Consider the following 108,763-nt stretch of genomic DNA (forward strand, 5'->3'; position numbering starts at 1 on the left):
GTTCTTGAGCTCGTCATAGACCGTCTCGCTGCAGCAGGTGGCAGACGCTGTCGGCGTCTCCAAGGCCCATGTCTGGGAGCTGGAGAAAGGCCGAAGCCGCAATCCGCCCTTCGAACTCGTGCGCAAACTGGCCACCCATTATGGCGTGAGCATCGACGTCCTGACCGGCACGGCGCCCGAGCCCGCGCCCGAAGACATCAAGGTCGGTCGGATGCACCGCGACCTCGAAAGCCTCTCCAAGCGGGACCGGGCGATCATCGAGGAACTGATCGCCTCCATGAAGGCCAGGGCCTCGGAGGGCCCGTGACCCTTGGCGCTCGACCGGATCGACCTGGCGGATATCCACGCGCCTGAGCGATTGGCGGCACGCCTGCACGCCCAGCTGGGCGCGGTGACCTCGGCGGTTCCGATCGTCGAGATCGCGCTCGGCCTCGACATCTCGGATGTCCGGATCGACAACTTCGACGGGTTCGAGGGCATGCTCCTGACGGACCGGGTCCGCAGCGATGGCGTCATCCTTGCAAACTGCCGCCACGGAGACCAACGCGCCCGTTTCACGATCGCCCATGAGTTGGGGCATTTCCTGCTCGAGCGCCACGAGGTCTCAAGCGAGACCGGCTTCCGCTGCACCACGCGCGACATGCGCGAGACCCGCGAAGGACGCCGGGAGCTGCGCCAGGAGGCCGAAGCCAACCGGTTCGCGATCGAGCGCCTGGCCCCGTCCTCCCTGGTCGAGCGACATCTCTCCCGAGACCCAGATCTCTGCGACGTTCAGCACTTGCGCCGGGCCCTCGACCTCAGCGGCGCGGCCTGCATCCGGCGCATGGTCGAGCGCCGGGACGAACTCCTTGCCGCGATCTGGTCCCACGCGGGCCGGATCCGGTATTCCATTCAGGGGGACGGGTTCCCGTACCTCGCGCTCAAAAAGAACGACCCCCTGCCAAAGATCAGCCAGGCGTTCGACGTGGTGTCGAAAGGAGATCGGTGCATTACAACGTTCCGGGAGACCCACGCGGCGGCCTGGACGCGCCGCCCGGAGATCGAGCTCTTCGAGCAGACCCGCGTCGGTCGGGACAGGCATGCGGTGACCCTGCTTTGGGCCGACCTGTCCCCCGAGGCCGACGACGAAGATGATGGCGCTCTGCCCGAGTTGGGAGAGCCCGGGTTCCGCTAATTTGGAGGCCGAAGACGGGTTCCCTGTTCTTAGCGCGCTTTTCCCTGTTTCGGGTGCGTACATTCCCTGATCACGGGATTAGAATTCCCCGTTCCTGAAAGAACAGGGAATTGCCCCGTAACCTCCTGAAAACACGCTATTATCCGCGACCAGAATCCGCGGAATCGCGCGGATTCAGCGCCGGAAATGGAGAATTCCCTGTTAATTCCCTGTTAACCGCCAAATCCAGCCAAAACCGAACCCGCGAAAATGGCGAACTGAGACACAGACCGGAAATGGGCCGTGAATGGTGGGAAAGGTGCGTCTCAGGTAAAGCGGGACGCAGGCAAGCCGCCGAAAACGCGGGGGAAAACGGCGCCAAACGTCGTGCAGGGCATGAGACCGGGGTCGGTGGCGGAGGGAACGGGACCCGGATCCAACGTTCTCCACCTTTAACACAAAGTTTTCAGATGGTTGGCATTCACTTGAGCCCGCTAGCCGCCTGCCATAGGTAGTGCCGCTCACCGTTGATCTTGATGAACACCTCGTTGAGGTGCCACATCTAGCGACTGGAGCGCATACCTTCGATCCGGCGTTTCCTACAGGCCCGCTCTGACAGTTCCTCCCGATGTTGAACCGACCTGCCAGACAGGTCCGCCGCCCCTCAAAAAAAGCTCTTCGATCAAGAGGTCAGACAGTGAAAGGCACCTGCACCATCATCTCAACGGGTTGGGGCATCGCCTCAGTGGCCAGTTTCTTGCTGGCGTCGAAGAAGGGACGCTCCACGACGGTCGCAGTGGATTCGCCAGAGTGTGTCAGGACCTGCAACTCCGCGCCCAGATCGGCAGCCTCTAGCGAAACCATCGCCAAGGCGATGTTCTTCTTCAACCGCGGCGAATAAACGGCCGACGTCACTTTACCCATGGATTCACCGCCCAGATTGATATTCCAGAAAGCGGTGTTCGGGCGGGACATGGGTTCACCGTCAATGATCAGGCCCACCTGCTTTCGCGTGATCCCGTTGTCGCGGATGCGCTGCAGGGCGAACTTCCCGATGAATTCGGCCTCCATGTCCAAGTTTACCAAACGATCCAGGCCCAACGCGAAAGGGTTCGTGTGGATATCGGCATCGGCGTGATATGACAGCATGCCGCCCTCGATCCGGCGAATGGTCGAGGTGTGTCCGGGCTTGAGTCCCATGGGCATGCCCACAGCCATGATCCGCTCCCACAGGGCATCACCGTAGATTGAGTCGCGCAGGTAGATTTCATAACCCAGCTCGCTGGACCAACCGGTCCGCGACACGATCAGCGGGATGCCGTCCAGTTCGGCCTCCATGAACCAGTAATAGCGCAGATCGCGGATTGCATCGCCAAACAGCGCCTGCATGATTTCGCCGGATTTCGGGCCCTGCAGTTGCAGCGGCGAGACGTCCGGCTCGGCGATGGAAACCTGCAGACCCGAATGCACGGCCACGCCCTGAGCCCAGAGAAGAACGTCACTATCGGCCAGCGACAGCCAGAAGTGGTCTTCCCCCAGTTTGAGGAGGATCGGATCGTTCAGGATCCCTCCGTTCGCATTGGTAATCAGGACGTACTTGCACTGCCCAACCGACATCGCCGACAGATCGCGCGGCGTGAGCATCTGTACGAATTGTGCCGCGTCAGGGCCAGTGATCTCGACCTGGCGCTCAACGCCGACGTCGCACAGGATCGCATCGTTCAGCAGGTTCCAAAAGTTCTGTTCCGGGTCGCCGAAATCGCGCGGGATGTACATGTGGTTATACACTGAAAACCCCTGCGCGCCCCAGCGCACCGTTGCATCGAAATACGGTGACTTGCGGATTTGAGTGCCAAAACCAAATTCCTGAAACTGCGTCATTTTCTACACCCTATCTGTGCCTTTGGCGCTGGCCGTCGGCGCGTTGTCTTCTAACAAGGATGTAGCGCTTTCGGCTCGAAAACATGGCCTGAAGTTAGGGCGTTTCGAAGTCTGCTTGGGCTTGGATTTAGCGCTTAATGGACCAATTGGTCCTGTTGGCTCAGCGCTTGCTCTGGGTGACCAGTTTCGCAAGGTTCGGTTGCTCGGCCTTGATAAGACGCGTCGCGAAATAGGTCATGTACCGGTCGATTGACAAATCCGCCGAAAGCAGGTCATCCATCAAGTTCTGAAAAGCAGAAAAGCTGGGTGCCACCACCGTCATCACATAATCGATACCACCACCGGTCGCGACGCAGTTGATAACCTCATCTATCGACCTAATGTGGGTCTCGAACTTACAGAAGTCGGCCCTGCGGTGGTGCGACAAAGAAACGGTAACCACCACACGGGTCGCGTCGATCACCCGCTCCAGCACGATATCAGCATGGTAGCCACGGATGTATCCGGCCGACCGCAGGCGCGTCAGCCGCGCCCAGGCAGGGGTAGGAGAAAGATTGACGATCTCCGCCAGCTTGGTCTTGCTGAGTTGGCCATGCTTTTGGACGGCGCTGAGAATGCGAATGTCCGTCTGATCCAGCCCTTCACGTTCTCGCATTTGCTGAAGCCTTCCGTCCCTATCGATGTCCGGCCCTTCTAGAAGGAGCCAACTGCTCACTGACGCAATCTTATGTGACGAGGTGGACCAAGAACGGGTAAATTTGCGACGTGTGAAGATAGTAGAGCGTCACTTTGGTCCGGACTCAATCAGGCCACTTCCGATTGACTTCGAATTGCACCAAGCCAAAGGCCAGTTTTTCGGGGAGTTTGACCGTGCGCAAACAGGGCGGGAGGAAACGGGCCATTGGCACCAGGGCCAGCCGATCAAAGTTGGGCGTTTCGAGATGCGGGTGGCCGTACCACCCAAGATGATCCTACCGGAGTTGATCGAACATGACGAACAGTATGTTCTTGGCTTTCATGAATCCTCCCTTCGCGTCGCAGAGCGGGCCGAGTTCATCGAATAATAACGCTCCACAGGTCGGCTGAAATCACGGTAAGTCTTCTGTCCACGGTGTGGACAAACCCGGCGCGCCCGTAGCTGCACTCATATGCCGCGCAGTTTGCGAGGTCCGATGAAGGCCCAAGGAGAAGGGAATTCTCCGACGGGAACCTCGATCAGGCCGGGGCCACCGGCAGCGTGACCTTCTTTGAGGCATGCGGTCAGCTCGTCTGGCGTTTCGGCCCGCGCGCCTCGGATGCCGAACGCTTGGGCAAGCTCGACAAAGTCGGGATTATCGAGGTCCGATGCGATGGGCCGGTTGCCATATTTGTGGATCTGGAACCGCTGGACGTTGGCAAAGCAGTTGTCGTTGAAAATGATCGTCTGCGCCGGAATGTCGTGCTGCTTGGCGGTCGCGAGTTCCTGGATGGTGAACATGCCGCCGCCATCGCCCGCGATGGTCACGACCTTGCGGTCACGGCAGGCATCCGCGGCACCCAGCCCGGTCGCGACGCTCCACCCGAGCGTGCCTTGGTAGCCAGGTGACAGGTAGCCGCGTGGACGCTCGACGGGATACATCGCTTCGGCCACATAGCCGACCTGCGTCAGGTCGCTGACTAGAATGCCCTCGGGTCCGAGATAGCGCACTATCACGTCGAGCCACGCTTTTTGCGGCGCAAGGGTTTTGGCCAGTTCGGCTTGGACCGCCGCGCGCATGATCGCGACCTGTCCTTGCCAGTCGGGGCGGTTGTTCGTCTCCGCGCGGGCCGTCAGGTCCGGCAAGGCATCCGCGAGGTCCGCCAGCACCTGAACGTCGGCGCTCTGCCCGCGCAAGAATTCTGGCGGATCGACGTCGATATGGATCGACGCGAGATCGCCATCCACGCCCCATTGCGCGAGCTTTGCACCGAGACGTGTGCCGAGACCGATCACAAGGTCGATCTCAGGCCAGAGACGTCGTGCCACGGGCGGTAGCAGCGAAGCGGGATCGGAGGCAGGAACCACGCCGCGCCCTGTCCGGTTCGCAGCCACGGGCGCACCGATCTTTGCCGCGAGCGCCTGCACAGCGCCGCTATGATCCAGCGCCCCGGAGCCTACGACGATCATCGGACGTTTCGCCACCCGGATCAGTTCGGCCGCGCGTTTCAGGTCATCGGCGTCGATGGTGGGTTTCGCCGTCGCAGGCACCGCCCCCGGCGCGCAGTCCTGTGTCCAGACGTCGACCGGGACTTCGATGCCGACCGGACGCGGTCGCCCCGACACCAGCGCCTTCATCGCCTTGTCGATGACCTCGCCCCCGGTCTCGCCTTCGTCCAGACGTCCCGCGCTCTTGGTCAGTTGCGACAGGATCGACAGCTGATCGGGTATTTCGTGCAGCTCGCCCAGTTCCTTGCCGTACCCCCAGGCCGAGGTCTGGCCGACGAGCATGAACACAGGCGCATTCACCGCCCATGCAGTGGAAAGTGCTGCGGTGGCGTTCAGAAACCCCGGCCCCGGCACGATGCAGCAGACCTGCGGTTTGCCCGTCGCCATCGCCGCACCAAGCGCCATGTAGGCCGCGCCCTGTTCGTGACGCGTGTGGATAGGGACGAGTTTCTCCTGCTCATCGTACAAAACGTCGAAGAAATCGTCATTCTGGACGCCCGGCAAGCAATAAATGCGCGAGAACCCCTCTTCGATCAGGCGGCCGACCATGCGTTTGGCGACAGTTTCGGTCATCTATGTCTCCTTGGAAGCGGCGGCGCGTCAGGCTGCCGCGTAATGGCAGGCCACGGTGACGTTTCCGAACTGCTGGGGCGCGGGGGCCTCGGCATTGCAAAGGTCCGTTGCGTGGCGGCATCGGGTGCGGAAGGCGCAACCGGATGGGATGTTGGCAGGATCTGGTGTGATCGCGTTGCCCAGCTCGGCGGGCGGCAGCTCCGCGCCCGGATCAGGGGTGAGCGACGAACGCCAGAGCATCCGCGTATAGGGGTGGCGTGGGGCCGCCAGCACTTCGGTGGTCGGGCCGGTCTCGACCACCTCACCTAGATACATGACTACCACACGCTCGCACATCCGTTCGAGGACGATGAGATCATGGGTGATGAAGACCAGCGAAATGCCCGTTTCGGGCCGCATAGCGAGGAGGAGATTGAGAATCTGGGCCTGTACCGAGGTATCCAAGGCCGAGGTCGGCTCGTCGCAGACCAGCACACGCGGCTGGGGCGTAAGGGCGCGCGCAATAGCGACGCGCTGCGCCTGCCCGCCGGATAACTGGCTGGGATAGGTGTGGCGGTAGCGCTCCGGTAGTCCGACCTTGGACATGAGATCGAGGGCACGTGCTGCGCGCTCCTTTGGTGTGCCGATCCGCATGGCGTCCAGCGGCAGGCGCACGTTCTGCTCGACCGTCCGGCGCGGGTTGAGTGAGCCGAGCGGATCCTGAAAGATCGGCTGGACCTCACGCGCGAAGGCACGTGTGCTGCCGCCGGTCAGGACCGCGCCGTCCATCCGCACCTCGCCCGAGGTCGGCGTGTCGAGGCCGAGCATGATCTTGGCGAGCGTGGACTTGCCACAGCCCGACTCCCCCGCGATTCCGACGCTTTCGTTGGCACCGACGGCCAGCGTCACGCCGCGCAAGGCCTGTACCTGTTTGGGTTTTCCATCCTGTCCCCGGACCGCGAAAGACCGGGTGACGTTTTCGACTTCGAGCACTGAATTCATCCTTCGGCCTCGAGCGCCGCACTCGCCGGGGTCGGCGCGGCCTGCGCGGTTTTTCGGTCCATGACGCAGCGCCAACGGCGCGCGCCCTCTTCGCGGATCGGCGGTTCGCGGTGGCAATCGGCATGGGCCGAGGGGCAGCGGCTACGGAAATCGCAGCCGACCGGGGTCGCGGTGAGCGCAGGCACCTCACCGGGGATCGACAGAAAGCCGCCGTTAGACGCATGGGCCGGGGCGCAATCGACGAGACCGCGGGTGTAGGGGTGGATGGGATGCGCGAAAATCTCTTCGCAGGTCCCCTCCTCCACCACGCGGCCCGCGTACATGACGACCACTCGGTCAGCCATGCGCGACACGACGCCGAGGTCGTGGGTGATGAGCAAGAGCCCGATGCCGGTGTCGCGGGCGAGATCCTTGAGCAGCCGCAGGGTCTGCGCCTGCATGGTGACGTCGAGCGCGGTCGTCGGCTCGTCCCCGATCACCAGCGCCGGTTCGCACATGAAGGCGAGCGCGATCATCACCCGCTGCCGCAAGCCGCCGGACAACTGGTGGGGAAACTGCCTCATCCGATCCGCAGCCGCGGACACGCCGACCCGTTCGAGAAGGTCAATGGCGCGCACCTCCGCCTCTGCCCGACTGCCGCGTTTGTGCGTGAGGTAGGCCTCGCACAATTGCTCGCCGATGGTCAGTACCGGATTAAGCGAGGACATGGGGTTTTGAAACACGATCGAAACGCGGTCGCCGAGCAGGGCACCGAAGGCCTTGTCAGTGATATCGCGCGTTTCGGTGCCGTCGATCACCACCGACCTACTGCGCATCCCAGCCACGCGCGGCAGCAACCGCACGGCGGCGAGCGCGGTGATCGTCTTGCCCGACCCGCTTTCACCCACGAGGCACACGATCTCGCCCGCGCCGACCGACAGGTCCACGTCGCGCACCACGGCAACACGGCCTCCGGTAAGTTTCAGGTCGATGCTGACCCCGGACATTCTCAGCGGCTGGCTCATCTGCGGTCCTCCGGTGCGGCAATGTCGCGAAACCCATCACCAAGCACATTGATCGCAATAACGAGGCCGAGGATTGCGACACCCGGCGCGATGACCAGATGCGGACGGAAGAACATGTATTGCCGCCCCTCGGAGATCATCAAACCCCAGGAAGGGTTCGGGGGGCGCACGCCCAGTCCGAGGAAACTCAGCGCCGCTTCGATTACGATGGCGAGCGCCATTTCCAACGTCAGCACAACGATCACCGCATTCATCAGGTTCGGCAGCAGCTCGCGAAAGAGGATGCGAGCGGTCGAGGCCCCTGCGGCCCGCGCGGCCAGCACGAAATCCTGGTTGCGAAACTGCTGCGAGAGCGTGCGCACGACGATTGCATAGCGGTCCCAGAACAGAAGCGACAGGATGATAACGAGCGTGACGAACGAGCTGCCGAAGGCAGACACCAACGCGAGCGCCACGAGCAGCCCCGGCATCGCGAGTTTCACGTTGACGATATACATTACCACGGCATCAACGCGGCCACCGAAGTAACCGCCTAGGAGGCCGATGCTGGTCCCAACGATGGCCGACACGAGGGCTGCGAAGAACCCGATCATGATTGAGATGCGCGCGCCGAAGATCAGCCGGGACAGGTAATCGCGGCCAACGGAGTCCGTGCCGAGCGGATGTTGCCAGCTTCCCCCGTCCTGCCACACCGGCGGCGCGAGCTTGGCCAGCAGGTTCTGATCCAGCGGGTCGAAGGGTGCGATCAGCGGTGCGGCGACTGCCATGAAGACGTAAAGCGCGGTGACAAAAGCGCCGATGATGAAGCCCCTGTGGCCCACAGCGCGCATTACCATAAGCTGACGCGGGCTGAGCGTCGGGTTCCCGGCGCGGTCGGAAGGGTTGGCCATGGTCACCCCCTGAGCCTCGGGTCGATCCATGCGTTCACCGCGTCCGACAGGAGCGTTAGGAATACGTAGACGATCGAAACGATGACCACGATCGCCTGCACGACCGGGAAGTCATTGGAGAGGATCGAGGAATAGGCGAGAAGCCCCAAACCGTTGATCGAGAACACGCTTTCCACGATCACCGATCCACCGAGTAGAAAGCCGAGCGTCACCGCTGAGAGCGACACGACCGGCAGGATCGCATTCCGCAGAGCATGGCGCATGTACAGGCGGCGGGTAGGGATGCCTTTGGAGCGGGCGGTGCGGATGTAGTCCGCGCCCATGGCGTCGAGCACCCCGGACCGGGTCACGCGCACGAATTGCGGCATGATCGAAAGCGCGAGCGTAATGACCGGTAGGACGAAATGCGCAGCAGTGTCGTCACCAGCGACTGGCAGCCATTTGAGTTTGACCGCGAAGATCACCAGCATAACGAGACCGAACCAGAAATTCGGCACCGCCTGACCGAAGACCGCGACCACGGCGATCAACCGGTCGGTAAACGTATTGGGGTTGGCGGCTGCCAACACGCCGAGCGGCACACCAATGGCGACGGCGACAACAAGTGAGGCGAGCGCGAGGATAATTGTCGGTCCGGCGCGCGTAGCGATTAGCGAAGAAACGGCTTCGCCAGTGAACAGCGAGGTTCCGAAGTCACCGCGCAGCAGATCCCAAAGCCAGTTGAGGTATTGTATCGGCAGAGGCTTGTCCAAACCATAGGCGCGGGCCACTTCGGCCAGTTGTTCAGGGCCAGCCGTATCGCCTGCTAGTTCGCGCACTAGATCGCCGGACAGGCGCAGGAGCGCGAAGCCTAGGATCGAGACCGTCAGGGCCACGAGCAAAGCCATCGGGATACGGCGGAGTATCACACGGATCATTGTCTGGTTCCAATTGGTGGGATGCCCGGCCCCGATGGCCGAGCATCATGTCTGCCTGAACCAGCTTATTCTGCCCAGGTGAAATCGTTGAGATAGACAGTATAGGGCAGCATTCGGTTCCCGTTCATCTCGAGCTCCGCCTTATGCAGGAAGACGATCGGGATTCCGGACATCGGGATCATGTAGCCTTGCCCAACCGATGCATCGAGGACTTGTGCCACCATACTGGCCCGCTCCTCGCCCGTGTTCATGCTGGAAATCGCCTTGTTGATTTCGGTCACTTCTGGATCGTTGAGCAAATCGCGCGCGTCCGAATTAAAGAACGGCTGGAACGCGAGCATCGAGTCCGGCCCCTTACCGCCGTTCCACGCGGCGAGCAGGATTTGGAACTCTTCATCCGCTTGGCTCTTGCGGAAGGCCGCGAAGGTCTGGCCGATGATCTCGACGTCCACACCTACCTGCGACAAGTAGCCGCCCACGACCTCGGCGAAATCCTTGACCGAGTTGAAAGTATGGATCGTGACAGAGAAGCCGTCACCATATCCTGCTTCTTCCAACAACGCCTTGGCACCTTCGGGATCGTAGGCCGGAATCGGCGTGTTGTAGGCGCAGTCAATCTGGAAATCCCAGCACAGGTGATCGACCGTGCGCGACGGCTCCTGGCCGCCGGTGCGCGAGGTCTGGACCGCGTTGCGGTCCACGGCCTTGATGAGTGCCTGACGCACGCGGGGATCGGCGAGCGCCTCCTGCCCCGACTGCCCGTCGGTGTCCAACATCATGTAGATGTAGGCGATCGACTGCGACAGCGTCACCTCGTAATCGGGAGAGGACGCGATGGCCTGCGCCTCCTCGAAGCGCGCGTTACGAACGAAGTCGAGGTCGCCGGACATGAGCGCCGCTGTCTGCGCACCGATGTCGGGCACGGCGCGGATCTGGACTGTGCCGATGCTGGGGGCGGGCCAGTAGTCCGACGCCATGGCGTAATCCTCGTTCTCGGAGAGCGTCAGCTGGCCGTCACTGGTCAGCTCCGTCACCTCGTACATGCCGGTCCCGACAAGGTTGTTGCGGAACTCGGCCTTGTCTTCGAGCGGGCCGTGGATGTGTTCGGGCAGGATGTGACCCCCGGACGACAGGAGCGACAGGATATTCGCGGTCAGCCCATTGGTTTTTAGTTCGACCGTATGATCGTCGACCATCACCGCCTCGGCCAGCCAGCTCATCTCGCTTTTTTGGCGGACCTGAGTTTCAGGCGCGATGATCCAGTTGAGCGTGTAGACGATGTCGTCCGCAGTGAATGGCTCGCCGTCGTGCCACGACACGTCTTCACGCAGGTTAAAGCGCCAAGTCGTCTCGTTCACCTGCTCCCACGAGGTAGCCAGCATCGGCTTGTACTCTCCCGACTCCTCTTCAAAGGCCACCAGCCGGTCGAAGACCATCTGCGACAACATCTCGATCTCGGGCTTGTAGTCGGCATAGGCATCGACCGTGGAGATGGGGTATTCGAACGCCATCCGCAGAGTGTCGTCATCCTTCCCCGCGAAGGCGGGCACCATGCCGACTGCGAGCGCTATAGCTGCTACGGCTAACTTCGTTTTCATGTTCATTCCTCCCTGAAAAAACTCAAGTGTTCGTGGTTTCACGGACTGATTTGGTCAGCCTTCTGGTCAGCGCGTCTGCGTCTGGAGCTTCCTCCATCCGGGCGCGCAGTTTTGCGACAAGTCTGTAAATCTCGGAGCGCTCCCCGGGTTCGAGCCCGTCCAGAAGCCACAGGTTGCGGGACAGCATGATCGGCTTCACTCGGTCGAAAAGTTCTTGCCCCGCCTTGGTCACGAAAGGGGCGCCAAAGCCACGCTTCTGGCTCCCCGCCGGCCATGAAATCAGCCCTTCATCACGCAGGCGGCGCAACGCCCGGCTGATCTGCGCCGCGCTTTCGGCGGTGCGGTCGGACAGGTCGGACCCGTTCATTGGCCCGCGCACGCACAGGGTCGCAAGACAACGCCACTCCACCGGAGTGAGTCCGAAAGGCAGTTCGAGCAGCGCGCGGGTCTGGCGCTCCAACTCGTTGTTGAGCCAGTCGATCCTCACGGCGAGAGAGTCGGCGAGCGCATAGTCACCATCACTCAGATGACGCGGCACCTGCCCCTCTTCTTCACGCATTTTTGCCATCAAAACCTCTCCCCGTGCCGATTAATTTAACATGTGAATTTCTTCTTGCAACAACAAATTTCATCTGAAATAACAAATTGCAGACGAAATTAGAGGCTTTGGCCGTACACATGAGTGACCTGATAAACGTGCGCGTAAAGACGATGACGTGGGAAGCCGAGGGCATCATGCGAGTCCTATTGGCGCCGGTCACAGGCCGGCTGCCGCCTGCTGAGCCCGGCGCTCACGTCGACCTACATCTGCCGGGTGGCGCTGTACGGCAGTATTCGCTCACGGCCGGATCGACACCGGACGGATACGTGCTTGGCGTCCTGCGCGAAAAAGCGTCGCGCGGCGGCTCGAAGGTCGTTCACGAGGCGCTCAGACCGGGTCAGGTGGTCGAAATGTCGCCGCCCCGGAATACATTCGCGCTCGACGACAGCACAGCGCCGGTGCTGCTGATTTCCGGTGGCATCGGTGTCACCCCGATCCTCGCGATGGCGGACATGCTTGCCGGGACGGATCGCGACTGGTCCATGACCGCTTGCGCCCGCGAGCGTGACGTTCTGGCCTTTTCTGACGAATTGGCCGCGCTTGGCGCGCGCACCCGGTTCGACGACGAAGACGGACCGCCCGACCTGTCGGCGATGATCGCCGGCGCCACGCGCGAGACACACCTCTATTGCTGCGGCCCGACCCCGATGCTCGACGCCTTCGAGGAGGCCGCGCTGTCGGCAGGCTTTCCGACGGACCAGATCCATCTCGAACGCTTCGCCCCGGCGAAGCCCAAGGCGGGCGCTGGGGAGTTCATCGTGGAGCTCGCCCGCAGCGGCGAGTCCATCGTCGTTCCGCCGGACAAGTCCATCCTTGATGTTATCGAGGACGCGGGGATCGAAGCCAACAATTCGTGTCGGGTCGGCGTCTGCGGAACCTGCGAGACGCAGGTGCTTGAGGGCGAAGCCGACCATCAGGACATGATATTGACAGAAGAAGAACGCGCGGAGGGGCGGATGTTAATCTGTTGCTCACGCGCAAAGACCGGAACGCTTGTTCTGGATTTATAGGAGGAGGAAAGACCATGACCCTTCAGACCGCATACGATCTGAGCGAACCCAAACACGACGCTGCCCTGACCGAGGTCGAAAAGGGCACCCCGATGGGCGAGCTTCTGCGCCGCTACTGGCACCCCGTGGGGCTGAGCGAGGATGCCACCGCAACCCCCAAGCTTATCCGCGCTCTGAGCGAAGATCTGATCCTCTTTCGCGATGGCCAGGGCCGCCCCGGTGTCGTCCATCCACGCTGTGCGCACCGCGGCTCGTCACTCTATTACGGCAAGGTCGAGGATCGCGGTATCCGGTGCTGCTACCACGGCTGGCTGTTCGACGTCGAAGGCAATTGCGTCGAACAGCCCTGTGAGCCGAATCTGGGCGAACGCAACCGTGGAAACGTGCGCCAGCCTTGGTATCCCTGCGAGGAACGCTATGGCCTGATCTGGGTTTACATGGGCCCGGCGGAAAAAAAGCCGCTACTGCCCCGCTACGAGTTGCTAGAAAACCTCGATGAGGGCGAGTTCCTCGAAGCCGATGACAACGGGATCGGGATCGGTGGGCCGAAGGTCGCGGATTTCAACTGGTTCCAGCACTTCGAAAACGTGCTCGACCCGTTCCATGTAGTCGTGCTGCACGCTACGTTCTCGGGCACGCAGTTCGTGCCGGAGATGGCGGCGATGCCGGATGTGAAATTCACCAATGAAGATCTCGGCGTGCGCTGCACCTCGTTCCGCGACCTGCCGGACGGCGGCAAACTGCACAGAATTTCCGAGGTCATCTTGCCCACCTTGCGCGTCGTGCCGAGCCCGCGTCTGACTGCCGGTCGCTGCACCATCCTCGGCTGGGTTCTGCCCATCGACAACACGCATTTCACCGTCTACTCGGCGGGCCGCGTCAAGGCCGAAGGTGATCTGCGCCGTATCCGGTCGAAGATGAACGACAAGTACTGGGACGAACTGACCGAAGACGAGCATCAAGTCTATCCCGGCGATTACGAGGCCCAGAAGAGCCAGGGAGATATCACATCGCACAACCATGAACAGCTCGGCACAACGGATCAGGGCATCGTTATGCTTAGGCGTTTCATCAAACGTCAGGTCAAGATCGTGGAAGACGGTGGCGATCCGGTCGGCGTGGCCTTCGAGGACGGAAAGGAGTGGCTTGAGACGCCGGCGGGAAACTGGTTTTCCAAGGCTGCGGGCGCCGATTGAGGGCTTTATTGTTCTGGCTCGGTTCGACGACTTCAATTTGGTCGCGAAGCTATAGCGACAGTCACGCATGGTGCCAGGAGGAACCGACATGGACGACCAGACAGAGGACGCGACCTCGATCGCGGCAGGGGCGGCGATCTTCGGAAAGCTCAAGGCGCTCGGCGTCGATCATGTGTTCGCCAATTCCGGCACCGATTTTCCGCCCGTCATCGAGGGCCTGATTGCCGCCGAGCGGCAGGGCATGGACCTGCCGGTCCCGATCACCTGCCCTCATGAAAGCGTCGCCGTGGGCATGGCGCACGGCTACTACCAGATGTCGGGGCGCGCGCAGGCGGTGATGCTGCATACGAATGTGGGCCTCGGCAACGCCGTCACCGGCCTTATCAACGCGTGGTGCGACCAGATCCCCATGTTCGTCATTTCGGGACGCACGCCGGTCATGGAACAGGACCGCTTTGGCGCCCGCTCGACCCCGATCAACTGGGGGCAGGAGATGTTCGATCAGGCGGGGCTCGTGCGCGAAGTCACCAAATGGGACTATGAACTGCGCTTCCCCGAGCAGGTGCCCGACCTCCTCGACCGGGGCTACGCGATTGCCAATTCGACGCCCAAGGGTCCGGTCTACCTCAGCCTCCCGCGCGAAGTGCTGTGCGAGCAGACGCCGCTGGCCGGGATCGACGCGCCCGCGCGCCTGACGCCCGCCATCGTGTCTGCGGAGCCGGACGCGCTCGCCCACGCCGGCGAACTGCTGGCCGGGGCGAAGAACCCGCTCATCATCGCGCAGCGCGGCACGGGTAGTCAGGCCGCGTTTGACGCCTTCGCCGGTTTCGTCGACGCACGCGCCCTGCCGGTCTGCCAGTACTGGCCCAACACCATCGCGCTCGCGACGGACCACCCGATGTATGTTGGCTTTAGCCCCGACGCCTTCCTCGAAGAGGCGGACGTCGTGCTCGTCCTCGACGCGCTCGCGCCGTGGTGGCCGGACAGGGTGAAGCTGCGCCCGGACCTTCGGGTGATCCAGCTTGGCCCCGATCCCCTGTTCAGCCGCACCCCCGTGCGCAGCTATCCGGCCGACGTGACACTCGCGGGTGAGACCGGGCCGACGCTCTTGGCTCTAATCGACGCGGTCTTGGCGCTCCCCGCCGATGAAATCGCGCTCACCGCCCGCAGGGAACGGATCGCGCAACACGCCGGGCAACAGCGCGCGGCCGCAGCGGAGGTTGCGCAGAAGGGCTGCGCCAGCCCGATGACGAAGGCATGGGTGGCGCACTGCCTGAGCGAGGCGATAGCTGGCCGCGATACCGCCGTTTTCCACGAACTCGGCTGTCCCTTCCCCCATCTCACCCTCAAAAACCACAAGAGCTACTTTCAGGAGCCGCATTCCGGCGGCCTCGGCTGGGGACTGCCGGCGGCCCTCGGCGCGCAGCTTGCCGCACCGGACAAGCTGGTCTTCGCCACGATGGGCGACGGCAGCTACATGTTCGCCAACCCCACGGTCTGCCATCAGGTCGCCGAAGCCTATGACCTGCCCGTGATCGTGCTCGTCCTCAACAACGGCGAATGGGGCGCGGTGCGCCACGGGGTGAAGGGGCTCTACCCGGAGGGCGAAGCGGCGAAGGCCAACGCGGTGCCGCTCACCGCGCTCTCCCCCAGCCCCGACTTCGCCCGCACGGCCGAGGCGAGCCGCGCCCACGCCGAAACCATCGAGGACGGACATGGCCTGCCCGCCGCCATTGCCCGCGCGATCGAGGTCGCGACGACGGAGCGGCGGCAGGTTCTGCTCAACATCCGCATCGCGTGACCGCTACCGCCGGTTCTCTCACGTGTTCGCACACATCCCGCCAGCGGACATCTACTCGCGCGGGCTTGCGCGCGACGAAGGTGAAAGCCGCGGAGTGCTCTCTGGCAGCTGGTCGCGGATCTCGGCGCGGTCGGGTTGGTGACTAGGTGTTTGATCCCACGGTTTGATGTTGCGATCCTATCTCAGGAATCGGCGTAAGGGTGCCGCTTGCGTTTCGACCTTTCTGATCTCCATCTTGTCGAAGCCCAGCAGGCTGCAAATCTTAGCTAACGCCAATGCCCGAATTTCAGGGTAGCTCAGTTATTCGAAGGCCAGAGCGGTGCGATACTCGATCTCCTGAAGCCATCGACGATCCGCAGGTATGACAGCAAATGCTTGGACGTCGTTCCGAACACCCGGATCACATCCTCTTCCGACCGGTAGTCAGGCAGGATCAGCGGATCGCCCTGGTTCCAGTCCGCCGGCGTCGCGGCACGCGTTTCCTCGCAGACCTGCAAGGCCTCGAAGACCCTGAGGATCTCTTCTACGTTTCGTCCAATCTGCATTGGGTATTCGATGATCATGCGGATACGCATCTGTGGGTCGAGAACGAACGATTTCCGGATTGGGAAAGCTTCCGCTTCGTGCGCATGGCAGGCCCCGAAGAGGTCCAGCAGCTGACCACTTGCGTCCTGGCCGGTCGGAAACCACACATCATGACCGTAAAGGTCCATGACTTCCCTGTGCCAGAGCTGTTGCTCCGCGATGCTGGACCCCGAGAGACCAAGCGCATTGACGCCCAGTGCAGCGAAGTCTTCGCCGTTCGCCGCGATGGACCCAAGCTCGGTCGTGCATACCGGCGTCCGAGCGGCCGGGTGGGAGAAGAGATAGGTCCAGCTCCCCTCGGCCCAATCCCAGAATTCGATCGGGCCGTGCGTCGACTCGAGATGGAAATTCGGGAAGATGTCGCCAATTTCGGGAAGCCAGCGGACCTTCTTCCTGTATGCGTTTGGCAACCTCATGATGCTGCCATCCCAGCAACGTGGAGCGAAGAACTGAATCGTCATTTATTGCAACCTCTGTCCTGCTAGAAGCAATCCGGCACGTCTTGGTCGATGCCGTCCCCTTGCCTTCGATCTATGCAACTAATTGGGGTAAGAGTTTGGCAATACTTTTCCTTCAGTTGTTGAAAACCTCAGGAATCTTGCAGAGTATGGCAAAAACATGGCGCCCAAGGTTCAATTTAACGATTACTTACAAACTTGTGGCGCGGGCGCATCAAACGAGATCGAAACACATTGGGTGCAATTCATGTGTCGTATCGCACCATAGGTTGCATCAAAATTAGTGCGCCCGCGAGCGTCGAACACGTGACCTGCCCATAGGGTTGCCATCCCATTTGGATATGGTCATTCACCTGCTGGGCCAGCCGATTATGCAACTCATCAGCGTCCATTTCCCTGTAGAAGGCAGAAACGACTGTGTATTCAGTGATTTTGGACATTACGCCTCCTCCAAAGCTCGGTTCGGCGACAGCGTAGGGAAAACCGGAAAGCAAAGAAACCTTCGCTTCCTCCAAAATTGCTCTATCGGATCTTCGGGTCGTCACTCCACCCGTCGGATCGTGAACGGAATCGGCTCGCTCTGGGACTGCAGCGGTGGCTTCCCCTCGACCCAGCCCGGACAGTGAGTGTACCTCGCGCTGAAGGTAAAGCTGGCGCCCGGCTGCAGTCCGGTCAGAGTGCGGGCCGTGACATAGGTGTCTTCATAGGGCAGCCAGGCGTTGTGGCCAGCTGGGAAACCGAGCCGCTCTGCATGAGCGGAAATCTCGGCGCCTGCAGACTAGTTCGAACCAGTCCCAGCTAGGGCAACTTCACTGTCCCTTATTCCGCGCAGAGGCCGTGCCGCTCGGTCAGGGCGGCAGCACGGTTGGCTTGGAAAGAGCGCTGCCAAAAAGTCTTGGTTCCCAGTCAGAGCCGTTCGAGTATGGCGTCCGGAGCGACAAAGCCATTTTGCCTTCAATCCGATGTCGCGGACAGCCTTTCCAATAGGCCACGTACGCTGGACACATGCCAACGCCCACCTCGGCGCGCGAGAACGCCCCGCGCGTTCAATTCCTGCGCAACGGCCCGCAGGGTCGTATGCCCAGCCAGCCGGATCTCTTCGACAACCGGCGCCAGCGCCTCGGCAAAGTCATCCGCATTGGCAGAAACGGTTTCGCGGAGCGCCGCACCTCCCTTCCCCGCACGTCTCAGAGCAGACGCGCCATTCGGATTGCCCAGCTTCACGCCCCGCGCCTTTGCTGCTGCCAAAGCCTCCTTGGTGCGTTTCGAGATGGCCTCCCGCTCCTGCTGGGCGACCAGCGCCATGATCCCGACCGTGAGATCGTTGGCTTCGGGCATGTCGACCGCGATGAACCGCACGCCGCTGTCGCGCAGGGTCAGGAGGAACGCTGCATTGCGAGACAGGCGGTCGAGCTTGGCGATAAGGAGCGTTGACCCGGTAATCTTCGCGAGATGAAGCGCCTGCTGCAGTTCTGGTCGGTCTGCTTTTCGGCCACTTTCCACCTCGGTAAACCGGGCCACCAGCCTGGCGCCCTTTGACGCCGCAAAGTCATCGATCGACTTTCGCTGCGCTTCGAGCCCCAATCCCGACTTCCCCTGCCTTGCGGTCGAGACCCGCTCGTAGGCGACGAACTTCGGGGCGACATCGGCCATGTACAAACCTGCGCAACGTTGGTTTGGCAGGGTTGTACGATACGAGGCGGCGTTAGTGTAGACGCTTGAAGACCTTCACAGCCGGGCGGCATCCTCGTCGATCCGAATGACACCCGGCTCACGGGCGTCATCCTCCTTGTTGTCAGGATAGACCGTGACGATTTCGATCTTCGTGATCGGATCGGCATTCGGGGCAGTGTCCAGACCGAGGCGCGACCGGGCCGCTGGGGTCAGTCCCAGCTCCGCCATGAATCGGCCCATCAGTTCCATCTGCTTGTTGGCAACCGCGAGCCAGGGCGATTGCTGGACATAGCCGCTGGGCGTCTTGAGAAGCGCCGGGGTTTCCGCGAGCTTTTCCTCCGCCTCCACCCATCGGGCATAGGCCTGGCAGTACGCGGCCAGCACCGACCGGTCAGCAAGCGTCAGGATGCCTGCAGTGTGGAGCGGCGTGGCCAGGCGCCGCCATTCTTTGTGGGCCACCTCGTTCAGGTGGGACGGACAGCGCGGCAGTGCCTTGAGCGAGGATGTCGCGAGGCTGCCGGATTGTGCATAGGGTTTCCGGCCGCGTCTCATGTCTGATCCAACTCTTCGCGTGGTTCCGGCCTGGCTTCGATCTGCGCAATCTCCCTCTCAGGAACACCTACGCGTTGACCGCGCCGAGCGACGTCATCGAGCAAGAGGCTCAACCGATCCCGGGCGCCGGTGTGATCTTTTGGCGAAGCCGTCTGAGCGGGCGGCTGATCCCGCCAGCCTGCCTGCGTCTTGAGATAGAAGATCGCGGAGGTCGTGTCCCCTGCCCGGGCCTTCTGGAGCAGCCCGTTGGCGACGTGCGCGATGGCTTTGGCCTTCCCCTTTTTGTAGCGCGCAAGAACCTCCTCGTCGCGGTCGCAGATCGCGCGGAACGTGTTGCGTGCAATGCCGAAGTAGTCGGCGATCTGGTCCTGGTTCAGGAGCGCCGCGAGGGTCTCCACCTCGCGACATTGGTCCTCCGTCAGAACTATGCGCGGACGGGCCATCAGAGCACCAAACCTTGCCTGCCACCGACGAGCAGCGGCAGTCCGGCAAACGGAACGCCCAAGACGAGGCACAGGGCACTGGAGAACAAAGCAGCGAGAACCCGGACAGTGTGGGGAAAGCGGTGCATCAGCCCTCTCCCCGTTCGACTGCGACCATCTCGAATGACTGGCCAGTTTCTGCAAGCTGCGCGGCCTGTCCGGTGTAGGCTTGCCAGCGCAAGACGCAGACATCCACGTAGGCCGGATCCAGCTCGACGGCCAGGCACATGCGCTTCGTGCTCTCGGCCGCAATGATGGAGGTTCCGGATCCCGCGAAGGGCTCGTAAACCGCCTGCCCCACGCTCGAATTGTTCAGCATTGGCCGGCGCATGCACTCGACAGGCTTTTGGGTCCCGTGAACGGTTTGGGCATCCTGGTCCCGGCTGGGGATGGACCACAGCGTGGATTGCTTGCGGTCGCCGCTCCAGTGGCCCTTGCCGCGCACCGCATACCAGCAGGGCTCGTGCTGCCAGTGGTAGTGCCCTCGGCTCAGCACATGCCGGTCCTTGGCCCAGATGATCTGGGACCTTATATCGAAGCCAGCGGCTGTCAGGCTTTCCGCCACCGTCGTCGCATGCAGTGCCCCGTGCCAGACGTAGGCCACGTCCCCCGGAAACAGCGCCCATGCCGCCCGCCAGTCGGCGCGGTCGTCGTTGAGCACCTTGCCGGTCCGTTTGGTCTTGGAGGCGCCCGCGTCGTTGCGCCAGGCCGGGTCATACTCGACGCCGTATGGCGGATCGCTCACCATGAGATGCGGCTGCACGCCGTCAAGCAGCCTGTCCACGGTCGCCTTGTCCGTCGCGTCACCGCAGATGATCCGATGGTTGCCGAGCAGCCAGACATCACCAGGGCGCGAGATCGGCTCGGCCGGCACCTCCGGGATGTCCTCTTCCTTCGGGTCGACCTCGCCGAGGTTCAGGAGGTCATCGAGTTCAGCGCCGTCGAAGCCGATCGCTTCCAGATCTACTCCGAGCTCAGACAGGTCGCCAAGTTCCAGCGACAAGAGCTCCTTGTCCCACCCGGCACGCTCGGCCAGCCGATTGTCCGCAAGAATGTAGGCGCGCTTCTGCGCCTCCGTGAGATGCCCAAGCTCTATGACCGGGACAGTGGACAGGCCCAGTTTGTTCGCCGCGAGCAGGCGGCCATGCCCTGCGATGACGCCATTCTGCCCATCGACCAGCACCGGATTGTTGAACCCGAACTCCCGGATCGATCCGGCGATCAGCGCCACCTGGTCAGCCGAATGCGTGCGCGCGTTGTTGGCGAACGGAATGAGCGCCGCGACCGGCCGGTGTTCGATCTGTTCTGCGCCTTGAACTGCCATTCAGGCCCCCGTCGGAAAAATGCTGCCTCTCCCCTTACTCTATCACAAATCATAACCCATTGTAATATCGACATTAATTGAAATATGGCGACACAGACCGCCATCCGTCGTCACGAGGTTGGACGTCTTAACGCATGCAACCCGGCCTTAGGCCGCAGGGCCCGGGACAGATGGGACAGAAGAAAACCATTTCTTCCTCACGCGCGCGCACGGGGAAAAAACGGTTTCTATCCGTCCCATCTGTCCCACATCCGGTTCACCGGGGATCAGGCGCATTGACAGCGGCGCACGGAATGGTTGAATCCCAGTGGGGAGGAAGACAGGGCGATGGGCCACGTTCATCTCGGTGTCCTGCCACGGACACGCAAATGGAAAGATGTCGTCGAGTCCCTGAGTTCCGGCGCTGCGGATGAGGTCGTCGTAGCCACCAGTGCAAAAGCAGCCGAACGAGATCTGTTGTCCGCCACGGACAGCCCGGTATTCGTCGAGGCTGTCCGGCTGCTTCTTGCCATCCCTAACGCTGCGCGAGCGGACGACTTTGGAGATGCCCTCAGGGCCCTTGGCCTCGAGGTTGGCAACAGACCTGAACTCCTGGACATAACCATGGCCGTTGATAGGCGTCTGGACGTTGTCCGTCGCATGGCCGGCGGAGCGAACGACCTTGGCGAGATCGCGGCACGAGCGCTGATCACAACATTCTCCGAAACAGTGGGCGATCAGTTGCCGGGCCTGTTCGAGGCTACACCGGAGGATGTTCAGGCAGCGTCCAAGAAGCTTTCCTGGTCGCGCGGAATTGCTGGGTTGTCCCGCGCCTTCTATTCGCGATTGCTCTCACAATCGCTTTCATACTGGCTGGACCGGACCCTCGCCCAGCAGGTGGGGCCCGGGGATCGTTTCTCGGGCGCCACCGCGAGAGGGGCGTTCGACGTCGCCCTTAACCACTACGCCCATGAATCGACGCGCATCATCCAAGAATTCTCTGGCGGGTGGTATGGCAAGACCATTCACGACAAGGGAGGCATTTCCTCCCATGACGCGGCCGTGTTCGGGGCGGTTGCGCTGAAGAAGATCGTCTCGGAATTGCAGGTGAGGCGTAGCCAGTGACCGACGCGCTCGTAAAATTCGATCCGGAGAAGCCCCCGATCAACGTGCGGTTTCGTGGCAGATTTCCAAACTTCTTCCTTGATGCTGACAAGCTCAGAGCCAAGGCCTTGTCCGAGATCGATCCCCTGTGCGACGACTTTCTGGAAATCGCATCGACTGTTTTCGTGGCCGACAGCACCGTCAGCCGGGGCGGCGACAAACGTTCGGGGATGGGGCAAGACTGGCGTCGCGAGTTTTCTTTCAAGATTCCAGTTCGGCAGCCGGAGTTCTGGCAAAGACCGGATGTGACCGAAGCTTTGACAGATGCCGTGTCTTTCCTGACCGAGGACACAGTCCACTTCGCGTTCAAGGAAGGGGACTTTTCCCAACCGAAAGAACCCTTCCTCGAGTTCGACCCGGCTGGGCCGCGGTTCGAAGCAAGCGAGGTCATCTTGTTCTCCGGCGGGCTCGACTCCTTTGCTGGCGCGCTTGAGACGCTGGCAACGACCAGCGACAAGGTCCTCCTGGTCAGCCACCAGTCCGCACAGAAGGTCATCTCGCGACAGGATGAACTGGGCGCGTATTTGGCAGAACGGTTCCCGGGTCGCGTCCAACATCTTCAGGTTAAGGCTCGACGCCGTGGTGCGGAGGGAAAAGAGACGACCCAACGGTCGCGCTCCTTGCTCTTCACGGCCCTCGGGTGGGCCGCCGCCAAGGCCCTGAGAATTCCTCGCCTGAGCTTCTACGAGAACGGAACGATCAGCCACAATCTTCCCATCAGCCCCCAGGTTGTCGGGACGATGGCCACGCGGACGACGCATCCTCTGTCGTTGAAGAAACTGAATGATCTCTTGGAGCTACTCGGTCCCGGCCAGACCCGCATCGAGAATCGTTACGAATGGCTGACCAAGACGGACGTCGTTCGTAGGATCGAACAGAATGGCGGGACAGAGAAGATTGCGCGCGCGGTGAGCTGCACGAGTGTCCGTGAACAGGACACTCTTCGCACGCATTGCGGTGCGTGTTCTCAATGTTTGGACCGACGTTTCGCAATTCTCGCGGCAGGTTTGGAAAAATACGACCCTGCGGAGTGCTACGCCACCGACGTACTCTTCGGCGAGCGAGAGCGGGATCGGTCGGTCACGCTGGCGCTTGAATGGACGCGCCATGCACTCCGCTTTCGCGACATGGATGATCGCGATTTCCTGTCCACTTTCGGCCATGAACTCATGCGCATCCTGCGGGGACACGACGATCTGGAGCGAGCCGATGCCTTGCGCAGGGTCCGTGATCTCCATGTTCGCCACTCCGAAGCGGTCGCGCACGTTCTGGAAGGAGCATTGAAGGATAGGGCTGCCGACATCATAGCGCGACGGCTCCCGGAGTCGTCTCTTGTTGCGATGCACCTCGGGCAGCCGCGCGAGGGGGATCCCGGCCTGGCTCAAGACCCGCGCGCAGGTTCAGCGACTGTGCTTGAAACCAACGACATCGTCGAGGAAGACCTCGTTCCGGACCAAAACAAGCCGTTGAAGGTGGCTTTTTTCGAAGAAGAAGGGAAACCGGTCGTCGCGGTCCAAGGTCTTGGCCGCATCGCAGGCGCCCCGGCGCAGATTCCGCACGCCTTGAAGCCTCGTTTCGATGAGGCCAGGGCAAACGGTTTGTTGCAGGATGACCACCCGTTTCATCCCCTCCCAACGTTAAGCGCGTTGCGGGACATGGATCCGAAAACCATCCGAAAGAACGTCCAACGCTGTCGGGCGCAACTGAAAGAGTTCTATCTGGACGTCCACGGTGTCGAACCGGATTGCGTCCTGCTGATCGAGAGCAAGCCGCCGAAGGGTCACCGCCTCGATCCGGGCCTACAGGTGACACCGCGCGAACGAATCAACTGACCCCATTTGGCTGCGAGCAACCTACTCTGCGTAGCTCGATTGAGCGCCGAAAAACTGTGTGTCACGCCAAAAAGCCCCGAATGTCACGCCATCGCGCTTGACAGCCCTAATACACAGGCCTTTCAACCGTAGTTTTGTCACACCTACCGCCATCGAGCGTCACGGCGCCAAACGGGACTAAATACCTGATTAGTAATAATATTTCTGGGACATCCACACGAGACCCGGAGGTATTCATGACGACAGACCAACCGTCCAGAACCTGGGGCGCGGGCGATCTTCGCTCGGTCGCTTCCGAACGCGCGTTGGCCGAGCGCTGGAACAAATCTCTACGTACCCTGCAGAGGTGGCGGAGCGAAGGCTATGGCCCGGCGTACATCCGCATCGGCGGCACTGTTCATTATCGCTTCGAGGACGTTCTCGCTTTCGAGGATCGTCAGCGCCGCGGCGGGGAGGAAGACTGATGCCTCTCTCCACCGCAAATCCCAAGCAACAAGTCGATCCCGGCATGATCGACAGTTTCGTCCAGATCGTCTTCGGGTACCTCGACGGTCAAGTCCCGGTCCGGTTGCTCGCCGAAAAGGGCACGCCTGCCCAGAAACCAAAGGCTTTCACGCTCCCCTGCTCCGGCCTGTCCGAAGCCTTGGTCGCACCAGCTCAAGGCGCGGTCCGGAGTGCTCGCGCCGTCTACGTGGTCCCCGGCACGGTCGCCACAGGCAGCTCTGGAAAGGCCAAGGACGTCAAGAGCACGGGTGTGGTCCTCGTCGATCTCGACGACGGAGACATCATGAAGAAGCGGGAGCATCTGGAGCACGCCCTCGGGCCTGCGTCCATGGTGGTTGCATCGGGCGGACGGACCAAGGACGGCCAGGAAAAGATCCATCTGTACTGGCGCCTGACAAAAGCAGCTGAGGGGGCCGAAATGGAACGGGTCCGCTCTGTACGAGAACGGATCGCGGCCCGGGTGGCTGGAGATCCGTCCTTCAAGAGCCTCCACCAGCCGATCCGAGTTGCTGGCACGATCCACGGGAAGCACGGACGGTTTTCGCTTACGCGGATCGTGTCGATCAGCTCCGTAGAATACGAACTTGGCGACCTCGAGGACCGTGTAGCGGCCATGCCTCAACTCGCCGCTTCTTCGGGGCATTCGATGAAAGTCGATGCTGCCCGCGATGGCCCTGGCGCGCACGATCTCATGACGCGCACGATCCGCGAAGGCGCGGTCGACGAGGTCACGCGGTTCGAAGCGCTCTCGAAGGTCATCGGCCATTGGGTAAGAACCGCGCGGTTGGGCCGCTGCAGCATCGACGAAGCATGGAGAGCGGTCGTCGACCACAATGCTGCGTCGATCTCACCGCCCTGGGACGAAGCGCGGCTTCGGCGCGAATTCGATGCTTTGCTGGAGCGGGACACTGGAAACCACTCACACCCGAACCGGGCATACGATCCGAACAGCAGACTAACCACAAACTTCAGCGACGACACACTCGCTGCACTGTTCGTCGATCGCGAGGGTTCCGACTGGCGGTATGTCGCAGCTTGGAAGGCCTGGTTGATCTGGACTGGCGCATGTTGGCAGCGCGACGAAACCAGCCGCGTTCGCGAGCAGGTGCGCCAAGCATGTCGAGCCGCGGCACTAACATGCGAAAAGCCGAACGACGTACATCGAATTTGCAGCGACAAGACTATCTCGGCCGTGGTCCGGATAGCCGCGAGTGACCCTTCGATTGCCATTCGGACGTCGGACCTCGACGCCTTTCCGATGCTCCTGAACACGCCGGCCGGTGTAATCAATCTGGAGACGGGCGAAGTACGGGATCATGACCGGGACCTTTTGCTGACGCAGACAACCGCAGCCGCGCCGGGCCGCGGCTGTCCGCGCTGGATCCGGTTTCTCGGGGAGATCACAAACGGGGACGCGGATCTACAAGCGTACCTGAAAAGGCTAGCCGGTTACCTCCTGTCTGGAACCACCTCCGAGCAGATGTTCGCGTTCTTTCACGGTGCCGGGGCAAACGGCAAATCCGTGTTCATCCAGACGCTGGCCTCTGTACTCGGCGACTATGCTGCAACCGCGACGCTGGACACGTTCATGGCGTCCGCCACCAGCAAGCACCTGACCGAGCTGGCAGGACTACGCGGGGCCCGCATGGTCATCGTGCCCGAAACCGATCCGGGCCGAGCTTGGGCCGAAGGGCGCATCAAGAGTGTAACGGGCGGTGAGACAATCCGCGCGAACTTCATGCACCGGGATCATTTCGAGTTCGTTCCCCAGTTCAAACTCATTGTCGCCGGCAACCATCGACCATCGTTGACCGGCACAGGCGAAGCGATGCAGCGCCGACTGCACCTCGTTCCCTTCGAGGTCACAATCCCGGCCGAGCGGCGCGACGTGCACCTTCTGGCGAAGCTTCAGGAAGAACGCGACGGCATCCTCGGATGGATGCTCGAAGGTTGCGCCGAATGGCGCGAACAAGGCCTTTCGCCTCCGTCTGGCATCCTCGACGCAGCCTCAAGCTATTTTGCTGAGGAAGATCTGGTCGGCCAATGGATCGAGGAAAACTGCGAAACTGGTTCTCAATGCAAGGCAACCGCTCAGGCATTGTTCATGAACTGGTCCCATTGGGCCGAGGCGGCCGGCCACCCGAAAGGCACTAAGAAGAGCCTGGGCGAGGCCTTGAGACAGAGGGGTTTCAAGAGCGGCAAGGTCATGCGCACGAGGGGTTGGTTCGGACTGCGGCCCTCCGGAAAGGCACCGGAGTGCCGGGAGGGTCAGTAATGAACCCGCTTGCCCCCGGCCGAATGACCCCACAGGAACGCCGCGCTGCTCTCTGCAAGCTCCTGGCCCTCGGGTTGGTCCGTTTGCGCATGCGAGACAGCGGCCGAGTTCCCGCCGAAACCGGAGACATTTCCCTACACTCTCCGCCCGACCAATGCCGTCATGCAACTCCAACTCATGAGGAGACCACATGATGCCTGACCCGATCCCTGCCCGTCTGGCCGCGTTGAAGACGACCTCCACACCAGACCTGAAGTCCCAGTGGCGCGACCTCTTCGACAGCGAGCCGCCTCCGTTCAACCGGCGATATCTGGAAAGCCGGCTGGCCTACCGCATCCAGGAACTGGCTTACGGTGGGCTCAAGCCCGAAACCGTCAAACGGCTGGAGAGGCTGGGCGAGGAACTCGATGGCGGCGACCGCAAGAAGAGCCGCATCCGCGCGGACCTAAGGCCTGTCGCGGGCACCCGTCTGATCCGCGTATGGCAGGGCGTCGAGCACGTCGTCACCGTCACCACGGACGGCTTCGAATGGCAGGGTCGTCCCTACAAATCCCTGTCCGCCATCGCGCGCGCCATCACCGGCACGCGATGGAACGGATGGGTCTTCTTCGGGCTCAAGAACAGGAGAAAGTTATGACCGACAAGATCACCCGAAAGCTGCGCTGTGCGATCTACACGCGCAAATCGACCGAGGAAGGTCTGGAACAGGAGTTCAACTCGCTCCACGCCCAGCGGGACTCCTGCGAGGCGTTCATCGCCAGCCAACGCTCCGAGGGCTGGGTGCTGGTTCGTGATCAATACGACGACGGTGGCATCTCGGGCGGTACACTAGACCGCCCTGCCCTGCAGCGCCTGCTGGAGGACATCGAAGATGGGCTCGTGGATGTGGTGGTGGTCTACAAGATCGACCGCCTCAGCCGATCGCTCGCCGACTTCGCCAAGCTGGTCGAGGTGTTCGACCGCAACGGCGTGACCTTCGTCTCCGTCACCCAGTCGTTCAACACGACCACATCCATGGGGCGGCTTACGCTGAACATCCTGCTGTCCTTCGCCCAGTTCGAACGGGAGGTCACCGCCGAGCGCATCCGCGACAAGGTCGCGGCGAGCCGCAAGAAGGGCATCTGGATGGGGGGCGTACCGCCTTACGGATACCGTGTGGAAAGCCGGAAGCTGGTTGTGAACTACGCACGCGCCGAGAATGTCCGGTGGATATTCGCGCGCTTCCTCGAAGTCGGGTCAGCCACGATCTTGGCACGCGAACTCGACGCGCGCGGCATTCGCACGCCCATGGGCAATCGGATCGACAAGAAGTACCTGTACCGCATGCTGAACAACCCCGCCTATATCGGCGAAGCGGTCCACAAAGGCGACAGCTACCCCGGTGAGCACGACGCGATCATCGACCGCGAGACGTGGGACCGGGTTCACAACATCCTGCAGGAAAGCGCGCGAAAGCGCGCCGCACGGACCCGCGCAGACACGCCTGCACTGCTGAAGGGGCTCCTCTTCGGGCCTGATGGCGCTGCCTTTTCGCCCACACATACTAGGAAGGGCGACCGGCTCTACCGCTACTATGTCAGCCAGACGGTGCTGAAGCACGGCGCCGGATCCTGCCCGGTCGGCCGGGTGCCGGCGGGCGAGATCGAGATGGCCGTCATCGACCAGCTGCGGGCGGTGTTCCGCCAGCCGGAGATCGTCGCGGGCACATGGAAGGCGGCGCGCAAGCATGCCGACGACATCACTGAGGCGGACGCGCGGGAAGCCCTTCAGCAGCTCGACCCGCTGTGGGACGAATTCTTCCCCGCCGAGCAGGCGCGGATCGTTGGGCTGCTGGTCGAGCGCGTCGACATCGGCACGGACGGGCTCAACGTGCGTCTCCGCGTCGACGGGCTCAGCGGTCTGGCCCGCGAGATGCTGGCAGGCGACATCGGAGAAGCTGCATGACCCGCGGGGCTCCGATCCCGGAGACGATCACGCTCCACGTCGCGTTCCGCGTCGTAAAGCGTGGCGGCCGGAAGGAGATGCACATGCCCGAGGCCGCCACGCAACCGCGCCGGACCGACAGCACACTGGTCAAGGCGCTAGCTCGCGCCTTTCGGTGGAAGCGCATGCTGGAGTCGGGTGAATTCGCCAACGTCGCTGAACTGGCCGAGCGCGAGGGGATCGCGCCCTCATACATGACACGCGTTCTCCGAGTCACGCTCCTCGCACCCGACATCGTCGAAGCCATCCTGGACCGGAAGCAGGGGCCGGAGGTGACGCTGGCGCGGCTCCAGGAGCCCTTTCCGCTGATTTGGGCAGAGCAACGCGGCCGCTTCGGCTAACGGCCCAAAGCTGCCATCCAATTAAAAGATCGCAACGCTGCCTTTCGTTCACGGCGCAGCAATCCAATGGTTTGAATAACGGCAACGCGGACGAAGCTGACATCCGGCCCGAGCTCGACAGCGACCGATCCCAGCCCGAAGCGGCGCTGCTCGCGATGACCGTCACAACGTTGCCACTCAGGCACGATGAACCGCACCCGGGCAGCCCACCTTTCAGCGATTGGCAAATTCAGCCACACCCCATCAATATCTTGCGTCGGGAGCCCTCATGGATTCAGATAGCAGTGAGCGGTTCAGACCGGCGCGGCGATCGGTCGACAAGAATTTTGAGGGGGAACCATGGCGGAGGAATTTGTCCCGCTTACGATCCAGCAATACTCGACTGACGCGTTGGCAACCGACCGGCGCCGAGATATCACCTCACTAAACTTCCCGCTGCTTGGCCTGTTTGGTGAGATCGGCACGCTGCTCAGCGCGGTCAAAAAAAAGCAGCGCGATAGCATTGCCTTCAAAGCGTATGCTGGGGCGGTCAACGAGGAACTGGGAGATGCCCTCTGGTATCTCAATCTGGTTGCCTGCAAGGGTGGCATCTCGCTGGCTGAAATCGTCACCAATATGGGTCATGACGCAGAAGACTGGGTTCTGGCAACGGATGCGGACCTGACCTTCGAAGCGCTGCAGCCCCCGGTCATCGAATTTAAGACGACACCCACGGCCGAGTTCGAACGCACTCTGACCCGGTTGGCAGCAACCGTCGGTAAACTGATGCACGAGCAGGAGGAAGAGGAACTCATAAATGATAGGCGACGCCTCGGGCCATGTCTCGTCAGCGTCCTCGACGCGCTCGTCAACGCTGCAACCGAAGCTGGCGTGACCCTTGAGGCCGCGGCAGTTAAAAACCTGAAAAAGACCAATGACCGCTGGCCCGTGCACCGGCAGTATCCACCCTTCTTCGACGCGGACGCCCCGCAGGAAGAGCAGTTGCCGCGCGCGCTCGAGATCGAGGTTTTCGAGCGTGAGGTAGGCGGCAAACTCTATGTCTTTCAGCGCTGCAACGGCCTCAACATCGGTGATCGCCTGACCGACAATGCCATGGCACCGGATGATTACCGCTTCCATGACGTGTTTCACTACGCCTATGTCGCGGTCTTGGGTTGGTCCCCCGTCACGCGCTCGCTATTCAAACTCAAACGCAAAAGTCTGCCGAAGATCGATGAAGCACAGGACGGGGCACGCGCAGGCCTGATCGAAGAAGGCATTGCCACGTACATCTTCGGGCAGGCTATCGATCTCAACTTTTTCGCCGATCACAAGCCCGGCGATCTGCCTTTCGATCTTCTGAAGCAGGTCCGGCAATTCGTTGCCGGCTATGAAGCCGAGGACTGCCCGCCCTGGCTCTGGGAAGACGCGATTCTGCAGGGTTACGCGGTGTTCCGCTATCTAAAGGAACACCGGCGAGGCAAAGTCATCATCGACGCAGAAAACAGAAAACTATCCGTGGAGGCACTATCATGAAGACACCCCATAGCTTTGTCGCGGCCCTGAGCGATGTCAGCCTGCCCGATGTCTTCAATCCTTATCGGGATCAGTGTCCGCTCCATGACCGCCACGACGCCCCCACCCGTCGCCGCCAGAATCTGGAGGCTTGTCTCAGCAGCGCGGTCAGCCTCGGTGCCGATACCATCTGGATCGCCCGCGATCTCGGCTATCGCGGGGGGCGCCGGACCGGTCTGCCGCTGACCGACGAAGCGCATCTGTCCAATGCCGCCGACCTCTTCGGCGGCGTGGCTTTGCAACAAGCTACTAAGGGACCAGCCCTCGCCGAGCGAACCGCGTCCGTTACCTGGGACTTACTGGATCAGATCGGTCGACCGGTCATGCTCTGGAACGTGTTTCCGTTCCACCCGCATGACGCCGACGAGCCCATGTCCAATCGCTGCCACCGGAAATCCGAGCGGGACGCCACCTGGCCCTTTATGACGGCCCTGATCACCATGCTCCAGCCACGGACCCTGGTGGCAATCGGTCGTGATGCCGGCCATGCGTTGGCCGATTTGGACTGCCAGGTCGAAACCGTACGACACCCCAGCTATGGTGGACAGGCAGAGTTCATTAACGGCATTCGCAAGATTTACGATCTACCAGACACGCGCCGATTGGAAACCACCGCCCCCTTGCCCTTTGTGGAATTCGCCTAAGCCGCGACCGCCAGTTCCGCGTCCACCTGATCGAGCAGGCTCGTGATATCGCCGCGGCGCGTAGTGCCGCCGGCGCAGGTCCGCATCTGGTCGATCTGCGCGTGGGACGACAGCACCGTCAGCGATCCAACCTCGAGCCCCGTCTCTGCCGCCACAAATGACAACAGCCGACCGAGGCCGATAAGGTTACCGAGCAGCTTCTCGATATAGTAGTGGTTGCGATACATCGCCGTCAGGTTCACGACGTCCGGGCTGCCAGGCATGGTCTTGAAGCTCAGATAGCTAAGACATTGTCCGCCATAAGGCGACCGGTTGAGGTCCCGGGCCGGGTCAAACAACGCCAACTCAAACTTGTTCCGAGATGTGACCGCCGGATCGGCCATACGCTGCACCAGGTCCCATAGCGGGTTGTTGTGCGGCGCTCCGTCCCAGCTGGTCATGCGCTCGAAATAGTAACCCGACCACTTCTCCTTGTCGCGGACCTTGGGCAATATCTTCTCGTGAAACTCCGTGAAGAACTCCGGCGCGCCATGCCGGCGGTATAGCGCAGCGGGGAAGATCGTGTTGGCGATGGACTGCAAGGACTTGTCATGCTGACGTAAGAAATCGTCGACCGGCTTGATCCCCGGATCGGCAAGCCCGGTCCCGTTGACTGGGTCTGCCACCGACATGATTACGTTGTGAGCCTCATGGCCGGGTTCGGCATCGACGACCCGGACTGCCTCTCGCCAGGTGGTCAGGCAGGTGGAGTCAGGCCGCAGCGGCACAGTGTGGTACATCAGTCTCTTCCGTCAAAATCGCCATATCAAACAAGTTCTTCTCAACGAATGCCCGGGAAACCCAGGCATAGCCGTCCTGCCCCCAGCTTGATCCCCAGCTGTTGCGGATCAAAACGACATCCGTCGACCCCGTCGAACCATGTCCCACGGCGATCACTGCGTGCCGGGGCACCGGGAACACATCATCACCATCAACATAGTCGATGACCCCCTGAACTGGCGGCTGGAAGAATGCCATCGTGAGTTTCATCAGGGTGATGACCGGTTTTCCGTTATCCAGCGCGCCGGTAATCCTGTCGAAGCCGATGCTTTGGCGCCCGCCGTCACGCCCGAATATTTCGCCCACCGACGCCGGTGGCGCGTAACTCGTCAGATCAGGGGGCAGAGTTGCCAGGTATGGCCAAGAATATTCAAGGGGTTGTCCATCCAGCCGAAGCGCCTCGAGCATCGGTTCGAGATAGGTTCCCCGGTCTGGCGGTTGCCCGGCACGCTTCTGCGCATGGAAAAAGGCATATTCGCTCGAGAGCGGCTCCCAGGCCGGTCGGCACGCGGCATGTGCATCACTGGCCGCGAAAGCGAGACAGGTCGGACGATCACCTTGATCCCGCACCTCGCCGAACTGAGCCCGAAGGTCCACCACCGCCGTGACCATCATTAGGCCGCCTCCAAACGCTGTCGACGTTCTGCACGCGACAGGCCGGCTTGCTCCGGCCCCGTAAAGTCGAGATCGATCTCAAGCCTATTGCGACGCTGTTCGAAGTCCCAGGGACGTGCTTCATCGATGACCATACGGCCCCGGAACTCGTCGGGTGGTTGCGCAGTGATGCGGCGGATGCCGGGCTCGCCAACCCTTTCTTCCGCCTGATCCTCCACGGCGTTGCCAACAACTACGAACCCGCTGTCGCGCAGCTGATCGAGGTTCCATAGATAGCCGCCATTGCTGTGCTCCGTCAGCTTAAGCACGAAAAGATCATTTGCACTGCCATCGATGCGGGCACCAGCATCGCGCTCCGTCAGCAACCAAACATCACCGCGGTAGTTCTGTGGCCTGAACTCCGCGAGCAAAGCCTCCTTCATCACCCGTGGCCGGGTCTGCAAAAGATCGCGGGCCTGCTTCTGCGTTATCATTTTGTACCGCACAAAGGTCCAGCATAACGCTTCGTAGCTGGCCCCAAGCCGAAGGCTAAGCTGATAGACCGTACTTGGCCGATGGAGATCAGCCACCACCCAGCCCTGCAGGCGCATATGCAGCGCCAGGAGCCATTTCGGCATCATGAACCCGACGGCAAACGCGTCCGCTTCGACTTCCTGGAACGCATGACCCGGCTCGAGATTAACCGGCATCCGCCGCAGTATGCTGTCCTCATCATCAAGGCTTGGCTCATGGTCAAGCATGCAATGCCCAAGCTCATGGGCGGCAGTGAACCTCTGAATGGAAAGCGGTCGCTCTGTCGTCACCAGAATGCCGCGTGCCGGGATGCTGAGATAGGCCCCCAGCAAGCCCTCCAGCGGCCGAAGCATCAAGGGTACATTCAGCTGACTGATCAGACCGAAGACGTTCACCGCGCTGCGTTCGACTTCAAGCCTCGCTCGAAGGTCAAGCCGCTGATGCAGACGAGAGGCCGCCGCCGTTCCCTTTCTGACTGCCTGTGCATAGGGTGAAACCATCGATTACTCCGGTTCCGTCTCGGCACGGGTTCTTAGGTACTCGGCAAACCGACCAAGTTCGTCGCGATCCTTGCGGGACAGATCAGCGGCCTTCCGTGCTAGGTGAGCGACATCAACCGGATAAGACGACGCCGTCTCATCTTCGCCGGTGAAATAGGCAGCCGGCTGACGATATAGCTTGGCCAGTCGGTTGAGTTCCAGGACTTCAACACGCCGCGTGCCGCCTTCGATTTCCGACAGGGCCGTGCGCGGTATCTTCAAGTATTGCGCCACCTCATCCTGTTTCAAGCCAAGGTACTTTCTGGCCTCCCGCAGACGTTCCCCCAGCTTTCTCCGGGCTTCGCGATCCTCGTTATCGTCCTTCCTGCCACTCATCACTTGGTCCCACCCTGCTTTTTCTGCCACTGGTTTTCCAGCCGTGGCAGCAGGTGATCGAGCGCGTCCTGGACGCTGGCATATCCGCCGGCCCGCACAGTGGCATCCGGCGGCGGAAAGCCCAGCACCGGTTCGACGGAACAAAGGATCCCGACGGCAACCAGCGAGTCAATCGGTACCGGCGCCGTCACGGCCTGTGCCTGTTGCGTCGGCATCGCGATCCCTAGCATGCTGGCCTCCGTATCAGCCGCCAGCAAAAGTTCATCGGTCAGGAGCAGTTCGAGCTCATGAAGCGGGAAGACCATCTGTTCTTTGGTTGGGGCGGATGTACTACTCATATCAATGTGTCTGATGTTCCGGGTCCACACAGATATATCGTCGGATTTTCCAACATTCAAGTCTTTTCGTTCTGGATAGTCGACGTCGCGGACGCGATCTATCACGAGCTACCATCGTAACTTGGCTATGGGCATCAGAACCCGCCATCCGTGAACGTACACGTCGTTGCGGAGCCTGTGGCAGCAGATCACTGCATCGAGAAAGGTCAAATGGCCGGTTTGGGCCGGTCGCGACATGTGACGCGAGCCAACCATTGTGGCTTTGCAAAGACTGGTTCCTGCACAACTCGGTTGTTCGTGAGAGGCGCAGCGAACGACCGCTCTCCGCCCCAAGTGCTGGGCGGCCCGTTCCGGCCTATTCTGTTGAAAAACTCCGCTTGCATGAAGGGCTGGCCGCTGATTCAATTTGGCTGCGGCAGCTTGAGGTGAACGGCGATGATGGGGTCCCGACAGGAGGCGCAAGGCGCTCTCTTCTACGAGTTCTCGATCGAAACGCACGTTCCGCCCGACCACATGCTCAGATCGGTTGATCAATTCGTCGACCTGGCCAGCATCCGGCAGCACCTGGCACCATTCTACAGCTCGACCGGACGACCGTCGGTTGATCCGGAGCTGATGATCCGCATGCTTCTGGTGGGTTACATCATGGGCATCCGGTCCGAGCGCCGGCTCTGCGAGGAGGTCCATCTCAACCTTGCCTACCGCTGGTTCTGCCGCCTCGATCTGACGGTCCCGGTGCCGGATCATTCGACCTTTTCCAAGAACCGCCACGGCCGCTTCCGCGACAGCGACCTGTTGCGCCAACTCTTCGAGTCCGTGGTGGCGCGCTGCCTTGAGGAGGGCCTCGCCAGCGGCCAGCGCCTCGCCGCGGACGCCAGTATTATCGCGGCTGACGCGAACCGACAGAACTCCACGCCGAAGTCGGACTGGCAGCCGGGCAGCATCGACCCCATAGACGCGCCCCGGGCTGTCAGGGAATATCTGGACACACTCGATGATGCCGCCTTTGGCGCAGCGAGCCCGGTCGAGCCGAAGTTCACCTCCCATTCCGATCCCGCTTCGCAATGGACCGGGGCTCGAGGAGGTCCGGCCTACTTTGCCTATTCTACCAACTACCTGATCGATACCGACAACGGCGTGATCCTTAATGTGGAGGCCACCCGGTCGATCCGCCAGGCTGAGGTTGGATCGGTGCGGACCATGATCGACCGGGTGAACGATACCTTCGGCATCGCACCGGAACGGCTGATCGCCGACACCGCCTACGGCACCGGCGTCATGCTGGACTGGCTGGATCAGCAGCGCGGCATCGCACCCCATATCCCGGTGGTCGACAAGTCAGCCCGTAGGGATGGGACATTCGAGCGCGCCGACTTCGCCTATGATGCCGAGAGGGATGCCTACATCTGCCCGGGCGGCAAGGAGTTGAGGCAAAGCCGCCGGGCCTTCACGAAACCCCGAGAGATGAAACCCGATGACGATGGCATGCTTCGCTACCGCGCCGGCAAGGCCGATTGTGATGCCTGCGACCTGAAGGCGCGCTGCTGCCCCAAGGAGCCGTCTCGAAAGGTAACCCGATCAATCTTCGAGCCCTCCCGGGATCGGGCGCGTGCGATCGCTCAGACGACCGACTACGCGATCTCCTGCAAGCTCCGGAAGAAGGTGGAGATGCTCTTCGCGCATTTGAAGCGAATTCTGGGCCTCAGCCGTCTCCGGTTGCGAGGCCCGAGCGGCGCACGAGATGAATTCCACCTCGCAGCCACCGCACAGAACCTCCGGAAGCTCGCAAAGCTCCTTCCGACGCCACCGGTCTCCTGTTGAGGTAGGTTAGGCACAGGCACCGCAAATCATGGGCAAGGGTCAACGCGATCACCGAGCCGGGTTTTTCAACGGAATAGGCCCTTAGCGGACGTTCGGTCCAAACCCGTCCAATGGCTTCTTTATCTCATAACCTATCTAAGGCGTGAAAACCGGCAAGTCGGACGGGGCGCGCCTGCGCCCCGCCCTTCGGCATAGCAGGAAAATGCCGTTATTGCCCCGAGAGGGCCGCGTAGACCGCGCTCTCGAAATCCATATACCCTGGAAAGGAGACCCCATCTGCGAACGGCAGGATCTGCGTTGCCCAGTAGCCGCCGATCCCATTCTTTCGATCTATCCAATAGTAGCTGTTCGCCAGCCCGGCCCAGCCGATGGCGCCGGCCGGGCGCCCGGTGGACGCGTCTTCGGTGTTGACCATGAAGGTGTAGGACCAGTCCTTGGGTATGCCCGGAAAGAACTCTGCATCATTCGAAAGCGAGGGAATGACGCCGGGCAGCATGGTGACTTTCTGCGGTGGGACAAGTGCGCCCTGCACGGCCCATTCGACGGTTTCGGGTTTCAGGACCCGCCCGTTCGGACCGGCACCGTCGTTCAACCACATGCGGATAAACTTCATGTATTCCGGCACAGTCGCGTAGAGCCCGTGGCCGCCCATGTGGACCTCAGGGTCATCAGGTAGTGCGAAGTCGTCCATCGGGGTCAGCCCGCCATCCTCGCCCCGCGCGTGGATGGTCGCGGTCCGCTCCTTCATGTCGGGCGTCCGGGTAAAGGCGATATCCTGCATGCCGAGCTGGTCGAAGATCCTCTCTTTCATAACCTCGCCCAGGCGTTTGCCGCGGATGCCTTCGACGACCTGTCCGACCCAGTCGATGTTCGTGCCGTATTCCCACTTCGTGCCCGGATCGAATAGCAGCGGGGTTTCGATGCAGGCGCGGCTGCCGGTGACGACAGAGGGCTGGCCCTGCTCTTCGGCGAGGCGCTTATAAGTCTCGTTAAAGAAATCATAGCCAAAACCGGCCGTGTGCAGCATCAGTTGGCGGGTCGTGACATCACTTTTGGGGGCGCGCAGTCTGGGGGTGCCGTCCGCGTCGAACCCGTCGATCACCTTCAACTCACCGATGGCCGGGGCGTAGTTTTTCGCAGGCGCATCGAGGTCCAACAAACCCTCCTCGACACATTGCAGGGCTGTGGTGCCAGCGATTGCCTTGGTGGTCGAGAAGATGGCGAAGACCGTGTCCTCCGTCATTGCGTCGCCGTCCAGCCGCCGCTCTCCGGCCGCGCCGGCGTAGATATCGCCATTGCGGTCTGTTGCCATCGCGACAACCCCGGGCACACGCGACGGACCGGTGCCCAGTCCGTTCAGAACGGCGTCACACCGGATTTTCAGATCGTTTGGGTTGATGTCCTTCATTGATTCCTCCCTTGAAGATGTGAAGAGAAGAATGCGGAACACTGATCGGCCGCGCTGTTCGCAACCGGTATGTTCTGTCCGATTTCGGAAACGAAGTCAGTGCGGGCGGACGCGTCGTGCGACCCGACCACGCGTCTGCGACGGCGTTTCTCCGAACCTTTCTCGATACCGGCCGGCCAGAGCGCCGAAGTTCGAAAAGCCCCAGTCTGCGGCGATCACGGCGACGGTCACATTGGCTGGCAAAGTTTCAAGATCCCGGCGAAAGCCGTCAAGCCGCCGCGCCACGAGGAATGCCCGAGGCGAAATACCTCGAAACTTCTGAAATCCGCCGGACAGTGTCCTTGCAGAAACGCCGACACGCTTGGCCACATCGCCGATTGAAGGTGCTTCGCGCGCTTCGGCTTCCATGATCTCCTCGGCCGCGCGAACGTAACCGGGGGCTGCACAGCGGGCCCCGGTCTCAAGGCTCAACCCAGCGGCCGATGCCCACTGTCGCAGAAGTTCGACGCAAAGCATCTCTTCGATATGCCGCACCAAGACTGCGTCGGATGAGACTTCGCCCGCGCGCGTTAAGGCACGGGTGGCATAATCGAGAAGCGCGGGCCAGGCTGAGTTGGGGCCGCCGATCTTGACACGGCTCGTCCACAGGCGGTCATCCGGCACGAAACCGAACCACCTCTCGGCCGTATCAACCATCGCCTGATGCGGGATCGTGAGGTTCAGCTGCATATGGTCGGGATCACCCTCAAGCCAGTATTCGGCTCGGGAGCAATCTACGACAAAGCTTTCCCCGGCAGCGGTTGCAATAGAGCCACCATCGGTTTGATGATCCAATGCCCCGCGCAGGGTGTTAAGAACAAGGATGTTTCCGGCATCAGGATCGAAACGGTCAAGGTGAATGCCGGTGCCGTAGGCAAACCGGGTCATGGTCACACAGCCCGCCTTCGCCGAAATCATGGTCGCATCCGGCAGGGACAAGCGATCCAAAGGCCGCACCCGATATCGCATATAGACCGACCGGCAGAAGTCCTCCACTTCGTCCCAATCAGCTGAATGGGTTTTCTGCCGGTGCCTGATCGGCGCCCCTAACGAATCCAAAACAAGTGCATGTTCCAGCAAAACCCCGCTCCTCCTCGTGGTTCCATTCTCAATGTAACACGATATTGGCGAGGTAGACATCGGGCATTGGTCGTAGAGAAATGAACGTGTTGGTGGGGACGCGCCGACACGGTCGCGATCTGGCGTAGGTTCTGATCGAGCGCGTTGTCCCCCCGGCGTGTGAGGCTCTACAATGCCGACATTGGTTCAAGCCGCAGCGAATGACCGCTCCCCGCCGTTGGTGCTGTTTTCTGCATCGCGGCAAGTCGCTTAGGTCTCGCCTGAGTAGTTGCCAGAACGTGTTTGGATTTCAGGCCCAACAGACAAAGTGAGACCGGCGTCGAAGTGAATTTTCGACCAGCGGAAATCCCTCGGTGGATCAACATCTTACAGGGTCTGCACTAAATCGGCACAGTCATGAGGTCTGGAGAATATCGGCCCTGAGAGACCACTTCCGGGCCTCCCGGCCCGCGGGCCAGTGCTCAGCCCTTCCCGCATAACCCTCGAAAACAACGCAAAAATCCAGCCGCAGCCGGATCGGGAGAACGCTTTCGCGGGGGCAAGTGGCGGAGAGACAGGGATTCGAACCCTGGAGACGGTTTCCCGCCTACACACTTTCCAGGCGTGCGCCTTCGACCACTCGGCCACCTCTCCGTGCCGCGCTATGTATCCGCTCCCGCACCCGGCTTGCAAGGGGGATTTGGGCAGTTTTTGCGCCTTTCCCTTAGTCGCCGTCCGGCGCTTCCCAGGCCTCCGGTTCAGTCCCGTGATCCGGGTCCCGCCGCGGGTCGTCCGGCTCGGCGTTCCTGACGCCGGTCGCGCCGCTCTCGCGCGCCACAGGGCCGTGCAAGCTTTCGGGGTTTCGGATCCACAGATCGCGCTGCGCGAAGGGAATTTCGATCCCCTCTTCGGAAAACTTCTTGGCGATGGCGTGGTTTAGTTCATCGCGCACGTTCAAGATGAAGAAGACGTCCGACAGGATTGCGCGGATCTGGAACATGAGCGCGTCGGCGCCGAATTCCATGAACCCCACCTGCGGCTCGGGGTTCACCGTGACCATCGGGTGATCCATGACGATTTCTTTCAGGATCTCGGCGACGCGGTGGGTGTCAGAGCCATAGGCCACGCCGATGTCGATCACGAGACGCCCGACCCTGTTGCCGCGCGTATAGTTCGTCACGACGCCGGAGATCAGGTCGGAATTGGGGATCACCACGTCCGTCCGGTCGAACGTCTCGATCCGGGTCGAGCGCACGGATATGTCCTTCACGATCCCCATCTCGGTGCCCACTGTGATCCAGTCGCCTTCGGAAATGGGCCGCTCGATCAAGAGGATGATGCCGGAGACGAAGTTCGACACGATGTTCTGAAGGCCGAAGCCGATGCCGACCGAGAGGGCGCCGAACACGACAGCGAGCGAGGAAAGGTTGATGCCAACCGATGTGATGGCGATCACCGCGGCGAGGAAGATGCCGAGATACCCGATGCCCGAGGTGATCGCGTTGCGCCCGCCGATGTCCATTTTGGTCTTGGGAAGGACGGTGGTTTTCAGCATTCCCTGGATGAGGCGCGTGAGCGCGACGCCGATCAGGAAAACGATGATCAGAAAGACGATGTCGGTGGGTGAAATCACCGTCTCGCCGAAGGTGACCCCGCGCATGACGGTGCCCCAGATTTCCCAAAGATCGGTTTCCCGCGCGCCCCAGATCAGGGCGAAAAAGGGCACCGAGAGAATGACCGAGACGAGGCTTGCGAGGACTGGAGTCAAGGCTTCGCGCGCGTCTTGCGTGGTGCCGCCGCGGATCATGCCCCACAGGTCCACGAAGAAACCATGAAGGACAAGGAGGAACCCGATCATCGCGAAAGAGAGGGCGGTGTTGAACACCACGGTACCGGCAAGGATGGCATAGCCCAACGCCGCCATGATCGGGCCCACGATCCCGACGATCATCAGCAAACGGCCCGCGAGCGACAGGGTACGGTCGATGAAGTTCGGGCCCTCGTCTTCGCCTTCGCCTTCTACCGACTCGCGGTGGTTGAGGAGGAGCCGGCCCAGACGGACCATGAGCACGCCGGCGAACACGATCACGGGGAGTTCGAGAACCGCTGTGGTCGCCTCCGAGTATCCCTCGAAGGCGGCGAGTTCATGGACAAGCTGATAGGCGCCATAGGCGAACCCCAGAAGAGCGGCTTCCAGCCGCCCCTCAGCCCGGGCGATCTTGCCGAGATTGAGGACCTGCCATTCCGCACCCGGCAGACCGAAGACACGCGACCCGAGCCAGCGCGCAACGATCAGGTTCACCCCGACGGCGAGGATGAGCTCCGAGATGAGTTGGCCACGCAAGCCCATGAGCCCGGACATGCCAAGTGCCAGAAGCGCGGCAAGCAGCCCCAAAAGCGGCACGACCATCTGCCCGAGCGAAATGAGAAAGCTCCACACACCCCGCGCCGGCCCATCGCCACGCGACCGTACCCGCACGCCCGCATTGATGACCCACGACCGGCCCCGAACGATGAGGACGAAGGCGATGACGAACAGTATGATGACGGGGATAAGGGCACGGCGGAATTGCGTGCGCTGCGAGTCCGTCTCGATCGAACCGATCGTGCCGCGCCAGGCCTGATTGAACGTGTCGGCGATGTCCGATGCCGCCTCGCTCCAATGCGACGGGTTTACCGGGCTTGGCCCGATCGTGAACAACTCTGCTGTCTGGCGACTGCGCAGAAGGTCGTCGATTGCCGAGATGATCGTATCGGCCCGGGCGAAGGCCACTTCAGCGGCGCGCACCGGTGTTTCGAGTTCGGACAGCTGTTCCTGGAGCTGCGCGCGCTGTGCTGCGAGCGTGTCGCTTTCCGTCTCACCCTCGGCCGGAGCCTCTGGAAGAGCTGCGATCTGATTGCGCAGCGCCGCGATGCGCACCTTGTTTTCGTCGCGCGCGGCAGCGAACCGGCTGCGCCACTCGTCGACCTCGGCCCGCAACGCTTCGAGCGCCTGATCCGACGCCCGCCCGGTTTCAAGCGCATGCTCGGCGCGGGCTGCGACGCGCGCCCATTCTTCATATGCCGGACTATCCGAAGGCGCCGTGATCTGTTCCATCATCTGCTCGGCGGCAGATACGTTCGGATCCTCGACAACTGGCGCGGCGATTTCGGGTTCGAGCGCCGGGTCTTCCTGGTTTGTCGTGTCCTGGGCCCAGAGGACCCCGGCCATCAGGACCAGCAACGTCAGCGCGAGCCCGAGGCTATGAATGCGCAACATCATGCGTCTTCGAAAACCGTCGGAATGTCACGCTTGTCCCGGTCCAGAAACGCTGGCACAGGCAAACCTTTTTCACGCAGGAAATCCGCATTGTAGAGTTTGGCCTGATAGCGGGTGCCATAGTCACACAGGATCGTCACGATGGTATGGCCCGGCCCCATTTCGCGCGCCATCTGAACGGCGCCCGCGATGTTGATTGCCGACGAGCCGCCGACGCAGAGCCCCTCGTTCTCGAGCAAGTCAAAGGCATAGGGCAGCGCTTCGGCATCCGTCGCGCGGTAGACCATATCGGGGGTGATCCCCTCAAGGTTCGCCGTAATGCGCCCCTGCCCGATCCCTTCGGTGATCGACGAGCCTTCGGAGGCGAATTCGCCGGTGGTGTAATAGCTGTAGAGCGCCGCACCCTCAGGGTCCACGAGCGCCACCTTGACCCCCTTGGGCTGGAGTGACAGGGCCAGCCCGCCCAGTGTGCCGCCCGACCCCACCGCGCAGACCACGCCGTCGACCTTACCGCCGGTCTGGTCCCAGATCTCGGGCCCGGTCGTTTCCTCGTGCGCGCGACGGTTTGCGACGTTGTCGAACTGGTTGGCCCAGATCGCGCCCTTGTTGTCCGAGCGCGCGATTTCAGCGGCAAGCCGGCCGGAGTATTTCACATAGTTGTTCGGGTTCTTGTAGGGGACCGCCGGCACTTCGACGAGCTCGGCGCCCGCGATCCGGATCATGTCTTTCTTTTCCTGGCTCTGCGTCTCGGGAATCACGATGATCGAACGAAACCCCATCGCGGATGCGACGAGGCCAATGCCGATGCCCGTGTTGCCCGCCGTGCCCTCGACGATCGTGCCGCCGGGGGCGAGTTCCCCACGCTCGATCGCATCGCAGATGATAAAGAGCGCAGCGCGGTCCTTGACCGACTGCCCGGGATTCATGAATTCGCACTTGCCGTAGATGTCGCAGCCCGTCTCTTCCGAGGCTTTCTTGAGCTTCACCAAAGGCGTGTTGCCGATCAGATCGATCATATCCTTGCGGGTGTCCATGAGGCTGCCTCGTCCTTCGCTGCGTCTGTTTTCTTGGTATGTGACCGGCGGGCGGGTATCAAGCGCCCGCGCGCAACCGGTCGCGGTTGAGCGCCAGCCAGAGCACCGAGATGACGAGCGGCCCCGAGGCCACCTCACCCGTGCGCACCATCTCGATCAGGCTGTCGAGCGGCACGACGTGAGAGCGGATATCCTCGTTCTCTTCAGCAGCCCCCGCAACCGTGCCATCCTGGTCGGCAAGATAGGCTTCGGCGACGTAGGAGTAGACATACTCAGCCACCATGCCCGGGCTTGGGTAGTGCCCGCTGATGAAATGGAGTGTGCCAAGATCAAGCCCGGTCTCTTCTTGTGCCTCCCGCCGTGCGGTCGTCTCGACGCTTTCGTCCGGCTCGACGCGGCCTGCGATGGGCTCAAGCACCCAGGGCATCGGATCGCCTCGCAGGTGCGGCCCCACACGAAACTGTTCGATGACAAGAGCGGTGTCGGCGACCGGGTCATAGGGCAGCACGGTCACTGCATCGCCGCTTACGAATCCCGCGCGGGTCGCGGGGTCGCTCCATGACCCGTCGAACCGGCGAAAGCTCAGGTCTTTTTCAACAACTGTGAAATAGTTGCCGTAAGGCCTGCTGTGCACAAGAGTCTCCACATCCTCCTGCGACGTGGCCGCGCTGCGCACTGTCGCGGGCAATGGAGCGGCTGCGCGCACCCTGCTGGCCGCACGAAGCCAGATCTGGCTCATGCGGGACGCCAGCGTTTCGGCGTCAATCCTGCCGAAGTAGTCCATCGCCTCCTCAGCGGCGGCCAGCCAGCGCGGGGCATGGCGGGCTTCCCACTCAGCCAGCGACCATGGGCCGCCCGCCTCGGGCGGCGACGAGGGCCGATAGCGAACCGCGTCACGCGGACCTTCCGCAGTTTCTACATTGGCCGGCACGAGGTCGTAGTCGAACCCACCTTCGAAGAAATCGAGCCGGGCGCGGTGCGTGGGGTCGAGCCCGTCAAGCAGCAGCCCATTTGAAGACCCGTCCGGGTCATCGATGAGCACAGGGTAATCGGCTCCCGCAACCCAATGTGTCCGGACGCCCGCGAGCGTCGCCGGGATCGCGCGCACGCCTTCCGGATCGCCAAGCACGATGTCGCGCAGAGGGCGGCAACGTAGTGTCCCGAAGACGAAAAGCGGCGCTTCGTTCACCGCGACCGCCGAGCCACCCAGGCTGTGATGGAACCAACGACGACGCCACCCACGAGGATCGCCACCACAACATCCGGCTGCGCCACCTTGAGTCCGTAGTCCAGCATAGCCTCGAACACGCCCGCCACCGCTTCCATCACCGTCGCGTAGGAATTCCGCAACGCCCGGTCGAGCATGAGCTCCGACGCGAAGGCAAAAAGCGTCAGGAGCGTCTGCACCACGGAGGAGGTCAGCCCGATTGCAATGGGGCTTCCGGTCCCTTTTTGCAGTTTCGGACCAGTGAAGAACCAGCCGACGATCAGCCCCATGAAGGCCGCGACAGGATGCAGCCAGGTAAGGGGATAACCCTCGTCGAAATAAGCCCGCGTGAGTTCCGAGACGCCCACGCCCAGGACTGCAAGCAGAAGAGCGGCCACCAGCCCGGCGAAGGTCGGCATACGTCTCGCATTCAGTCGCGCCATGTGCGGTCCCCTTGGTTTACGCGGGCTTTCCTATCGTGACCTGGACGACATCGCAATTCTGCGAATGGAACGCTGCCGCGCAGCCGGCAAGGTAGAAGTTCCACATCCGCCGGAAGCGGTCATCGAAACCAAGGGCCGAAACCTGATCCCATTTGTCGTTGAACGTTTCGAACCAGCGGCGCAGCGTCTGGCTATAGCTCTCGCCGAAGGCAATCTGGTCGCGCAACGCGAGTCCCGCTTTTTCGATCTCTTCCCGCAGCACGGTCTTGGAGGGGAGCATACCCCCCGGGAAAATGTATTTCTGGATGAAATCCACGCCCTTGCGATACCGCTCGTAGCGGCGTTCGGTCAGTGTGATGATCTGGAGCGTCGCACGCTTGCCGGGCTTGAGGCATTTCTTGAGTGTTTCGAAATAGACCGGCCAGTATTTCTGCCCCACTGCTTCGAACATCTCGATAGATGCGATGCCATCGTATTGCCCGGTCTCGTCGCGATAATCCTGCAATTTGAAGGTAACCATGTCGGAAAGGCCAGCTTTTTCAATACGCTCCACGGCGTAGTTGTACTGTTCCTGGCTGATCGTCAGGCAGGTGACGCGCAGCCCCCTTTCCCCTGCCGCATATTCCGCGAAGCCACCCCAGCCGCATCCGATCTCGAGAACATGATCGCCCGGCTGAGCACCGATCTGATCGACCATGCTCGCGTATTTCTGGGTCTGCGCTTTCTCGAGGCTCTCCTGCCCGGTTCGGAATAGCGCGGAACTGTAGGTCATCGTTTCATCGAGCCAAAGCGTGTAGAAGTCGTTGCCAAGGTCGTAATGAGCCGAGATGTTCTTTTTCGCCTGCCGTTTGGTGTTGCGCTGGAGCCAATGGCGGAACCGCTCGTAGGTGCGCACGAGGCCCGCCCCGTTGAAGCCGGCATAGAGCACGTCGTTGCCGTCCTGAATGAAGTCGAGAAAGGCCTGAAGATCCGGCGTTGACCAGCCGCCCTCGATATAGCTGTCGCAAAAGCCGAGATCGCCCTCACGCACGAGGCGGGCGAAGACGTCGTCGGAATGGATATGCACCTCGGCGACCTGCCCGATAGCCTTGCCCTCGGCGCGGAAGACACGCCCGTCGGGCATGACGAAGTCGATGCGACCCTTGCCGATCTTCCCGGCGATGTGAAAGACCTGCGCGAAGTAGCGGGGCAAGCCGTGCTGCCCCCGTGTCGAGGTGTGGATCATCCCTTGGTCCCTGTCATTTTGCTCAGGTGAGCGGATTTTTTGCGTTACGGCAAGGCTTTCTTAGCCGTCGTTTGCACCGGATCGGTTCTGGTATGCTTCGAGCGCGGCTTCGCGCCCTTCCTTCAAATCAACGACGGGTTCGGCAGGATAGTTTCGGTCCGGTCCCATGTTCCAACGGCGCGGGATCGCGGCGAAGTAGTCGCGTGCAGTGTCCGGCGGGTGCGGTTGCCCTTCGGCGATCCAACGGCGGATGTAGATCCGGTCCGGGTCGAATTTTTCGGCCTGAGTGGCAGGATTGAAGATGCGAAAATACGGCGCGGCATCCGGGCCGGATCCCGCCACCCACTGCCAGCCCATCGCATTCGACGCCGGGTCCCAGTCGGTGAGGCAATCGTCAAACCACGCCTGCCCGACGCGCCAGTGAACCATGCAATGCTTGGTCAGGTAACTCGCCACGATCATCCGCGCGCGGTTGTGCATGTAACCGGTGACATACATCTCGCGCAGCGCAGCGTCCACGAAAGGCTCGCCGGTGCGCGCCTGTTTCCACGCCTGCACCTCGGCCAGCCGCTCATCCTCGCGCCACGGGAATTCATCCCAGCCCTCGCGCCAGTTGTCAGTGAGGATTTGCGGATAATGGAACAGCAGATGATAGGCGAACTCGCGCCAGACGACTTCTTTCAGGAAATGTTCGGCCCCAGCCTTTCCGGCGTCCACCGCGCGCAACCCGGCGGCCCAAAGCTGGCGCGGGGAGATCTCGCCATAGGTGAGATATTCCGACATCCGGCTGGTCGCGTCCTCGGCGGGAAGGTCGCGGTCGGTCTTGTAGCGTTCGATCTTCTGGCCCGTGAAGGCACCGAGCCGGGCCTGTGCCGCCGCTTCGCCGGGATTGCTGTGTTTGGCGAGGATGGCGGCACCCCGATTCATCGCCGCCCCCATCTGCCAGTCCTCGAGTAGGTCAGTTTCTGGCCAGGCCTGCGGCGCCGTGATCTCCGGCACGGAAAGCGGCGAAGCGACTTTGCGGTCCTTCACGGCCCGCCAGAAAGGCGAATACACCTTGTAGGGGCCGCCGCCCTTTGTCTCCACCGTCCAAGGCTCGAAGATCAGGTGACCTTCGTGGCTCTGCGCCGTGATCCCGGCGTCTTTCAGCGCTGACTTGACGTCGGTGTCCCGCTCGATCGCTTCGGGGTCGTAGGCGCGACTCCAATGGACTTCTCGCGCACCGGTCTCCTCAATGACTTCGTTCAGCACGTCCAGCGCGCGGCCCCGGCGCAGGACGAGCCTGAGGCCCCGCGCTTCGAGCGCATCCGCGAACACCCGAAGCCCCTCGCCCAGCCGCCATTTCGCAGCGGCCCCCAGACTGTCGACCGTGTGGTCGCGGATGAACAGCGGGATGACCGGCCCCGCCTGAGCAGCGGCGGTGAGAGCAGGATGGTCGGAGAGCCGAAGGTCGCGGCGCAGCCAGAGGATCACGGGTTTGGACATCATGGGGGCAATACGCGCCAGATCGCGTGCCGGTTCACCGCCCTTCGGCAAATTCCTTGAATGCTTCCATGTTGTTGCGGGTCTGTTTCTTGAACATGCCGGGCGTGACGATTGCCATTACCTTGAGCAGGAAATTCGACGGCTGGAACTCGCACAACATGGTCCATTCGGTCGCGCCGTCGTCCAGCTCCTCGAAATGGTTCTCATTGCGGTTCCACATGCCATCGGCTTCGTAGACGGCGGTGAACCGGTCCGGAAGCGCCCGCACTTCCAGCGTTTCGACCATTTCGATGGTGCGGCTGCCCATACGGAACACGAGTTTCGACTGCGATCCCTCCCGCCCGGGCTCCCCCGACAGATGGGTGAAGGACACGAGCCCCTCCTGCCACTTGGCGAGGTTGTCTGGGTCGTCGAAGAGCGCCACGACAGCGTCGCGGGGGCGGTCGATCACAATGCGTTCGATGTATTTCATGGGGCCTCCGGCATTGGCTAGTGAGGCGATTTGCGCCCGGACTGTCAAGCGGAGGGTTCCCCCGGCACCCGTGGGCGCCGGGGGCGAGGATCATTCAGCCGCGAGGGCGTCCTTGACCATTTGGCGTTCCGAGGAAAGCCCCTTCCAGATCGCGAAGCACATGATCAGCAGGATGATCGTGAAGGGTAGCCCGGTGGAGATCACCATGGATTGCAGCGAACTCAGGCCCCCGGCCGAGAGCAGGAGCACGATGGCCACCGCGCCCTCGAAGATGCACCAGAAGACACGCTGGGGAACTGGCGCATCGACCTTGCCACCCGCAGTAATCGTGTCGATGACCAACGAACCGGAGTCCGAAGATGTCACGAAGAACACGATCACGAGGATGATTCCGACGAGCGAGGTGACCCCTGCGATCGGAAGCACGTCGAGCATCTTGAAGAGCTTGAGCTCGAGCGAGGCGTCCTGAGCGGCGGTGTAGCCGTCCTGAACAACCTGCTGGATCGCGGTACCACCGAACACGGCCATCCACAGCACGCAGACCATCGACGGAATCAGCAGCACGCAGATAATGAACTCGCGCACCGATCGACCGCGCGACACTCGGGCGATGAACATGCCCACGAANNCTCATCAGCACGCCGGTCATGAACAGGAACAGCGGCACCCAGATGCTGGCGCCCACCGCCACCGCGGCGAGATCCTCGGCGCCCACCCGGCCCGCCATCATGGTGTCCACGAAGCCGTTGGCGGTCTGCGCCAGCTGGCCGCCGAGGATCGGCAGGGCAAGACGCAACTGAGCAAGGTATTCGAGACGATGAGCGGACATGGCGCACTACAGCCTGATCACGGGGCGGCTACCATACCGCAATCCCGTGGCGTGGTGCACCGCGCCACCGACCTGGAAACGCTGTTTCGGGACACTTTTTTCGAGCGCCACCACACCGTGTTGGAAGGCGGCTTCGAAGAGCCGGTGTATTTGGCAGGCACACCGGTGGCGGGTGAGCCCGCCCGTATCCGCTACACCCGCGATTATTTCCGCAGCGCCCTCCATGAAGTGGCGCACTGGTGCGTGGCCGGCCCCCGCCGCCGGCGCCTGGACGACTACGGCTACTGGTACGCCCCGGACGGCCGCGACGCCGCCGCCCAGGCGGAATTCCTGCGCGTGGAAGTGCGGCCCCAGGCGCTGGAAGCGCTGTTCTGCGCCGCCTGCAATCATCCGTTCCGCGTCTCCCTGGACAACCTGGACGGCGACCCGGGCGACGAAGCCCGCTTCGCCGCCGACGTCCAGGCCCTCGCCGAGCGCCTGCACCGCGACGGCCCACCGCCCCGCGCCCGCCTCTGGCTCGACGCCCTGACGCGCTTCTACCGCACCTAACTCTATCAGCGAAGCATGTGCAGGAAATGCATGTGCTTCTCGTACTGGTCGAGCACGTCGCTGATCACCTGCTCGCGGGTGAAGCCCATCAGGTCGTAGTCCTGGCCGCCTTCGCTGAGGAACACGTCGGCGCGGAAGTACTGGTCGCTGTCGGCGTGACGTTTCGAGTGCTCCAGCTGGCGCATGGTGATCGACGGGCGCGCGTAGCCGCGTATGCGTACACCGTAGAGAAAGTCGGTTTCCTCCGCGTGACCGACGATCAGGGTGGCGCGGTCGTCGGCTTCTTTCACTTCCACTTCCAGGCCGTGGCCACGCAGTTCGTCGGCCACGGCGTTAAGGGCCGGCGTGGCGACGTCGCGCAGGAACGCCTCGACCCGGGCGCGGCCCGGGAAGCTGACCATGCCCCGCAGGCGCGACTTCCAGCCGCCGGTGGGCGCGGTGTGGCCCACGTGGATGGCCGCCGGCGCGGTGCCCAGATTGGACTGGAAGCTGGTGCGCCGGATGCCTTCCACCCTCAAGGATCGGACCAGCCCGAAGCAGGCGATCAGCAGCACCGCCGAGAACGGCAGCGCCGAGGCGATGGTGGCGGACTGCAGCGCCTGCAGGCCGCCGGCCAGCATCAGCGCGATCGCCACCAGACCCTCGGAGCCGGCCCAGAAAATCCGCTGCCACACCGGGGTGTCGTCGTGGCCGCCGGAGGCCAGCATGTCCACCACCATGGAACCGGAGTCCGAGGAGGTGACGAAGAACACCACCACCATCAGGGTGGCGACGCCGGAAATAAAGCCCGACCAGGGGAACTGCTCCAGGAAGCGGAACAACGCCACCGCGTTGTCGTCCTTCACGTATTCCGCCAGCTGCGCGTAGGAGCCGTCCAGAATCATGCGGATCGCGGAATCGCCGAACACGGTCATCCAGAACAGGGTGAAGCCGGCGGGCACCAGCATCACGCCCAGGGCGAATTCACGGATGGTGCGGCCGCGGGAAACACGGGCGATGAACATGCCCACGAACGGCGACCAGGAGATCCACCATGCCCAGTAGAAGGATGTCCAGCCCTGCATGAAGTTGACGTCCTCACGGCCCACCGGGTTCGAAAGTGCCGGCAGATACTGGAAGTAGGCCACGAGATAGTCGACGAAGCCCGTCAGCACGGCCACGGTCGGTCCGACGATCAGCACGAAGAGCAGCAGAATAGCTGCAAGGCCCATGTTGATCTCGGACAAGATCTTGACCCCGCCGTCGAGACCCCGAACGACCGAAATCAGTGCGACCGCAGTGATGGCCGAAATCAGGATCACTTCCGTCGTGGCCCCCACCGGAACACCGAACAGCTCGTTCAGGCCCGCGTTCGCCTGCGTTGCACCGAAGCCCAGCGATGTCGCAAGCCCGAAGAGCGTCGCAAAGACCGCCAGTGTATCGATGATGTGACCCCACCAGCCCCAGACGCGCTCACCGAGGAGCGGGTAGAACGCCGAGCGGATCGTCAGCGGCAGGCCCTTGTTGTAGCTGAACAGCGCGAGCGCCAAAGCCACGACTGCATAGATCGCCCAGGGGTGCAGACCCCAGTGGAAGATCGTCGCCGCCATGCCGAGCCGGATCGCTTCCGCCTCGTTTCCTTCCGCGCCGCCCAGCGGAGCCCAGTCGGTGCGGACACCATCTTCGACAGTGGTGCCTCCGAGGGCCGTCGAGAAGTGCGTCATGGGCTCCGACACGCCGTAGAACATCAGCCCGATGCCCATGCCCGCGGCAAACAGCATCGCGAACCAGCCGATGTAGCTGTAATCCGGTCGCGCATCCACGCCACCCAACCGGACGTTGCCCAGAGGCGTAACGATCAGGAGAAGGCAGAAGATGACGAAAAGGTTCGCAGCCCCGAGGAAGAACCAGTCGAAACTCTTGGTCACGAACGAGAACATGGCCGAGAAAGCTTCCCCGGCCTGTTCCGGCAGCGCCAGCGTGTAGAACACGAAAGCGATGATCGCGAGCCCGGAGATGAGAAACACCGGGTTGTGAATGTCGAGCCCGAAAGGCCCGATATTCGTTTCAATATTGTCCTGACCGATCTCGTATTCGGTCTCGATGATATCGGAATGACCGGATGGTTCCGGTATCCCTTGTCCGTCGGTTTCCGCCATGTGACGTCCTTCCCTGTTCGCTTTCGTTCAGTCGCCGCGCACGACCATGACCGAGCACTTCGCATGTCCTGCGACCTTGCCGCCGTTGGATGGCCAGACGTAGTCCACTAGTCCCGGAACGTGGCTCTGCATCACGACCAGATCGGCGCCCGTCTCGCCGACCGCCTTGAGCAACGCATCATCCAGTTCTGTCACCGGGTCATGCGACGTCATCGCGTGATGTTTCGTCCGGATGCCGTGCATCTCACCCTGCGAGGCTGCGAATTCGCCGAGCTTTTGGGCGAATTCCTCCGGATTGTGGCCAAGCTTGCCCGGCGTGCCGGTGCCGACCGCGACAAATGTTACGTCGCAGTCGTAAAGCTTGGCCAGGTCGGCTGTGACCGCGAGCGCGTGTTTCAATCCGTCAATATGCGCCAGATCTACCGGCGCCATGATGTTTTTGAACATGGTCCCCCTTTCGAGCGGGTCGGAGACCGTTTGCTGGCCAATCGCCCGCCTTTGTTGTCGTGACAGGAGGCACCCGGCACCCGCTTGGCGCCTCCCAGTGGGGAAAGGGTAGCGCGAATTTGGGGCGAAGCCAAAAAGAAAAGCCATTTGCGACATGGGTGTCGCAAATGGCCTCCCAAATGCCGCTCGGGCTGGCTCAGGCGTTCACGTCGACGACGACGCGGCCTTTCACCTGTCCCTTCAGGATGTCGGCCCCGAGTTTCGGCAGGTCCGACAGCGTGGCCGGGTGAACCATCGATTCGAGCTTGTCCATCGGCAGGTCCTTGGACACGCGCTGCCACGCGCGCTGCCGGTTCTCGAACGGCTGCATCACGCTGTCTATGCCCAGAAGGTTCACGCTGCGCAGCAGGAACGGCACAACGGTCGCGGGCAATGCCGCCCCGCCGGCCAGACCGACTGCGGCCACACTGGCCCCGTATTTCATCTGGCCGAGGACGCGCGCGAGCATCTCACCCCCGACGGCGTCGACGCACCCGGCCCAGGTCTCGGTCTCGAGCGGCCGCTTCGTCGTCTCGTTCAACTCCTCGCGCGGGACGATCCGACTGGCGCCGAGCTCCTTGAGGTAGTCCGCGGTTTCAGGGCGCCCGGTGACGCCCGCAACCTCGTAGCCGCGATTGGCAAGAATGGCGGTTGCGACAGAACCGACGCCACCGGCGGCCCCCGTGACCAGAACTTCACCTTTGTCCGGCGTCAGACCATGATCTTCGAGCGCCATGACCGCGAGCATGGCGGTGAAGCCGGCCGTGCCGATAGCCATTGTCTGCCATGTGGTGACACCATCGGGCAAAGGCACCAGCCAGTCCGCCTTGACCCGCGCCTTTTGCGCGTAGCCGCCCCAATGCACCTCACCCACGCGCCAGCCGGTCAGGACAACCTTGTCGCCGGGTTTGTAGCGGTCGTCGTCCGAGCTCTCGACCGTGCCGGCAAAGTCGATTCCCGCGACATGCGGATATTGGCGCACGAGACCACCGCCTTTGGGCGACAGGCACAAACCGTCCTTGTAGTTCACTGTGGAATATTCCACCGCGACGGTGACGTCGCCGCCTGTGGGCAGATCGTCTTCGGACAATTCGGTGATGTTGGCCTCGGCGAGGCCGTCGTCGGTCTGGGTCAGAAGCAGGGCTTTGAACATTTGGTCCTCCTGTTGGGTTCCGCCCCGGTGTAGGACGGTCGTGCTGGCCATGAAAGGGCAGCGTCCGGAAACCGTGGCGCATTCCTTGAACGACAGGCTGCTCGGCAGAGACGAATTGCGGCGGTTTCCCTGAAAGGGGCGCGGCAAATCCACCGACGAATTCGCACTTCCCCCTTCTCAAAACGCAGTCCTGCGCCTATATCTTGCTCGTCCCGCAAGGGACTATGGACATAAACGTGCTCATAATAAGCGGATCGGACCCGGGGGCGGTACCCGGCGGCTCCACCAAACACTCTCGTTGGGGGTTCTTGGGGCCGAAACAGGATCGACGAACGTGTAAAAGAGTGGCTTTGTCCCGGTGAGATACCACCGTTATCGGTTCACAATGCATAATTGCCAACGACAATCGTGCTCCGATCGCTCTGGCTGCCTAAGCAGTCCGAAAGATCGAAATCTAAGCCCTTGGGCCTAGCAGCTTAAGGCGGGGTTCGCAGGCACCTGGCAACAGAAGCCTGCATTTTCATTTGTCTTGCGCCCGTTACCCGCCTCTGGCCCAATCACGCCATGCAACCGCCTGCGCTCGCCCCCCTCACCCGCGCTTTCACACGAATCGGACTGCTGTCCTTCGGCGGCCCCGTCGCCCAGATCGCCGTGATGCACGAAGAACTCGTGGAGCGGCGCGGCTGGATCGACGAGGCACTGTTCTCTCGCGGTCTCGCCTTCTGCATGGTTCTTCCGGGTCCGGAAGCCATGCAGATGTGCACCTATGCTGGCTGGCGACTGCGCGGTGTTCCCGGCGGTCTCATCGCGGGCGCATTGTTCGTGCTGCCCGGCGCGGTGTTCATGGCCGTTGTTACACTGGCCTACCTGAGCTGGGGGCAGACCCCTTTCGTCGAAGACGCCTTTCTGGGTATCAAGGCCGCGGTCATCGTCGTCGTTGCACGCGCGCTTGCCCGGATGGCGCGCAAGACGCTTGCCGGAGTGCAGGCTTGGGGCCTCGCCGTGCTCGCCTTTGCTGCCCTTTTGTTCGCGGTACCGTTCCCGGCCGTGGTTCTCGCCGCCGGGCTCTTCGGCTATCTGACGGCAAACGGGCGCGGCGGGCTGGAGCCGATCGGTTGGCGGAGCACGCTTGGGACTGCGGCTCTGTGGACCGCGCTCTGGCTCATGCCCCTCGCCATACTCTACGCCACCGGAACGCAGCCGCTTGCCGATATCACTGCCTTTTTCAGCCGCCTCGCCGCGGTCAGTTTCGGAGGCGCCTATGCCGCTCTCGCGTGGATGGCGCAGGCACTGGTGGAGACGCAAGGCTGGCTCACACCTGAGCAGATGGTGGACGGGCTGGGGCTTGCCGAGACGACGCCGGGGCCCCTTGTGCTCGTCACGCAATTCGCCGGGATGGTGGCTGCGAGTCCCGGTGGAACCGGCGCGGCGCTCATAGCGGGCGGCTTCACGCTCTGGGCAATCTTCATACCCTGTTTCGGCCTTGTCTTCACGCTTGCCCCCCATCTGGAGGCCATCACGGCCCACCCCCGCCTCGCTGCTGCGCTTAAAGCTGTATCCGCGGCCATTGTCGGCGTCATCGCAAGCCTCGCGCTTTACTTCGCACGCAATTTCTTTTTCTCTGACGGGAGCTTGTCACCAGATAGCCTGTCGCTGCCCGCCCTTGCTCTGTCCGCAATCGCGGCCTTGTGCCTTCTCGCCGCTCGCCTGTCCCTGCCCCTGACATTGGCCCTTCTGGCCATAGCCGGCGCGCTCGCCGGCACCCTGTGGTAAAAGTGACCGGCCCGCCTTTTCATCGCTTTCGAATCCCGTATGGTGAGGGCATCTGATCCTGGGAAACACCATGTCGCGGTCCATCGATTACGGGAACCTGATGCACGACGCCATGCGGAGCCTGATTCGTCAGGTCCTCTCCGATGTGGCCGAGAACGGTCTGCCCGGCGCGCATCATTTCTTCATCACCTTCGACACGATGCATCCCGAAGTGGAGCTGGCCGACTGGCTGTCGGACCGGTTTCCCGAGGACATGACCGTGGTGATGCAGCACTGGTTCGACGACCTGGACGTGACCGAGGACGGCTTTGCCGTAACGCTCAACTTCGGCGACTCGCCGGAGCGTATGTACATCCCCTTCGACGCGATCCGCACCTTCGTGGACCCATCTGTTGAATTCGGCCTGCGGTTCGAGACGCAGGACGACGACGAGGCAGAAGAAAGCATCGCCGGCGCTGGTGACCTCGAAGCAGATGAGGATGACGAGGACGGCACGCCCAAGGATGCCGAAGTCGTCAGCCTCGACAGTTTCCGCAAGTAAGGGCTTTTCTGTCCCGGCTTTGCATGCCGTTGCATACTGCAATGTCGTTGAACCTCGCGAAACACTTGCTATGAAGGCTCCAGATTCCCATCCGGAGGCCTTTTCCAATGTCTGAGACCCGCACCGAAACCGACAGCTTCGGCCCGCTCGAGGTTCCTGCCGACAAATACTGGGGCGCGCAGACCCAGCGTTCGTTGATGAATTTCCCCATCGGGTGGGAGCAACAGCCCGTCGCGATCGTGCGTGCGCTCGGCGTCATCAAGAAGGCCTGCGCTCAGGCCAACACCAAATCTGGCGCGATGGACGAGACGGTCGGGAATGCGATCATCGAAGCCGCCGGCGAAGTTGTTGCGGGCAAGTTCGACGACAATTTTCCGCTCGTCGTGTGGCAAACAGGCTCCGGCACCCAGTCGAACATGAACGCGAACGAGGTCATCGCGAACCGTGCGATCGAAATCCTGGGCGGCACCATCGGCACCAAGGACCCGGTCCATCCGAACGACCATTGTAATATGGGCCAGTCCTCCAACGACACCTTCCCGACCGCGATGCATATCGCCACCGCCATGTCGGTGCGCGACGTTCTCCTGCCAGGGCTGGAAAAACTCGCCGCCGGACTTGAGGCGAAATCCGAGGAATTCAAGGACATCATCAAGATCGGGCGCACCCACACACAGGACGCCACACCCCTCACGCTCGGACAGGAGTTCTCGGGTTACGCCCATATGATCCGTCAGGGCATCGCGCGTGTGAAAGCTGCGCTGCCGGCGATCTACGAGCTTGCGCAAGGCGGGACCGCCGTTGGCACCGGACTCAACACCCGGCCCGGCTGGGGCGAGGAAGTCGCGGCGAACATGGCCGAGATCACCGGCCTGCCCTTCGTCACCGCACCTAACAAGTTCGAAGCTCTGTCGGCCCATGATGCGATGGTCTTCATGTCCGGTGCCATCGCGACGGTTGCCGGGTCTGCCTACAAGATCGCCAACGACATCCGGTTCCTTGGTTCCGGCCCGCGGTCCGGCCTCGGCGAATTGATCCTGCCGGAGAACGAGCCCGGATCCTCGATCATGCCGGGCAAAGTGAACCCGACGCAGGCCGAGGCGCTTACGCAGGTGGCCGCGCATGTCATGGGCAACGATGCCGCCATCAAGTTCGCAGGAAGCCAGGGCCACTTCGAGCTCAACGTCTACAACCCGATGATGAGCTACAACCTGCTCCAGTCGATCCAGCTTCTGGGCGACGCCGCCGACAGCTTTACCGAGCGGATGCTGAACGGCATCAAGGCCAACGAGGAGCGGATCGAGAAGCTCATGCGCGAGAGCCTGATGCTCGTCACCGCGCTCGCACCCACCATCGGCTACGACAACGCGACCAAGGTCGCCAAAACCGCGCACAAGAATGGCACGACACTCAAGGAAGAAGCCATTGCGCTTGGCTTCGTCGACGAGAAGACCTTTGACGAGGTCGTGCGGCCCGAGCAGATGATCGGCCCGAAAGCCTGATCCGCTCCCAATGAAGTTGCGAGACGGCGCGCCAGTGGTGCGCCGTTTCTTTTTGGTGCCATCAGCGCTGCCGCGATGGTAGCAAGCGTGAAACGCACCCTGTTCGGATCGTCCCTTGCTCCTCGTCACCATCTGGCCGCTCTTCGCGCTGATCTGTCTGGGCTTCGCACTCGCCCGCGCGGGGTTCCCGTCAGCAGAGTTCTGGCCGGCGGCTGAGCGGATCAACTACCTTGTGCTCTTTCCTGCCCTTCTGGTGAGCAACCTCGTCGCCGCGCCCCTCGCCGATCCGGCGATCTGGCGACTGGGCGGCGCGGCGGCGGTGACGATCTGCGGCGCGGCGGCACTCCTTTGGCTGGCCCGGCGGATACGACCGCACCCGGCCGCGCGCTTCGGCCCTTCGCTTCAGGGGATCGTGCGATTCAACACCTACCTCGGCCTCGCCGTGATCGCGAGCCTCGGCGTCTCCGGCGGGCTGGAGCGCGCGTCAGTCTATCTCGCTGTCGGTGTGCCACTTGTGAACGTGTTGGCGATCATGGGGCTGAGCGAGGGCAGTATCCTGCGCTCCCCCGGTCTGCTTCTGCGCACGATGGGGCGGAACCCCTTGATCCTTGCTTGTGTCGTAGGGATCGCGCTGGCGCTCTCGGGCTTGGGCCTGCCGTTCGGCACCGACCGCCTGCTCTCGCTTCTGGCACAGGCAAGCCTTCCTCTCGGTCTGCTTTGCGTCGGAGCGGCGCTGCGGCCCGAGGCGCTGCGGCGCGACGTGGGAGCGCTTTTCTGGATCTCGGGGCTGAGGCTGCTCGTGATGCCCGTGTTCGCGTTTGGCGTGGCACAGCTGTTCGGCCTCACCGGGCCGGAGGCCGTCGTGCTCGTCACCTTCTCGGCCATCCCGACGGCGCCTTCGGCTTACGTCCTCACCCGCCAATTGAACGGAGACGCCTCGCTCATGGCCGGCCTCGTCACGGCGCAGACGATGGCGGCGGTCCTGACCATCCCGCTCATTCTGATGATGCTCGGTCTTGGCTGACGGCGCGAAGCGGGGCTTTCCCCCACCCGCGCCTTTCGCCATCATGGGGCCATGTCCAAGGTCACCAATCTCAACCAAGCCCGCAAGGCCCGCGACCGCGCGGAGAAGCGGCGCGTGGCGGATAAGAATGCCGTCAAATTCGGGCGCACCAAAGCCCAGAAGCGTCGCGAGGAAGCTGAAGCCACCAAGGCACGGCGCGAGATCGAAGCGCATCGCAAAGATGACTGACGCCCGCCCACGCAAGCATTCGGTGACGCTCCGGGGCCACAGAACCTCGGTCTCGCTCGAGGACGACTTCTGGGAGGCATTTCGCGAGATCGCCGAGGCTCAGGGCAAAGGGATCAATGAACTCGCCGCCGAGATCGACGAGGCGCGCGGCTTGTCCTCCGGCCTCGGGTCGGCAATCCGCCTTTACGTCCTGCGTCACTACCGCAGCTAAAGACGGCAGACTTCGGCGATCCGGTCCGCCCGCGCCTCGACCATCCGGCGGCCCTCGGCGATGGCCTCCTTACCCCGAAAAAGCTCCAGCACCGTAAGGTCGTCGAAAGCTGCGTCCAGCACGACGTGTGGCGGTTCACCTGCGAAACGGGCCCGGCGGATCTGCTCGGTCATGATGTCGATCGAGGCATTCAGCACGGTGAAGTAATTCGGCGCAGCACGGCTTTCCGCATCCGCGTCGATATTGAGCGCCTCGGCAATGGCCTCCGGCAGCACCTTGGTCCAGCCTGTTCCGCCCTCGTCCTCGGTAGGTTGCTCTTCCCACGTCCGGCCCGGTCGCGTGGCATTCGGATTGACCGCAATGATGATCTCGGCCCGTTTGGCAAAGACGGCGGAGACCGGCACCGGGTTCACGAGGCCCCCGTCAAGCAGCCACATATCCTCATGCCACGTCGGTGTCATCACGCCCGGGATACCAACCGAGGCGCGTATGGCCGGATAGGTCGGTCCGCTGTCGAACCAGATTTCGCGGCCCGTCCGCATGTCGGTCGCAACAGCGGTAAACGGGAGGTCGAGATCCTCGAGCCGTTCTGGCACCCCGATGTCCTCGAGCATCCGCGTGATCTCCTGCGCTTCCACAAGGCCACCCTTGAACCGCGGATCAATGAGGCCGAAGAACCGGCGCGGCGTCAGCTCCAGCACCCAATCGCGCAATGCGTCGAGCCGACCAGAGGCCCATGCGACCCCGACAAGCGCCCCCATGGAGGTGCCCGCGACCACGCCGGGGCGCACGCCCATCTCATCGAGCGCTTCCAGCACGCCGATGTGGCACCATCCGCGCGCGCCGCCCGAGCCGAGCGCCAGGCCGATGACAGGGTCTTTTTTCATGGCATCCCCCAAAATATGTGGTTCGAAACGGTCCGCCGGTGGGTCAAAGCCGACACCGGCCTCGCGTCACGTTATCGCGAAATCACAACGGATGCAGGGACGAAACTGAACCGAATCCGCCCCTCGCCCGTTTCCATCGAAAGAAAGGACTTCATCATGCGTGCCAAGGCTATCTTGTTGTTCGTCGCCGCCGTGGCCTTTGCTCTCGGGCCGTTCATGGTGCCGGGTTTCGGCGGCTTCGATCCGGAACTCTATCCGAATCCCCAGGTAGACCCGCCGGTGCAGCCTGCGGGTTACGCCTTCGCGATCTGGGGACCGATCTACATCTGGCTCGTGGCCTCCACCGCATACGGGCTGTTCAAGCGGCACGACGTGGCCGACTGGGATCCGATGCGCCTTCCGCTTCTGATTTCGCTTGTGATCGGCACCGCTTGGCTGCCCGTCGCCATGATCTCGCCGATCTGGGCGACAATCCTGATTTTCGCGATGCTGATTCCGGCCGCGCTCGCCATGCACCGTGCTCCAAAGCGGGACCGCTGGTGGGCCGTCGCGCCGGTGGCTTTCTATACAGGGTGGCTGACAGCAGCGTCCTTCGCCTCGCTGGGCCTGACGGGTGCAGGATTCGGTCTGGTGCTGGGCGAGGTAGGCTGGGCGCTTGTCTGTATCCCGCTGGCATTGCTTACCGCGTTTCTCATCCATGCAGGACGGCGTGAGGAATGGGTCTATTTCCTGAGTGTAATCTGGGCACTTGTCGCCATTGCCGTGAAGAACTGGGGTGACGTGTGGAGCGTGACTGCCGCCGCATCGGTCGGGATCGCTATCCTGTCGTGGCGCCTCTTCACGGTGATGAGCCGGGGTCGCTCCGGCTCACCGGTCACAGCATGATCGGCCACGCGCTGGCGCCATTGCTATCTGGCACGCGCCGCGCACGCCCTCGCAAGCAGTCCAGAATTATTGGGTTTCAGCGAATCTGAATTCGCCATCGAGGGAAAAAGGCGGACGCAATCCTCTCGCGCTGTCTTAACACCGAGGCAACCACGCAGATGCCGTGCGCCTATCCAGTAGGCGCAATCAGGCGCGCCAATTCGGCGACACCCTCGCTCATCGGGCGCGTGGCCCGGATCACGTCATCGATCAGAACCCATTCAGCGGCGTCCACGTCATCTGCCGCCCTCGGAGACCCCGACAGATAACGGCAGGCGATCGCGTGGAGCGCGTAGTGAAATCCCTCTGCGCGCACGTCGATCACGTCGAGCGTTTCCCCCGCTTCCGCCTCAACGCCCGTTTCCTCGCGAAGCTCGCGCAGGGCTGCGGTCGCCACATCCTCGCCCGCCTCAACCCGGCCACCGGGATAGCCCCAGAGTCCCGCGTCCGGCGGATTGAGCCTGCGCACAAGGAGCACCTGCCCTGCCTCTACCACGACTGCGAGCGCGGCGATGGTGGCGGTCATTCCGCCGCCGTGCGCTTCTGGTGCAGCATGTCCTTGAGGTAATGCCCGGTGTGCGAGGCGTCGACCTGTGCCACATCCTCGGGCGTGCCGGTGGCGACCATCGTTCCGCCGCCGTCGCCGCCCTCGGGGCCGATGTCGAGGATCCAATCGGCTGTCTTGACCACGTCGAGGTTGTGCTCGATCACCACGACCGTGTTCCCGGCCTCGACCAATTCGTGAAGCACCTCGAGCAGCTTCTTCACATCCTCGAAGTGCAGGCCCGTGGTCGGCTCGTCGAGGATATAGAGCGTGCGGCCCGTCGAGCGTTTCGACAGCTCCTTGGACAGCTTCACGCGCTGCGCCTCGCCGCCCGACAGCGTCGTCGCCTGCTGGCCCACCTTGATGTAGCCCAAGCCTACCCGCATCAGAGCGTCCATCTTCTCGCGGATTGACGGCACCGCCTGAAAGAAGCCCTGCGCCTCTTCAACCGTCATATCAAGAACATCAGCTATGCTCTTGCCTTTGAACTGAATTTCCAGCGTCTCCCGGTTGTACCGCTTGCCTTTGCACGTCTCGCATTCGACATAGACATCCGGAAGGAAATGCATCTCGATTTTGATGACGCCGTCGCCCTGACAGGCTTCGCAGCGCCCCCCCTTCACGTTGAAGGAAAACCGCCCCGGCTTGTAGCCGCGCGCCTTGGATTCGGGCAGGCCCGCAAACCAGTCGCGGATGGGCGTGAAGGCCCCTGTGTAGGTCGCCGGGTTGGAGCGCGGCGTGCGCCCGATCGGGCGCTGGTCGATGTCGATGACCTTGTCGAGGTGTTCGAGCCCCTTGATCGTCTCGCAGGGCGCGGGCGTCTGGCGGGCGCCATTGAGCTTCATCGAGGCCGCCTTGAACAAGGTCTCGATGGTCAGGGTCGACTTGCCGCCGCCCGACACGCCGGTCACGCAAACGAATCTCCCAAGCGGAAATTCGGCAGTGACTTCCTTGAGGTTGTTGCCGGTCGCTTTCACGACAGTCACGGACTTGCCGTTGCCCTCGCGGCGGATGCCGGGCACAGCGATTTCACGGGCGCCCGAGAGGTACTGCCCCGTCACCGAAGCCGGATCGGCGGCAATCTCGCCGGGTGTGCCCTTCGACACCACCTGACCGCCGTGCACACCTGCACCGGGGCCAATGTCAAAGACGTAATCCGCCTCGCGGATCGCCTCCTCGTCATGCTCGACGACGATGACCGTGTTGCCTTGGTCGCGCAGGTTCTTGAGCGTGGTGAGCAGGCGCCCGTTGTCACGCTGGTGCAGACCGATGGACGGCTCGTCGAGCACATAGAGCACGCCGGTCAGACCAGAGCCGATTTGCGAGGCCAGACGGATGCGCTGGCTTTCGCCCCCCGACAGGGTGCCGGAGTTGCGACTGAGGGTAAGGTACTCAAGGCCGACGTTATTGAGGAACCCAAGCCGTTCGCGGATTTCCTTGAGGATCGCGCGGGCAATCTCGTTCTTCTGCGCGCTCAGCTGATCGGGCACTTTCCGGCACCAGTCATAGGCTTCGCGGATCGACATCTGCACCACCTGGCCGACGTGGAGCAGTTCTTCGGGATTATCCGAAGGTCCGATCTTGACTGCCAGCGCCTCTTCCCGCAGCCGGTAGCCGCCACAATCGCCGCAGGGACGGTTGTTCTGATACCGCTCGAACTCCTCGCGCACCCAATTGCTGTCGGTTTCGCGGTAGCGGCGCTCCATGTTCGGGATCACGCCTTCGAAGGGGCGCGTCACTTCGTAAACGCGCCCGCCCTCGTCGAAGCGGAACTTGATCTCTTCGTCGCCGGAACCGTGCAGGAACACCTGCTGCACATGAGCAGGAAGGTCTTTCCACGGCGTCTTCATGTCGAATTCATAGTGGCGCGCGATGGACTCGATGGTCTGGCGGAAATAGGGCGACTTGCCCTTGCGCCACGGCGCGATGGCCCCGTCGTAAACCTGAAGCGCGGCATCCGGCACCACCAGCCGCTCGTCGAAAAAGAGCTCCTGCCCAAGGCCATCGCAGGTGGGGCAGGCCCCGAAAGGCGCGTTGAACGAAAACAGGCGTGGCTCAATTTCCGGAATGGTGAAGCCGGACACCGGACAGGCGAAATTCTCGGAAAACGTCTGACGCTCCGGCTCGCCCTCTTTCGGCGCCGTCTCAAGAATGGCGATTCCGTCCGCCAGGTCGAGTGCAGTGCGCAGGCTGTCGGCCAGCCGCGTCTCGAGCCCTTCGCGCACAATGATTCTGTCGACCACCACGTCGATGTTGTGGCGGAATTTCTTGTCGAGGACCGGCGGTTCCTCCAGTTCGTAGAATTCGCCATTAACCTTGACGCGCTGGAAGCCCTGCTTGCGAAGCTCCTGAAATTCCTTGCGATATTCGCCCTTGCGGTCACGCACGATGGGCGCGAGCAGATAGGCCCGCGTGCCTTCTTCCATCTCCATGATCCGGTCGACCATGTCCTGCACCTGTTGTGCCTCGATGGGTCGGCCGGTGGCCGGCGAATACGGCGTCCCGGCGCGCGCGAACAGCAGGCGCATGTAATCGTAAATCTCGGTCACGGTGCCGACTGTCGAGCGCGGGTTCTTTGAGGTCGTCTTCTGCTCGATGGAAATTGCCGGGGACAGACCGGTGATATGGTCCACGTCCGGCTTTTCCATCATGTCGAGGAACTGCCGCGCATAGGCCGACAACGACTCCACATAGCGCCGCTGCCCCTCGGCATAGATCGTGTCGAAGGCCAGCGACGACTTTCCCGAGCCTGACAGGCCGGTGATGACCACCAGCTGATCACGCGGGATATCCACGTCGATTGACTTGAGATTGTGCTCGCGCGCGCCGCGCACTTCGATGAACTTCTGTTCGGGCATTACTCACCTCGCGGGGGGACAACCCCATAGATAGGGCAATCAGGCCCGGGCGCAAATGGAAAATGAGAACGAAGTGTGAACATGGGCGTTCAATTCCATTCTTCGCAAAAGCCCGCCTATGGGCTACGCTTCCCCCAATTCACAAGATCAATTTGGGGACCATCATGCTGCGCGCACTTTTCATCGCTTTGCTTTTCATGACCACTTCCTTTGCGGCATCAGCACAAGAGCGACCTTCGGCGATTCTCGTTCTCGATGCATCTGGCTCGATGTGGGGCCAGATCGAAGGGGTGAACAAAATCGTCATCGCGCGCGAAGTGGTGAGCGACCTTCTGGGCACGCTCCCCGAAGAACAGGCACTCGGTCTCGTAGCCTACGGTCACCGGACCAAGGGAGACTGCGGCGACATCGAACTCCTGTATGAGCCCGGCACGGACCGGCAGGCCATCGCAGACGCGGTGAACGGGCTGAACCCGAAGGGCAAGACGCCGCTGTCGGACGCAGTGCTTCAGGCGGCCGAGGCGCTCAAATACACCGAGGAAGCGGCCACCGTGATCCTCGTTTCGGACGGGATCGAGACCTGCGACGTGGACCCCTGCGCGCTCGGGCGGCAATTGGAACAAACCGGCGTAGGCTTCACCGCGCATGTCATCGGCTTCGACGTGACCGAGCCCGAGGCGCAGGCTCAGCTTCAGTGTCTGGCCGAAGAAACCGGCGGAATGTATCGCAGCGCGTCCAACGCGGGCGAACTGTCCAGCGCGCTGGAAGAGGTGGCGGTCGCGGAACCCGCACCAATGCCGGAGCCGGAACCCGAGCCTGCGGTGTTCGATGTTACCTTCCGCGCGACCAACGGCCAGGGCGGTCCCATCATCGCGGACGGCATCGTCTGGACGATCAACGCAGGCGATGAGGTGCTGTCAGACAAAGTCGAGGCGTCCATGCCAGTCCATGCCATCACCGAAGGCACCGCGGGCTCCGCGTCGGTCATCCGCCTGCTGGATGAGGCGACGGGTTCGGCCAGCTTCACAACCGGTGGCGGGAACATGACCGTTACTGTCGCCCTGCCCGAATACGTCCCGCCCCTGCCCGACGCCACGGTGGAAGCGCCCGCCACGGCTCCGGCCGGGTCGATGGTGCCCGTAACATTCACCGGCCCTGAGGAAGACAACGACTACATCGCCTCGGCGACCGCGGACAAGGAAGACGACTATTACGATTCCTACACCTACACCCGCAAAGCGGAGGACGGCGTGGTCATGGTGCGTATGCCCCCGACGACCGGGCCGGCTGAATTGCGCTACAAGCTTGGCGATGGCGGCGACGTGCTCGCCCGCACGTCCATCGAAGTGACGCCCCTCGACATCCAACTCACCCCGCCGAGCGAGGTCACGGTCGGCATGGTGCCGGAGATCGAATGGACCGGGCCCGACTATCAAAGCGACTACATCACCGTCGCTTCGCTCGATCAGGGCGACGGGTATTACGAGACCTATGCCTATACGAACAAGGGCAATCCCCTGCCCCTTCCGATGCCGACCGAGGCTGGGACCTATGAATTGCGGTATGTGTTGTCGGCGTCCCGCACCGTCGCGGGCCGCTCGGAGCCGTTCGAAGTAAGCGACACATCCGTGAGCCTTGAGGGCCCCGCTGAAGCCCCGGCAGGATCGGACGTCGAGATCACCTGGACCGGGCCGGATGCCAAGAACGACTACATCGGGATCGGCCGCGTCGGCCGGGACGAACGCCCCTATCTCACCTATGCCTACACGCGGACGGGCAACCCGGTTACGGTCAAGGCCCCAATCGAACCGGGCGATTACGAGATCCGGTATTTCCTTGGACAGGACCAATCCGAACTTGCTGCGGTCCCCCTGACGCTCACCGCCGTGGGCGCATCGATCACTGCGCCGCCGACCGCAGTAGGTGGGACCCAATTGTCCGTCGAGTGGACCGGTCCGGACTACAAGTCGGATTACATCGCGGTGGCCGAGGCAGGCGCGGCTGACGGGGACTACGTCACATACACCTACACGAATGAAGGTAACCCCCTTGATGTGCAGATGCCGACGGAAGGCGGCGAATACGAAATCCGCTACATCGCCAGCCAGGGCCAGGAAATGCTTGGCAGTACGCCGATTTCCGTCCAGACGGCGACGGCCAGCCTGTCAGGACCGGACAGCGCTCCTGCCGGCAGCACGATTTCTCTTTCGTGGGAAGGCCCGGCGACTCACAACGATTACCTCACTGTCGCCGAAGTCGGATCGCCTGCGGGCAAATACCTCAACTACGAGTATGTTCAGAAGGGCAGCCCGCTCGACATCGACGTGCCATCCGTGCCCGGCACGTACGAACTCCAGTATGTTCAGAACGGTCGGCCGACCAAAGTCTTGAACACCGCGCCGATCTCTGTGACCGACGTGACCGCGTCTCTCGGCGCGGCGCTCGCGGGTGACAAGATCGAGGTGACGTGGGACGGACCGGGATACCGCCGAGATCTCGTGGTCATCGCATCTCCGGACTCGGCCATCGGAAAATATGTCGATTATGCCTACGCCCGAGACGGAAGTCCTTCCGTCCTGGATGTGCCAGAAGCGTCGGGCACATACGAGTTGCGCTACATCCTGACCGGCACGACGAACCGGATCCTCAAGAGTGTCCCCTTCACTGTACCGTGACGGTCTTTCGGCCCCTTGACGTATTCATTATTTGGAATATATGTTCTCAAACACGAATGAAGGATATGTAAGAATGCTGAAAGCCATGTTCGGAGGGCGCACAATGCCCGGTCTCTCGCCCAAGGACGCCGTCGAAAAGGCCGCTGCCGGCGAAATCACTCTCGTCGATGTCCGTGACCCCGGTGAGCTTGCCATGTCCGGCAAGGCCGAGGGCGCGCTCAATATTCCGCTCGCGGTCATCCGGATGCAGGCCGACCCCCGCAGCCCGGATTATCATCCGGACCTCGATACTTCGAAACCAGTCGCGGTCTACTGCGCGTCCGGCGCACGCTCGTCGATGGCCGCGCAGGTGTTCGAGGGCTTCGGTTTCGACGTCTCGAACATCGGGGGCCTCGGGCACTGGCAGATGGCCGGTGGCAAAATCACCCGCGGTTGAAATCGGATCAAATTGAAGCAAATCGAGGCGACCCTCCCGAGGGTCGTCTTCCTTTTGTTAAGGTCTCGCGCAGACCATGGCAGGCATGAGTTCCCAGTCCGGACAGCCTGCCATGCAACCCATGTCACTCAAATCCTATGCGAACGCCACCGTCGCCGTCTGCATCGTCTGTGCCGTGCTCTTCGCGGGCGCGACGATCCTGCTCTACAGCCTTGTCGAACGCGTGGACGGTCAGATCAAAGCCTATGAGCGCCAGTCGGACCCGAGCGTGATTGCCCTAACCGATGTGGTCGGCGACCTCGGGTTCGGAGGGATGATTCATTCCTTCAAGAACTACCTCCTGCGCGGTGGGGACGAAATGCGGGTTTTTGACCGCAATACCGGAGCGATCCTGACCAATCTCGAAAAGCTCGAACGACAGCTCGGCCCGACCTATGGGGGAGAAATCGACGCCATCCGTTCAATGGTGCGGGAGTATGAGGCGCAAAGCGAAGTGGTGCGCGATATCCGCCAGCTCGATTCGGATATCGAAGGGATCGACGATGTTGTGCGCGTCGATGACACCCAAGCCGCCGTTGCAATGGTCGCGCTGACAACAGGTGTGATCGAGGGCGGGCCGGAAACGAAATGGACCACGCTTTTCGCATTACGCTCGGCGCTCGGCTACGATGGCATGATTCACCAGTTCAAGAATTTCGTGCTGCGAAAGACACCTGGATACGAAGCGGCCGCGCGGGCGTCAGCCGACCGTGCCCTGCTGGCAATCGACCAGTACCGTGGGTTCCCCATCACACCGGCTGAAGATGTCGCACTGGCCGACCTTGCCGAAGCGGTGGCGACTTTCCGTGCGAATATCGACGTGGCGCGTGACATGATCGACGCGGGCGCGGGCGCTGCAGAGATTGACACGGCCGTGCTCGTTCCGAAAGAAAGCGCCCTCTCGGCATTCGCGACGTTGGGTCAGGAAATCCAGCGACAGACACATGCAGAGCTTGTCGGTCTCCATCAGCAGATGGACCTCCTGAAACTCGGCGCGGTCGCGCTCGCGGTGCTCCTCTGCGCAGGTGTCGCAATCTTCAGCCTCGGCTTGCGTTGGACAATTCAGCGGGTCGCAGTCGCGCCGGCTGCCGCCATCGCTGAAGGGCTGGGACGACTCGCGGAAGGTGAAACCCATGTTGACCTCAGCGCCTATGCCAACGACACGGAGATCGGTCAGATCGCCCGCGCGTCACGCCGGTTCCGGGAAGCGCTCGTTGACAATATCCGCAAGAGTGAAGACCTGCGCGGTCTGAATGCGGAGCGTGACGACATGCTTCAGGAAAAAAGCCTCATGGTCGCGGAACGGGCGGATATCGCGAGCCGGCTTAACGACATCGCCCACTGGCGCAATTTGCGCGAGGAAGAACTGCGCCGCATGCATGACGACGCCGAAGTCGTCATCGCCGGGATCGAGCGCGGTAGCTTCAGCCTGCGACTGGACGACGCCTACAAGGACGAAGCGCTGGCGCTCCTCGCCCGCGACCTCAATCGAATTCTGGACGAGGTCGAGAAGAGCCTGATCGAGCTGCACGCGCCCGAAACGGGGCCAGCAGATCCCGTCGCACCGGCCGACGCAGCCCAAGCTGCGACGCTCTTGCGCCGGTCGATGGCACATGCGCTCGATACGCTGAACGAGGCCATCGACGAGGTGCGGCGCGAAGCGGACGGGTTGAAGCGCGGCACCTGAGGGCGCCGCGCCGACGCGATCAGAAGTGAATCGCGCGCCCGTACGCGTCGAGCACGGATTCGTGCATCATTTCCGACAGCGTTGGGTGTGGGAACACGGTATTCATGAGCTCTTCCTCGGTGGTTTCGAGCGTGCGCCCGACCACATATCCCTGAATCAACTCAGTCACTTCGGCACCGACCATATGCGCGCCAAGAAGCTCGCCGGTCTTGGCGTCGAACACCGTCTTGACCATCCCTTCCTGCTCGCCGAGTGCGATTGCCTTGCCATTGCCGATGAACGGAAACTTGCCAACCTTGACCTCGTAACCCAGCTCCTTGGCCTTGGCCTCGGTGTAGCCGACGCTTGCGACTTGCGGGTTGCAATAGGTGCAGCCTGCGATGCTTTCCGGCTTGACCGGGTGGGCGTGTTTCCCCGCGATCAATTCGGCAACCATGACACCCTCGTGGCTTGCCTTATGGGCAAGCCAGGGCGCACCGGCGATGTCGCCGATGGCGTAAAGCCCGACGACCCCGGTCCGACAGTATTCGTCCGTCACCACATGAGTGCGGTCGACCTTGACCCCCAGTTCCTCCAGCCCAAGCCCCTCAACGTTACCGACAATCCCCACGGCCGAGATCACGGTGTCGAATTCCTCGGTTTCCGTCTTGCCGCCCTTCTCGATATGGGCCGTCACCTTACCTTTTCCCCGATCGAGCTTGGTCACGGTCGACTTCTCCCGGATCTTCATGCCTTGCTTCTCGAACTGCTTCCTTGCGAAAGCCGATATCTCGGCGTCCTCAACCGGCAAGACCCTGTCCATAACTTCGACCACCGTCGTGTCGGCGCCCAATGTATTGAAGAAGCTCGCGAACTCGATCCCGATTGCGCCTGAGCCAATCACGAGGAGTTTCTTGGGCATCCTGACCGGCTTCAACGCGTCCTTGTAGGTCCAGACCAGATCGCCGTCCGCTTCAAGGCCCGGGAGTTGCCGGGCGCGCGCGCCGGTCGCCAATATGATGTTCTTGGCCGTGAGTTCCTCGGTCCCCTTGTCGGTCTTGACCGAGACCTTGCCCTTGGCGGGAACGCTGCCCGCCCCCATGAACACCGTCACCTTGTTCTTCTTGAGGAGATGCGCGACACCACCGGACAATTGTTTGGCCACACCGCGCGACCGCTCGACCACTTTGTCGAGGTCGTAATCCGCCTTTTCCACCGACAGACCGAAATCCTTGGCGCGATGCATCAAGTGGAACACTTCGGCCGACCGCAGAAGTGCCTTGGTGGGAATGCAGCCCCAGTTGAGGCAGATACCGCCCAGATGGTCCCGCTCGACCACAGCGGTCTTCAGGCCCAGTTGCGCCGCCCGGATCGCGGCCACATAGCCGCCCGGACCGGAGCCGACCACGATCACGTCAAAGCTGGAGTCAGCCATCTATTTCTCCCTCGCGAAAAAGTAGTTTACCCTTAAACTATTCCCGCGGGGCGTTCAATCGCCTCGAAAAACCGCGCGAAAACAAGGGCCGCCAAGCTAGCCAGCGGTAGCGTATAGCCTAGACGATTCGGGCGAATTGGTCAGGCGGACATTTCACGCAACATGGCGCCATAGCCGCCTTCGGCCACGAAGGCCGCTTCCGGCTTGGTCGTGTCACGCGAAAGCGCCTCGTTGCGGTACGGAAAGCGGCCAAAACGGCGGATGACCTCGCGGTGGACCTTGGCGTGCAGAAGGTTGCCCTGCCCGGTCTGTGGCATCCGGGTGTGCATCAGCCGAACGCAGCGGTCCTGGTCGATCAGGCTCTCGGAATGCATGAGGGGCATGTAGAAGAATTGCCGTGCGGGCTCGTCGATCTTCATGTCCCAGTGTTTGTCGATGGCGCATTTCGCGGCGGCGAGCGCCACCTTGTCGGTCGAAAACGCCTTGCCCTGCCCCCGGAACATGTTGCGCGGAAATTGATCGAGCAGGATGACATAGGCGAGTGCGCCACTCGGATAGGTCAACCAGAGCGAATAGGCCCCGCTGGTCGCCTCCCGCCAAGCTTCACCGAATCTTTCGGTGATCTCGCGGTCGAGTTCCTCCGAACCCTCGTACCACCCAGACGGTCCCACCTCATCCAGCCAGTAGTCCAGAATATCGTTCGGATTGGCCATCTTACCCTCCTGGGCCGTCCTCTGTCCCTGCCTCGACGTTACAAAAGATTTGCAATCAGGCAAGGAAACTAAACGTTAACGCATTGTGCCCGGCGACTGTGTGTCTTCCATGTCGGCCTCGTTCTGCTCCGCCACATCTTCGAGCGCATCGGCATAGAATTCGGTGGCGACTTCCATGCCCACGAGCGAAGTCTGCGGCGAGACGACCGCGTAGCTCGCCGTCTCATCCACCGGGGTCGAGGGGCGCCGCGTCGTGCGCCACAGGCCGTAGATGACCACGCCCGCGCAAAGCACCGCGAGGACAATGAAGAAGCCCGAGGCCCCAAGAGGTCCCATGATCCAGCCAGCCGCGAGCGGACCCGCGATGGCGCCCACGCCATTGACGAACATGAGACCGGCAGCGGCCGACGACATGTCGTCGACCTCGAGAAAGTCGTTGGTATGTGCGATCAGCAGGCCATAAAGCGGGCTCAGCATCCCCCCGATGAAGAACGCGGCCAGCAGCAACAGGATGAACACCGGCGCCAGCCAGGCCGCGACCGAGGCGACCACTGCCACGCTCGCGGCGCCGATGATGACAAGCCGCCGGTCCATGCGATCGGACAGGAACCCGATCGGTACCTGAAACACCAGACCACCGACATAGAACATGGCCACGAAAATCGACAGTTGCGACACGGGAAGGCCGGCCTCGGTGCCATAGACGCCCGCCATCCCGAAAACCGCAGCATTCGCGCCGCCGACCAGCACCATGCCGACCATGCCAAGCGGAGAATTCGTGAACAGTTCACGAAGCGTCATGCGCCGGGCAGTATCGAAGGCCGGGGTCGGCGAGATGGAAAGAAGGATCGGCGCGAACGAGATCGAGACCAGCACCGAGGGAAGAATGAACAGGATGAAGCCCGAGGGATCGCCAAAGGCGACAAGGCCCTGCGCGGAGATCACCCCGATCATCTGCACGATGAGATAGAGGGCGAGTGATTGCCCCCGCGTTTCGTTCGTCGCCTGGTTGTTGAGCCAGCTTTCCGCCGTCACATAGACGCCGGAGAAGCAAAACCCGATGAACAGGCGCAGGAAGGACCAGGCGATCGGATCGGTGAGTGTCGGATAAAGGATGAGCACCGCCGATATGAACGAACACAGCGCTGCGAAGACGCGTACATGGCCAACCCGCCGGATAAGCTCCGGCGCAGCCCGTGAGCCGAAAAGGAAGCCGACGAAGTAGCTGGACATCACGATGGACATCTGGAACGTCGAGAAGCCTTCCAGTCCGCCACGGATGCCCAGCAGCGTGCCCTGAATGCCGTTGCCGACCATCAGCAGCATGATCCCGAGCAGCAAGGCCCAAGACGTTCCAAGTACCTGAATCATCGCGCGCTCCCTGATCGGATCACGTTTCGCGTAACAGGCCCGGCCCCGTGTTTCGAGACCGAAACGACGCTTCGGCGGGACTTTGCGTCAGAGCGATGTGACCCAGAGGATCGTCGCATCCTCCTGTGAAACCGAAATGACGTTATGGCCCATGGAAGCATCGTAATAGGCGCTGTCGCCGCGCCGCATATCAACTGGTTCATAAAATTCGGTTATCAGGCGGATTTCTCCGGTCAGAACGTAGAGAAATTCCTCGCCATCGTGGCGCACCCAGCCGTCGAATTCCTCGAACCGACGGGCGCGCACGCGGGCACGGTAGGGAAGCATGGCTTTCTTCGTCAGTGCCCCCGCCAACAATTCATGCTCGTATGTCGCCGTGGGATGCGCCTGCCCTTCGCCGGTCTTGGTGACCGTCATGCGACCCGAAACCCGGGCGTCCTGCGGCGGCGTGAAGAGTTGCGGGACCGAGATCTCCAGCCCGACCGCCAGCTTCTTGAGCGCCTCGAACGTCGGCGACATCTGACCGTTCTCGATCTTGGAAAGCGTCGAGCGGGCAAGTCCCGCCTGACCAGCGGCCTGTTCCAGTGTCCAGCCGCGCGATTTGCGCAGCGCGCGCACGCGTTCTCCGAGGTCGAGCGGCTGCGGATCGGGCGCAGGTTCGCCGCTTTCGCGGGCGAGCCGGATCAGGCTCGGGGTCTTGAGGTCATCGTCGGCCATGCGCCGTTTTATCCCCGGGGGTCAGGCTATTGCAACTCCCACCACTTCTGCGCAAGGAAAGCGCATGGATGCGACCTTCGACCAAGGGCCAGCGCTGCCGCCGCCGCCCGACCCCTTCAACATGGCCGGATATGTGTTGGCGGCCGGACAGGCCACACCCGACAAGCTGGCGCTTTCGGTGCTGGGTGACCGACGCGATGACTGGACCTTTTCACGGCTTACCCGAGCGGTGCGGGGCATAGCGGCCGGGCTGCTGAAACAGGGCCTGACACCCGGAGACCATGTGCTCTTGCGGCTCGGCAACACCGTAGAATTTCCACTGGCCTTTCTGGGCGCCATCGCTGCCGACCTGATCCCGGTGCCGACCTCCGCAATGCTGACCGAAGCTGAAATCACCAAAATGGCGGCGCAGGTCGAGCCCGCGCTGATCATCGCGGGGGGCGGCATCGCCCTGCCCCATCCGCTGCAATGCCGGGTTCTGGACGAAGCCGTCTTGCACGATCTGGCCGCGGGTCCGGAGGCAGACTTCGCTCTCGGTGATCCCGAGCGGCCCGCCTACGCGATTTTCACCTCCGGCACCTCCGGCACGTCGCGGGCTGTCCTGCACGCCCATCGCGCGATCTGGGCGCGGCGCATGATGTGGGAAGGGTGGTATGGCCTCACCCCCGAAGATCGCCTCATGCATGCAGGTGCGTTCAATTGGACCTACACGCTCGGCACCGGCCTCATGGACCCGTGGGCGCGCGGAGCCACAGCGCTCATCCCGGCGCCGGGAACGCCGCCCACAACTCTGCCGCAGTTGATCGCCGACGAGGCAGTTACAATCTTCGCCGCCGCGCCTGGCATCTATCGACAGATGTTGCGCGCTGATATGCCGCCGACGCCCGCGCTGCGCCACGGGCTCACGGCGGGCGAGAAGCTGGCGGCCCCCATCCGTGCAAAGTGGGAGGCGGCGACGGGCACCCGGCTGCATGAGGCGTTCGGCATGTCGGAATGTTCAACCTTCGTGTCCGGAAGCCCCGCCCACCCGGCACCATCGGGGACACTGGGCTTTCCGCAGTCCGGCCGGCGGATCGCGGTGATAGGCGAAAACGGTCCCGTTGGGCGAGAAGAACCGGGCGTTCTCACCATCCACGCGACTGACCCCGGCCTGATGCTGGGCTACATGGGTGCCGGGGATGAGACCCGTGCTCGGTTCAGGGGCGAATGGTTCCTGACCGGCGACACCGTGTCGATGGGGAAGGACGGAGCGATCACCTACCTTGGCCGCGACGATGACATGATGAACGCAGGGGGCTTCCGCGTCTCACCGGTCGAGGTCGAAAGCGCCATGATCCGCCACCCGGACGTGCATGAGGCGGCGGCGGTCGAGGTCGCTGTGAAAGAGACCGCGCGCGTCATTGCCTGCGTCTATGTCCCGGAGCCGGGGCGCTCCCCGAAAAGCGCCGATCTCGCGTCCCACGCGGCGGGCAGCCTCGCGGCCTACAAATGTCCACGCGTCTTCGTGGCGGTCGAGGCCCTGCCAAAAGGTGCCAACAACAAGTTGTTGCGCCGCGAATTGCGTGATCGCTGGGCTGCAGGCGAACTTGGCCCGCAAGCCTGACCTGCTCACACCTGCGCGATCAGAGTGACTCTCTCGTCCGAGCGGATTAATCAGGGGACCATGATAAAGCTTTACATCTTCTCCGACCCGATCTGCCCCTGGTGCTACATTGGCAAGGCCCGGCTTGACGCCGCGCTCGAGCAACGGCCGAACCATCCGTTCGAAATCGAATGGCATCCGTTCATGCTGAACCCGACGATGCCCGCCGAGGGCATGGACCGGCGCGCTTACCTCGAAGGGAAGTTCGGCGGCAAAGAGGGCGCGGTGCAAGCGTATCTCCCTGTGGTTCAGGAAGCCGAGGCAAGCGGCCTCCAGATCAACTTCGACGCCATCGGGCGCACGCCGTCCACACTGGACGCGCACCGGCTGATCCACTGGGCGCATCTTGAAGGCCGGCAGACCGCGGTCGTTTCTCGTCTCTTCAAGTCCTATTTCATCGACGGTCAGGACATCGGGGACCGGACGGTTCTCGCCGACATCGCCGAGAGCACCGGCATGGACCGGGCCGTGACCGAGCGGCTGTTCGAGAGCGGTGCGGATGCGGATAACATCAAGGCGCGGGACATGGACGCCCGTGAGAAGGGCGTAAGCGCTGTCCCGACCTTTGTCATCGCCAACCAGCACGTTGTACCCGGTGCGCAGCCTACGGACCTCTGGCTCAAGGTGATCGACGAGCTCGTGACACAGGTCGAAGGCGAAGCCTGAACGCACACTGCTCGTGCGCCATTGGGACTGGCCAAGCCCCGAGCGCCGATGTATGCCATCAGCACACAATTTCTAAAGGCACATGTCCGTCACAACCGCCCCCACCAACCGCCTCGGCACGTTTGAGCTTGTCGCGCTATTGGCCGCGCTCATGTCGCTCATGGCGTTCTCGACGGATTCGCTCCTGCCCGCGATGACAGACATCGCAGCCGAAATGGCGCCGGACGACAAATCGCGCACCCAGTTTCTCATCAGTTTCTTCCTGCTCGGTGGTGGCCTCGGCATGCTGATCTTCGGGCCGCTGGCCGACAGCTTCGGCCGGCGCGGCGCGCTTCTGGCCGGTGTCGGAACCTACATGCTGGCCGCCGTCGCTGCGGCCTTCGCCCCCAACCTCGAACTGCTGATCCTGTCGCGATTCCTGATGGGGTTCGGTGCCTCTGCCGCCCGGATCGTGTCGCAGACGGTCACACGCGACCTTTATTCGGGTGCGGATCAGGCGCGGGTCGCGTCACTCATCTTCATGTTCTTTGTCGTCGTGCCAGCCGCCGCCCCTTTGATCGGCCAGCAGATCATCGTTTTCGTTGGCTGGCGCGGGCTCTTGGGCGCCTATGTCGTCTTCGGCACGGTGATCCTGACCTGGTACCTTCTGCGCCAACCCGAGACACTCGACCCCGCGCACCGGCGCGCTTTTCGTCTCAAGCCAGTCATTGCGGCGGCACGCGAGGTGCTGACCACACCGGTTTCGGCCCGCTACCTTGCCGTGCAGGTGATGATGTACGGCCAGTTCATCGCTTACCTCAGTGCCGCCGAGCAGCTTTGGGTCGATGCCCTCGGCGTTGGTGAGGCCTTTCCGATCTATTTCGCAATCATCGCGCTGCTGTCCGCCGGGGCGGGCTTCGTGAATTCGCGGCTCGTCATGCGGGTCGGGATGCGGCGGATGCTGATCGCGGCTTTCGGCTCGCAAACCGCCTTCGCGGGACTCGCATTCGTGCTCTGGACCTTCGGCGGGATGGAGACGGCAAGCGACCCGGTGCGCATCGGCGTCTTCATGGCCTGGTCGTTTTCGCTCTTTTTCATCAATGGGCTGACACTGGGCAACGTCACGGCCCTGGCGATGGAACCTTTGCCACACGTCGCGGGCACGGCAGCGGCGGTGATCGGCGCCTTCGGCATGGGGCTGGGTATGCCCATTGCGGCGGGCATTGGACAGGCCTTCGACGGCACGCCGCGTCCGATCATGCTGGGCGCCTTCGCCTGCTCGATGGTCGCCCTGGCCCTCGTAGCATCGGACATGACCCGCGAACGCCGTCAGCGCGAGAGATAGACCTCGCGCGCGCCACGGGCCGAATTCCACATCGTGCCGAGGGCGTGGTCGGGCGAAGCAAAGCTGTAGATACCTTGCGAGCGCCGGTTGCCCGACCCGAAGGTCCATGTGAACTGCGGCGCCACGTTCATGTCACAGCCCAGCACAAGGCCGAAATCCTCCACGTTGACCGCGACCGCGTGCGCCTCTTCCGGAATCGCCTTCTGCTTGACGAAGTCATAGCGCAAGGCCTTGCGCGGTCCCCGAACGGGCTCCAGCCGGGCCTTCTGGCCCCCGCTGGAGATGTAGAGACGACCGTACTCAAGCGTGATGGTCAGGGGGAACGTCTGTACACCCGTGGTCACGCCCAGCCCTGGCGCGGTGCCTGTCCACTGTCCTTCGATCATTGGCCCCAGCTCGGCCGGCGACAGGCGAGAACCATCAGAGCCGTAGCTGCAAACCTTGTTCTCATCATCCTGCGAGATGGCGGGAACGGCCATGAGGAAAAGCGCGAGCGCTGTGGCGAAGGAGCGATGTATCGTGGCACGGACAGTCATGTGGTGTCGGTCTCCCAAAGGCCCGGACGGATCATCGGCGCCGAATACGCCCCGTCCGGAGGTCATGAAAATGCATGGGAAGCGAACCACGGCAACGCGATCGGGTCAACGGCGCGACACGCCTTGTGGTCCTTGCGTTGCCGGTGCCTGAGGTCAGGCGTTCTTTCGGGCCTTCGCCTTTTTCTTCTCCGCCACGACCTTTTCGGCAAGGTCACGGGCGATGGCGAAGGCCCCTTTGATCTTGTCGCTGTCGCGTTTCCAGTCACGGCGCACGATGATCTTGTTGTCCTTGACCTTGGCAAGCCCGTTCTGTGCTTGCATGAACTCCACCAGCCCTGTTGGCGAGGCGAACTTGTCGTTGTGAAACTGGATCGTCGCGCCCTTTGGTCCACCGTCCAGCCGGGCGATGCCCGCCCGCTTGCACATGCCCTTGATGCGCACGATCAACAGAAGCGTGTTGACCTCCTTCGGCAGCTTGCCGAAACGGTCGATCAGTTCGGCTGCGAAACCCTCGAGCTCTACCTTGGTTGTCAGGTCTGACAGCCGCCGATAAAGGCCGAGACGCACGTCGAGATCCGGCACATAGCTTTCCGGTATCATGACGGGCACGCCGAGGTTGATCTGCGGTGCCCAGGTCTCGTTGGCTTCCGTCAGCCCTTCCAGCTCGCCGGAACGGATCTTGGAAATCGCCTCTTCGAGCATGTTCTGATAGAGTTCATAGCCGACCTCGTTCATGTTGCCGGACTGTTCTTCGCCGAGCAGGTTCCCGGCGCCCCGGATGTCGAGGTCCTGGCTCGCGAGCGCAAAACCCGCGCCAAGCGAGTCGAGCGATCCCAGCACCTTGAGTCGCTTTTCCGCCCCCGGCGTCAGCGGCACGCGCGGCTTGGTCGTCAGGTAGCAATAGGCGCGGGTCTTGGCACGGCCCACCCGACCGCGGATCTGGTATAGCTGCGCGAGACCGAACATGTCGGCGCGCCAGATCACCATCGTGTTCGCCGTCGGGATATCGAGTCCGGATTCCACGATGGTCGTAGCCACCAACACGTCGAACTTGCCATCGTAAAAGGCATTCATCCGGTCGTCGAGCTCGCCCGCGGCCATCTGCCCCGTCGCGACCACATAGGTCACCTCCGGCACCTGGGTCTTCAGGAAATCCTCGATCTCCGGGAGATCCTTGACCCGCGGCACCACGAAGAAACTCTGTCCGCCCCGGTAGTGCTCACGCAACAGGGCCTCGCGGATCGTAACCGTGTCGAAGGGCGACACATAGGTCCGGATCGAAAGCCGGTCGACCGGCGGGGTGCCGATGATCGACAGGTCGCGCACGCCGGTCAGGCTCATCTGAAGGGTGCGCGGGATCGGCGTCGCGCTCAGGGTCAGGACATGCACGTCAGAGCGCAGTTCCTTCAGCCGTTCCTTGTGCGTCACGCCAAAACGCTGTTCCTCGTCGATCACCAGAAGCCCGAGGTTCTTGAACCGGGTCCCCTTGGACAAGAGTGCATGGGTGCCCACGACGATGTCGACGCTGCCGTCCTTCATGCCCTCGCGGGTACGCGTCGATTCCGCTTGGCCCACAAACCGACTGAGTTGCCCCACCTGGATGGGGAAGCCTCTGAAACGCTCGGCGAAACTCTTGTAATGCTGCCGGGCCAGTAGCGTTGTGGGCGCAATCACCGCCACCTGCATGCCGGTCATCGCTGCAACGAAGGCCGCCCGCATCGCCACCTCGGTCTTGCCGAAGCCCACGTCGCCGCAGATCAGCCTGTCCATCGGAGACCCCGCCGACAGATCCTCGATCACGTCCGCAATGGCAGAAAGTTGGTCGTCTGTTTCGGTGTAGGGAAAGCGGGCCGCGAACTCTTCCCACGCGTGGTGGGGGGCCTCCAGCACCGGAGCCTTGCGCAGCGCCCGCTCGGCCGCGAGGCGAATGAGCTTGTCGGCGATCTCCCGGATGCGCTCCTTTAGCCGGGCCTTCTTGGCCTGCCAGGCGCCCCCGCCCAACTTGTCTAGAAGGCCCTGCTCATGGCCGTACTTTGACAGAAGCTCGATGTTCTCGACCGGGAGGTAGAGCCGATCGCCACCCGCATATTCCAGCAACACACAGTCATGCGGCGCGCCAAGCGCCTCGACCGTCTCCAGCCCCCGGTAAATACCAACGCCATGATCGACATGAACGATCAACTCGCCGGGGCTCAGGCTTTGATGTTCGGTTAGGAAATTTTCCGCCCGACGCTTGCGTTTGGGCGCGCGGATGAGCCGGTCTCCCAGAACGTCCTGTTCCGAGATGACGGTAAGCCCCGGCGCCTCGAACCCGTGTTCAAGCGGCCAGACAGCGAGGTAAAGCCCGCCCTTGTCCAGGGGCACATCGCGAAAGTCGGCAATCTCGGTCTGTGCGGTAAGGCCCTCGTCGGCCAGAAGCCCGCCGACCCGCTCGCGCGCGCCTTCAGAATAGGACGCGACGACCACCGGCCCCACGTCGCGCCGCACACGAATATGCTCCGCCAAGACCTCGAAAAGATTGATTTTTTCCTGCTGGCGCTCTGGGGCGAAGTTGCGCCCGATCCGCCCGCCACCATCCAGCACTCCAGCGCCTGTCGGTTGCGGCAACTCGGTCAATTGAAGGACGCGCAGATCCGCGAGCGCGCCAGTCCATGCCTCTTCGTCGAGATAGAGCTGCTCCGGCGGACAGGGCTTGTAAACCGTGTCGAGCCGGTTGCGATCCTTCATCGCAGCGGCCCGCGTGTCGTACTGATCCGCAATGCCCTCCCACCGGGCAATGCGCGCAGGGCCGGTCTGGTCGTCCAGCATGACGCTGGCACCGGGCACATAGTCGAACAGTGTCTCGAGGCGCTCGTGAAAGAACGGTAGCCAGTGTTCCATGCCCGCGTGCTTGCGCCCGGCGCTCACAGCCTCGTAAAGCGGATCGTCTGCGCCACCCGCGCCGAACTCCACCCGGTAATTCCGCCGGAAACGCGCAATTGCGGTCTCGTCCAGAATGATCTCGGACACGGGAGCCAACTCGACGGCGGACAGCGTCTCGGTGGTCAGCTGCGTGACCGGGTCGAACCGGCGCGCGCCGTCCAGCACGTCACCGAAGAGGTCGAGCCGCACCGGCCCCGCCTCTCCCGGCGGAAAGATGTCTATGATGCCGCCGCGTACGGCGAAATCGCCCGGTTCGGTCACGGTCGGCGCCTGACTGAACCCCATGCGCACAAGGAAGGACCGAAGCCCGTCCACGTCGATCCGGTTGTCCACGCTCGCCGACCAACTCGCCTCCGCCAGGACTTCACGGGCAGGCAGGCGCTGGGTGGCGGCATTGAGCGTCGTAAGCAGGACGAAAGGTCCGGGCACCCCATGTGCCAGCGCTGCCAGCGTTGCCATGCGCGCGGCGGAGACATCGGGGTTGGGCGACACGCGGTCATAGGGCAGGCAATCCCAGCCCGGAAAGGTCAGCACCGTCACCCGCGGGGCGAGAAAGGCCAACGCGGCCTGCATCGCCGCCAGCCGCTTGTCATCGCGCGCGACATGGACCACCGGCCCGCCGCTCTTTTCCAGTTCACGGGATACAAGGAGGGCGTCGAACCCTTCGGGCGCGCCCGACAGTGTTATGTGGTCTCGGCTGGCCATGAGGGGGGACCTAACCTGCGCGGCGCGGCTGTCAATGGCTCATTGGCCAAGCGCACCGTAGGTCATGTTCTGATACATGCCCCAGAGCGCTGTGATGAAGATGGCGATCATACCTATGAACTGCGTCGCGATCCGGTGGCGGTGCATGTATTTCCTGAGTGCCTGGCCCGAAAGCACGTTGTCCCGGATGACGCGCGCGGAGTTCACCGACAGCGCCCCCACGAAAATCATCGGCGCACCAAGCAGGAACACAGCCTGCGCGAACTCGACGTCATAGTAAAAGCCCAGCATCGCCAGCGTCGTCATCAGCATCGCCCCGATCCCGATGATCCAGAGGCCCGAAACGCCCGCGACGTACAGCAGCCGGTTGCAATTGATCCGCACCATGTCCTCGAGATCGACCTCGGCATCGCCGCCGTTCCGGCTAGCGCGCTGGATCATGTCGTATGGTACGCCCAGAACGTAACGGCTCGTCTGCGACCAGACGGCGGCCAGCGCGATCCAGTACCACAGGTTCGAAAAGCTCCGCATGTCGATGAGTTCGAATACGGCTGAATACCAGTCCACCGTGCTGCCCTGCCCGTTCTGGGGATCGTTTTGCGGGACCATACGCGCCTCGTTCGCGGGGCGCTACCCCTTGAGGGGGCGGTTTTGGCGTGGCACAGAAGGCCAGACGCCAAAGGATGCAATCATGACACGCACCACCGCCCCGTTTCCCGCGACGCGCCTGCGGCGCAACCGCCGCTCACCTGCGCTGCGCGCACTCGTGCGTGAGACGACGCTGACGACCGACGATCTGATCTGGCCGGTCTTTCTGATGGAGGGCGAGAACGAAACCTATGACGTGCCATCCATGCCCGGCGTCAAACGGATGACCACGGATCTGGTGGTCAAGGCCGCGCGCGAAGCCCATGACCTCGGCATCCCCGCGATCTGCCTGTTCCCGTTCATCGAGCAGGACGTGAAGACCGAGGATTGCGCGGGCGCCTGGGACCCCGACAACCTGTCGAACCGCACGACGAAGGCGATCAAGGACGCGGTGCCTGACATCGCGATCATGACCGACATCGCGCTCGACCCCTACAACATCAACGGACATGACGGTTTCGTCGTGGACGGCGAGATCGTGAACGACCGCACGGTCGAGGCGCTGGTCAGGATGGCGCTGGCGCAGGCCGAAGCCGGCGCCGACATCCTCGGACCCTCCGACATGATGGACGGCCGGATCGGTGCGATGCGCTCGGCACTTGAATCCGACGGCCAACACAACGTGTCGATCATGTCCTATTCGGCTAAATATGCCTCGGCCTTCTACGGACCCTTCCGCGACGCGGTCGGGGCGTCAGGGGCGCTCAAGGGCGACAAGAAGACATACCAGATGGACCCGGGCAATTCCGACGAAGCGCTGCGTCTCGTCGAACGCGACCTCATGGAAGGCGCGGACATGGTGATGGTGAAGCCAGGCATGCCCTATCTCGACATCTGCCGCCGGGTGAAGGATCGGTTCGGTGTGCCCACCTACGCCTACCAGGTCTCCGGTGAGTACGCGATGCTGCAAGCGGCGGTCGCGAACGGCTGGCTCGACGGTGACAAGGTGATGGTGGAAAGCCTCGCGAGCTTCAAACGCGCAGGCTGCGACGGGATTCTCACCTATTTCGCGCCGGACGCCGCAAAACTCCTGAACGCCTGACGCATCTTCGGTTTCAAAGTACCGCGGGAGAGCGCGAGAGGACTGGCCCTCTCGCATCGCGGCGTGCCGCCAAAGGTGGGACGCCGCAAGTCCTGCTCAGCACCTTCAAGCGTCCGCTCGCTCCGCCAGTTCGAGCCATTCATCTTCTGCCGAAGCCAGCTTTTCCTGCCGGGCCACCAGCGCTTCGGTCGCTTTCTTGAACTTCACGGGCTCACGGGTGAAAAGCTCCGCATCCGACAACAGTTCTTCGAGTTTCACGATCTCGGCCTCAAGCCTCGCGATCTCGTCTGGTAGCGCCTCGAGCCGATGTTTCTCTGTGAAAGACAGGCTGTCTTTTGGGGCCTTGGGTGACGCTTTACCCCCCGCGGCCTTCGCCGGTTTCGGCTTTTCGGTGGGCGTCAGGTCCGGCTCATCCGCGCTGCGTTGGGCGAGGTAGTCGGACCAGCCTCCGGCATAGACGGTCGCACGCCCGTCGCCTTCCATCGCGACCGTGGTGGACACCGTCCGGTCGAGGAAATCGCGGTCGTGGCTCACCAGGATCACGGTCCCGTCGAAGTCCATCAGGAGTTCCTGCAACAGGTCCAGCGTCTCGACATCCAGGTCGTTGGTCGGTTCATCGAGCACCAGCAGGTTCGACGGTTTCGCCATCAGCCGCGCGAGGATCAGCCGCGCCTTTTCCCCGCCCGAGAGCGAGCGGACCGGCGCGCGGGCCTGTCGTTCGTCGAAGAGGAATTCCTTGAGGTAACCCACCACATGCTTGGGCTGACCGCGCACGAGGATCTGGTCAGCCTTCCCTGACACGCGCATTTCGGGATCACCCGCAAGGTTCTCCCACAGGCTCGCATTTTCGTCCAACGTCGCACGGTTCTGATCGAACACGGCCATCTCGATCCCGGTGCCCAGAGTCACGGTTCCGGTGTCGGGGTCTTCCTGCCCGATCAGCATCTTGAGGAGCGTGGTCTTCCCGGCCCCGTTCGGACCGACGAGCGCGACGCGATCACCCCGGTTCACCAGAAGCGAGAAGTCGCGCAGGATCGTCTTGCCGTCGTAGGTTTTCGAAATGCCCTTGGCATCGATGACCTTGCGGCCCGACTTCGGACCGGAAGCCAGTTCCATCGCCGCCGCACCCTGCCGTTTGATCTGGGATGCCCGTTCGGCGCGAAGATCGCCGAGCGCGCGCACCCGGCCCATGTTGCGCTTGCGCCGGGCCGAGATGCCCTCGACCGCCCACCGCGCCTCGGACTTGATCTTGCGGTCGAGCTTGTGGCGCTGCATGTCCTCGTCTTCCCAGACCTTGTCGCGCCAGGCCTCGAAGTTCGAGAAGCCCTCTTCCTGCCGGCGCACCTGCCCCCGGTCGATCCAGAGAGTCGCGCGGGTGAGTGCGTTCAGGAAGGCACGGTCGTGCGAGATGAGCACATAGCCGGTGCGCGTCGTGGACAGCTCGTCCTCCAGCCAGCGGATCGCTTGAATGTCGAGGTGGTTGGTCGGCTCGTCCAGCAACATGAGCTCCGGCGCCTCGGCCAGCAGTTTGGCCAGCGCGGCCCGCCGCCGCTCCCCGCCCGAGGCCGTCGCCACAGCGACCTCCGGGTTGAACTTGAGCCCTTCGGCCACACGCTCCACGCGATATTCCTCGCCCGCCTCCAATCCGCTCGCCGCGAAGTCGCCCAGCGTCTCGAATCCCGCCATCGACGGGTGCTGCTCCATATAGCCCACCGCGACACCCGGCGGCAGGATACGCTCGCCGTGATCCGGCTCGACCAGACCCGCCATGACCTTCATCAGCGTCGATTTGCCCGACCCGTTCCGGCCCACGAGCGCCACGCGGTCGCCCGGCTGCACCACGAGCGACAGGTCGTCGAACACGGGATCGCCGCCAAAGGTCAGGGAAATGTCGGAAAGCTGGAGGAGGGGTGCACGCGCCATGACGCTCACCTAGTCCCGGCCCGTGTCGCCGTCAATCGCCCGCCAGCAACCTGAGCGCCCGCGCCCGGTTTTCCGGCACCTTGGCGATCTCGACAGCGGTAAAGACATGAAGCGTCTCCATCACGCGGTCCACGACGAGATGGTCGGACACCCAGCCGCCCATCAGGAGGTAGGTGCGCAGAAGCGGGGGCATCTGGCGCTGAGCTTCGGCCCCGTCTATCTGGCCCACCGGCAGTGTCACGACGTCATCCGATCTGCGGCCCGGTGCGAGGTCAGGCGGCGCGACATGTCGCGCGGCAAGCAGACGCAGCGCATCCGCATAAGGGGTCGCATCGGTGCCGTGAAACGACGAGCAGCCGAAGAGGAACGTCGCGCCCTCCGCGTCCACGATCCGGGTCAGCGCCGCCCAGCCGAGTCGCACAAGGTCCGGGTCCTGAACGCCGGGTGCGATGCAGAACCGCCCCACCTCGATCATCGGCCCTTGGCGGGCTGCGAGGCGTGCCAGGTCGTAGACCTGTCCTGAATACCCGGTCACGACATCGGACCCCGAGGCGAAGCGTTGAAACCGAAAGGTGGCCTGAAGCACCCCCTCCCGCTCGATCAGGGCATGTTCGCAGCGGCAGTCGACGGCGTCAGCGTCCAGGCCTTCGTCACGCCGGAACGCGCGGCCCCGCAGGCGCTGCGCCGACTCGACATCCGCCGGACCCGCCGCCAGCCGGACACTCAGGTTTCCACGGGAGAGCAGCGCGACCATGCCGCGCCGCCGTCAATTGCCGAGAATGTTGTCGAGGTTGATACGACCGATGTTGCCCAGAAGCTGCCGGATGAAGCCGATGCCTGCGGTGTTCGACGTGGTCACGCGCCGCGACAGCGTCACGACACGGCCCTCTTCAAGACCGAAGCGCTCGATGTTCTCGACCAGACCGTCCTCGGTGAAGCTGATGCGCAGAACCTCGCGGTCGATCTCTTCCTTGGCCTGATACCCGACCTGTTCGAAGCGGGACTGGACATAGTACCAGGCTTCCTGCGTCAGGAGGCCCTCTGCCCCCGGACGTCCGACGATCGCCCCAACGGTTTCGCGGGTATCGACGCCGACCATGATCTCTTCGACGTCCTGATCGGTGGGAAGATAGCCGTGGTTGGAATAGATCGGTGTGCAGGCCGACACGAAGCCGACCACCGCAAGAACGGCAATGGCGCGCAGCACCCTGCCCGCCTTCGTCCCTGTCTCGGTCATACCGCCCCCCTTGCCTTACCGATCTTTCTCTTGGACAACGGATTATAGAAACATCGCACCGCGTTCAAGAAACGAAAGTCCCTATGACGGCATCCGACGGCAATATAGAGTATGGTCCGGTCTTTCGCGTGGCAGATTTGGACAAATCTCGCCCTCGTGAGATCGAACTGGGCCTAAACGAGCGCCAGATGAACGCGCTCGCAGACGAGTTGGGAATCGCAGAACTGCGCAAGGTCCGCTTCGAAGGCACCCTCAAACCGCTGTCCAAACGCGACTGGCGCTTTAGCGGCCATCTCGGCGCAACGGTCGTCCAGACCAGCGTTATTTCGCTTGATCCAGTGGTGACACGGATCGAGGAAGACGTGGAACGCACCTGGATCGCCGGAATGGAGCCGGTAACCGCCGAGGAAAGCGAAGCGCCCGAAGATGTGGACCGCGAACCGCTGGGGCGTGAAATCGACCTTGGATCGGTGCTCGTCGAAGCCCTGTCCCTCGCGCTTCCGGACCATCCGCGCGGCGCGACGGAAGAACTGGGTGAACAGGTCTTCACCGAACCGGGCAAGGACGCCATGACGGACGACGACGCCCGCCCCTTCGCGGGTCTTGCAGACCTGCGCGACAAGCTGGCAGGCAAGGACGACGAGTGACGAGTCGGGTGGCATCGGCGCGTCGGTCCCGGCCCGGCACGGTGCAGCGGGCGCGGAGCCCGGCAACCCGCCTTGCAGCCACCCGTGAAAACCCTTGCAAAACAGCAGAATCGCAGTATGTTCCGGCCCTCTTTCGAAAGATGGGTTGGAACCGTGCGTTTTAGCGCGTAAGAGGCGGTCAGACTCGCGAAAGATGAGACTGGAACAACGGGCTTCGGCCCCTGACGAAACAGGGCAACGACACCGAAGCCCCCGCAAACATCGAGGTTGAGACATGGCTGTCCCTCAGAACAAAGTCACCAAGTCGCGCCGCAACATGCGCCGTTCGCACGACTCGCTTGTGGCTGACAACCCCAACGAATGCCCGTCCTGCGGCGAGCTGAAGCGTCCGCACCATGTGTGCCCGTCCTGCGGTCACTACGCCGACCGTGAAGTCGTCGCGATGGCCGACGACGTGGATTTCGACGACGAAGACGCGGCGTAAGCCCACCACGAGGCTTACCCCATGACGGATACGACGGACCCCGGCTCCCGGACGTCGGCCTCCGCGCAGGGGCTGCAGCGCATTATCATTTCGGTCGACGCCATGGGTGGCGATCGCGGACCGGCGGCTGTTGTCGCCGGTCTTTCCAAGTCTGCGCGCAAGAACAAGCATATCGGCTTCATCCTCCACGGTCATGCCGCGGAGCTCGAACCACTCGTGTCCAAACGCCCCGAACTGCGCGGCATCTGCGAAGTGCGCAATGCCGAGGGTGTTGTGACGATGGACGACAAGCCGGCGCAAATCATGCGCACCGGCAAGAACACCTCGATGTGGTCCGCCATCGACTGCGTGAAGAATGGCGAGGCCGAGGTGGTCGTATCGTCGGGTAACACCGGCGCGCTCATGGCAATGGCGATGCTCCGGCTTCGCAAGCTGCCCGGCGTGTCCCGCCCTGCCATCGCGGTCTTCTGGCCCTCGCAGAACCCGATGGGCTTCAACATCATGCTCGACGGTGGCGCAGACATCCGCGCGGACGAGATGGACCTGCTCCAGTATGCGCTGATGGGCGCCTCCTATGCCCGCAACGGCCACGGCATTCAGCGCCCGCGCGTGGGGCTGCTGAACGTCGGCACCGAGGAGCACAAGGGCCGTGCCGAGATCAAAGCCGCGGCCGAGCTCATTGCCGAAGCCGCCCCCGTCGCCCATTTCGATTATATAGGCTTCGTCGAGGGCGGTGATCTGCTGTCGGACCGCGTGGATGTCATCGTGACGGACGGGTTCACGGGTAATGTCGCGCTCAAGACAGGCGAAGGCACGGCCAAGATGGTCAACGAGGCTCTGAAAGAGGCGTTTCTCGCAACGCCCCTGTCTCGGATCGCGGCCCTGCTCGCGACGACTTCGCTCCGGCGGCTCAAGAAACGCATGGACCCCCGCAACTCGAACGGCGGCGTATTTCTGGGCCTCAACGGTACCGTCGTAAAAAGCCACGGCTCTGCGGACGCGACCGGTTTTTCGGCGGCCATCAAGCTCGCCTTCGACCTCGCGCAGTCCGGCTTCAACGAGAAGCTCGCAGCGCGGGTTGCATATACTCCCGGAGACACGCAGGATACGCCAGCGTTGATCGAAAACAAAGCGAGCGGCAAAGAATGACAACACGCGCCGTGGTCCGCGGCGTCGGGCACTACCTGCCTGAACGCGTGGTCCCGAATTCCTGGTTCGAAGAGCGGATCGACACCTCGGACGACTGGATTCGCAGCCGCTCGGGGATCGAACGCCGTCACTTCGCTGCCGAAGGCGAAACCACGTCCCATATGGCCATCGCCGCGGCGATAGAGGCCCTGCGCGACGCGGGTATGAACGCGGATCAGGTCGATGCTGTCATCGTCGCCACGTCGACGCCCGATCTTACATTTCCCTCCTGTGCAACGATGGTGCAATCCGGCCTTGGCATGACCCGTGGCTTCGCCTTCGACGTGCAGGCGGTCTGCGCAGGCTTCATCTTCGCGCTCGCCAATGCAAATGCGCTCATCGCTTCGGGTCAGGCCAATTGCGTTCTGGTCATCGGCTCCGAAACCTTTTCGCGCATCCTCGACATGGAGGACCGGTCCACCTGCGTTCTTTTTGGCGACGGCGCGGGCGCGCTCCTGCTCGAAGGCACACCGGGCACGGGTGAAAACACGGATCGCGGCATCCTGTCTTCGGACCTGAATTCCGACGGCCGCTACCGCGAGATGCTGTATGTCGACGGTGGCGTTTCCACCACCGGCACGGCGGGCAAGCTCAGGATGCAGGGCAACCCCCTGTTCCGTCAGGCGGTCGAGAAGCTCGCGGCCACCGCCGACGCGGCGCTCGACAAGGCGGGGCTGACCCATGACGACGTTGACTGGATCGTTCCGCATCAGGCCAACATCCGGATCATCGCCGGCACGGCGAAGAAGCTCGGCATGACGATGGACAACGTCGTCGTGACGGTACAGGACCACGGGAACACCTCAGCCGCGTCGATCCCGCTGGCACTGTCAGTCGGCAAAGCCAAGGGACAGATCCGCGAAAACGATGTCGTCGTGACCGAAGCGATCGGCGGCGGGCTTGCCTGGGGGGCGGTCGTCATCCGCTGGTGACGCCGCACGATCCCTGACAATGGCCTCGCTCTGGAGGAAACCGTCCGGCCACAGTGCGTGCAGGCAATGAACCGCAGATCAAACCCGACCTCCAAGTCATTGATGTTGACTTGAAAAAATATCGGCCCCATGCTGCGGAAAACCATCTCGGGGGACGGTATGAGTGAAAAGACGCTGACGCGCATGGATCTGAGCGAAGCCGTGTTTCGCGAAGTTGGCCTGTCGCGCAACGAAAGCGCCCAGCTTGTGGAGAGCGTGCTGGGCTACGTTTCCGACGCCCTCGTTGAGGGGGAAACGGTGAAAATCTCGTCTTTCGGCACCTTCTCGGTGCGTGACAAGGCGGCCCGCGTCGGGCGTAATCCCAAGACGGGCGAAGAGGTTCCGATCTCGCCGCGCCGCGTTCTCACTTTCCGTCCGTCGCAGATCATGAAGGAACGGGTTGCAGCGGGGAACAAGCGCTGAGCCCGAAACAGAGCAGTCAATGAACGGGCAAAGACATGGAACAGAAGTCACCTGACGCCTTCCGCACGATCAGCGAGGTGGCCGAGTGGCTCGGCGTGCCAACGCACGTCCTGCGCTTTTGGGAAAGCCGGTTCACGCAGGTGAAGCCGGTCAAACGCGCCGGTGGCCGACGCTACTATCGCCCGAGCGACATGGAACTGCTGGGCGGCATCCGCAAACTTCTCCACGAAGATGGCATGACGATCAGGGGTGTGCAGAAACTCCTGCGGGAAGAGGGCGTGAAACACGTCGCCGCCATGTCGCCCCCGCTCGATCTCGAGGGCGGCGACGCGGACAGCAACGTCGTGTCCCTCGATCAGGGCCGTCGTGCCTCCGGATCGGATGTCGAGGAGGCGGAACTCGTCGAGGATACCTCGGAAACCGTCGAAGACGCCCTCGCGCCCGCCGTGGACGAGGCGATGGAAAGTGGCGAACTCGCCCCGGTCGATCCGGAAGAGGACCGCTCTGTCACGTTCGGCACCGAAGAGCCGGCGGCTGAGGAAGTCGAAGCCCACGCCCCGCATCTGAGCGACGAAACCCTGACACCTGCCGAGTCCGATCCGAGCGACGACATAGAGGCGACGCCGGGCGAAGACCCACTCGCCGCCGAAACCGCTGCCGACCCGGAGGGGGTCGAAGCGCCACTCGACCCGCCAGCACCCGACTCGCCCCCCGAACATTCGCCCTTCGGCACATGGGCAAAAGACGACACGCCTGCCCCGGGCGCCATTGCGGCGGCGGACCTCCCATCTGAAGACGACCCGGTCGCTGACGAGACGCTGGCGTCCGAAGATCAGACCGACGAAGCAGCCAGACCGCCGGAACCCGGCGGCAGCGATGTTCCCACTTGGGATACTGCGGTGGAGGTAAGCGGGAGCGACGACAGCGATATCTTGCCGGAGCCGGAAGCGCCCGCGCCCGAGACGGAAAGCCCGCATATCTCGCGCGCCGACCCGACGCCTGAAATGCACGAGCATCCAGAGCCGGACGAGGTTGCGACGAGCGAACCGGAAGACTCGGCCAACGTGTTCTCCCAGGACGCGCCGTCGGCGGATTGGGAGATGCCCGTTGCCGACCCCTCGCCCGACGAAACCATCGAAGCCTCGCAACCATCCGCTCAGGAGTACAGCGAGCCAGACCCCGCTCCCGACTGGCAGCCACCGATCCCGGACGAGCCCGCAACGCCGGAGGACGACACCACCCCGGTGGCCGCGCCCTATGAGTCGGAAACGCGCCCCGCCGAAGATGAGATCGCGTCTGAACAATCCGATGACCCCTTCGAGGCGGCGCCTGAGCCTTCGGACAACTACGACAGCCCCGTACTCATCATGCCCGACCTGCCCGATGACCCCGCCGACGGCACCCTGCCGCCCGACATCGCCCCTGTCGCCCCGCGTCTGAGGATGCTGCGCGCCCACCAGGCGACCTTGCCATCGGCGACGCTTCAGGCGCTTGCGGACCGGCTTGCTACCCTGCGGTCCGAACATGACGGAACCACCCTGCGATAGGGGCGGAATTCATGCCGATCCGGTCTTGCCCACGCGGCGAAAACTGCTATGACACACCCCACGTCGGGCTATGGCGCAGTCTGGTAGCGCGTCCGTCTGGGGGACGGAAGGTCGCAGGTTCAAGTCCTGCTAGCCCGACCAATCACCGAACCGCCCGCCCTTTCCGGGGCGGGCGTTCGTGTATCCGGGGATTGCAGTTGGGGGACGAGGCATGACAGGCACCGGCGTTCTACCGGCACAGGCAATCCGCGCGATGATCGCCCAGGGCACCCTCGCCGCCGATCCCGCCGTGATCCCAGAGCAAATTCAACCCGCTTCGCTCGATCTCCGTCTGGGTGACGTAGCCTACCGCGTGCGCGCATCCTTCCTCGCAGGCGACCAGCGCAGCGTGGCGGAGCGGCTGAGCGAATTCGAAATGCACCGCATCGACCTGACGGACGGTGCAGTGCTGGAAAAGGGCGCGGTCTATGTCGTCCCACTGATGGAGCGCCTTGCCCTCCCAGACGGGATTCAGGCGGTCGCCAATGCGAAAAGCTCCACCGGGCGCCTCGACCTCCTCACGCGAACCATCACCGACGGTGGCACCGAGTTCGACCGGATTGCCCCGGGCTACCACGGGCCGCTTTACGCCGAGATTTGCCCGCGCAGCTTTTCCGTCCTCGTGCGGCCGGGGATGCGCCTGAACCAGATCCGCTTCCGCGCAGGTCAGGCGATCCTCTCCGACACCGACCTCGCCGCACGTCACGCCGAAGATCCCATCGTGGACGGAACGCCGCTCATCGACAACGGTCTCGGCTTTTCGGTCGATCTGCGGCCCGCGACAGGCGACCTCGTCGGCTACCGCGCCAAACCGCATACGGGTGTCATCGACCTCGACCGGATCGGTCACTACGATCCGGCGGAGTTCTGGGAACCGATCCACACCACCGAAGGCCGCATCATACTTGACCCCGGTGCCTTTTACATTCTGGTAAGCCGTGAGGCCGTGACCATTCCACCCGACTGCGCGGCGGAAATGGCCCCCTACCTCGCGATGGTCGGCGAATTCCGGGTGCACTACGCGGGCTTTTTCGATCCGGGCTTCGGCCACGGCATAGCCGGCGGTGCCGGGTCACGCGGGGTGCTGGAAGTGCGGTGCCACGAAGCCCCCTTTGTCCTCGAACACGGACAGGTGGTCGGGCGGCTGGTCTATGAGAAGATGGCAGAAACACCGGAAATGCTCTACGGCGCCGACCTCAAGTCAAACTACCAGGGCCAAGGGCTCAAACTCTCCAAGCATTTCCGCAGCCCGGCCCTCTGACCTCTCTTCCGACTAGCGGATACGACGCGCCAGTTTCGCGCCCTGCTTGGCGCGTCGCGCGGCCTGTTTGGCGGATTTCGCGCTCGCGCGCTCTTCCGGGGTCATCTCTTCGCGCGTTTTGCCGCGGCGCGACGCATAGTCGATGCCCGCATTCACGCCGCGATTCACCGCACGGCCCATCACCATGCGCACGACCATCATAATCAATCTTTCAATATTCATTGTCCTGCCTCTGCTTTTTTTCGAGCCTAACAGAATGACGGCCAAAAAGGAATCACTCTTCGAAGAGCTCCGACTGGCCTTCGTCGTCTTCGTCCTCGTCGTCCTCGGAAGGCTCCACAGGCGGCGGCCGACTTTCGAGCAGACCGGCCGCACGCAATTCCTTGAGGCCCGGCAGATCGCGCGCGCTCTCGAGGCCGAAGTGGTCGAGGAATCCTTGCGTCACCACGAAGGTCACGGGACGACCCGGAGACATGCGGCGGCGACCGAACCGGATCCATTCCAACTCGATCAACAGGTCGATGGTCCCGCGCGACACCGAAACACCCCGGATCTCCTCGATCTCGGCGCGAGTTACCGGCTGGTGATAGGCGATGATCGCCAGCGTCTCGATCGCCGCGCGGCTGAGCTTGCGGGTCTCGACGCTTTCCTTGTGCATGAGGTAGCCAAGGTCCGGCGCGGTCCGGAAGGCCCAGGCATCGCCAACACGCACGAGCGTCACGCCGCGCCCCTCGTAGCGCTTGCGCAGATGGACAAGCGCCTCGGCCGGCTCGGACCCATGCGGCATCCGCGCGGTCAGTTCAGCCACGGTGACAGGCTCGGCACTGGCAAATAGCACAGCCTCGACCATCCGCTCCTGCTCACCCATCGGGGGAGCTTCGAACAGGCTCTGTGCCTCGTCTTCGGTCTCGGTTTCGTCAGTCATTCGGTTTCCTGCGAATCTGAATGGGCGAGAATGTCTCGCCCTGCCGGATCTCGATGGCCCCGGTCTTGGCCAGCTCCAGCGAGGCCGCGAAATTGGCCGCCGTGGCGGATCGGCGTCGCGCCGGATCGCCCGACCAGCCCTCGGGCAGGTAGGACATGATATCGGTCCATTCGCCCGCGAAACCGATCAGATGGCGCATCCGGTCCAGTGCCTCTTCCAACGTCATGACGCTCTCACGATCCATCACGAAGGGGCGGAATTCGTCACGGGTGCGGATGCGGGCGTAGCCCTGCATGAGGTCCAGAAGGGTCGCGGTGTAAGACACCCGCTTGCGCCGTTCCACCACTTCCACTTGCCCACGCGCGAAAAAATCGCGGCCCAACTGGTCTCGGCCCATGAGTCGGGCCGACACATCCCGCATCGCTTGGAGGCGTTCCAGCTGGAACGCCAGATGGGCGGCAAGCTCTTCGCCGGACGGGCCTTCCTCGCTCGGATCGGGTGGGAGCAGCAGGCGCGATTTCAAAAAGGCGAGCCAGGCGGCCATGACGAGGTAATCGGCCGCCAGCTCGATCCGCAGGTGCCGCGCCTTCTCCACGAAGCCGAGGTATTGCTCGGCCAGCGCCAGCACCGAGATTTTTCGCAAGTCCACCTTTTGCGTGCGGGAGAGCGTCAGCAGCAGGTCGAGCGGCCCTTCGAACCCATCGACATCGACGATGAGCGCCTCGGCGGCCATACGTTCGGACACCGACAGAACGTCTGCCTGGAAATCATCGTCGGACATGCGGGAAGCGTCACCCTGCCTGATGCGTCATCAGGCTCTCAAACTCCGCGTCCAGCGCCGCAATGTCAATGGGATCGGGGTCCTGACGCCAGCCAAGGGCCGCCTCCGCCCGTTCAGCAGCCTTTCCGGCAAGCCGCCCGGTGGCGTCGGCGACAGCGCGCATCTCGTCCATCTCGCCGTTGCAATGCAGGATCAGGTCACAGCCCGCCTGAAGCGAGTCCCGGCACCGATCCTCTAACGAACCGGAAAGGGCCTTCATTGAAATGTCGTCGGTCATCAGAAGTCCGCCAAAGCCGATCCGGTCCCGGATGATGTTGATCATGCGGGGCGACGTCGTCGCGGGCGCCTCCGCATCGATATCAACAAAGACCACATGCGCCGTCATCGCGAGCGGCAGGTTCGCGACGGACTGGAAGGCCAGAAAATCAGAGACATTGAGCGCCTTCTCGCGCGCCTTGACCACAGGCAGTTCCAAGTGGCTGTCCTTGGTCGCCCGACCGTGTCCGGGGATGTGCTTGATGACCGGCAAGACACCGCCATCCACAAGACCCGTGGCCACGGCCCCGGCGATATCAGACACCTTTACGACGTCCTCGCCGTAGCACCGGTTCGACAGGATGTCATGCGTCTCGGCGCGCACGAGATCCACGACCGGGGCGCAGTTTCCGTCGATCCCGCAGGCGCGCAACTCATGGGCAATAATGCGGTAGCGCAGGTACATGGCATCGGCGGCCTTGCGACGGTTCAGCCGCACCTGATCCAATGCCGGGAGCCATTCGCGCCAATGTGGCGCCCCCATGCGGGCCACCCGGCCCCCCTCCTGATCGATGAAAACCGGTGCATCTCGTCCGACAGCCTCACGCAGCTCGGTGGTAAGCCATGTGAGTTGCTCGGGGTCCTCGATATTGCGGGCGAACAGAATGAAGCCCCACGGATCCGCCTCCGCGAAGAAATCGCGCTCGGCGCGCGTCAGGCGCGGGCCTTCACAGCCAAGGATGAAGGCCCCTGCGCCCATCCTCAGTGGGTCACGACCGGGATGCAGGATGCCTTGCCGGCCGTCAAAGCGGCGCAGAGACGCCGCGCTTCCGACAGATCCTCGAACCCCATGGCGCGAAGACGGTAGAAGGTCTTGCCCCCGGACTGCGCCTTCTCGATCACGCGGGCCTTACCCTCGAGATACTCCGCGAACCGACCGCTCAGTTGATCCCACTCGGCGCGCGCCACGTCTTCGGTGTCGAAGGCACCAAGTTGCACAAGCCGCGTGCCCGCCGCGATCTCGGCCGGGTCGACTTCACGCGCCACTTGCTGTGCGGCCGCGAGCAGCGCGTCCGAAGACGGCGAGGCCGCCGAACGGGCCACGAGGTCGCTGGGACGCGGCACGGGGCGCGGCGACCTGGCGACACCCGGAACGTCTGGCTGCACGATCTCGCCACTGCGGACGGCGGCAAGAGCGCGTTCCTCGGCCTCGGGTGACATGGAAAGATCGGCCTCTTCACCAGACAGCGGCGCGGACTCGGCGGCGATCTGCTCGACGAGCGACTGGGCGGCGGCCTGCGCATCGTCCGGCGAGGCCGCGACATCCAGCGGCTCAGTTCCCAGCTTCGGCCGACTGTCGCCAGCTTCGGCGGTCGGTGTCGCCTCGATCTGTGACGGCGACACGGCGGGCGCGTCGTTCTCGTCCAGCGTATCTGCGGGCGGCGCAAGCACGAGTTGGTTCGCGGGGCCCTCGGCGGTGCCCTCGGCGGCCACGTTGTTTACCGCGAGGCCCTGATGCTCGGCATCTTCACCACCGGGGTTCTCGGGTTGGATTCGCATCGGCCCTTCGAGCGCGGCGATGACCGGGATTTCGGTGACGTCGCGCATGGCGAGCTTGTAGCCCCAGACCGCAAGCCCGGCGATCAGGGCAATCGACACGACCGCACCCAAGCCGTTCATCACGCCAGCGACACCGCCGCCGGAAGCCTCCGGCATGGGCTCATGGTCATAGTAGTGTGGTTGTGCCGCGGCCTGCGGCGGCTGGGCCTGTGCGGCATAGTAGCCTTGCGGCTGCGGCTGCGGCTGAGCCTGTGGCTGCGCAGCAGGATGATGATGTGCGTAGGTGATGTTCTGCGGCTGCGGCGCAGGGGCTTGCGCTGCGCGCGGTTGAGCCTGAGGCCGCGCCTGATGTTGCGGATGCGCGTAACCCTGCGTCCGGGGATGTGGCTGGGCATTCTGCGCATGAGGATGCGCTGTCGCCCGCCCCTGCTGCGGATGCGCCTGACGCGCGGGCTGTGGTTGCGGCTGTGGCGCAGGCTGAGGTTGTGGCGCCGGTTGCGCCCGCAACGGCGGTTCGGAGCGCGCCTGAGGCTGCGCCTGTCCGTGCCACGCCGGATCCTGAACCTGTTGGTCGTGAGAATAGCCCTGATGGTGCTGCGGATAGCCGGGATGCCCCGCGCCGGGGCCGCCCCAATTCGCGTTCGTCATTGCCTGCCTCGCTGTGGACACGCGCCGAAACCGACCACGCGCCCCTCGATCTGATGCCTCGCCCGCCCCTTGTTTTCTTGGAGATCAAGTCTCCGGGACTGGGCTTTCCTCGACCGCTCGGCTGCACCTGTTCGTCAGCGCATTTCCTCAAGCGGCGTCACGCCAAGAATACCAAGACCCGCTGAAATCACAACGGAAACGGCTTTCGGCAGGGCAATTTTCGCCGCTGTTGCTTGGGCGTCACTCTCCTGAAGGAAACGCAACGCGGGCGTATCATTCCCCTTGTTCCAGAGCGCATGAAATTCACTGGCCAGTTCATAGAGGTAGAAAGCGACGCGGTGCGGCTCATGCGTGCGTGCAGCGATCTCGACGAGGCGCGGCCATTCCGCGAGCTTCTGGGCCACCTTGATCTCGGCCTCGTCGGTGAGCGCGGGCGTACCCGGAACAACGCCCATGTCAGCAGCCTTGCGCAGCACGGAATGGACCCGGGCGTTGGCATATTGAACATAGAAGACCGGGTTGTCCTTGGACTGCTCCAGCGCCTTGTCGAAATCGAAGTCCAGGGGCGCATCGTTCTTGCGGGTGAGCATGATGAACCGGGTCACGCCCGGCCCCACTTCGTCCACCACATCGCGCAGGGTGACGAAGGTTCCGGCCCGCTTGGACATCTTGAACGGCTCGCCATTCTTGTAGAGCTTGACCAGTTGCGTTAGCTTGATGTCGAGCGGCACGCGGTTTTCAGACAGCGCCGCAACAGCGGCCTTCATCCGCTTCACATAGCCGCCGTGATCGGCCCCGAACACGTCGATCAGCTGGTCGAACCCGCGGGTCACCTTGTCATAGTGATAGGCGATGTCGGGCGCGAAATAGGTCCAGGCCCCGTCCGACTTCATGATCGGGCGATCCACGTCGTCGCCGTAATCGGTCGACTTGAAGAGGGTCTGCTCTCGCGGCTCCCAATCCTCTGGCAGCTTGCCCTTGGGCGGTTCAAGCGTGCCCTTGTAGATCAGGTCTTTGGAGCGCAGATCCTCGATCGCCGCTTCGATCCGGCCGGTACCGTAGAGGCCCTTTTCCGAGAAGAACACGTCCATCTCGACGCCAAGCGCCTTAAGGTCGGCCCGGATCAGCTCCATCATCGCCTCGGTCGCGAAATCGCGCACCTCCTCGAGCCAGAACTGTTCGCCCTTGCCGACAAAGGCGTCGCCCACCTTTGCCTTGAGCGCCTCGCCCACCTCGATCAGGTAGTCGCCCGGATATGTGCCATCCTCAAAGGCGACCTCCTGCCCGTGCGCTTCCAGATACCGCAGGTAAACGGAACGCGCGAGCACATCGACCTGCGCGCCCCCGTCGTTGATGTAGTATTCCCGGGTCACGTCATGGCCCGCGTACTCCAGCAGGCTCGCAAGCGCGTCACCGAACACAGCACCCCGCGTATGTCCAACGTGCAGCGGCCCGGTGGGGTTGGCCGAGACGTATTCGACGTTGACCTTCTGCCCCTGCCCCATGTCGGACCGGCCATAGCCCTCGTTTGCCAGCACGCCTTCCACAAGGGCGGCCCACACGCCGGGATCGAGCCGTAGGTTCAGAAAGCCCGGCCCCGCCACCTCGGCCGAGACGATGCGCGCATCCGCGGCCAGCTTGCCCGCGAGCGCCTCGGCAATGTCGCGCGGCTTCAGACCCGCGGGCTTGGCCAGAACCATCGCGGCATTGGTCGCCATGTCCCCATGCGCCGGATCACGCGGCGGTTCGACCGCAACATTCGCGAAATCGAGCCCGTCGGGCAGCGCTCCCTCGGCCACGAGCGCGTCCAGAGACGCAATCACGAGCCCACGGATATCGGCAAAGAGGTTCATGGCACACCTTTAGAGAAACCTCGCGCGGTCTACCACGACGACCCGGAAGGTCAACGCCCGACACTCCGCATCGTTGTCCAGAGCCTACTTCGCCAGCAGACGCGAGCGTGTATCCGAGCCCCCGATGAACCGGCCATGCGTTTCAATGGCGAAGCGGTCGGTCATGCCGGCGATATAGTCGGCCACGATCCGCGCGAGGGCCCGCTCGTCCGAAGCCTGAGACACGTCCTCGCGCCACTCGGCGGGGAGGTAGTCCGGGTTCTTCATGAACAGCGGAAACAGCTCATCAACGATCGCCGTCACCTCGGCCCGCATCTGCACCACGGACGGCGCGCGGTAGACCTTGCGAAACAGGAAGCCGCGAAGCTGTTTGAGCTCCTCCCAGATTTCGCCCGAAAACCGGATGATCTGCCGCCCGGCCATGCGCACATCGGTCGCCGAGGCCGGGTCGAGCGCCGCGATCTCGGCGCGCGATGTGGCGAGCACGTCCTCGACCATCACGCCGAATACGCGGCGCAATGCCTCATGCCGGCGGCGGTTGGAATCCAATGTCGGGTACATCTGATCCACCGCTGCATAGCTGCGCGCGATCATCGGGACGACGAGGATTTCCTCCTCGTCGATCAGCTTGGCGCGGATCGCATCGTGCAGATCGTGGTTGTTGTAGGCGATGTCATCGGACAGCGCCGCCACCTGAGCCTCGGCGCTGGCATGCGTGTCGAGCTCGAGGTCATGGCGCGCGTTGTACTCCGCCAGCGCCACGGGCAGCTCGCCCGTCACCGGCCCGTTATGTTTCGCAATCCCTTCAAGGGTTTCCCACGTCAGGTTCAACCCGTCGAACTCGGCATAATGCCGTTCCAGCGAGGTCACGATCCGCAGCGCCTGGGCGTTGTGATCGAAGCCACCATACGGCTGCATCAGCGCGTCCAGCGCCTCCTCGCCCGTGTGGCCGAACGGCGTGTGGCCAAGGTCATGGGCCAGCGCCACGGCCTCGGTGAGTTGTTCATTCAGACCAAGCGTGCCGGCGATCGTCCGCGCCACCTGCGCCACTTCGATCGAATGGGTCAGGCGCGTGCGGTAGTAGTCGCCCTCGTGCTCCAGAAACACCTGCGTCTTGTGTTTCAGGCGCCGGAAGGCGGACGAATGGATGATCCGGTCGCGATCTCTCTGGAACGGCGACCGGAACCGGCTTTCCTCTTCCGGAAATAACCGCCCGCGGCTCTCCGCCGGTTCACACGCAAACGTGGCCGTCATGCTGCCTCGATCTCTTGTTGCTCTGTCCCGCTATCCATATATTGCAACCAGACCACAGTTGAAACGGGTGAAACATGGACCTCAACCTGCCACCGAAAGTGACCGACCGCGCCTTTGCCCGGCTGGGCGAGATCGGGGCCGGCAAGGACGGCAAGGCCCTGCGCGTGGCCGTCGAGGGCGGCGGCTGCTCGGGCTTTCAGTATGACATCGCGCTGGACGAACCAGGCGATGGCGACCTTGTGCTCGAAGGCGAAGGCGAACGCGTGATCATCGACGAGGTTTCGCTCCCGTTCCTCACGGGCGCCGTGATCGACTTTACCGAAGAACTGATCGGCGCGCGCTTCGTGATCGACAACCCCAACGCGTCGAGCTCCTGCGGTTGCGGCACGTCCTTCTCGATGTGATCACCGGACCCAGGCCAACGCGGAAAGCCGTGGGTCATCAAAGGTTTCCGGCCCGAAGCTCAATCTGATATCGGGGAATTCGCACAGCGCCTGCGCGCCGTGAGCAGAAAGGTGGACGCGCCATGTCTGCCGGTCCCCCGGCGCGTTTTCGGCGAATGTCGCGCAGTCCAATACGGCGACGTTCGCGCGGCCCTCTAGATCACGCACAGACTGGTAACGGATCAGGGTCGCCCCGGCGGCCCGCGCACGCTCTTCCAACGTCTGACACGCGCCGTAGGACACCGGGTCCGTCCATAGCGCCACGTCTGCAGCAAGCGGCGCAGCCGTCAGGTCGAGTGCCCGACCGCTCGCCAGTTTCACGGAAAACGCCGTGTAGACCCCGGCATCCTCAGGCCAAGGCGTTTCAGGTGAGTCGGCGTAGAACAGGATGCGATAGAACACCATCTCGGCCACGGCCGCCTCCACCGCTTCGGACCCGTACCACACCCCCGGCGTCATCCCGGCCCGCCGAAAGCGCGAGCCGTGGGGATACGGTCCGTCATAGCGAAATGGCGTTGAGAGCAGGTAATGCAGGTGCTGGCACGGCTGGGGCACAGGCGGCTTCGCCGTTTCGAGGATTTCCTCCAGAACCGCCTGCTCATCGGATCCATCCACGATCTTCATGGTCGAGACCAGATGTTGCGCCTCCACCAGCCGCCACCCGCGCCCGGTCCAGGGCCGCAGCTCAGAGCGGAGCGCGTCGGCTGTCCAGGTATCCAACGACACGGACAAGACCCTCCACGCTTCCGATCGCTTCGGCGGGCGCCTGCCCCAGCGCTGTGTTCGGCCCCTTGAACCAGGCCTTCGATGCTCGCTCATCGCCCCCTGTGATCGCGTCAAGCGACCGGAACAGGCGCACGAAGAGGACCGCGAGTTCGTAGGGCTTTGTCCCCTCCTCCAAGGTCCACGCGCCCTTGGACATGCGCGAAATCGTGGGAGCCGACACGCCAATGACCGACGCCAGCCGCGCGCCGGTGAGGCCGAGCCGCTCGGCTGCGCGCAAGAGCGCCTTTGTCAGAACGACGCCCTTTTCCGGGGTTGTGGTGGGCTGCATGAGAACCTGAGACATGGCGACGATCCTTTCTGCTGAAATATTTATGGCAAATAACTCCAATTTGCAAGCCCGACACCCCAACACCGTGACGCTTCTCGCCCGCCACGAGTCGTAACCTGCCTTGTTCCTGCGCCTACGCCAGATACAACACGCTCAGAAGCAGGAGCGCGACATGAGCAAGGACCCCCTCGTCATCTTCACGCCATCGGGCATGCGCGGTCGCGTGCCAGTCGGAACGCCGGTGCTGGACGCGGCGCGGATGCTGAACGTGGACCTCGATTCGGTCTGCGGCGGGCGCGGGATCTGCTCGAAATGCCAGGTCGCGCCGGGGGTGGGAGAATTCTCAAAGCACGGCGTCACCGTCGCTGCCGACGCCCTCACGGACTGGAACGACGTCGAGGCGCGCTATGACCGCATCCGGGGCCTCAAGGGCGGGCGGCGGCTGGGGTGTCAGGCCAAGGTGATGAAGGACGTGGTGATCGACGTCCCGCCCGAAAGCCAGGTTCATAAACAGGTGGTGCGCAAGCGCGCCGAAGTGCGCGACATCGTCCTCTCGCCCGCCCTCAGCCTCGCCTATGTCGAAGTGGCGGAACCTGACATGCACCATCCGTCGAGCGACCTCGACCGGTTGCTCGATGCGCTCAAGGCCCAACTCGGGCTGGAAACACTGGGATTCGACCGCCACCTCCTTCCGTCCCTGCAAAAGACGCTGCGCAAGGGCGGCTGGTCGGTAACGGCCGCAATCCATGACGACGGCGCGCCCACCGTGGTCGCGCTCTGGCCGGATTTCTTCGAAGGTCCACTCTACGGCGTCGCGGTCGATCTGGGCTCCACCACCATCGCCGGGCACCTCGTAAACCTCGTGACGGGCGAGGTGCTGGCCTCGTCCGGCCTCATGAACCCGCAGATCCGCTTTGGCGAAGACCTGATGAGCCGGGTCTCCTACTCGATGATGAACCCCGGCGGCGCGGACGAGATGACCCACGTCGTGCGCGAAGGCATGGACAAGCTGATCGCGGATCTCGCGGATGAGGCCGGCGTGGAACCTGCGGCGCTGCTCGAAGCGACCTTCGTAATGAACCCCGTGATGCACCATCTGTTTCTGGGGCTCGATCCCTACGAATTGGGTCAAGCGCCCTTCGCACTTACGGTCGGAACGTCCCAGCGCATGATGGCTTCGGACCTCGGGCTGAGCATCGCGCCGGGCACCCGCGCCTATGTCCTGCCGCTCATCGCGGGCCACGTCGGCGCGGACGCGGCGGCGGTTGCGCTGTCCGAGGCCCCGCACCGGTCCGACGACCTCGTCCTCGTCGTGGACGTGGGCACCAATGCCGAGATCCTGCTGGGCGACAAGACCGGAGTGCTTGCCTGTTCCTCCCCGACAGGCCCGGCCTTCGAGGGCGCGCAGATCAGTGCGGGCCAACGCGCGGCCCCCGGCGCCATCGAACGCGTCGAAATCGACCCGGCGACGAAAGAGCCGCGCTTCAAGGTGATCGGCTGCGACCTGTGGTCTACCGAGGACGGCTTCGAAGCCGCCGTGGCGGGATCAGGCATCACCGGCATCTGCGGATCGGGAATCATCGAGGTCGTGGCCGAAATGCGTATGGCAGGCATCGTGGACGCGACCGGCCTGATCGGCTCGCCCGAGGCCGTGGGCACGCCACGCTGCATCGCGGAAGGGCGGACGTGGTCTTATGTCCTGTGGGAAGATAACGAACGCAAGATCACCGTCACCAACGGCGATATCCGCGCGATCCAGATGGCCAAGGCCGCGCTATATGCGGGTGCCCGGCTGCTCATGGACAAACGCGGGGTGGACCACGTTGACCGCGTGGTCCTCGCCGGGGCCTTCGGGGCGCATATCTCACCGAAACACGCGATGGTCCTGGGCATGATTCCGGACTGTCCGCTCGAGAAGGTTACGAGCGCAGGCAACGCGGCCGGCACCGGAGCGCGCATCGCGCTTCTCAACCGCGACGCGCGGCGCGAGATCGAAGGACTGGTGCGCCAGATCGAAAAGATCGAAACGGCGGTCGAGCCGCGGTTTCAGGAGCATTTCGTCGCCGCGACGGCCATGCCGAACGCCGCCGACCCCTTCCCCATCCTGCGCGCACTCGTGCCGCTGCCGGAGGTCGACTACAACACCGGCGGCGGGGGTGAAGGCGGACGTCGGCGCAGGCGGCGCAGCTAGGAGACTTGCCAGCGGTCCGGTTTGGCGGAAAACTGGCCCGGTCCGATACAGGAGCCAACCATGCGCACCATCGCCCTCGCCCTCGCCCTGACCCTGCCCGGCCTTGTGCAGGCAGAGGACTTTTCCAGCGCGATGCTGAAGGGCGCAGACCTGTCGGGCAACGACTACGCAGGCTCGGATTTCTCAGGCGCGTTCCTTGGCGAGGCCGACCTGTCCGGCAGCACCTTCGACGGAGCGAATTTCAAAAGCGCCCTGTTCACGGATGCGACAATGTCCGGCTGCTCGGCCAAAGGCGCGGTCTTCACCAGCGCGCTCCTCAAGAACACCGACCTGTCCGGCTGCACCCTTTCCGGGGCGGACTTCACGGGCGCGGTTCTGGAAGGCGCCACATTGGCCGGTGCGGATCTGACAGGCGCACGCTTCGTCTCGACGATCCTTACCGGCGCCGACCTGACGGGCGCGACGGTGAAAGACACGGACTTTACCGATGCCCGCCTGTGCGGTGCGACAATGCCCGACGGCACCCCCGGCCCCTGCTGACGCCCTCTTGACGGACCCCGCCGCGCGCCGTATCTCAGCCGTCACGCGGGTGTAGCTCAATGGTAGAGCAGCAGCTTCCCAAGCTGACGACGAGGGTTCGATTCCCTTCACCCGCTCCAAAATATTATCTTTTTTAATCAACGAATTAGCAAGGCGCTGAGGACATTCAGGGACACGCAGTTTGAGGAAAAAAGGGGAACGAAAGGGAACCTTTGGCCGGCTAAATGCCACAGTTTCTGCCACACCAGAACCACTCAATACTTCAGATTTCCTCCGAATCAGAAATCCAACGCGCCAACCTTCACTTGCAACACCTGTCGCCAGATTGACGTGCGCCGGCGATTGTGAAAGGTGTTCCAGCCCAGACACCTTCCCTTTCAGGCAGGTCAAATCAAAAAGTGTCGGGAGTACATGCTGAAGACCATATCCATTTCAGAGCAAGTCCTTTCACGATGAGACCGAACTGCTCTCGCCTCTCGCTCAAATAGGTTTGAGAGCCGTTCACCGCTTATCCAGAAGAACTACGGCAGCAACTCGGCGGTCAAAGAAGGAAATGCCCAATGGCGACTGTTGGAGGACCCACTCGGGATCGGTTGCGTATCGGTTTCTTCATCCCCTGGATCACCAAGGGTCGAGGTGGCACTGAGAACGTGGGACATATGATGGCGAACTCGATGCACGAGCGCGGTCACAGCGTCGTGGTGTTCACCTTCGACGATAAGGTCGGTGCATCGCTTTGGCCTTTGGCTGAAGGCATTCCAATCATCCACTTACGCGAAAAAGACGACGAAACGGCTCACTTGGAAATGGTGGACGTTGTCGCGAAGCAAGGCCTAGACCTGATGGTGGGCCTGCACCTGAACCGCGCGTTCCTGCGTTATGTACGCTGCGCTTTCGACCTGAATCTACCTCTCGTCTTGTCAGAGCATTGCGACCCAGCCTTGCCGCAGTCGCTCGGAACTTTTGGCAGAGACGAACGCATAATCATTATGTCCGGCGCAACTCTGATCCATATGATTTCTGACGAGTTTCGTGCCACATTGCCCAAAGGCCTACAGGACCGCATCCGTGTTGTGCCCAATACGATACGCGAACCTGACCCAGGCGCGCCGCAGCCACCACCACAAGCCGGTCGCACGATTGTCACCGTGTCTAGGCTCGTACCGCCGAAGAACACACAGCGTCTGATTGAAGTTTTTGCGGGCCTCGCGTCCGAGTTCCCCGAGTGGCGGCTTCGCATCGTTGGCGATGGACCCGAAATGGGAAAGCTTCGCCGGCTCGCACGAAAATGCAGAGTAAAAGATCGTGTGGACTTCGTGGGCGCATTGAAAGACCCCTACCCCGAGTATTTGGCAGCAAATATTTTTGCGACAGCGTCCCTCTTTGAAGGTTTTGGACTCACGCTTTGCGAAGCGAGCGCGCACGGCCTGCCTAGTGTGGCATATGGTGCCTGCCGTGGCCTACGGTCCCAAATCCGACACGGGGAGAACGGTTTTCTTTCTTCTGGTGGAGAAGAATTGGGTTCATTGGCCGACGACTTGCGCACTCTCATGGCCGACCAAGAATTGCGCGAGAAGATGGGAAGACGCGCACGTGAGATGTTCGTCTCGCGGTTCTCAAATGAGATTGTTCACGCAGGTTGGGAAGATCTTTTCTTTGAAGCCGTTGAACGGGGGCCGAACCGAGCGGCACCCCGACCAGAGCACGTGCGCCAAGTGAGGCTTTGGGACATGATTCAACGGCCGCTTCCGATCCAGGATTCAGCCCGCGGAGGGCACTAAGCCATGTCCGATCATTTTGAAGCGTTGACGAGCTTTTTCAGATTGCTCGACACGCGCCAGGTGGAATTCGATAGCAGCCGAGATATCCGCGAGCATGTCCTCTCGGTCCGTCGCGGGAAGAGCACGATCGGTCTTTTGACCGAAAACCTTGAGACCAAGTTCGCCGCGAACCTTCCATTACTCATGCCTAATGTTTCTGGGTTCGACGGACAGGCGGCAGAACAGGCAGAGCAATACTTCCTTTTTGGAACCATCTTTTCTGACAAGGCAACGTCCCATAAGGGTGCTGTCAAACTCCTGAACATGATGCCGAGCGGTGCTGCCCCCGTCTTCATGGAAGTCGGGTTTCTGGCGACCACCCACAGCTGGTCACACGCGTTCCGGGAAGGCAATCCGCAGTATGCCGCGCTCGGCTACGTTTATGACGACATGAGCCACTACTTCATGGCTGATTATCCCAACCGTCTGATCCAAAGACTGAACAGCGACCTGGAGCTGACGGACGAGGAACGCAAGCGCGCACGCGGGCTGATTGACCGGATGGTGGCGCGGCGCATCTCCAAATACAACGCACAGCCGATGGAGGCGCCGACCCTCCCCGGTGGTTACGCCCGGCGCGTGCTGGTCTGCGACCAGGCCTATGCCGATGCGTCGACCGTCTACGGCAAGGTCGACGAAGCGGCGTTTGAGGAGATGCTGTTCACCGCGCTCCGCGAGAACCCGGACGCCCAGATCATCGTCAAGACTCACCCGGATTCGAGCTGGGAGAAGTCCACGAGGACCGGCTACTACACCCATTTGAAAAGCACCGAGCGTGTCGTGATCCTGACCGATCCGGTGAACCCCTACACGGTCTTCGACATGGTCGATACGGTCTATGTCGGCACGAGCCAGATGGGGCTGGAGGCGCTGTTCGCCGGCAAGAAGGTGGTGACCTTCGGCGTGCCGTTCTACGCGGGCTGGGGCCTGACGGACGACCGGCAGGCGATCCCCCACCGCCACCGGACCCGCACGCTCGAGGATATCTTCCACGCCTTCTACGTTTGGTACACGATCTACCACGTGCCCGGTTGCGCGGTGCCCTCGCAGGTGGAGGACGCGCTCGACTTCATCGAGGCGCACCGGCCGTATTCTCTGCCCGAAACCGTGGCGGAGGCACCGGCCGATCCGAAGGTCTCGGTCATCATCCCGGTCCACGGGGTCGAGGCCTATATCGAGGACTGCATCCGCTCGGTCCAGCGCCAGACCCTGCGCGAGATCGAGATCATCCCGGTGAACGACGTCTCGCCCGACGGGTCGCAGACGATCATCGACCGGCTGGCGAAATCAGATGCACGTATCCGACCCATCGTGCTCGACAAGAACGTGGGACAGGGGTTCGCGCGCAACAAGGCGCTGGATGTGGCGCGGGGCGACTACGTTTGGTTCATTGACGGAGATGACTGGATCTCCAATCCGCGGGCTCTCGCGACACTGGTCGAAACCGCAGAGGCCAACGGCTCAGACATGGTGCGTGGCAAAAAGGTCGGCGAGGCAATCTTCGACGAGACAAACACGCAAATAGACCTGCGCAATGATCGCACCGAGCAAAACTTCAATGAATTCATTGGCCAGACAACCTATGCGGAAAGCCCGCACATTCTACATAACCGACACTTTTGGACATGGCTCTATCGCCGCGAGTGGCTAAATGAAAACGACATTCGGTTTGTCACGCCGCAGTGGGAAGAACGCGCATTCCTAGTCAAGTCACTCGCAAATGCACGCAGACTAAGCCTCACCACCTGTCCGGTAACGATGTATCGCGTGCGACCGGCGTCAACGGCACGACGCGAGCACGGACCGAAAGACTTCGAGCAAATGCTCAATAACTTCGAATCCGCCACTCAAACGCTAGCAGAACGCGGCGCGATTGATGCCGCTTCGCCTTTGAGACCGCACCTAGCGTTTCAATTGTCCCAATTCATCGTCCAGATGTTTCTGCGAGGCGCCTACGAGTACTACAGGAAGAAAGGAGGCAAGGCTCTCGAAGGGTTTCTGGAGCGCATTCGAAGAACTCTGGACACGTGTGACATGTCCTCGACTGATTTCGACGCGACGGCTGTCGCCGGCCGGGATGCGCACATCGTTTCGGGTGCGTTCGGGTTGATCATTGCAGCTGTTCGTTCGGGGCAGAATGAAATCCTTCGCGCCGCAACCGGGCTGCACCCGATCGATCAAAAAACCTTCATGCAAACAATGTTAGCCCCACCAACGAACAAGGTGGATGCGGATCTGCACTGCGCTCTGAACAGGTATGCCCGAAACGACCGCGTGCAAACGGCGAGGAAGCGGGCCGCCGCACCGGCGACAAAGCCCCGCATCATCGTTCATATCGGCGCGACCAAGACCGGCTCGACCTATATCCAGCACCTGATGGAAACGAACCGCCCGGCGCTTCTGCGCGAAGGCGTGTGGTATCCCGAGGTCGGCCTGTTCTGGCAGACGGTGCGCCCACACAAGCAGGCGGGGCATTCCGAGTTCACGCGCGCCGCCGTGCAGAACGCCGCCGGGCCGAAGGCACATATCGAACGGGGGCTGGCGCTGGCCGGGGGCAAGATCCACACCATCGTTCTGTCGAGCGAGGCGTTTTTCCTGCAACGCAACGCGGTGAAAATCGCGCAGTATTTCTCGGACTACCCGGTGGAGATGGTCTGTTACCTGCGCCGTCAGGACGAATGGGCCAACGCGCAATATGCCGAGTTCGTCGCGGGCGGGGCTGTGGGCCGGGTGGACGTGTCGTTCGAGGCATGGCTCGCCGACGAAGTGACGCGCGAGCGGCTCGACTACCGCAATCCGCTCGATGCCTGGGCGGAGGCCATCGGGGCGAACAACGTGACTGCGCGGCTGTTTGGCAAGGAGGCTTTCGAGGGTGGCGATCTGCTCACCGATTTCGCGCATGTGACGAACCTGCCCATGCTGCTCGATTTGCCCCAGCCGGAGGGGCTGCAGGCCAATTCCGCGCGACTTTCGACAGCGCATGTCGAGCTGATCCGCATGTACAACACGCGCGAGTTCAAGAACCGCGATGCCTATTTCACCTTTATCGAGACGGTGACGACAGGGCTTCAGGCATGGCGCGAGGAACGCGGCCTGCCGATGACGAAGCCGTGGTATCTGACCCCGGACCTGTCGGAGCGGATCGTGGCGGAGACGGCAAAGAGCAATGCGGAGGTCGCGAAGCGCTACTTCGGACGTGAGGATGAGCCGCTTTTCCCCGCCACGCCCGCACAGGGCCCCGAGGAAGAAGTGTCGCTCCACCCCGAGGAGCTTGCTCTGGTCGAACGCGCCTTCCTTGCCACCAACGGGCTGACGGATGACAGGCCGGTCAACGCGGGCGTCTCGTCGCCGGTGAATGTGCGCGCGGGCCAGCCGCGGATCGTGAACTACGGCCACTTCGGCTGGCGGCTGTGGCTGCTCGCTCCAATCGTGGACCGGCTCTATGTGTCCAAGGCCATGCCCGACCAGTCGCCGGAATTCCTGCGTGAGCCCGCGGAATATGTGCGCCGCCACTGGTCGCATCATCGCCCGCTTCAGGTTGGGCTGATGTATCCCAATGCCGACGCCTTGGGCGCATTCAAAGTCTGGGTGCCGGTTCTGAGCTGGGGTCTGCGCGCCACCGGCAATCACGCGATGGTGGCCGACCTCAAGCGCGACCCGATCCTGTTCGTGCGCCGCAGCCCGTCGAAGATGGGGCAGATCTTTGGCCGCCTCCTCTTCCCCCGCGGTGAGATGCGGTGACAAATATGACCAGCTCTGTGAAGTGGTCCCACCTTTTCGGA

Annotated in this window: 96 protein-coding genes, 3 tRNA genes, 1 other RNA gene and 3 pseudogenes; 46 read left to right on the plus strand and 57 right to left on the minus strand. The window is 62.7% G+C overall.

The window, feature by feature from the left end; genetic code table 11:
* Nucleotides 1-28 precede the first annotated feature (28 nt).
* Together B2585_RS03050 and B2585_RS03055 are read left to right on the plus strand one after the other, a co-directional pair.
* Entirely contained in the window at nucleotides 29-307 is a 279-nt protein-coding gene (locus B2585_RS03050; protein WP_292020069.1) for a helix-turn-helix domain-containing protein, read from the plus strand.
* 3 nt (nucleotides 308-310) lie between these two features.
* Nucleotides 311-1,174, plus strand: a complete 864-nt coding sequence (locus B2585_RS03055; protein WP_292019879.1) for an ImmA/IrrE family metallo-endopeptidase — start codon at nucleotides 311-313, stop codon at nucleotides 1,172-1,174.
* 669 nt (nucleotides 1,175-1,843) lie between these two features.
* Here the strand turns inward: B2585_RS03055 and B2585_RS03060 are convergent.
* A complete protein-coding gene (locus B2585_RS03060) occupies nucleotides 1,844-3,034 on the minus strand; it encodes a glycine cleavage T C-terminal barrel domain-containing protein (protein ID WP_292019881.1) in 1,191 nt (396 codons plus the stop codon).
* A gap of 160 nt (nucleotides 3,035-3,194) precedes the next feature.
* The gene (locus B2585_RS03065; RefSeq protein WP_292020071.1) at nucleotides 3,195-3,689 is read right to left on the minus strand and encodes an Lrp/AsnC family transcriptional regulator; all 495 of its coding nucleotides are present in this window, start codon (nucleotides 3,687-3,689) and stop codon (nucleotides 3,195-3,197) included.
* A 175-nt stretch (nucleotides 3,690-3,864) separates the two neighbouring features.
* On the opposite strand from B2585_RS03065, the gene B2585_RS03070 reads away from it, so the two are divergent.
* Nucleotides 3,865-4,098 (plus strand): hypothetical protein, encoded by a 234-nt coding sequence (locus B2585_RS03070; protein WP_292020076.1) that lies wholly within the window; start codon nucleotides 3,865-3,867, stop codon nucleotides 4,096-4,098.
* 80 nt (nucleotides 4,099-4,178) lie between these two features.
* On the opposite strand, the gene B2585_RS03075 is transcribed toward B2585_RS03070, so the two are convergent.
* From B2585_RS03075 to B2585_RS03105, 7 genes are all read right to left on the minus strand, one after another.
* Nucleotides 4,179-5,792, minus strand: a complete 1,614-nt coding sequence (locus B2585_RS03075; RefSeq protein WP_292019883.1) for a thiamine pyrophosphate-dependent enzyme — start codon at nucleotides 5,790-5,792, stop codon at nucleotides 4,179-4,181.
* A gap of 27 nt (nucleotides 5,793-5,819) precedes the next feature.
* Nucleotides 5,820-6,773: an oligopeptide/dipeptide ABC transporter ATP-binding protein gene (locus B2585_RS03080; RefSeq protein WP_414674032.1), complete on the minus strand. Its 954-nt coding sequence runs from the start codon at nucleotides 6,771-6,773 to the stop codon at nucleotides 5,820-5,822.
* On the minus strand, nucleotides 6,770-7,777 hold the full coding sequence (locus B2585_RS03085; protein ID WP_292019887.1) for an ABC transporter ATP-binding protein: 1,008 nt from the start codon (nucleotides 7,775-7,777) through the stop codon (nucleotides 6,770-6,772). Before B2585_RS03085 ends, B2585_RS03080 begins: the two co-directional genes overlap by 4 nt.
* The gene (locus B2585_RS03090; RefSeq protein ID WP_292019889.1) at nucleotides 7,774-8,667 is read right to left on the minus strand and encodes an ABC transporter permease; all 894 of its coding nucleotides are present in this window, start codon (nucleotides 8,665-8,667) and stop codon (nucleotides 7,774-7,776) included. Before B2585_RS03090 ends, B2585_RS03085 begins: the two co-directional genes overlap by 4 nt.
* A 2-nt stretch (nucleotides 8,668-8,669) precedes the next feature.
* Entirely contained in the window at nucleotides 8,670-9,584 is a 915-nt protein-coding gene (locus B2585_RS03095; protein WP_292019891.1) for an ABC transporter permease, read from the minus strand.
* A gap of 65 nt (nucleotides 9,585-9,649) precedes the next feature.
* Nucleotides 9,650-11,182, minus strand: a complete 1,533-nt coding sequence (locus tag B2585_RS03100) for an ABC transporter substrate-binding protein (RefSeq protein WP_292019895.1) — start codon at nucleotides 11,180-11,182, stop codon at nucleotides 9,650-9,652.
* A 22-nt stretch (nucleotides 11,183-11,204) separates the two neighbouring features.
* Nucleotides 11,205-11,750: a MarR family winged helix-turn-helix transcriptional regulator gene (locus B2585_RS03105; RefSeq protein ID WP_292019897.1), complete on the minus strand. Its 546-nt coding sequence runs from the start codon at nucleotides 11,748-11,750 to the stop codon at nucleotides 11,205-11,207.
* Nucleotides 11,751-11,860: 110 nt separating this feature from the next.
* On the opposite strand from B2585_RS03105, the gene B2585_RS03110 reads away from it, so the two are divergent.
* The 3 genes from B2585_RS03110 to B2585_RS03120 all read left to right on the plus strand — a co-directional run bounded on the left by B2585_RS03110 (nucleotide 11,861) and on the right by B2585_RS03120 (nucleotide 15,790).
* Nucleotides 11,861-12,793 carry a PDR/VanB family oxidoreductase gene (locus B2585_RS03110; RefSeq protein WP_292019899.1) on the plus strand — a complete coding sequence of 311 codons (933 nt, stop codon included), beginning with the start codon at nucleotides 11,861-11,863 and terminating at the stop codon, nucleotides 12,791-12,793.
* Nucleotides 12,794-12,807: 14 nt separating this feature from the next.
* Nucleotides 12,808-13,989 carry a Rieske 2Fe-2S domain-containing protein gene (locus B2585_RS03115; protein WP_292019901.1) on the plus strand — a complete coding sequence of 394 codons (1,182 nt, stop codon included), beginning with the start codon at nucleotides 12,808-12,810 and terminating at the stop codon, nucleotides 13,987-13,989.
* Between the two features lie 88 nt (nucleotides 13,990-14,077).
* Nucleotides 14,078-15,790: a thiamine pyrophosphate-requiring protein gene (locus tag B2585_RS03120; protein ID WP_292019903.1), complete on the plus strand. Its 1,713-nt coding sequence runs from the start codon at nucleotides 14,078-14,080 to the stop codon at nucleotides 15,788-15,790.
* Between the two features lie 296 nt (nucleotides 15,791-16,086).
* Here B2585_RS03120 and B2585_RS03125 read toward each other — a convergent pair whose 3' ends face one another.
* The 6 genes from B2585_RS03125 to B2585_RS03150 all read right to left on the minus strand — a co-directional run bounded on the left by B2585_RS03125 (nucleotide 16,087) and on the right by B2585_RS03150 (nucleotide 20,865).
* Nucleotides 16,087-16,836: a redoxin domain-containing protein gene (locus B2585_RS03125; protein WP_292019905.1), complete on the minus strand. Its 750-nt coding sequence runs from the start codon at nucleotides 16,834-16,836 to the stop codon at nucleotides 16,087-16,089.
* A 242-nt stretch (nucleotides 16,837-17,078) separates the two neighbouring features.
* Nucleotides 17,079-17,273 carry a DUF1737 domain-containing protein gene (locus B2585_RS03130; RefSeq protein WP_292019907.1) on the minus strand — a complete coding sequence of 65 codons (195 nt, stop codon included), beginning with the start codon at nucleotides 17,271-17,273 and terminating at the stop codon, nucleotides 17,079-17,081.
* Between the two features lie 514 nt (nucleotides 17,274-17,787).
* Nucleotides 17,788-18,486: a recombinase family protein gene (locus tag B2585_RS03135; protein WP_292019908.1), complete on the minus strand. Its 699-nt coding sequence runs from the start codon at nucleotides 18,484-18,486 to the stop codon at nucleotides 17,788-17,790.
* Between the two features lie 75 nt (nucleotides 18,487-18,561).
* The gene (locus B2585_RS03140; RefSeq protein ID WP_292019910.1) at nucleotides 18,562-19,059 is read right to left on the minus strand and encodes a phage terminase small subunit P27 family; all 498 of its coding nucleotides are present in this window, start codon (nucleotides 19,057-19,059) and stop codon (nucleotides 18,562-18,564) included.
* Entirely contained in the window at nucleotides 19,056-19,502 is a 447-nt protein-coding gene (locus B2585_RS03145) for a hypothetical protein (protein WP_292019912.1), read from the minus strand. Before B2585_RS03145 ends, B2585_RS03140 begins: the two co-directional genes overlap by 4 nt.
* 127 nt (nucleotides 19,503-19,629) lie before the next feature.
* On the minus strand, nucleotides 19,630-20,865 hold the full coding sequence (locus B2585_RS03150; protein ID WP_292019914.1) for a site-specific DNA-methyltransferase: 1,236 nt from the start codon (nucleotides 20,863-20,865) through the stop codon (nucleotides 19,630-19,632).
* 327 nt (nucleotides 20,866-21,192) lie between these two features.
* Here B2585_RS03150 and B2585_RS03155 point away from each other — a divergent pair, with 327 nt between their 5' ends.
* The 9 genes from B2585_RS03155 to B2585_RS03195 all read left to right on the plus strand — a co-directional run bounded on the left by B2585_RS03155 (nucleotide 21,193) and on the right by B2585_RS03195 (nucleotide 31,141).
* Nucleotides 21,193-21,969, plus strand: coding sequence for a hypothetical protein (locus tag B2585_RS03155; RefSeq protein WP_292019916.1), 777 nt, complete (start codon nucleotides 21,193-21,195; stop codon nucleotides 21,967-21,969).
* Complete coding sequence (locus tag B2585_RS03160; protein WP_292019918.1) at nucleotides 21,966-23,840, plus strand: hypothetical protein; 1,875 nt, start codon at nucleotides 21,966-21,968, stop codon at nucleotides 23,838-23,840. The genes B2585_RS03155 and B2585_RS03160 overlap by 4 nt, the downstream gene beginning before the upstream one ends.
* Nucleotides 23,841-24,076: 236 nt before the next feature.
* Nucleotides 24,077-24,304: a helix-turn-helix domain-containing protein gene (locus B2585_RS03165; RefSeq protein WP_292019919.1), complete on the plus strand. Its 228-nt coding sequence runs from the start codon at nucleotides 24,077-24,079 to the stop codon at nucleotides 24,302-24,304.
* On the plus strand, nucleotides 24,304-26,619 hold the full coding sequence (locus B2585_RS03170) for a phage/plasmid primase, P4 family (RefSeq protein WP_292019922.1): 2,316 nt from the start codon (nucleotides 24,304-24,306) through the stop codon (nucleotides 26,617-26,619). The genes B2585_RS03165 and B2585_RS03170 overlap by 1 nt, the downstream gene beginning before the upstream one ends.
* A gap of 193 nt (nucleotides 26,620-26,812) precedes the next feature.
* Nucleotides 26,813-27,256: a DUF2924 domain-containing protein gene (locus B2585_RS03175; RefSeq protein ID WP_292019924.1), complete on the plus strand. Its 444-nt coding sequence runs from the start codon at nucleotides 26,813-26,815 to the stop codon at nucleotides 27,254-27,256.
* Nucleotides 27,253-28,563, plus strand: coding sequence for a recombinase family protein (locus tag B2585_RS03180; RefSeq protein WP_292019926.1), 1,311 nt, complete (start codon nucleotides 27,253-27,255; stop codon nucleotides 28,561-28,563). The genes B2585_RS03175 and B2585_RS03180 overlap by 4 nt, the downstream gene beginning before the upstream one ends.
* Entirely contained in the window at nucleotides 28,560-28,943 is a 384-nt protein-coding gene (locus B2585_RS03185; RefSeq protein ID WP_292019929.1) for a hypothetical protein, read from the plus strand. Before B2585_RS03180 ends, B2585_RS03185 begins: the two co-directional genes overlap by 4 nt.
* Nucleotides 28,944-29,282: 339 nt before the next feature.
* On the plus strand, nucleotides 29,283-30,458 hold the full coding sequence (locus B2585_RS03190; RefSeq protein ID WP_292019931.1) for a nucleoside triphosphate pyrophosphohydrolase family protein: 1,176 nt from the start codon (nucleotides 29,283-29,285) through the stop codon (nucleotides 30,456-30,458).
* Nucleotides 30,455-31,141, plus strand: a complete 687-nt coding sequence (locus B2585_RS03195; protein WP_292019933.1) for a uracil-DNA glycosylase — start codon at nucleotides 30,455-30,457, stop codon at nucleotides 31,139-31,141. Before B2585_RS03190 ends, B2585_RS03195 begins: the two co-directional genes overlap by 4 nt.
* On the opposite strand, the gene B2585_RS03200 is transcribed toward B2585_RS03195, so the two are convergent.
* Genes B2585_RS03200 through B2585_RS03220 form a run of 5 tightly spaced genes read right to left on the minus strand, consistent with a single transcriptional unit; the run spans nucleotide 31,138 to nucleotide 34,301 of the window.
* Nucleotides 31,138-31,920, minus strand: coding sequence for a hypothetical protein (locus B2585_RS03200; protein WP_292019935.1), 783 nt, complete (start codon nucleotides 31,918-31,920; stop codon nucleotides 31,138-31,140). The two genes, B2585_RS03195 and B2585_RS03200, sit on opposite strands and share 4 nt — an antisense overlap.
* On the minus strand, nucleotides 31,892-32,575 hold the full coding sequence (locus B2585_RS03205; protein ID WP_292019937.1) for a C1 family peptidase: 684 nt from the start codon (nucleotides 32,573-32,575) through the stop codon (nucleotides 31,892-31,894). The genes B2585_RS03200 and B2585_RS03205 overlap by 29 nt, the downstream gene beginning before the upstream one ends.
* Nucleotides 32,575-33,588, minus strand: coding sequence for an ImmA/IrrE family metallo-endopeptidase (locus B2585_RS03210; protein ID WP_292019938.1), 1,014 nt, complete (start codon nucleotides 33,586-33,588; stop codon nucleotides 32,575-32,577). The genes B2585_RS03205 and B2585_RS03210 overlap by 1 nt, the downstream gene beginning before the upstream one ends.
* Nucleotides 33,589-33,591: 3 nt before the next feature.
* Nucleotides 33,592-33,963 (minus strand): helix-turn-helix domain-containing protein, encoded by a 372-nt coding sequence (locus tag B2585_RS03215; protein ID WP_292019940.1) that lies wholly within the window; start codon nucleotides 33,961-33,963, stop codon nucleotides 33,592-33,594.
* Entirely contained in the window at nucleotides 33,963-34,301 is a 339-nt protein-coding gene (locus tag B2585_RS03220) for a hypothetical protein (protein ID WP_292019942.1), read from the minus strand. Before B2585_RS03220 ends, B2585_RS03215 begins: the two co-directional genes overlap by 1 nt.
* A gap of 435 nt (nucleotides 34,302-34,736) precedes the next feature.
* Here B2585_RS03220 and B2585_RS03225 point away from each other — a divergent pair, with 435 nt between their 5' ends.
* Complete coding sequence (locus B2585_RS03225) at nucleotides 34,737-36,122, plus strand: IS1182 family transposase (RefSeq protein ID WP_292019945.1); 1,386 nt, start codon at nucleotides 34,737-34,739, stop codon at nucleotides 36,120-36,122.
* A 208-nt stretch (nucleotides 36,123-36,330) separates the two neighbouring features.
* Here the strand turns inward: B2585_RS03225 and B2585_RS03230 are convergent, their stop codons facing one another.
* The 12 genes and pseudogenes from B2585_RS03230 to B2585_RS20680 all read right to left on the minus strand — a co-directional run.
* Nucleotides 36,331-37,530, minus strand: a complete 1,200-nt coding sequence (locus tag B2585_RS03230; RefSeq protein ID WP_009807932.1) for a serine hydrolase domain-containing protein — start codon at nucleotides 37,528-37,530, stop codon at nucleotides 36,331-36,333.
* A gap of 96 nt (nucleotides 37,531-37,626) precedes the next feature.
* Entirely contained in the window at nucleotides 37,627-38,649 is a 1,023-nt protein-coding gene (locus B2585_RS03235) for an AraC family transcriptional regulator (RefSeq protein ID WP_292019956.1), read from the minus strand.
* A gap of 543 nt (nucleotides 38,650-39,192) precedes the next feature.
* Nucleotides 39,193-39,282, minus strand: a tRNA-Ser gene (locus tag B2585_RS03240).
* Nucleotides 39,283-39,352: 70 nt separating this feature from the next.
* Nucleotides 39,353-41,887 (minus strand): DUF3772 domain-containing protein, encoded by a 2,535-nt coding sequence (locus B2585_RS03245; protein ID WP_292019958.1) that lies wholly within the window; start codon nucleotides 41,885-41,887, stop codon nucleotides 39,353-39,355.
* Nucleotides 41,887-42,921, minus strand: coding sequence for a cysteine synthase A (locus B2585_RS03250; protein WP_292019960.1), 1,035 nt, complete (start codon nucleotides 42,919-42,921; stop codon nucleotides 41,887-41,889). The genes B2585_RS03245 and B2585_RS03250 overlap by 1 nt, the downstream gene beginning before the upstream one ends.
* Before the next feature lie 58 nt (nucleotides 42,922-42,979).
* Nucleotides 42,980-44,110, minus strand: coding sequence for an NUDIX domain-containing protein (locus B2585_RS03255; RefSeq protein ID WP_292019963.1), 1,131 nt, complete (start codon nucleotides 44,108-44,110; stop codon nucleotides 42,980-42,982).
* A complete protein-coding gene (locus B2585_RS03260) occupies nucleotides 44,107-44,571 on the minus strand; it encodes a TrgA family protein (RefSeq protein WP_292019965.1) in 465 nt (154 codons plus the stop codon). The genes B2585_RS03255 and B2585_RS03260 overlap by 4 nt, the downstream gene beginning before the upstream one ends.
* A 16-nt stretch (nucleotides 44,572-44,587) precedes the next feature.
* Nucleotides 44,588-45,796, minus strand: a complete 1,209-nt coding sequence (locus tag B2585_RS03265) for an SAM-dependent methyltransferase (protein WP_292019967.1) — start codon at nucleotides 45,794-45,796, stop codon at nucleotides 44,588-44,590.
* Nucleotides 45,797-45,856: 60 nt separating this feature from the next.
* Nucleotides 45,857-47,284, minus strand: coding sequence for a cryptochrome/photolyase family protein (locus B2585_RS03270; RefSeq protein ID WP_292019969.1), 1,428 nt, complete (start codon nucleotides 47,282-47,284; stop codon nucleotides 45,857-45,859).
* A gap of 31 nt (nucleotides 47,285-47,315) precedes the next feature.
* On the minus strand, nucleotides 47,316-47,753 hold the full coding sequence (locus B2585_RS03275) for an SRPBCC family protein (protein WP_292019971.1): 438 nt from the start codon (nucleotides 47,751-47,753) through the stop codon (nucleotides 47,316-47,318).
* 90 nt (nucleotides 47,754-47,843) lie between these two features.
* A pseudogene (locus B2585_RS03280) lies at nucleotides 47,844-48,380 on the minus strand (BCCT family transporter); the annotation flags it as partial.
* A 64-nt stretch (nucleotides 48,381-48,444) separates the two neighbouring features.
* Nucleotides 48,445-48,582, minus strand: a pseudogene (locus B2585_RS20680) (hypothetical protein); the annotation flags it as partial.
* On the opposite strand from B2585_RS20680, the gene B2585_RS03285 reads away from it, so the two are divergent.
* Nucleotides 48,571-49,131 (plus strand): elongation factor P hydroxylase, encoded by a 561-nt coding sequence (locus B2585_RS03285; protein WP_292020073.1) that lies wholly within the window; start codon nucleotides 48,571-48,573, stop codon nucleotides 49,129-49,131. The pseudogene B2585_RS20680 and the gene B2585_RS03285 overlap by 12 nt on opposite strands.
* 506 nt (nucleotides 49,132-49,637) lie before the next feature.
* Here B2585_RS03285 and B2585_RS03290 read toward each other — a convergent pair.
* The 3 genes and pseudogenes from B2585_RS03290 to B2585_RS03300 form a co-directional block, all read right to left on the minus strand.
* A pseudogene (locus tag B2585_RS03290) lies at nucleotides 49,638-51,269 on the minus strand (BCCT family transporter); the annotation flags it as partial.
* A 27-nt stretch (nucleotides 51,270-51,296) separates the two neighbouring features.
* Entirely contained in the window at nucleotides 51,297-51,716 is a 420-nt protein-coding gene (locus B2585_RS03295; RefSeq protein ID WP_292019973.1) for a universal stress protein, read from the minus strand.
* 196 nt (nucleotides 51,717-51,912) lie between these two features.
* Nucleotides 51,913-52,908 carry an MDR family oxidoreductase gene (locus tag B2585_RS03300; protein WP_292019975.1) on the minus strand — a complete coding sequence of 332 codons (996 nt, stop codon included), beginning with the start codon at nucleotides 52,906-52,908 and terminating at the stop codon, nucleotides 51,913-51,915.
* Between the two features lie 170 nt (nucleotides 52,909-53,078).
* Between B2585_RS03300 and ssrA the strand changes: the two genes are divergently transcribed.
* The 7 genes from ssrA to B2585_RS03335 all read left to right on the plus strand — a co-directional run bounded on the left by ssrA (nucleotide 53,079) and on the right by B2585_RS03335 (nucleotide 58,187).
* Nucleotides 53,079-53,427, plus strand: a transfer-messenger RNA (tmRNA) gene (gene ssrA / locus B2585_RS03305).
* 45 nt (nucleotides 53,428-53,472) lie between these two features.
* Nucleotides 53,473-54,681, plus strand: a complete 1,209-nt coding sequence (gene chrA, locus B2585_RS03310) for a chromate efflux transporter (protein WP_292019977.1) — start codon at nucleotides 53,473-53,475, stop codon at nucleotides 54,679-54,681.
* A gap of 70 nt (nucleotides 54,682-54,751) precedes the next feature.
* The gene (locus B2585_RS03315; RefSeq protein WP_292019979.1) at nucleotides 54,752-55,222 is read left to right on the plus strand and encodes an SspB family protein; all 471 of its coding nucleotides are present in this window, start codon (nucleotides 54,752-54,754) and stop codon (nucleotides 55,220-55,222) included.
* A gap of 107 nt (nucleotides 55,223-55,329) precedes the next feature.
* The gene (gene fumC, locus B2585_RS03320; RefSeq protein WP_292019981.1) at nucleotides 55,330-56,724 is read left to right on the plus strand and encodes a class II fumarate hydratase; all 1,395 of its coding nucleotides are present in this window, start codon (nucleotides 55,330-55,332) and stop codon (nucleotides 56,722-56,724) included.
* Between the two features lie 115 nt (nucleotides 56,725-56,839).
* On the plus strand, nucleotides 56,840-57,748 hold the full coding sequence (locus B2585_RS03325; protein WP_292019982.1) for an AEC family transporter: 909 nt from the start codon (nucleotides 56,840-56,842) through the stop codon (nucleotides 57,746-57,748).
* 51 nt (nucleotides 57,749-57,799) lie between these two features.
* Complete coding sequence (locus B2585_RS03330) at nucleotides 57,800-57,976, plus strand: DUF4169 family protein (RefSeq protein ID WP_292019984.1); 177 nt, start codon at nucleotides 57,800-57,802, stop codon at nucleotides 57,974-57,976.
* On the plus strand, nucleotides 57,969-58,187 hold the full coding sequence (locus B2585_RS03335) for a ribbon-helix-helix domain-containing protein (protein WP_292019986.1): 219 nt from the start codon (nucleotides 57,969-57,971) through the stop codon (nucleotides 58,185-58,187). Before B2585_RS03330 ends, B2585_RS03335 begins: the two co-directional genes overlap by 8 nt.
* Here the strand turns inward: B2585_RS03335 and B2585_RS03340 are convergent.
* Nucleotides 58,184-59,074, minus strand: coding sequence for a patatin-like phospholipase family protein (locus B2585_RS03340; RefSeq protein ID WP_292019989.1), 891 nt, complete (start codon nucleotides 59,072-59,074; stop codon nucleotides 58,184-58,186). The genes B2585_RS03335 and B2585_RS03340 overlap by 4 nt on opposite strands.
* Before the next feature lie 156 nt (nucleotides 59,075-59,230).
* Here B2585_RS03340 and B2585_RS03345 point away from each other — a divergent pair, with 156 nt between their 5' ends.
* Nucleotides 59,231-59,959, plus strand: coding sequence for a hypothetical protein (locus B2585_RS03345; protein WP_292019990.1), 729 nt, complete (start codon nucleotides 59,231-59,233; stop codon nucleotides 59,957-59,959).
* A gap of 169 nt (nucleotides 59,960-60,128) precedes the next feature.
* On the opposite strand, the gene B2585_RS03350 is transcribed toward B2585_RS03345, so the two are convergent.
* The gene (locus B2585_RS03350) at nucleotides 60,129-60,524 is read right to left on the minus strand and encodes an NUDIX hydrolase (RefSeq protein WP_292019992.1); all 396 of its coding nucleotides are present in this window, start codon (nucleotides 60,522-60,524) and stop codon (nucleotides 60,129-60,131) included.
* Nucleotides 60,521-63,400 carry an excinuclease ABC subunit UvrA gene (uvrA, locus tag B2585_RS03355; protein ID WP_292019994.1) on the minus strand — a complete coding sequence of 960 codons (2,880 nt, stop codon included), beginning with the start codon at nucleotides 63,398-63,400 and terminating at the stop codon, nucleotides 60,521-60,523. Before uvrA ends, B2585_RS03350 begins: the two co-directional genes overlap by 4 nt.
* A gap of 164 nt (nucleotides 63,401-63,564) precedes the next feature.
* On the opposite strand from uvrA, the gene B2585_RS03360 reads away from it, so the two are divergent.
* From B2585_RS03360 to B2585_RS03370, 3 genes are all read left to right on the plus strand, one after another.
* Nucleotides 63,565-66,075, plus strand: a complete 2,511-nt coding sequence (locus B2585_RS03360; RefSeq protein WP_292019996.1) for a vWA domain-containing protein — start codon at nucleotides 63,565-63,567, stop codon at nucleotides 66,073-66,075.
* 73 nt (nucleotides 66,076-66,148) lie between these two features.
* Nucleotides 66,149-66,511: a rhodanese-like domain-containing protein gene (locus tag B2585_RS03365; RefSeq protein WP_292019998.1), complete on the plus strand. Its 363-nt coding sequence runs from the start codon at nucleotides 66,149-66,151 to the stop codon at nucleotides 66,509-66,511.
* Nucleotides 66,512-66,623: 112 nt separating this feature from the next.
* Nucleotides 66,624-68,237: a hypothetical protein gene (locus tag B2585_RS03370; protein WP_292020000.1), complete on the plus strand. Its 1,614-nt coding sequence runs from the start codon at nucleotides 66,624-66,626 to the stop codon at nucleotides 68,235-68,237.
* Between the two features lie 19 nt (nucleotides 68,238-68,256).
* On the opposite strand, the gene lpdA is transcribed toward B2585_RS03370, so the two are convergent.
* The 4 genes from lpdA to B2585_RS03390 all read right to left on the minus strand — a co-directional run bounded on the left by lpdA (nucleotide 68,257) and on the right by B2585_RS03390 (nucleotide 72,452).
* Nucleotides 68,257-69,651: a dihydrolipoyl dehydrogenase gene (lpdA, locus tag B2585_RS03375; protein WP_292020002.1), complete on the minus strand. Its 1,395-nt coding sequence runs from the start codon at nucleotides 69,649-69,651 to the stop codon at nucleotides 68,257-68,259.
* Nucleotides 69,652-69,791: 140 nt separating this feature from the next.
* A complete protein-coding gene (locus tag B2585_RS03380) occupies nucleotides 69,792-70,364 on the minus strand; it encodes a DUF924 family protein (RefSeq protein WP_292020004.1) in 573 nt (190 codons plus the stop codon).
* Nucleotides 70,365-70,439: 75 nt separating this feature from the next.
* Nucleotides 70,440-71,735 (minus strand): MFS transporter, encoded by a 1,296-nt coding sequence (locus B2585_RS03385; protein WP_339718246.1) that lies wholly within the window; start codon nucleotides 71,733-71,735, stop codon nucleotides 70,440-70,442.
* 87 nt (nucleotides 71,736-71,822) lie between these two features.
* On the minus strand, nucleotides 71,823-72,452 hold the full coding sequence (locus B2585_RS03390; protein WP_292020006.1) for a helix-turn-helix domain-containing protein: 630 nt from the start codon (nucleotides 72,450-72,452) through the stop codon (nucleotides 71,823-71,825).
* A 64-nt stretch (nucleotides 72,453-72,516) separates the two neighbouring features.
* On the opposite strand from B2585_RS03390, the gene B2585_RS03395 reads away from it, so the two are divergent.
* From B2585_RS03395 to B2585_RS03405, 3 genes are all read left to right on the plus strand, one after another.
* Complete coding sequence (locus B2585_RS03395) at nucleotides 72,517-74,055, plus strand: class I adenylate-forming enzyme family protein (RefSeq protein WP_292020008.1); 1,539 nt, start codon at nucleotides 72,517-72,519, stop codon at nucleotides 74,053-74,055.
* Nucleotides 74,056-74,115: 60 nt separating this feature from the next.
* Entirely contained in the window at nucleotides 74,116-74,760 is a 645-nt protein-coding gene (locus B2585_RS03400; RefSeq protein WP_292020010.1) for a DsbA family oxidoreductase, read from the plus strand.
* An 82-nt stretch (nucleotides 74,761-74,842) separates the two neighbouring features.
* A complete protein-coding gene (locus B2585_RS03405) occupies nucleotides 74,843-76,084 on the plus strand; it encodes an MFS transporter (RefSeq protein WP_292020012.1) in 1,242 nt (413 codons plus the stop codon).
* Here B2585_RS03405 and B2585_RS03410 read toward each other — a convergent pair.
* The 3 genes from B2585_RS03410 to B2585_RS03420 all read right to left on the minus strand — a co-directional run bounded on the left by B2585_RS03410 (nucleotide 76,069) and on the right by B2585_RS03420 (nucleotide 80,856).
* Entirely contained in the window at nucleotides 76,069-76,620 is a 552-nt protein-coding gene (locus tag B2585_RS03410) for a hypothetical protein (protein WP_292020014.1), read from the minus strand. The genes B2585_RS03405 and B2585_RS03410 overlap by 16 nt on opposite strands.
* 153 nt (nucleotides 76,621-76,773) lie before the next feature.
* On the minus strand, nucleotides 76,774-80,247 hold the full coding sequence (mfd, locus tag B2585_RS03415; protein WP_292020016.1) for a transcription-repair coupling factor: 3,474 nt from the start codon (nucleotides 80,245-80,247) through the stop codon (nucleotides 76,774-76,776).
* A gap of 39 nt (nucleotides 80,248-80,286) precedes the next feature.
* Nucleotides 80,287-80,856: a component of SufBCD complex gene (locus B2585_RS03420; RefSeq protein ID WP_292020018.1), complete on the minus strand. Its 570-nt coding sequence runs from the start codon at nucleotides 80,854-80,856 to the stop codon at nucleotides 80,287-80,289.
* A gap of 82 nt (nucleotides 80,857-80,938) precedes the next feature.
* Between B2585_RS03420 and hemB the strand changes: the two genes are divergently transcribed.
* A complete protein-coding gene (hemB, locus tag B2585_RS03425) occupies nucleotides 80,939-81,937 on the plus strand; it encodes a porphobilinogen synthase (RefSeq protein ID WP_292020020.1) in 999 nt (332 codons plus the stop codon).
* A gap of 105 nt (nucleotides 81,938-82,042) precedes the next feature.
* Here the strand turns inward: hemB and B2585_RS03430 are convergent, their stop codons facing one another.
* The 3 genes from B2585_RS03430 to B2585_RS03440 are packed head-to-tail and all read right to left on the minus strand — an operon-like array spanning nucleotide 82,043 to nucleotide 85,097.
* Nucleotides 82,043-83,860 carry an ABC-F family ATP-binding cassette domain-containing protein gene (locus B2585_RS03430; protein ID WP_292020022.1) on the minus strand — a complete coding sequence of 606 codons (1,818 nt, stop codon included), beginning with the start codon at nucleotides 83,858-83,860 and terminating at the stop codon, nucleotides 82,043-82,045.
* A gap of 31 nt (nucleotides 83,861-83,891) precedes the next feature.
* Nucleotides 83,892-84,614: a GNAT family N-acetyltransferase gene (locus B2585_RS03435; protein ID WP_292020024.1), complete on the minus strand. Its 723-nt coding sequence runs from the start codon at nucleotides 84,612-84,614 to the stop codon at nucleotides 83,892-83,894.
* A gap of 12 nt (nucleotides 84,615-84,626) precedes the next feature.
* Complete coding sequence (locus B2585_RS03440; RefSeq protein ID WP_292020026.1) at nucleotides 84,627-85,097, minus strand: outer membrane protein assembly factor BamE; 471 nt, start codon at nucleotides 85,095-85,097, stop codon at nucleotides 84,627-84,629.
* A gap of 188 nt (nucleotides 85,098-85,285) precedes the next feature.
* Here B2585_RS03440 and B2585_RS03445 point away from each other — a divergent pair, with 188 nt between their 5' ends.
* The 8 genes from B2585_RS03445 (at nucleotide 85,286) to B2585_RS03480 (ending at nucleotide 91,657) form a co-directional block, all read left to right on the plus strand.
* Entirely contained in the window at nucleotides 85,286-85,744 is a 459-nt protein-coding gene (locus B2585_RS03445; RefSeq protein ID WP_292020028.1) for a YceD family protein, read from the plus strand.
* Between the two features lie 274 nt (nucleotides 85,745-86,018).
* The gene (rpmF, locus tag B2585_RS03450) at nucleotides 86,019-86,228 is read left to right on the plus strand and encodes a 50S ribosomal protein L32 (RefSeq protein WP_292020030.1); all 210 of its coding nucleotides are present in this window, start codon (nucleotides 86,019-86,021) and stop codon (nucleotides 86,226-86,228) included.
* 21 nt (nucleotides 86,229-86,249) lie between these two features.
* Entirely contained in the window at nucleotides 86,250-87,377 is a 1,128-nt protein-coding gene (plsX, locus tag B2585_RS03455; RefSeq protein WP_292020032.1) for a phosphate acyltransferase PlsX, read from the plus strand.
* Nucleotides 87,374-88,348, plus strand: a complete 975-nt coding sequence (locus tag B2585_RS03460) for a beta-ketoacyl-ACP synthase III (protein ID WP_292020034.1) — start codon at nucleotides 87,374-87,376, stop codon at nucleotides 88,346-88,348. The genes plsX and B2585_RS03460 overlap by 4 nt, the downstream gene beginning before the upstream one ends.
* 159 nt (nucleotides 88,349-88,507) lie before the next feature.
* Nucleotides 88,508-88,810 (plus strand): integration host factor subunit alpha, encoded by a 303-nt coding sequence (ihfA, locus tag B2585_RS03465; protein WP_292020074.1) that lies wholly within the window; start codon nucleotides 88,508-88,510, stop codon nucleotides 88,808-88,810.
* Nucleotides 88,811-88,845: 35 nt separating this feature from the next.
* A complete protein-coding gene (locus tag B2585_RS03470) occupies nucleotides 88,846-90,357 on the plus strand; it encodes a MerR family transcriptional regulator (RefSeq protein WP_292020036.1) in 1,512 nt (503 codons plus the stop codon).
* A gap of 64 nt (nucleotides 90,358-90,421) precedes the next feature.
* Nucleotides 90,422-90,498: transfer RNA gene (locus tag B2585_RS03475), tRNA-Pro, on the plus strand.
* A gap of 70 nt (nucleotides 90,499-90,568) precedes the next feature.
* Entirely contained in the window at nucleotides 90,569-91,657 is a 1,089-nt protein-coding gene (locus B2585_RS03480) for a 2'-deoxycytidine 5'-triphosphate deaminase (protein ID WP_292020038.1), read from the plus strand.
* 12 nt (nucleotides 91,658-91,669) lie between these two features.
* Here the strand turns inward: B2585_RS03480 and B2585_RS03485 are convergent, their stop codons facing one another.
* From B2585_RS03485 to B2585_RS03515, 7 genes are all read right to left on the minus strand, one after another.
* Nucleotides 91,670-91,924 carry a hypothetical protein gene (locus B2585_RS03485; RefSeq protein WP_292020040.1) on the minus strand — a complete coding sequence of 85 codons (255 nt, stop codon included), beginning with the start codon at nucleotides 91,922-91,924 and terminating at the stop codon, nucleotides 91,670-91,672.
* A gap of 7 nt (nucleotides 91,925-91,931) precedes the next feature.
* A complete protein-coding gene (gene scpB / locus B2585_RS03490) occupies nucleotides 91,932-92,582 on the minus strand; it encodes an SMC-Scp complex subunit ScpB (protein WP_292020042.1) in 651 nt (216 codons plus the stop codon).
* On the minus strand, nucleotides 92,575-93,363 hold the full coding sequence (locus B2585_RS03495) for a segregation and condensation protein A (protein WP_292020043.1): 789 nt from the start codon (nucleotides 93,361-93,363) through the stop codon (nucleotides 92,575-92,577). Before B2585_RS03495 ends, scpB begins: the two co-directional genes overlap by 8 nt.
* Before the next feature lie 10 nt (nucleotides 93,364-93,373).
* Complete coding sequence (gene nagZ / locus B2585_RS03500) at nucleotides 93,374-94,378, minus strand: beta-N-acetylhexosaminidase (RefSeq protein WP_292020045.1); 1,005 nt, start codon at nucleotides 94,376-94,378, stop codon at nucleotides 93,374-93,376.
* A 2-nt stretch (nucleotides 94,379-94,380) separates the two neighbouring features.
* On the minus strand, nucleotides 94,381-95,826 hold the full coding sequence (locus B2585_RS03505; protein WP_292020048.1) for an SPOR domain-containing protein: 1,446 nt from the start codon (nucleotides 95,824-95,826) through the stop codon (nucleotides 94,381-94,383).
* Nucleotides 95,827-95,960: 134 nt separating this feature from the next.
* Nucleotides 95,961-97,679 carry an arginine--tRNA ligase gene (argS, locus tag B2585_RS03510; RefSeq protein WP_292020050.1) on the minus strand — a complete coding sequence of 573 codons (1,719 nt, stop codon included), beginning with the start codon at nucleotides 97,677-97,679 and terminating at the stop codon, nucleotides 95,961-95,963.
* Nucleotides 97,680-97,763: 84 nt separating this feature from the next.
* Nucleotides 97,764-98,933, minus strand: a complete 1,170-nt coding sequence (locus tag B2585_RS03515) for a deoxyguanosinetriphosphate triphosphohydrolase (protein WP_292020053.1) — start codon at nucleotides 98,931-98,933, stop codon at nucleotides 97,764-97,766.
* 74 nt (nucleotides 98,934-99,007) lie between these two features.
* Between B2585_RS03515 and B2585_RS03520 the strand changes: the two genes are divergently transcribed.
* Nucleotides 99,008-99,337 carry a HesB/IscA family protein gene (locus B2585_RS03520; protein WP_292020055.1) on the plus strand — a complete coding sequence of 110 codons (330 nt, stop codon included), beginning with the start codon at nucleotides 99,008-99,010 and terminating at the stop codon, nucleotides 99,335-99,337.
* Here the strand turns inward: B2585_RS03520 and B2585_RS03525 are convergent, their stop codons facing one another.
* Nucleotides 99,338-100,102, minus strand: a complete 765-nt coding sequence (locus B2585_RS03525; RefSeq protein ID WP_292020057.1) for an RES family NAD+ phosphorylase — start codon at nucleotides 100,100-100,102, stop codon at nucleotides 99,338-99,340.
* Nucleotides 100,062-100,445 (minus strand): MbcA/ParS/Xre antitoxin family protein, encoded by a 384-nt coding sequence (locus B2585_RS03530; RefSeq protein WP_292020059.1) that lies wholly within the window; start codon nucleotides 100,443-100,445, stop codon nucleotides 100,062-100,064. Before B2585_RS03530 ends, B2585_RS03525 begins: the two co-directional genes overlap by 41 nt.
* A gap of 157 nt (nucleotides 100,446-100,602) precedes the next feature.
* Between B2585_RS03530 and B2585_RS03535 the strand changes: the two genes are divergently transcribed.
* The 5 genes from B2585_RS03535 to B2585_RS03555 all read left to right on the plus strand — a co-directional run bounded on the left by B2585_RS03535 (nucleotide 100,603) and on the right by B2585_RS03555 (nucleotide 108,722).
* Complete coding sequence (locus tag B2585_RS03535; protein ID WP_292020061.1) at nucleotides 100,603-102,621, plus strand: ASKHA domain-containing protein; 2,019 nt, start codon at nucleotides 100,603-100,605, stop codon at nucleotides 102,619-102,621.
* Between the two features lie 60 nt (nucleotides 102,622-102,681).
* Nucleotides 102,682-103,161, plus strand: coding sequence for a pentapeptide repeat-containing protein (locus tag B2585_RS03540; protein ID WP_292020063.1), 480 nt, complete (start codon nucleotides 102,682-102,684; stop codon nucleotides 103,159-103,161).
* A gap of 45 nt (nucleotides 103,162-103,206) precedes the next feature.
* Nucleotides 103,207-103,280: transfer RNA gene (locus B2585_RS03545), tRNA-Gly, on the plus strand.
* Nucleotides 103,281-103,721: 441 nt separating this feature from the next.
* Nucleotides 103,722-104,942, plus strand: coding sequence for a glycosyltransferase (locus tag B2585_RS03550; protein WP_292020065.1), 1,221 nt, complete (start codon nucleotides 103,722-103,724; stop codon nucleotides 104,940-104,942).
* Between the two features lie 333 nt (nucleotides 104,943-105,275).
* Nucleotides 105,276-108,722, plus strand: a complete 3,447-nt coding sequence (locus B2585_RS03555; protein WP_292020066.1) for a glycosyltransferase — start codon at nucleotides 105,276-105,278, stop codon at nucleotides 108,720-108,722.
* Nucleotides 108,723-108,763: the final 41 nt, after the last annotated feature.

The organism is Maritimibacter sp. UBA3975, assembly GCF_002384975.1.
Classification (GTDB): Bacteria; Pseudomonadota; Alphaproteobacteria; order Rhodobacterales; family Rhodobacteraceae; genus Maritimibacter.

Bases quoted from the DNA above. Each gene is read 5' to 3' on its own strand.
- B2585_RS03060 (WP_292019881.1), bottom strand. From the start codon at position 3,034: ATGACGCAGTTTCAGGAATTTGGTTTTGGCACTCAAATCCGCAAGTCA.
- B2585_RS03065 (WP_292020071.1), bottom strand. From the start codon at position 3,689: ATGCGAGAACGTGAAGGGCTGGATCAGACGGACATTCGCATTCTCAGC.
- B2585_RS03075 (WP_292019883.1), bottom strand. From the start codon at position 5,792: ATGACCGAAACTGTCGCCAAACGCATGGTCGGCCGCCTGATCGAAGAG.
- B2585_RS03080 (WP_414674032.1), bottom strand. From the start codon at position 6,773: ATGAATTCAGTGCTCGAAGTCGAAAACGTCACCCGGTCTTTCGCGGTC.
- B2585_RS03085 (WP_292019887.1), bottom strand. From the start codon at position 7,777: ATGAGCCAGCCGCTGAGAATGTCCGGGGTCAGCATCGACCTGAAACTT.
- B2585_RS03090 (WP_292019889.1), bottom strand. From the start codon at position 8,667: ATGGCCAACCCTTCCGACCGCGCCGGGAACCCGACGCTCAGCCCGCGT.
- B2585_RS03095 (WP_292019891.1), bottom strand. From the start codon at position 9,584: ATGATCCGTGTGATACTCCGCCGTATCCCGATGGCTTTGCTCGTGGCC.
- B2585_RS03100 (WP_292019895.1), bottom strand. From the start codon at position 11,182: ATGAAAACGAAGTTAGCCGTAGCAGCTATAGCGCTCGCAGTCGGCATG.
- B2585_RS03105 (WP_292019897.1), bottom strand. From the start codon at position 11,750: ATGGCAAAAATGCGTGAAGAAGAGGGGCAGGTGCCGCGTCATCTGAGT.
- B2585_RS03110 (WP_292019899.1), top strand. From the start codon at position 11,861: ATGAGTGACCTGATAAACGTGCGCGTAAAGACGATGACGTGGGAAGCC.
- B2585_RS03115 (WP_292019901.1), top strand. From the start codon at position 12,808: ATGACCCTTCAGACCGCATACGATCTGAGCGAACCCAAACACGACGCT.
- B2585_RS03120 (WP_292019903.1), top strand. From the start codon at position 14,078: ATGGACGACCAGACAGAGGACGCGACCTCGATCGCGGCAGGGGCGGCG.
- B2585_RS03125 (WP_292019905.1), bottom strand. From the start codon at position 16,836: ATGACGATTCAGTTCTTCGCTCCACGTTGCTGGGATGGCAGCATCATG.
- B2585_RS03130 (WP_292019907.1), bottom strand. From the start codon at position 17,273: ATGTCCAAAATCACTGAATACACAGTCGTTTCTGCCTTCTACAGGGAA.
- B2585_RS03135 (WP_292019908.1), bottom strand. From the start codon at position 18,486: ATGGCCGATGTCGCCCCGAAGTTCGTCGCCTACGAGCGGGTCTCGACC.
- B2585_RS03140 (WP_292019910.1), bottom strand. From the start codon at position 19,059: ATGAGACGCGGCCGGAAACCCTATGCACAATCCGGCAGCCTCGCGACA.
- B2585_RS03145 (WP_292019912.1), bottom strand. From the start codon at position 19,502: ATGGCCCGTCCGCGCATAGTTCTGACGGAGGACCAATGTCGCGAGGTG.
- B2585_RS03150 (WP_292019914.1), bottom strand. From the start codon at position 20,865: ATGGCAGTTCAAGGCGCAGAACAGATCGAACACCGGCCGGTCGCGGCG.
- B2585_RS03155 (WP_292019916.1), top strand. From the start codon at position 21,193: ATGGGCCACGTTCATCTCGGTGTCCTGCCACGGACACGCAAATGGAAA.
- B2585_RS03165 (WP_292019919.1), top strand. From the start codon at position 24,077: ATGACGACAGACCAACCGTCCAGAACCTGGGGCGCGGGCGATCTTCGC.
- B2585_RS03170 (WP_292019922.1), top strand. From the start codon at position 24,304: ATGCCTCTCTCCACCGCAAATCCCAAGCAACAAGTCGATCCCGGCATG.
- B2585_RS03175 (WP_292019924.1), top strand. From the start codon at position 26,813: ATGCCTGACCCGATCCCTGCCCGTCTGGCCGCGTTGAAGACGACCTCC.
- B2585_RS03180 (WP_292019926.1), top strand. From the start codon at position 27,253: ATGACCGACAAGATCACCCGAAAGCTGCGCTGTGCGATCTACACGCGC.
- B2585_RS03185 (WP_292019929.1), top strand. From the start codon at position 28,560: ATGACCCGCGGGGCTCCGATCCCGGAGACGATCACGCTCCACGTCGCG.
- B2585_RS03190 (WP_292019931.1), top strand. From the start codon at position 29,283: ATGGCGGAGGAATTTGTCCCGCTTACGATCCAGCAATACTCGACTGAC.
- B2585_RS03195 (WP_292019933.1), top strand. From the start codon at position 30,455: ATGAAGACACCCCATAGCTTTGTCGCGGCCCTGAGCGATGTCAGCCTG.
- B2585_RS03200 (WP_292019935.1), bottom strand. From the start codon at position 31,920: ATGTACCACACTGTGCCGCTGCGGCCTGACTCCACCTGCCTGACCACC.
- B2585_RS03205 (WP_292019937.1), bottom strand. From the start codon at position 32,575: ATGATGGTCACGGCGGTGGTGGACCTTCGGGCTCAGTTCGGCGAGGTG.
- B2585_RS03210 (WP_292019938.1), bottom strand. From the start codon at position 33,588: ATGGTTTCACCCTATGCACAGGCAGTCAGAAAGGGAACGGCGGCGGCC.
- B2585_RS03215 (WP_292019940.1), bottom strand. From the start codon at position 33,963: ATGAGTGGCAGGAAGGACGATAACGAGGATCGCGAAGCCCGGAGAAAG.
- B2585_RS03220 (WP_292019942.1), bottom strand. From the start codon at position 34,301: ATGAGTAGTACATCCGCCCCAACCAAAGAACAGATGGTCTTCCCGCTT.
- B2585_RS03225 (WP_292019945.1), top strand. From the start codon at position 34,737: ATGATGGGGTCCCGACAGGAGGCGCAAGGCGCTCTCTTCTACGAGTTC.
- B2585_RS03230 (WP_009807932.1), bottom strand. From the start codon at position 37,530: ATGAAGGACATCAACCCAAACGATCTGAAAATCCGGTGTGACGCCGTT.
- B2585_RS03245 (WP_292019958.1), bottom strand. From the start codon at position 41,887: ATGTTGCGCATTCATAGCCTCGGGCTCGCGCTGACGTTGCTGGTCCTG.
- B2585_RS03250 (WP_292019960.1), bottom strand. From the start codon at position 42,921: ATGGACACCCGCAAGGATATGATCGATCTGATCGGCAACACGCCTTTG.
- B2585_RS03260 (WP_292019965.1), bottom strand. From the start codon at position 44,571: ATGGCGCGACTGAATGCGAGACGTATGCCGACCTTCGCCGGGCTGGTG.
- B2585_RS03265 (WP_292019967.1), bottom strand. From the start codon at position 45,796: ATGATCCACACCTCGACACGGGGGCAGCACGGCTTGCCCCGCTACTTC.
- B2585_RS03270 (WP_292019969.1), bottom strand. From the start codon at position 47,284: ATGATGTCCAAACCCGTGATCCTCTGGCTGCGCCGCGACCTTCGGCTC.
- B2585_RS03275 (WP_292019971.1), bottom strand. From the start codon at position 47,753: ATGAAATACATCGAACGCATTGTGATCGACCGCCCCCGCGACGCTGTC.
- B2585_RS03285 (WP_292020073.1), top strand. From the start codon at position 48,571: ATGAGCGGACATGGCGCACTACAGCCTGATCACGGGGCGGCTACCATA.
- B2585_RS03295 (WP_292019973.1), bottom strand. From the start codon at position 51,716: ATGTTCAAAAACATCATGGCGCCGGTAGATCTGGCGCATATTGACGGA.
- B2585_RS03300 (WP_292019975.1), bottom strand. From the start codon at position 52,908: ATGTTCAAAGCCCTGCTTCTGACCCAGACCGACGACGGCCTCGCCGAG.
- chrA (WP_292019977.1), top strand. From the start codon at position 53,473: ATGCAACCGCCTGCGCTCGCCCCCCTCACCCGCGCTTTCACACGAATC.
- B2585_RS03315 (WP_292019979.1), top strand. From the start codon at position 54,752: ATGTCGCGGTCCATCGATTACGGGAACCTGATGCACGACGCCATGCGG.
- fumC (WP_292019981.1), top strand. From the start codon at position 55,330: ATGTCTGAGACCCGCACCGAAACCGACAGCTTCGGCCCGCTCGAGGTT.
- B2585_RS03330 (WP_292019984.1), top strand. From the start codon at position 57,800: ATGTCCAAGGTCACCAATCTCAACCAAGCCCGCAAGGCCCGCGACCGC.
- B2585_RS03335 (WP_292019986.1), top strand. From the start codon at position 57,969: ATGACTGACGCCCGCCCACGCAAGCATTCGGTGACGCTCCGGGGCCAC.
- B2585_RS03340 (WP_292019989.1), bottom strand. From the start codon at position 59,074: ATGAAAAAAGACCCTGTCATCGGCCTGGCGCTCGGCTCGGGCGGCGCG.
- B2585_RS03345 (WP_292019990.1), top strand. From the start codon at position 59,231: ATGCGTGCCAAGGCTATCTTGTTGTTCGTCGCCGCCGTGGCCTTTGCT.
- B2585_RS03350 (WP_292019992.1), bottom strand. From the start codon at position 60,524: ATGACCGCCACCATCGCCGCGCTCGCAGTCGTGGTAGAGGCAGGGCAG.
- uvrA (WP_292019994.1), bottom strand. From the start codon at position 63,400: ATGCCCGAACAGAAGTTCATCGAAGTGCGCGGCGCGCGCGAGCACAAT.
- B2585_RS03360 (WP_292019996.1), top strand. From the start codon at position 63,565: ATGCTGCGCGCACTTTTCATCGCTTTGCTTTTCATGACCACTTCCTTT.
- B2585_RS03365 (WP_292019998.1), top strand. From the start codon at position 66,149: ATGCTGAAAGCCATGTTCGGAGGGCGCACAATGCCCGGTCTCTCGCCC.
- B2585_RS03370 (WP_292020000.1), top strand. From the start codon at position 66,624: ATGCAACCCATGTCACTCAAATCCTATGCGAACGCCACCGTCGCCGTC.
- lpdA (WP_292020002.1), bottom strand. From the start codon at position 69,651: ATGGCTGACTCCAGCTTTGACGTGATCGTGGTCGGCTCCGGTCCGGGC.
- B2585_RS03380 (WP_292020004.1), bottom strand. From the start codon at position 70,364: ATGGCCAATCCGAACGATATTCTGGACTACTGGCTGGATGAGGTGGGA.
- B2585_RS03385 (WP_339718246.1), bottom strand. From the start codon at position 71,735: ATGATTCAGGTACTTGGAACGTCTTGGGCCTTGCTGCTCGGGATCATG.
- B2585_RS03390 (WP_292020006.1), bottom strand. From the start codon at position 72,452: ATGGCCGACGATGACCTCAAGACCCCGAGCCTGATCCGGCTCGCCCGC.
- B2585_RS03395 (WP_292020008.1), top strand. From the start codon at position 72,517: ATGGATGCGACCTTCGACCAAGGGCCAGCGCTGCCGCCGCCGCCCGAC.
- B2585_RS03400 (WP_292020010.1), top strand. From the start codon at position 74,116: ATGATAAAGCTTTACATCTTCTCCGACCCGATCTGCCCCTGGTGCTAC.
- B2585_RS03405 (WP_292020012.1), top strand. From the start codon at position 74,843: ATGTCCGTCACAACCGCCCCCACCAACCGCCTCGGCACGTTTGAGCTT.
- B2585_RS03410 (WP_292020014.1), bottom strand. From the start codon at position 76,620: ATGACTGTCCGTGCCACGATACATCGCTCCTTCGCCACAGCGCTCGCG.
- mfd (WP_292020016.1), bottom strand. From the start codon at position 80,247: ATGGCCAGCCGAGACCACATAACACTGTCGGGCGCGCCCGAAGGGTTC.
- B2585_RS03420 (WP_292020018.1), bottom strand. From the start codon at position 80,856: ATGGTCCCGCAAAACGATCCCCAGAACGGGCAGGGCAGCACGGTGGAC.
- hemB (WP_292020020.1), top strand. From the start codon at position 80,939: ATGACACGCACCACCGCCCCGTTTCCCGCGACGCGCCTGCGGCGCAAC.
- B2585_RS03430 (WP_292020022.1), bottom strand. From the start codon at position 83,860: ATGGCGCGTGCACCCCTCCTCCAGCTTTCCGACATTTCCCTGACCTTT.
- B2585_RS03435 (WP_292020024.1), bottom strand. From the start codon at position 84,614: ATGGTCGCGCTGCTCTCCCGTGGAAACCTGAGTGTCCGGCTGGCGGCG.
- B2585_RS03440 (WP_292020026.1), bottom strand. From the start codon at position 85,097: ATGACCGAGACAGGGACGAAGGCGGGCAGGGTGCTGCGCGCCATTGCC.
- B2585_RS03445 (WP_292020028.1), top strand. From the start codon at position 85,286: ATGAACGCGCTCGCAGACGAGTTGGGAATCGCAGAACTGCGCAAGGTC.
- rpmF (WP_292020030.1), top strand. From the start codon at position 86,019: ATGGCTGTCCCTCAGAACAAAGTCACCAAGTCGCGCCGCAACATGCGC.
- plsX (WP_292020032.1), top strand. From the start codon at position 86,250: ATGACGGATACGACGGACCCCGGCTCCCGGACGTCGGCCTCCGCGCAG.
- B2585_RS03460 (WP_292020034.1), top strand. From the start codon at position 87,374: ATGACAACACGCGCCGTGGTCCGCGGCGTCGGGCACTACCTGCCTGAA.
- ihfA (WP_292020074.1), top strand. From the start codon at position 88,508: ATGAGTGAAAAGACGCTGACGCGCATGGATCTGAGCGAAGCCGTGTTT.
- B2585_RS03470 (WP_292020036.1), top strand. From the start codon at position 88,846: ATGGAACAGAAGTCACCTGACGCCTTCCGCACGATCAGCGAGGTGGCC.
- B2585_RS03480 (WP_292020038.1), top strand. From the start codon at position 90,569: ATGACAGGCACCGGCGTTCTACCGGCACAGGCAATCCGCGCGATGATC.
- scpB (WP_292020042.1), bottom strand. From the start codon at position 92,582: ATGACTGACGAAACCGAGACCGAAGACGAGGCACAGAGCCTGTTCGAA.
- B2585_RS03495 (WP_292020043.1), bottom strand. From the start codon at position 93,363: ATGTCCGACGATGATTTCCAGGCAGACGTTCTGTCGGTGTCCGAACGT.
- nagZ (WP_292020045.1), bottom strand. From the start codon at position 94,378: ATGGGCGCAGGGGCCTTCATCCTTGGCTGTGAAGGCCCGCGCCTGACG.
- B2585_RS03505 (WP_292020048.1), bottom strand. From the start codon at position 95,826: ATGACGAACGCGAATTGGGGCGGCCCCGGCGCGGGGCATCCCGGCTAT.
- argS (WP_292020050.1), bottom strand. From the start codon at position 97,679: ATGAACCTCTTTGCCGATATCCGTGGGCTCGTGATTGCGTCTCTGGAC.
- B2585_RS03515 (WP_292020053.1), bottom strand. From the start codon at position 98,933: ATGACGGCCACGTTTGCGTGTGAACCGGCGGAGAGCCGCGGGCGGTTA.
- B2585_RS03520 (WP_292020055.1), top strand. From the start codon at position 99,008: ATGGACCTCAACCTGCCACCGAAAGTGACCGACCGCGCCTTTGCCCGG.
- B2585_RS03530 (WP_292020059.1), bottom strand. From the start codon at position 100,445: ATGTCTCAGGTTCTCATGCAGCCCACCACAACCCCGGAAAAGGGCGTC.
- B2585_RS03535 (WP_292020061.1), top strand. From the start codon at position 100,603: ATGAGCAAGGACCCCCTCGTCATCTTCACGCCATCGGGCATGCGCGGT.
- B2585_RS03540 (WP_292020063.1), top strand. From the start codon at position 102,682: ATGCGCACCATCGCCCTCGCCCTCGCCCTGACCCTGCCCGGCCTTGTG.
- B2585_RS03550 (WP_292020065.1), top strand. From the start codon at position 103,722: ATGGCGACTGTTGGAGGACCCACTCGGGATCGGTTGCGTATCGGTTTC.
- B2585_RS03555 (WP_292020066.1), top strand. From the start codon at position 105,276: ATGGAAGTCGGGTTTCTGGCGACCACCCACAGCTGGTCACACGCGTTC.